This is a genomic window from Sphingobacteriales bacterium (assembly GCA_016719635.1).
Taxonomy (GTDB): Bacteria; Bacteroidota; Bacteroidia; order Chitinophagales; family JADIYW01; genus JADJSS01.
On record JADJYT010000016.1, the window covers coordinates 115,343 to 230,685 of the forward strand.

Consider the following 115,343-nt stretch of genomic DNA (forward strand, 5'->3'; position numbering starts at 1 on the left):
TTAAAAATCCTGCTGTATATGCCTATTCTCATTCTATTTTATGGTTATCTTACGCTAATCTCCATTACCTTACAACGGTTGTTCAAAATGAATATAAAAGCCATGTTGTAAATATCGGTTGCAGCTGTATTCCAACCGCAGCAATTTGTCATTGAAAGTTACCAAATTTATACCACCTCCAAAACCAAATTGCCATTTATTTCTGTATTGGTTATTTTGTACCGTATAATAATCCCAGGCATAGCCGGCATCAAAATAAGCGGTAAGATACATATTAAAGGGTAAATATGCCAATGAGGAATTAAGGATGGGCGAATTTTTGGCCTGCAGTTTTTTTAATTTCCTTAATTGCAAATCAAAGACACGGAAACGGTATTCATTCTTAAATAATAAAAAATGCTGACCGTCTATTACATTAATCTCGTACCCTCTGATGGCATTTGTTTCGTATCCGAATGATTTCACAGGCTGCAAACTGTAAGGTTGACGGAGTGGCCATGAAACCTGACCTTTTATCATAGCCGCTGCGGAAAAACGGGGATGTTTTTTCCATAACAGGTACTTGCTGAACTGGACACCGGCGGTGGTCATTCTCGTTTTCATGAATCCCAATCCGTAGTTGGTAAAATTAGCGGCAAAGTACCAGCCGTCAGTCGGATAAGTCCTGATATTCCGGTAATCCGACACAAACGTATAACCTAACTTAAAAGCATGCTGATGCCGTGCGCTATCCAGGAAATAATCCGGATTCGCATGATGTACCGAATCGCTGATGGCACTGAAGCCGTAACCAATCTGAAAATAATGTGTGTTATGAATTTTCTTCCGGTAAGAAATCTGCTGTGTGATCTGAATTTTTTGCAACTGCCAGGATGTTCCCAGATTCATGAAGGCCAGTTCATCATCCAGCGTATTGAAGGCAATGCGCTTACTGCGCGACATATTGAACAAGATCGACAATCCAACCTGCTCTTTCCTTCTGTTGAACTGCGGAATGGAATACCCAATATCCAGCCGCTGGGCGAAACCAAAGCTCATGGCAAAATACAGGCGGTCGTTTCTGCCCGAAAGGTTATCCCAGTTCAGTTGTAATCCATATTGCAGACGTCTGAAATCATGACGATACTGCCTCCACCATTCCGCTACGTTACGGTCGGCAAACGCTATGATTGGTGCGGGTAAGATCACCCATCGTTCTCTAACCTTAATGATCAGGTCCAGGCTGTCTTCCTCCCAGTTCTTTATATTGACGTTGACATCGTTAAATAACTTGAGATTGAAGATATTGAGCCTGTTCTGCAATATGACAGCATCCATATCTTTTGCAGGGAAAGAATCATTCTGATGAATGGTCATTTCACGAAGGATGACAAAAGGTTTCGTTTTCTTGTTTCCCTCAATATAAATATTCCTGACTTTCAGAAAACGCGTGCTGTCTTGTGCGTAAGACAAGCAGGAACAGAAAATTAACTGTAAAAAAAAGATTTTCTTCAAAACTCAGAATTCCACACAAAGGTACGAGAATAAATGCTGACATTTGGGTGCAACAGTATGTGGAAATGTGAAGAAATGGTTAGCCGACAATGGTTGTTCCCTGAATACTAATGATATAAAAAGAGTCCGAGCATCTGGCCAAATATTCCGATAATAAAACCAGCATATACTTCCTGGAGTGTGTGTGCTCCAAGATAAAGACGTGCGCTCGCTATGGCTCCTGTTAGTACAACCATGATTAGAAAGAAGTAACTGACATCCGTCTGAGAAAAAAACAACATCGTCATAACCGCCATCAGTGCTCCGCTGATGCCCACCATGTGCAGGCTCAGTTTGTAAAAAACATTAATGACAAATGAAATAAAAAGAGATACCAGTGCACCCATCATGAAAATCATCATCATATAGGGAAAATTTGTCTTGCGCATGGCAAGATAAGCCCACACATAAAATACAATGGTCGCAACCAGCGGTATGATACGTTGTTTGTTATCAGGCATGGATAAGCTGTCAATAAATCCGAGTTTCCTCATCAGGAGAATTGAGATGGCCGGAAACATAAACGTATTGATAAAAACTATCGCAATCACCACTCCCGCCGGCATGCCGGCAAAAGAAAACGGGTTTGAATACAATAAAAAAAGTGCCATCCAGGCGGGGATAGCCAGTGGATGAAAAAGATAGGAGAGTAAATGAGAGAATGTCCTGATCACCGTTTGTTGGATTGAATAAATTTAAAGTATGTTAATTAGATAGTCCTGTAGTTACAATTCCTTTCGCAATCTTGCGACAGGAATATTCATCTGTTCGCGATATTTAGCAACTGTCCTGCGAGCAATATTGTATCCTTTCGCTTTCAATTGTTCGGTCAGGTACTCATCGCTTAACGGTTTGGATTTATCCTCCACGGCGATTAAATCCTCCAGGATCTTTTTCACCTCGCGGGTAGACACCTCTTCCCCTCCTTCCATCTGAAGGCCTTCTGAGAAAAAATGCTTTAATGAAAAAACACCAAATTCTGTCTGGCAATATTTGCTGTTTGCCACACGCGAGACGGTCGAAATGTCCAACCCTGTGATTTCAGCAATATCTTTCAGAATCATCGGACGGAGCTTCATCTCATCGCCGGTCAAGAAATATTCTTTCTGAAAAGAAACAATAGCCTCCATAGTCACAAACAGCGTATGCTGGCGCTGTTTGATGGCATCTATAAACCATTTTGCCGCATCTATTTTTTGTTTGATGAATACGACCGCTTCTTTCTGTTTCTTGTCCTTCATACTGCCCTTCCCGTAGGAGGTCAGCATTTCCTTGAAGGAATCGCTGATACGCAGATCCGGTGCATTTTTCCCGTTCAGCAACACTTCCAGTTCCCCGTTATTATTTTCAACGGTAAAGTCCGGAATAATCGTCTGATGATTCACAGTTGCAGAAGATTCGCCGGCGCCGCCCGGTTTCGGATTCAGGTGGAGAATGATATCCAACGATTTTTTCAGTTGCGCTTCATCAATATCCAGCGACTTCATAAGTTTGTCGTAGTGCTTTTTGGTGAAGGCATCAAACTGATTCGTAATGATTTTCAGCGCGAGTTTTACATTCGGATTCTGTTCCTTTCGTTCCAGCTGTATTTGCAGGCACTCCTGCAGATTACGTGCACCCACACCGGGCGGATCAAACCGATGGATGGTTCGGAGCACTTCTTCGATTTCCGCTTCAGTCGTCGTCAGGTTCTTCTGGAAAGCCAGGTCATCCACTATGGCATCCAGTTCTCTGCGCAGATAGCCATCGTCATCGATACTGCCAATCAGCTGATCAGCTATCTGCCATTCGTGCTCATCCAGATCCAGCAGATGGAGCTGCTCATCCAGAAAATCGTGAAAGGTTTTGCCGACTGCAAATGGGGTAGATTTTTTTTCTTCCTTGCCTCTGTAATCGCTTTCATCGCTGTTGTAATCGAAATCGTCCTTGGTATATTCCTGCACATCTAAACTGTCCGCAAAGTCATCATCCGCTTTATCTTCAAAGGATTCATCTTCCTCATCCCGTATTTGCTCCGGCTCGGACAAATCTTCTTTTTCTCCATCATAATCCGACAAGCTTTCCTCGAGCGCAGGATTAATTTCCAGTTCTTCTTTGATACGTTGTTCCAGGTTGGCGGTAGGAACTTGCAGTAATTTCATCAACTGTATCTGTTGAGGTGATAGTTTTTGAAGTAATTTCTGTGACAGTCTTTGATGAAGCATGTATGTTTATATCTTAAAGGAAAGCAAATGCCATCCCGGCACGAAAATAAGCATTTGAGGGAAATTAAAGAACGCCGATTCGTACTGTTTACATAAAAATCGATCTTTTCTGCGGTTTATCTTCTTGAACAAGTTTTTAAAGGATTACTGCACAACCATTTCACTGGTATAAGAATCTTTTAATCCGTCACCTAAAGGAGTCGCGACTCCATTTTTCCAGTATTTAGCAACGTCATAAGTGCCGTTATATTCATTTCCGGAAACAAAAATATCCGAACCAGATATGGCCATAGATGAAACCTCGGCGTACTTTGTGCCATCAGTCATGGGTACTGCTATACCATTCTTCCAGTATTTAGCAACACTTTCACTTCCATTACCTTCATATCCAACTACATATATATCACCATTTTTCACAAAAATCTTTCTGGCAAAAGAGAAAAAAGTGGAGCCCAACTGAAATGCGATTCCGTTTTTCCAATATTTAGCTATTGGTGTTATGCCTGAATACTCATATCCGCATACATATACATCCGTTCCTCCCACAAATATGGAAAATGCTCTTGCGTGTTTCGTTCCATCCGTCAGACTCACAGGCACGCCATTTTTCCAATATTTGGCAACTTCTCTTGTTCCCGTGCTGCCACTTTGTTCAAAGCCCGCAATGTAAACATCTGATCCGGCAATGAACATCGAGCTTGCTATTGCTCTATATGTTCCATTCGTAATATTTTGAGGCACATCATTTTTCCATAATTTAATCACGTATTGTAGCGTCGTTGCGCTTTCCTCACCTCCAACTACCAATAAATCTGATCCCACAAGCGCAATATCATTAGCATACGCATTTTGTACTCCTCCTGACAAAGAAGTTGCTACGCCATTTTTCCAGTACTTTGCTACATTGACGCTACCATTGCTTTCATATCCTGCAACATACACATCACTACCGGAAACAAACAGACCGTCAGCACTTGCATACTTTGTACCATCCGTCAAATTTGTTTCTATACCATTCTTCCACAGTTTAGCCCTGTATGTCGATCCGGATGAACTGACTCTTTCGCTTCCTACAATAAAAACGTCCGGAGTTCGGGTATTCTCTTTCTTACAGGAGAACGACGAAAAAACCGCCAGAAAAATAAATAGATTTAATAATTGCTTTTTCATTTTATGATTTTATAAACTAAAAGTAGACAGAATCATAAACTTCCACAACTAAAGTTAGTATCCGTAAACTTCGGATTAGAATTCGTTAATTATTGAGTTGAAATCAGGCCAAAGTGTTTAAAATTCTGCACTCTTAGGTGTCCTAGGAAACGGAATGGAAATCTCTTAGCCGGATGTGTAAACAATTGGATTGACAGGTCTGTCGACCAGCTCTCTAATGCAATACACAATAACTGAGAAAAAATAATAGATGAATATTGCTGCATCTCATGGATTAAAATTAATGCACCTTGAATTGGCAAAAAAGATATTAAATCGTTGTTTGTTTGTTTAAATATTTTCTATTTCACACAAATGCCATTGATATAAGCGTACTCAGCACCGTCGGAAAGCGTAACCGGCACTCCGTTTTTCCAGTACCTGGCAACATCTACTGTCCCATTGTATTCATTACCTGCAACATAGATATCGGTTCCGGATATGAAGATTGAAGTGGTCTCTGCATAATTAGTGCCATCCGTCAAACTTACCGGCTCACCATTCTTCCAGTATTTTGCAACTGCCTCCATTCCGTTCGATTCTTCACCGGTAACGTAAATGTCACTATTTATAACCTGTATATCTTTTGCTCTGGCTGTCTTGGTGCCATCGGTCAAACTTACGGCTACTCCGTTTTTCCAGTATTTTGCAATTGGAGTAAAACCAGAATTGTTTTCCTGCCCTGCTGCGTAAACATCAGCACCCGAGACTACTATGGAATTTGCCTGTGCATCTTTAGTTCCATCTGATAAATTAACGGCTACGCCGTTTTTCCAATACTTTGCGACTCTTTTTGTTCCGTTTGATTCGTAACCTGCCACATAAACCTGGCCAGAAACAACAAAAATGGAAAGACCTGCAGCTTCGTTGTTACCGTTTGTAAGGGTAACCGGAATTCCGTTTTTCCAGTACATAGCAATACTCTTGGTGGTAACCAAACTATTCTCATATCCAGCAACATACACATCTCCGTCTGACACAACTATACAATATGCGCCAGCAGACTTGGTTCCATCAGTCAGGTTGGTCGATATACCGTTCTTCCAGTATTTTGCAACAAACCTAATTCCGGGTCTTTCGGAACCTGCTATATAGACATCATCGCCAGATATAAAAATGGAGCTTGCAACAGCGTCATTTATTCCATCTGACAAATTGGTAAGTACGCCATTCTTCCAGTATTTTGCAACGTATGGAGTACCATATTCCGTTCCAACAGCATGAACTTCGGGTGTATTGTTTTTACCGTCTTTTTTACAGGAAGCAGCTAGCATCGCTATCATCCATAAGAGTGTTACAACTGAAATGCTTTTCAACTTTAAATATTTATACTTAAAGATAAAACAACTTAAAGAACCCTGCTTGAAAAATTAGTATACGTACGCTTCTGATTAGAAGTCGTAACATCACACTTCGTAAATAGTACTAAAAAATAATCAGAACTCTGCACTTTTTGGTGTCCTAGGAAACGGAATGACATCGCGGATATTACTCATACCGGTAACAAATAATACCAGACGTTCAAATCCAAGTCCGAATCCGGCGTGCGGACAGGTACCGTATTGTCTGGTTTCGAGGTACCACCAGATGCTTTCTTCCGGAATACCGACTTCTGCCGCACGGCGTTTCAGTTTTTCATAATCCTCTTCCCGCTGTGAGCCGCCAATGATTTCACCGATACCCGGAAACAACACATCCATCGCCCGAACGGTTTTCCCGTCTTCGCTCTGCTTCATGTAGAACGCTTTTATATGTGCAGGATAGTCGGTCAGAATCACCGGTTTTTTAAAATGTTTCTCAACCAGATAACGTTCGTGTTCACTTTGCAAATCAGTACCCCAATCCACCGGAAACTGGAATTTTTTCTTCGCATTTTTCAAAATTTCCACGGCTGATGAATAGGTCAGTCGTTCAAATTTATTTTCCACCACAAACTTCAGTCGGTCAATTAATCCAAGTTCATTGCGTTCATTCTGTGGTTTCTGCTTTTCTTCTTCAGCGGCTCTTCCGTCCAGCAGCTTCAATTCATCCGCACAATTATCCAGTGCGTATTTCACAAGATACTGGACAAAATTTTCCGCCAGATCCATGTTATCTTCCAGTTCGTAAAATGCCATTTCCGGCTCTATCATCCAAAATTCAGCCAGATGGCGGGAAGTATTGGAGTTTTCGGCTCTGAAGGTGGGGCCAAATGTGTACACTTTAGATAATGCCATCGCCCCCAGCTCGCCTTCCAGTTGTCCGCTTACGGTAAGATTGGTTTCTTTCCCGAAAAAATCTTCCTTATAGTTGATGCTTCCGTCTTCATTCTTCGGCGGATTTTTTAAGTCCAATGTAGTAACATGAAACATCTCTCCCGCACCTTCCGCATCCGAACCGGTGATAATGGGTGTGTGGAGATAATAAAATCCATGGTCATTGAAATATTTGTGAATGGCGAATGCCAGCGCGTGTCTGATTCTCAGAATTGCGCCGAACGTTTGTGTACGAGGACGCAGGTGAGCAATCTCCCGTAAGAATTCCAGAGAATGTCTTTTAGGCTGAAGTTTATACGTGGCATCTGCAATTCCATAAATTGTAATATTCTCCGCTTTTAATTCAATCGCCTGCTGCCCCTGAGAAGCCACCAGTTCTCCGTCCACGCCGATACATGCCCCGGTCAGAATCTTATCGATGGTTGCCTGCGGAATGGAACCCCCTTCCACTACTACCTGTAAATTCTGCACAGTTGTCCCGTCATTTAAATTGATAAATGCCACATTTTTACTGTCCCGTATCGTGCGTACCCATCCGCGTGCCGTTATTTTGTCACCCGGTTTTGCATCTTTAAAAATATCCCTAATGGTTGGCTTGCTCATAACATTCAATTGAACGACAAAAATACAGAATTTATACGGTGTGTCAATTGAAATTAGTATTAAGTGAATAATACATACAATCTGATTTACAGCGTTATAAAAATCTGCCAATATCCCTTATATTTACAGCAAATTACATCCATTATGAGTTTTATTCCGGTGCTTGATTTGGCTGATTATTTATCTGGAGATGAAGCCAGAAGGCAAAAATTTATCCAGGGTTTTGGCAAAGCATATTCCGAAATCGGATTTGCCGCCATTGAAAACCACGGCATCCCACAGGACTTGATCAACAAGTATTACGGGCTGGTGGAACAATTTTATGCCCTGCCATTGGAAACCAAATTAAGCTATGAAAAAGTGGAATATGCAGGGCAGCGCGGTTACACCTCGTTTGGCAGAGAAAAGGCAAAACAGAGTGAGGTGGCGGATTTGAAAGAATTCTGGCAGGTAGGGCAATATATAGAAGACGGCGAGGTGATGCCGGCGGATGACTATCCTGACAACCTGGAAGTGGCTGAAATACCGGAATTCAATGAAACCGGCAGACAGTTGTATAAAAGCTTTGAAAACTCGGGCAGGCATCTGCTGCGTGCGATTGCAGAATACCTGGAGCTGGATGTCCATTATTTTGATCCGCGAATACACAACGGAAACAGTATTTTACGTGCCATCCATTACCCGCCGATTACCCAGGACCCGAAAACAGCCATACGGGCAGAGGCGCATGAAGACATCAATTTAATCACGCTGCTGGTAGGCGCTAGTGCGGATGGGCTGCAGGTACAGGATGTTGACGGCAACTGGCACGACGCCAAGGCGGAACCACAGCAAATCATGGTGAATGTGGGTGATATGCTGCAGCGTTTGTGCAACAACAGGCTGAAATCCACCACACACAGAGTGGTCAATCCCCCTCGAGAAAAATGGCATACCCACCGTTATTCCATTCCTTTCTTTCTACACCCGAGAAGTGAAGTACGTTTAGACTGCCTGGAAAATTGTATCGATGCAGAACATCCGTTAGCCTACGCGCCCATCACTGCCGGCGAATATTTAGATGAACGCCTGAGAGAAATCGGATTAAAAAAATAATATTAATTAGCAAATTAGCTAATTAGCTAATTAATAAAATATGCCTTCATCCTTCTCCATAAAAATCGGTGACTTCCTATATAAGAACGCTTTCCCCGTTTATAATATCATCTATCCTTTTTTCAAAAGACGGCAGGACAAACATGAGATTGCCTTAATGAAACAATACATTCATAAGGGAGATGTGGTATTGGATATTGGCGCAAATATCGGCTTTTACACCAATATCCTCTCTGAACTGGTGGGTGAAAATGGAAGAGTATATGCATTTGAACCGGACAAAACCAATTATTCCTATCTTATCCAAAACGCAGCACATTTAAAGAATGTGGAATTTCACAACAAGGCGGTGAGCGACAAAACCGGAAAAATCATCCTGTACCATTCTGACCTGCTGAATGTAGACCACAAAACATACGCCACCAGCGACTACACCTCCACTTCAGAAATAGAATGTGTAGCTATGGATGACATCATTCCGGGACAAAAAGCGGACTTTATAAAAATAGACATACAGGGTTATGAATACTTTGCCTTTAAGGGTATGTCGGAAATCCTCAGGAAAAATGACAATCTGAAGATTATCACGGAACTTTATCCGTATGGACTAAACAACTCCGGCATAAAAATAACGGACTTCATTTCTTTGATTCAGGAAAACAACCTCATCATCTACAAAATGCACGACAATCAGTTAACTTTGTTTACAGACGATGATATCAGCCAGATGGATAAAGAAAATTTCCGCATCCACATTCTCGATATACTGTTAAGCAAAAAAACTGTGAATTAAAACAATTGAAAAAACACAGCAGATGAAGCCTTCTAAAAAAAACATACCGGCTCCCAAGAAACCGATTGCTCCCGTAAAGAAAACAAGGGCAGCGAACACACGTCAATCGTCCGGACTGCCTTCTCTTTACACCTTACTGGAAAATCATTTCATCAAACATAAAAACAGTTATCTCTATGTTTGTTTGATTGCTGCCGTTGTCTTTGCACTCATATGCTTTGATGCCAAGATATCATTGGCTAATGACGATGCTTTGTATATTGAGGCAGGCTCTAATTATGCCAAAAACTTTTTCGGATATTTTTATGTCGCCAATGCGCCTTTGTATCCCATGACACTGGGGATACTCATAAAAATATTTGGAGTAAAACTCATTGTCCTGAAATTTTTCTCAATTGTCTTTTTTGCCTCCGGCATTTTAATGCTCTTTAAAGCATTCGAGAACAGGATGCCGTATCTCATTCTGATTCCCGCACTGCTGCTTACCGTTATCAACTTCCCATTCTTAATGTATGCCAGTCTCACCTATTCTGAATGTTTATTTTTACTGATACAGGGTATCTCCTTTTATATATTATTTAAATTATTCGACCGGCATATTAAAGAAAACAATGATCCTGTTTCAACAAAAGAAACGATTCTTGGCGCGGTCCTTATCGGCGGGATCTCGGTATTGATGCTGCTTACACGGAATGTAGCTTCGGGATTTATCGGTATTATTCTGGTGTTCTTATTATTCTACAGAAGATTCCTGCTGGCAGGGATCTCGTTAGTTTCTTTCGGCCTTATTTATGCAGCCTATCGATTCCTGCTGGCTGCGGTATGGAAGCTGGATAACAGCCAGTTCACCAGCCAAAAGGGTATCCTGTTCCAGAAAGATGCCTATAACCCACAAATGGGACAGGAAACCACCTGGGGTTTTATTGAGCGTTTCTGGGGAAACTGCCAGATTTATATTTCTTCCCGATTGTACTACGTTCTGGGTTTCCGGGAAGAGATGTCCTCCAATAATATACCCCTTACTTTAGCAAGTATTTTCCTCATCTTGGCAGCCGTATGGTATATGTATAAAAACAAGCACATCCATCTTCTCTTCTCAACACTATTTTTCTCCGGGCTGCTTGCCTTTTCTTTCTTCTCATTACAAACATCCTGGGGGCAGACCCGTTTTATTATGGTCTATCTGCCACTAATCCTCCTGGCTGTATTTTACCTGATTTATGAGCTGACAGTAGATAACAGCGTGGCACAGATAGTTTTTCCGTTTGTATTCCTGATGCTGTTCTTTACAGGAATGTCCGCTACCCTCAAAGAAGCAAAAGAACGCTTCCCTGTATTTATTGAAAATATTAATGGCGACCCGACTTTCGGATACACCCCCGACTGGCAGAATTATATTAAGATGACGAAGTGGTGCGCACAAAACCTAACGAATGAGACAAAACAGGTAGCCGTACGAAAGGCTCCCATGTCCTTTATCTTTTCAGAAGGAAAAGAATTTTATCCGATTTACAACACGCCAACAGAAAATCCGGATTCTTTACTCATCCCTCTCAGAAAGTCAAAAGTGAATTACATCATGACCGCAGAACTCCGGCTGGATCCAGGCAGATACCTGGAAGGGCAATTTATAGGCACCATGCACCGCTACATCTATTATATCGCTCAAAAATATCCTGAAGCCTTCCTGCCTGTCCATCAGGAAGGCGAAGCCGAGAAATCTGTTTTGTATAAAATAAGATGGGATTATATCGACTCCATAAAGAATAATAAACCTGCATCAGGCATTCCTTAATTCCGCATATGCTGAAATCCTTTTCACAAAATACATATCTGACATAATCTTATAACCCCTCCTGATCAGAGTGGTTTTTTTGTGGTATATTTGCGGCATAACTTTTCCTTAATGAATATTGTCTTCAGAAATATCCCTTTAACGCGAATAAAGATCTTCGGAGCAAAAATCCTTCTGTTTTTTACTTCCGTTTTTGTAGATACCAAAAAGAAGCATCTGATCAAAAGAAATAATATCAATTTTGAGGTAGACCTGACCGAAGGCATCGATTTATCGTTATATCTTTTCAATGATTTCCAGTCGCATGTGTATGAAAATAAATTTGTGACACTGAAAGCGGATGACGTTATCTTTGACGTTGGCGCCAATGTCGGTATCATGTCGCTGAATTTTGCAAACAAGGCTATCAACGGTAAGGTATATGCCTTTGAACCCACTCATTATGCGTTGAATAAATTCAAAAAGAATCTGGAATTAAATCCGGAACTGGCGAAGCGTATAACTGTGACCAATTGCTTTGTTTCTGCAAAATCGGATGCCAACCCCAATATAGTCGCATTCTCCAGCTGGAGCCTGACCAAACGCACGGAAAATGACCATGAATTTCATCTAGGCACACCCATGTCGGCGGATGGAGTTCCGTCTGTCACCATGGATGATTTCGTACAATCCAACAACATCACCAGATTAGATTTTATAAAGATAGATACGGACGGGCATGAATATGAAGTTTTCTCAGGCGCGGCAAATACAATCAAGACATTACGGCCAAAAATAATTTTTGAATTGGGCTTGTATGTTATGAAAGAAAAGAATTTTGACTTTGACTTTTACTGGAACTATTTTCATCCGCTTCATTACAAATTATTCGACTCGGGCAATATGGAAGAGATCACCCTGGACAATCATAAAAGCCACCTGCCGAAATATGGCAGTATTGATGTTTTAGCAATACCACAATAACATGTATTCTATTCGCAAACAAACCATCTTCAGTCACTTTGAATCCATAGCGGAAAATTATTTAAATTACCGGAAGCGGTTCTCCTATTACGGAAATGATATCATCAATTACCTTAATTTCTTCATCAGCGAAACGGACAGTGTGCTGGAAATAGGTTGCGGCTGCGGCGAAACGATTCACGGTTTAAAAGCAAAAGATAAAACGGGCATTGATTTCAGCCCGAAGATGATTTCGGTAGCACGGGAATCCTATCCGGACGTATCTTTCCATGTGATGGATGCCGAAAAGATTACCCTGGAGAAAAAATATGATGTCATCATCTTCAATAATATCATCGGTTATCTCGACAATATCCAGGATGTATTTTATGCCATCAAGAAGAATTGCCACGAACATACCCGCGTGATTATTTCCTATTACAACCACTGGTGGGAGCCTGTTTTAAGATTCGGTGAGACGACTGGTATCAAGAAAAGATCTCCACAGCAGAACTGGCTGGATGCCAAGGATATTTCCAACTTGCTCTATCTGTCAGGATTTGAGTCCTACAGGACCAACAAACGGTTGCTGGTTCCGGTCAACATTCCCATCTTCTCCTGGCTGATGAACAAGTACATCGCCAAGCTGCCTATTTTTAAATCGTTGTGTTTAAACCAATTCCTGTTTGCACGTCCGCTGCTCAATTACAGGGAGGAAGAAACGGCGGAGAAATATTCCGTTTCCATCTGTATTCCGGCACGCAATGAAAGCGGCAACATCGAAAACGCGATTTTACGTCTGCCGAAATTTGGCAAGCATCAGGAAATCATCTTTGTGGAAGGTAATTCTTCCGATGATACGTGGGCAAAAATACAGGAAATACAAAACAAGTACCGCGATTCACACGATATAAAGATTTCGCAGCAGGAGGGCAAGGGCAAAGGTGATGCCGTTCGCAAAGGCTACTCCATCGCCACGCAGGACATCCTCATCATACTCGATGCAGACCTGACCATGCCGCCGGAAGAACTGCCAAAGTTTTACAATGCCATTGCCACCGGTAAGGCGGAATTCATCAACGGCTCGCGTCTGGTGTATCCGATGGATAAAGAAGCGATGCGTTTCCTGAATACGCTGGGCAATAAATTTTTCAGCAAGGTGTTTTCCTGGCTGATGGAACAACCCATTAAGGATACGCTTTGCGGCACTAAGGTAATGTTCCGGGAAGACTATAATAAGCTGGCCGCCAACCGGAAGTTCTTCGGGGACTTCGACCCGTTCGGGGATTATGATCTGCTGTTTGGCGCCTACAAACTCAATTTGAAAATCATTGATTTACCCATCCGTTATAAAGAGCGCACGTACGGCACGACCAATATCTCCCGTTTTCAAAACGGATTTATGCTGTTACGGATGTGCTGGTTTGCCGCCGGGAAGATTAAGTTCTGGTAATTCACATCACTGTCATTTCGATCCGCCAACCGGCGGAGAGAAATCTCGTTAATGAAATGTACTTACTTATTTGGCCATTCTGAATCTTTTCGGGATTCTTCGCTATGCTCAGAATGACGGTACTCATTTGGGGTATTATTCTTTCGGCTTCTTCTCTTTCTTGTTCGCGATGAAATATTTCAGGAAGATGATTTCCTTTTCTGTGAGGAAACGCCATTTGCCGCGTATCAGGTTTTTCTTCGTCAGGCCCGCGTATAAAACACGGTCGAGCTTCAACACCTCATATCCCAGATGTTCGAAAATACGGCGCACGATTCTGTTCTTCCCGCTGTGTAATTCGATGCCCACATGCCGGTCATCGCCACGCGGAAGGGTGTATTCCACGTGGTCTACCGTAGCTTTCCCGTCTTCCAGCTCCAGTCCGGCTCGTATCTTTAATAAATCCTTTGAGTCCAGTGCCTTGTCGAGTTCCACCTGGTATACTTTCGTCACCTCTCCGCTTGGGTGAGATAATTTTTGTGCCAGCTCCCCGTCATTTGTCAGCAAGATAACTCCTGTCGAGTTCCTGTCTAACCTTCCAACCGGATACAGGCGCACGTCTTTCACCGTATTCACCAGTTCCATCACGGTTTTGCGCTCCCTGTCATCCGATGTGGTGGTTAGATACCCTTTCGGCTTGTTCAGCAGCACATACACCTTTTTCTCGCCCTGTACCCGTTTATTCTTAAACTTTACTACGTCCTTCGGCTTTACCTTGTACCCCATTTCCAATACCACTTCGTCATTCACCGACACATAACCGGCTTTGATGTATTCATCGGCCTGTCTGCGCGAACAGACACCGGCGTTGGAAATATATTTATTGAGACGGGTCTCGTCCTGAACAGACTGTTCTTTAGGGGCGTAAAATTCTTGACCGTATGCTCAATTTTCATGGCAAACGGATCATTCTTTGGAACAAACGACTTCTTGTTTTTCTGGAAGTTAGTTTTGTTGGTCGGCGGCAATGGTTGTATTGGCAGCCTCGATATTCTCTTTCTCACCTATCTGATTTTGAAGTTCTTCAAATTCTTTTAGTTTCGGCAGCTCATCCAGTGAATTGATGCCGAAGTAATCTAAAAATTGCTGTGTTGTCTTATATAATAAAGGCTTGCCGGGTTCTGTACTTCGGCCTGCAATCTCTATCAGTTCCTTTTCCATCAACTTTTGAATGGTGTAATCTGCATTTACCCCGCGAATGGTTTCAATGATATGTCTGGTCACCGGCTGTTTGTATGCAATAATGGCCAATGACTCCAATGCCGCCGTTGTAAGCCTTTTCACCGTATTTCTATTGAGGAAAGCGGAAACCACGGTATGGTAATCTGCTTTCGTCAGAAACTGGTAGCCGCCGCCGACTTCACCCAATTCAAAAGGGAACAGGTCGTTGTTGTATTTTTCTTTAATGACAAAGATAACGCCTTCAATTTCCTCGGGTGTAAAAGCCACCTCGGAGGTCTTGTTCAGGTAGGCCACCAATTCATCCGTTTTAATCGGACTTTCAGCGGCAAAGATGATGGCTTCTATATTTTTTTGTACTTCTTCCACGACATAAAGATACGAAAAAAATAGTAGTGAGTATTGTGATTTCAGTGGTGAGAGGTGAGATTCAGACCATTTTCCGGACTGATTCTTTTGAAAAGCCTGTCTGTAACTGACAGGGTACAGATTGTTGAACTTACACAACGTCCACTACATGAAACTGCGGAGAAAAAAGATAAAACGATGTGAAATTCAGGACTTAAAATTTTATTCCAAACAGAGTCTCCTGAAAAGCGTGCCTGTCGGCAGACAGGGACTCTGCGTTGTTAAATTTAGGCAGAGTAGACCATGTGAATCTCCGATGATAATGGAAATTCTATTTCCTATAACTATATCGTGCCACGAATATCGTGGCACAATAATAAAAAAACCGGACAATTGCGTATCCGGTTTCCTTTGTATTATACATAGTATTTTTTATCCATTGCTCAAGGCTGCCGCACCGGAAACGATTTCCGTTAACTCGGTGGTGATAGCCGCCTGACGGGCACGGTTGTACATGATGTTCAGCGATTTCAGCAACTCATTTGCATTTTCCGTTGCCTTATCCATAGCGGTCATACGCGCACCGTGTTCCGATGCGTTGGAATCCAGTAAATAGCGGAAGAATTGTGTCTTCAAAATCTTTGGAACCAAATCGTTCAGGATTTTATCCTGTGCCGGCTCAAAGATATAATCCGCCTTCCCTTTTCCGCTGCCTTTTGCCGGAACAGTAGTCTGAATCGGTAAAAACTGTTCGGTAGATGGAATTTGTGTGCCGGCATTCTTGAACTGTCCGTACACCACTTCCACTACATCATACTCTTTTTGTTCAAAAGCATACATGATATATTCCGCCGCTTTTGCCGCACTCTCAAAAGTAAGACTGCCAAATAAACCACCAAAATCATTATTAACCTTTAATCTAGAAGTTTTAAACGCGTCATAGCCTTTCTTACCAACCGTTAAGATATCTATCTTGCCTTTCGCCGCCAGTTCAGGGTACTTCTCATTCATCAAAACTTTCGCCGATTTCACGGAATTGGCATTGAAACCGCCGCACAATCCTTTGTCGGAAGTAATCACCACTATCAATACTTTGCTGACCGTGCGCTGCTGTGCAAAAGACAGATTCATCTCGCCACCCAGATTAGAAGCGATATTCTGAAGAACTTTATTTAACTGGTTCGCATAAGGACGAATCTGAATGATCCTGTCTGTAGCTCTTCTCAACTTGGCAGCCGACACCATCTTCATGGCTTTCGTAATCTGCGTGGTAGATTTTACAGAGGCTATTCTTAATCGTACTTCTTTTAAATTTGCTCCCATCTTTATTTAGAGTTTGAGATTCGGGATTCGGGATTCGAGAAAATTACTCACACATCCCGTTTCTCTTATCTATTCATCTTTATGCGTATGCTCCTTCCATGGATTTGGCCAATGCTTCCACCTTTCCGGTAGCTTCATCACCCAATCCGCCTTTTTTAAATTCCGCTAGCACTTCCGGATGTTTTGCCTCCAGTGCACTTAAGAAATCATCTTCAAACGTACGCACCTTTTCCACTGCTATATTTCTCAGTAACCCTTTTGAACCCAGGTAGATGATGGTTACCTGTTTCTCCACTGTCAGTGGTGAATACTGCGGTTGTTTCAAGATCTCCACGTTTCTCTTACCTTTATCCAATACCGCTTTGGTGGCAGCATCCAGGTCAGAACCGAATTTTGAAAAAGCTTCCAATTCTCTGTACTGTGCCTGGTCTAATTTCAACGTACCCGCCACTTTTTTCATGGATTTGATTTGTGCATTACCACCCACACGAGATACCGAGATACCTACGTTTATGGCAGGACGCACACCCGCGTTGAATAAGTTCGCTTCCAGGAATATCTGTCCATCGGTAATGGAAATTACGTTGGTAGGAATATAAGCAGAAACGTCACCGGCTTGTGTTTCAATGATTGGTAAAGCCGTCAATGAACCACCGCCTTTTACTTTTCCTTTCAGGGAATCCGGCAAGTCATTCATTTTTTGTGCAATCTCATCTTTATTGATGATTTTAGCCGCACGCTCCAGTAAACGGGAGTGCAGGTAGAATACGTCACCCGGATAGGCTTCACGTCCCGGAGGTCTTTTTAATAATAAAGAAACCTCCCGATAGGCAACTGCCTGTTTGGATAAATCATCATAAACGATCAATGCCGGACGGCCTGTATCACGGAAAAACTCCCCGATAGCAGCGCCTGCGAATGGTGCGTAGAACTGAATTGGGGCCGGGTCAGCAGCACTTGCTGAAACGATTACCGTATAAGGCATCGCACCATTCTCTTCCAGTGTTTTCGCGATATTGGCTACCGTAGATGCTTTTTGTCCGCATGCCACGTAGATACAATAAACCGGTTCACCCCTGTCGTAAAACTCTTTCTGATTGATAATGGTATCGATAGCGATAGCCGTTTTTCCTGTCTGACGGTCACCGATGATTAACTCCCGTTGTCCTCGTCCGATTGGAATCATCGCATCGATGGATTTGATACCCGTCTGTAACGGTTCCGTTACCGGCTGGCGGAAGATAACACCCGGCGCTTTTCTTTCCAATGGCATGGAATATAATTCTCCGCCGATGGGTCCTTTACCATCAATGGCTTGTCCCAGTGTGTTCACCACACGGCCTAACATTCCTTCACCAACATTTAACGAAGCGATCAATCCGGTACGTTTTACACTGTCCCCTTCTTTAATTTCATCAGAAGAACCCATCAATACCACACCCACGTTGTCTTCTTCCAGGTTTAATGCAATCGCTTTCATACCGTTGGAGAATTCTACCAATTCCCCTGCTTTTACCTGCGATAATCCGTAGATACGTGCAATACCGTCACCTACCTGAAGAACACTTCCCACTTCTTCGAGCTGTGCTTCTGTAGAAACATTTCCTAACTGCTGACGCAGTATTGCTGATATTTCATCCGGTCTAACTTCTACCATTTTATATAATTTTAGAACCCAAAATCCCTAAAGGGACATGGATTAGTTAAGAGAAATTTCTTTTTGTATTTTACTTAATTTATACCGCACGGAATTGTCATACAACTTACCGCCAAAATCAACGATGAATCCACCCATGATGGATGCATCTGTCTTCTTATTAATTTTCACATTCGGATAGCCGGACTGTGATTGAATGAACTGAACGATTTTCTGCTCATTAGCGCTGTCTAATTCAGTAGCTGTTGTTACCGTTACTTCGGAGATGCCTTTGTACTCATTATACAACCGGGAGAATGCATTCATGATATCCGTCATAAAAGGTTCCCTTCCCTGCTCCACCAGAAGCTGTAAAAATTTCTGCGTGACTGCATTGACCTTGTCTCCGAAAATCTGGTTGACAATCGCCAGTTTTTTATGTCCCTGTATGACAGGACTTTTAAAAACCGCCTTTAATTCCCTGCTGGATTTCAATGCGGAAGCAATAACAGATAAATCCGCATGAATTGCCTCGATAGTGCCTGTGTGTGAAGCCTCGTCAAATAATGCTTTTGCGTAACGTCGTGATAATTTTTCTGCTGACATCAGTTCACATTGATTTTATCTACCAACGAATTGATATAGGTTTGCTGGTCTTTAGCCGCATCCAGTTCACGTCCCAGCACTTTCTGAGCGATTTCGATAGAAATTTTGCTGACTTCGTTTTTCACCTCTGCCATGGCCGCTTTTTTCTGAGCCTCAATCTCCGCTTTAGCGTCCGCCACTATTTTGACCGCATCTTCCTTCGCCTTGTTGTGTGCATCTGTAATGATGGAGTCTTTAACCTCTTTCGCCTCTTTCAGGATTTTAGCGCCTTCTTCTCTCGCTTCTTTCAATAAAGCGGCATTGTCGGATTGCAGTTTCTGCATCTCCTCTTTTGCTTTATCTGCTGCGGAAAGGGCATCATTGATGGATTGCTCGCGGTCTTTAATAGACTTGACAATCGGTTTTAAGGCGAATTTGCCTATTAAGAACCAAAATGTCAGAAAAACAATAGTCGTCCAAAACACTAAACCGAAATCGGGAGTGAGTAACGATATTGATTCGAATGCCAATATCATATTCAATAATTTTTACGTTCGATCATGAACGGTGTTAATAAATAGATTATCCATTCATCAAGAATGATAAAATCATCCCAATGATCGCCGCACCTTCAATTAATGCTGCTGCTAAAATCATTGCGCCTCTGATATCATTTGTTGCTTCCGGCTGACGTGCAATACCCTGTACTGCGTTACCACCTACTAAACCGATTCCAAGTCCTGCTCCGATAGCTGCTAAACCTGCTCCGATTGCTGCAATTCCTGCCATAATGTTGAATTTTTAGTTGTTTAAAATTGTTTATTTAAAATTAATGATGTTCTGCATGATGATGCTCCTCAATGGCCGAACCGATAAATATAGTCGACAATAAGGTAAAAACATAAGCCTGTAAGAATGCCACAAATAATTCCATAGCATTTACAAACAATAAGATTGGGATGGCAATCACACCACCCGCGGCTGCTCCGCCAAGGCTGGTACCCATCTTACCCATAATAAAAATCAGGCTCACGATACTCAGTACTGCAATATGCCCACCGGTTATGTTTCCGAATAAACGAAGCATCAATACGCCCGGCTTCAGAAATACACCCAATACTTCAATGGGTGTTAAAATGACCAATACCCACTTAGGCACACCCGGCATGGCGAAAATATGCTGCCAGTAATGCTTATTGCCATTCAGGTTTATCAACAGGAATGAACAAAATGCCAGTACAAATGTAAAGGAGATATTCCCGGAAGAATTGATGCCCCCGATGAAAGGAACCAATCCGAGCAAGTTATTGATTAGAATGAAGAAGAAAACAGACAACAGGTAAGGCATATACCTGTCAGACTTGTCACCCAGGATAGGCCGTACCAGATCCTCGGAAAGATACTGAATCACCGGCTCCATGAAAGACTGTAGGCCTTTCGGCGCCTGACCTTTTCTTTTATCGTACGATTTCTTAATGCTGAAGAACACAACTGCCAGGATAATGAACCCCAGCATCATATTAAACACATTCTTGGTGATGGAGAGATCGATAAAGGTATCTCTCTTTCCGGTTGCCGCATCCACCACCCGATTATCTTCCATTTTATAGCCTTCGTGTGTGCCATCCGCTGAATGGTGAAATACCGATGACATAAAAACGGATACTTTTTTGGTTTCTTTATTCACCAGAATACAAGGCAACGGCATGGTGATATGATGACCACCGAAAGTGGTGATGTGGTTTTCATTGGCATCTGCCACGTGGTGCATGATATGCTCCACCACTTCTTTAGCCACCTCTTTACCGCCTTCCTGATTATCCGTTTCAGCTTCCGTTGTATTGGCGTTTACCCCCAGCGTAAAGAGGAGCGAAAAGAGTAAAATAATTATGCGAGAATTCTTGATCACCGTACTATAAAATGCGGTGCAAAGATAGTAATTTTCAAGGACAGAATAAGGGTGAAGATAAATTAAATGTGTGTTAAATAGAAAAAGGCCGCTTCCTGAAAGAAGCAGCCTTTTATGTATATGGTAAGAAGAAAAGTTATCTTACAAATGCTTTGGAAGGTACTGGCTTTTGGCTTTGGTGATTACGCGCAGGGTTTTTCCTTCTGGCGTTTACCAAAGACGAGCCATCCGGATTGTAGACCATAAAGTTATCCGTACCCACCACTAATTTAGCCAGATCCACTAAAGTGGCATCCCCATCATTTGCCAAGTCAAGTGAAGACAGGTTAAAGGCGTCTTCATCGGCTTGTGTCTTCGAGAATGAGCCCAATACACCATCCCTGTGGAAATCCATGGTAATAGGAACCAGATCATCCAGGAACACGCCATTGGCTGTAAATACATTCGCCCATAAATTTGCAGCAAAATAATAGGTGCCTTCATCGTCAGGAACAGTATAAGTAATATGTTCCGGGTTGGAAGGTGAAGCCGCACTGTAATCCTCTGTATCATTACCTTCGTCGTCTAAAACATAAATGTCAATATCAAAGTTAAGACCTACAGGGATAGTACCTAAGTCTGTTTCAACACTAAAATCACCCCAATTAAACGTGATATCCAAATCAGAGCCGATGTAATCTTCGGAGATAGTAACGTCTATGTTTTTAAATACTTTTACATTGGCATCAAACTCACTGCCCACCTGAATGGTAAATGACTCCGGACTGTCAATAACGTCATCCGTTTTAATTCCGATGGAAATAACTCCTGTCTTGGTAAATGCTTTCACGACCACTAAAGGAGTAAGAATATCAAAATCTTCTCCTTCCGTAGCCGTTCCGGCTATTTTCTGTACAGAAATCTTCATATCTACTATAGGCGCTTCGTTCAGTGTAAACGGGAAGTTATATACCGTGTCTTTTTCTGCAGTTGCGACCATATTCGGCAGGATATCTTCCAGTTCGGAGAATTTATTGACCATGGTGCTGTAATCTGTAAATTGATTAGGCTTACAGCCAAAACTCATCAGTGACACCAGGGCAATAAATAGTAAGTTAACTTTAACTATATTTTTCATATTTAATTCGTTTTATCGATTAAGGAATTTTTTCTAATTCAACATACCATTCTCTTGGACCAGTTGCACCACTGGTCGTGTTATAGCAGCAAGACATCACTAATATGTCTTTGCCTGTATCAAAATTTGCTGTAGCTTTATTGGTTGACGGTCCGCACGGAACATTTGTCATTAAAGCAGGATTAGCATTGCAAGTTATAATTGGGAAGCCATTCAATATCTGATCCGTAGGAAAATCAATATTTCCATCACCGTCAACAGTAAAGAGTACTTCGTTACCCGCAAATGGACCTGCATAATCTAAAATTTTATAAGTAGTTTGATTTACAGATTCAATAACATATTCCTCTGGCCATGTTACATCCGGTCTAAATACACCAATCCTATAATATTCGGCATACTTCACTTTGTAAGTGCCAGCAAACCGTGTTGAGATTCCTACAGTAGCTACATCTCTATTGGAAACAGTTCCATTATCACTTATAACCTTAAATGATAACACCCATTTTGAACCTATAGCTAACGTTTCATCAGTTTCTGGCATTGGATTTCCAGCTAAAATCAGTCCAGAAACTAAATCATCATATGTAAATGAAATATCCTGATAACTATTAGTAGAATCATTTAAAATATCAATTATTTTTAGTAAAACTAAATTTGTAGAAATCTCTGTTGTACCAGTCGGGTCATGAGTTAAGGCCGTATCTTTAGTAAAATATTGTTTATAAACTTCTACTTTTGAAGTTTTTACAGTGCCCTGAAAGACTTTTATTTTTGCAACCAATGGTACTGAAGTCCCGAAAAAATAGTTAAGTGATTTGGTTGTAACTTCTATTAAACCGCCTGTCTTTGTATTAACGTTTAATAAATCTTCATTCTTATTGCATTTCAATAAAAACGTAATTGAAAATAAAAAAAAGAATCCCGATAATAATTTTGATATAGTTTTCATAATAATAGCTTTTAAGGTTTTAACCACCAAATTTTTGTTGTTAATAAATCTGATCCTTGAGAAGCAATAGCAGCGTTATAATTAGTAGAGTTTATGGATTGCTCACTTAACGGATAAGTATAGCGGGAAGGAATTTCACTAACGGCACCTCCGCTAACTGGATTTAATACAGGAATTTTTGTTCTTCTCCATTCTGTCCAAGCCTCAACCCCTTGGCCATATAAAGATATCCACTCCTGAGTTGCTATCTGAGTTAATCCACTAACTGGATTATAATCTATTGAACCCAAATCTTTGTATGTATTGAAATCTAATTCTGATAAACCATTTGCCAAGAAAGATGCTTTAACTCCTTCGTAAAAATATGTATCGGCATTACCTGTAGAAATTAGTCCCTTCTGTCTTGCTTCTGCTAATAAAAATTGCAATTGAGAATATGTCATAAAGTACGCTGGTGATTCAGGCTGTAAGTAACTTAATCCAATTTGAGAAATATCGTCTTCTAGAAAAAGAGATCCATCTGTGGGCTTTCCAATATATTGTGATGAAGTGTTTGGTCTACTATATACCTGAAGACGTGGATCATTATTTAGACTTTTTAATTTTTCAACTAGTGAGTTACTTAGCCTGTGCTCTATTCGCCCTCCATATACGATTGACTCATAAAATGGATTTGCAGCTGGTTGTGCTGTACCAAAAGCAAATATTGCATCATCATCATTGGAAGTAAAAATAGGTCGTGAAGAAGCAATTTCCTGTAATTGTGCTGCAAGGTTGATTTTTGGAGTCGTTTTATTAGATGTTCTCATCAGACATCTGAATTTTAACGAATTGGCAAATTTTCTCCACTTAGTAACATCCCCACCATACATTCTGTCGCTATTGGCAGGAATAGCCCCTTCACCAGAAGACAGAAGTATATTCGCTTGGTCGAGAATAGATAATATTCCTACATATATATCCTCTTGGTTGTCGTATTTTGGTGCAAAATTGCCTTCCGAGGATTTCAATGCCTCTGAAAAAGGGATATCACCATAGCAATCCGTTAATACAGAAAAACCATATGCTTTGAGAGTTAACGCAATTCCTTGGTTTACTTTATTATTTTCTGAAACAGCTAGATTATACATTTTGTCTGCATCATTACAAACGTCTTCATATATAGTATTCCAGAAACTTTGAATAATTGTTGTTCTTACAAAATACCTATCTTCATCATCATATGCTGTTTTACTCATATGTTGAGCCCAAGAAGCCCCCATATCAAAACCAATAAAAGTACTATACATACCTAATTGGTTTGCAACATCTCCATCATCTCCAAATGTACTATACATGATGTTATTCAGCAACAACTCTGATTTAATAGATACTGGTTGATTGGGATTGGTATTTAAATCTTCAAATTTACTACAACCTAATATGAGTAGTAGCGAAGAAAAAATAAGCTTGCTAAAAATATATTTTTTCATGTTCATGCTTTTAAATTATTTAAAATTTTATATTAAAATTAAACCCTATACTTCTTGCTGCTGGCATTTGTCCAAATTCTAGCCCTTGTGTACCATTGGCATCACTAAAAGCTGTTTCAGGATCAATATGAGGAGCTTTTCTATATATAATCAGGATATTGCTGGCAACAACACCAAACCCTACTTCCTGTACTTTTGTATTTTTCAAAGCTTTAGCAGGCAAAGTATACCCCACAAATAATCTTCTCCATTTAATATAGGAAGCGTCTAAAACTCCATTTTCAACATTTTTATTAGAGTATACAGTTTGATTGTAAAAATCAGCTCTGACAACAACATCATTTGGCACAAAAACCGGATCGTCATCACTACCAATGTTTTTAACCCCTTCTCCGACTATCCCTGTCTCTCTCCCATATAATGTTTCTGCTAGTGTGCCAGCATATCTACCAAATGAATAGGTCATACTTCTAAGAACGCCTCCAATTTTCATATCAATTAAAGTTGAGATTGTTACCCCCTTAATATTGACAGATAAACTTACGCCTCCTGTCCATTTAGGTTGAATTGTACCAAATGTCTTTTTAGTTGGATCTATAACAGGAACTCCATCCTTAAATATGACTTGACCATCTGGTGCTCTCATAAATCCAAGACCTCTAATTGATCCATATGGTTGCCCAACTTCTGCTTCTAATGTAGTCCCCCATCCATCATTACCAAGAATCAGTGCCGTTTGACCTTCCCCAACTGATAAAACCTTATTATAATTTTTTGCCCAGTTAAAATCTATGTCAATTTTATAATCCTTCTTATCTAACAGAGTAGCTCCAAATTGTAATTCTACGCCTTTATTATTCATTTTTCCTGCATTTTTCCATGCAGTCGTGTATCCTGATGCCGCAGAAACAGGTGTTTGCATTAACAAATCTTTACTAGTTTTATCATAATATGTTGCATTTATCCTAAATCTATTTTTATACAACCTTAAATCTAATCCTACTTCCCATTCATTCGATCTTTCTGGTTTAAGATTAGGGTTGTTTAATGACGCTGGATCGTAAAATAATGTAGTGCCTAATGGAATCTGATCTCTTATAGCATAGGTCTGATTAGTTCTGTAAGGAACCAATGCACCAAAATTGCCCACACTGGCATAAGAACCTCTTATTTTCAAGAAAGATAGTATATCCTGTTGTTTCTTAATCAACTCAGATGCTACAAAACTTCCACCAACAGAGTAAGATAAGAAACTGTTATTTGCCTTTGGCAATCTGGATGACCAGTCATTTGTCAGGGTATAATTTAGATAAATGAATCTATCCCATGAAATTTCGCCAAAAGTTCTGATTGTATTTAAATCGCTTTGTACAGTTTCAACAGATGCAGTAACTGATTGACCAGACTTAATATTTGCTATTGTATACAATCCAGCTACCTCCAATGCATTTGCTGTCATATCTGCATCTCTTAATCGTTGTTGATTAAGAGTACCACCTGCATTTAAAGCCAGCGACAATCTATCTTTCAAAAAGGATTGGCTATAAGTCAATAATATATCTGTATTAATTTCATACGATCGTCTGTGAAGTTCTCTGTAATATCCATCTTTATTATCTTGTGTACCTTTGGCTTTTTGTTCTGTTATTATTTGTGAGAAAAAGTCAACACCTGAGCGAACCATCACGGAAACATATTTATGAACATTATAATTTAATTGAATGTTACCAATTAATCGATCCCTGTTATATTTATTCAGGTTATTATCGAGAACCCAAAAAGGGTTATTCTGATATCTTGCGTTCCAATTTAATGGCGTTCCAAAACCAGTTGAAGTTTCATCTGTAATTAAGGGCAAATTCCTCCAATCTTTCAATGCATTGAAATCAACATTACGTGCAGACCAGATAGTTTGTTGCAAAACATTATCTGCATCATAACCTGCTGTTGGCAAGTTACCGGACATATCCTTGGAATAGGTTAATGAAAAGCTTGAAATTAAATTATCTAGTAATTTATAAGAAGAATTTAACCCAATCGTATATCTATTATAATCTGTATTAGGAAGCATGCCCTTTTGATTTAAACTACCAAATGACAATCTGTAAGTAGCTTTGTCAGTTGCACCAGAGAGTGCAACGCTGTTATTAGCAGTTATACCAATCCTATATATATCTCTTATATTATTAGGCCTGGAAATCCAAGGCAAAGGTTTGCCACCAACTGTATAAGAATTCCACTGTACAAACTCCAATCCTTTATCTAATGGCGGCCCCCAGCTTTCATCATCTTTGCCTGATTCATTTACATCAAAGAAATTAGCACTATTAAGCTCATTATTTGTCACAATGCCGTCTCCTTGTCCGTATGAATTTTGAAAATCCGGCAGAATGAATGGAGTCTGGAATTCTAATGAAGTGTTAATTTCAACCCCAATTGGTTTTTTGTCCTTATTAAACTTTCCCTTTTTTGTGGTTATTAAAACAACCCCATTCGAAGCTCTTACACCATATAGTGCAGATGCTGCTGATCCTTTTAATATTTGAATATCTTCAATATCATCTGAATTAATTGAATTTATACCATTTGGAACATCATAACCTCCACCCGCAGTAGCTTCTGAAAAACTTCTATTGTCTAACGGAATACCGTCTACAATATATAAAGGTTGATTGCTTCCTGTAATAGTCGAAGCACCTCTTATTATTAATCTTGCAGAAGCTCCTGGGGCACCGGAACTGCTCGTTACCTGAACACCGGAGATTCTACCGCTTAGCTGATTAACGATATTAGCCTCTCTCGATTTGGTGATTTCCTCACCTCCTATTTTTTGTACCGAGTAAGAAAGGGACTTCTCTTCTTTCTTCACACCCAATGCAGTTACCACCAACTCTTCCAATACCTTACCTTCCAATGCCATGGCTGCATCTATCTTTAAGGCAGTAATCGGTTTTTCTAAATTGGTGTATCCAACATAAGAGAACACCAGATTGGTTACATCTTTAGGCAATTCCAATGTGTACTTTCCATCAATGTCCGTAACAGTGCCTATTGTTGTACCTTTTCCTGTAACGTTCACACCTATCAGTGCCTCACCGGTGGCTGCATCCTTTACAGTACCGCTAAGGGAGCGGTTCTGCGCAAATACCTGAGCTGTCAACAACAACCCAAATAACCATAATAATAGCGTTTTTTTCATAAAGACTAACTGGTTTTGTTAATAATTCTTAAAGAAGTTAAATGTATGTTAATCCGCAATATTACTACATTTTTTTAAGAAACAAGAAATTTTTTAAGAATTTTTAATGGAATAATGGTGTTTCTCCGGAAATATACAAACAATCCGGTATTGGTTTCTTTTACGCCTTCAGTGATTCCCTGTTTTCAACCGGTATCCGATACCCGTAAAACCCAACAAAATAAAGGTCTTTCGGGCTATTCCAGATTAATAATCTATTACCTGTTCTTCTATGTATTCCGGCATTTGCCTGAACTCATACTGCTGATTTCTGAGCCTTGGTTCAAATCCGGCAGCACGTATCGCGTCCTGAATGCTTTTAGAGGTAAAGCGATGCGGTGCACCGGCGGCGGAAACGACATTTTCCTCTATCATAATCGAACCAAAATCATTGGCACCGGCCTGCAGGCATAATTGTGCCACATTTTTTCCGACCGTCAGCCAGGATGCCTGAATATTCTTGATATTCGGCAACATCATCCTGCTTATCGCCAGCATCCGGATGTATTCATCCCCCGTCACCTGATTGCGGATATTGCGCATCTTTTTCAGCAAGGTGCCTTCATCCTGATAGGGCCATGGTATAAAAGCCAGAAAACCCTTGGCATCAGCGGGTTTTTCGCTCTGCACCTGCCGTATCCAGACCAGGTGCTCCATTCGCTCATAAATCGTCTCAATATGACCGAACATCATAGTGGCAGAAGTGGTGATATGCAGCTGGTGCGCCGCACGCATCACATTCAGCCATTCCTCACCGCTGCATTTGCCTTTAGCCAGCAACCTCCTTACCCGATCGTTTAGTATCTCCGCACCCGCACCCGGCAATGAATCCAGTCCGGCCTTTTTTAGTTCTTTCAATACTTCCGTATGCGACAAACCTTCCAGCTTGCTGATATGGGCAATCTCGGGAGGCCCGAGCGCGTGTAATTTTATTTCGGGATATAATTTCTTGATTGCTGAGAATGTATCTGCGTAAAATTTCAGGCCCAGGTCCGGATGATGCCCGCCCTGTAAAAGTAACTGATCTCCTCCGTATTGGATGGTCTCGTCGATTTTCTTCTTATAGGTTTCTATATCCGTTATGTAAGCCTCTTCATGTCCGGGTTTTCTGTAAAAGTTACAGAATTTACAATTGGCGACACAGACATTGGTCGTATTCACATTCCGGTCAATCTGCCAGGTAACGATATTGTCCGGTTTCTGGATCTTGCGCAGCTGATGCCCGATGGCCATCAATTCGGCGGTTGGTGCCTGTTCAAACAAGAAAACCCCTTCTTCTATCGTAAGGAATTCAAGACGGAGTGATTTTTGGTATAAATCAGATAAGTTCATTATTTCTCACTTAAAACAAAAGTACGGTTAAAAAGTTATACAGACAATTCTACAGCTTTTAGAGGGAAGTTCCCTTCAAAGATTTTAAATTTAAAAAAACGTACTTTTGCAGGATGATTGATTACAGTAAAGAAGTATTTAAAAACGGGCTGACGCTTATTCATCACCAGGATACGACAACCCCTTTTGTGGTGGTCAATATGCTCTACAAGGTAGGCTCCAAACATGAAGAAGAAACCAGAACGGGTTTTGCGCATCTGTTCGAGCACCTGATGTTCAGCGGCAGCAAAAATTTTTCTGATTTTGACAAACCATTGCAGGCTGCCGGCGGGGAGAACAATGCGTTTACCAACAATGACTATACCAATTATTACGATACCGTTCCGGCCGCAAATGTTGAGATTCCGTTATGCCTGGAGGCAGACCGGATGTTTAACTTAAACATCAATGCTAAAAGCCTGTCCGTTCAGCGCAAGGTGGTGTGTGAAGAGTTCAAGGAAAATTATATCAACCTGCCGTATGGAAATGCCTGGCATCTGCTGCGGGAGATGGTATACGAAACACATCCTTATAAATGGCCCACTATAGGCAAATCACTGAAACACGTAGAAGATGCCACCCTTAAAGATGTCCAATCTTTTTATGACAAGTATTACGCCCCCAATAATGCCATTCTGGTGATAGCAGGAAATATTGAAAAAGAAACCGCTGACCGCCTGGCAAGACAATATTTTGAAGAATTACCGTCTGTAACTCTGGAAGAAAAAGAAATTCAGCGAGCCGGAACAGACTGAAGCAAAAGAAAAAACGGTACAGGAAGATGTCCCGTTAAATATGATCTTCATCGCTTTCAAAATGTGTGACCGCCTACATCCGGATTATTATACCGCAGATGTCATTTCAGATATCCTGTCCAACGGCACTTCTTCCCGGCTGCATGAAGCACTGGTTAAAAAAGAAAAGGCATTTGTAGAAATTGACGCCCATATTTCCGCCAGCAATGATGTGGGTGTATTCACGCTGGAAGGCAAGGTATCTGACGGATATGATGTAGAAAAGGCAACGGAACTTATCTGGGAAGAGCTGGAAAAACTGAAAGCGGATTTTGTGCGAGAGCAGGAGCTGCAAAAATGCAAGAACAAGATGCTGACCTATATGAATTTTTCCGAAGCGAGCCTCCTGAACCGGGCGGTCAGCCTGGCATACTATGAGTTGCTGGGTGATGCCAACCTCATCAATGCAGAAGAAAAACAGTATGAGGCCGTCAGCGCACCGGACATCCAAAAATACGCACGCGCACTATTTGTAAAAGAAAAAAGCAACACCCTCTATTACCTGAAAAGACAATAAATCCATTTAAATGACCTTACCTGCCATACACGAGATTGATAAAATCGTTTTTCCGGAGCCGGAAAAAATCCCCCTGCAAAACAACATTCCCTTATTCGGTTTCAACGGCACCAAGAATGATATCTTACGCATTGATCTGATATTCAATGCCGGCAGGTGGACAGAAACCCTCCCGCTGCAGTCTGCCTTCGTTGCCAGCCTTTTTAAAAGCGGAACTTCGAAGTACACTTCCTTTGAAATCAATGAGATGATTGACTCGCTGGGCAGCACCCTAAAAAGCGCTTCCGGATTCAATTCTTTTACGGTATCCATTTATTGTATGAACCGATATCTGGAGCAGACCTTATCTCATGCCATCCTTTGCCTGAACGAATGTATCTTTCCCGAACAGGAACTGGAACACCAAAAAAGAAAATCGCTGGCGAATCTCTCCTTATCCCTTGAAAAAAACGATTATCTGGCGGACAATGCTTTCAAAAAACAGATTTTCGGAAACAGGCATCCGTATGGATATGAAACGACCAGAGAGAAAATAGAACAACTGACCCGGGAACATTTACTCCACTACTATCAACGGGAATTGTGCCCGGCAAAATGCACCGTGTTCATCGCCGGCAAATATGGCCAAGACGAGTTGAAAGTCCTGGACCGTGTGTTAGGCGGATGGAGTAAAGAATACAGACATGGACAAGCAGATGTAAAGGCTATTCCCGCCATTCCTGCTTTTGAACGTAATGTACTGCACATCAGGAAAGAGAAATCCGTTCAGGCTTCCATCGTGATAGGAAACGTTCTGTTTAATAAACAACATGATGACTATGCCGCCTTTGTCCTGCTCAATACCATCTTTGGCGGTTATTTCGGTTCCAGGCTGATGAGTAATATCCGCGAAGACAAGGGGCTTACCTACGGCATCCATTCAGGGTTGTTTACCCTGAAACATGCCGGTCTTTTTTCCATACAAACGGACACCAATCTTGAAAATGTGGAGGTCTGCCTTCGTGAAATATATTCGGAAATGGAACGTTTACAGAATGAACGTATTCCGGAAGCGGAAATCGCCTTAGCCAGAAATTACCTGTTGGGGAAATTTTTGGGCAGAACAGACGGACCCTTCAATCAGGCGGAAGTCTTTAAAAGCTATAGCATAGAAAATGTTAATATTCACAAATTCTCCGAAATCGTGGAAACATTAAGACAGACGGATGCCGTATCTTTACAGCGACTGGCGCAACAGTATCTCCTGAAGGAGAATATGCTGGAAGTGGCGGTCGGTTGATTTAAGAAATTATGTTATTACGAAATACTGATATCCTTAGCTTTTTAGTACAACACAAGAATGAGTTGCGCAAATACAATATTAAACGTATCGGATTATTTGGATCGTATGCTCGCAACAATGCATCGGAAAACAGTGATATTGATTTTCTAGTGGAGTATCAACAGGGGAAAAAGAGTCTGAGTAATTTTTTAGAGTTAATAGATTTCCTGGAACTGTCTTTCCATAAAGACGTAGAATTGGTAACAAAAGAATCGGTGAGTAAACACATATTCCCTTACATAGAAAAAGAAATACAATATGTACAAATCATCGATTGAAATAATCAGACATATTTATATCGAAGCAAAATATATCGCCGAATCTTCCGAGAATAAATCCTTTGATGATTTGTGCAATGATGAAACGTGGAAGAGAGCCATTATAAGAAGCCTGGAAATTATAGGTGAGGCTTCAAAGAAGATAGACGCTGAGACCAAAGATAAATTCTTTTTCATAAAATGGAGAGAGATGGCAAAAATGCGAGACAAACTGATTCATGATTACTTCGGTGTCGATTACGAAATTGTTTGGGATGTTATATCAAACAGGATTCCTGAACTTTATCATTAATTAAATGAAATATTATCAGAGGAAGATGGAAACAGATAACCCAGCCCGCAGAAGACTTGAATTTAAGCATCTATATTTAACCATCTTATGGGCAGTTTGTATTTTATATACTTCTATCAGCGTTGCTCAAACGGAATACGAAGCTCCGAAATTGGTTTGTGTCCGCAACAATGCCAGCCAGATGGAACTCAACTGGGCTTTGCCGGTGACACCCAATCCCTGTTTTGCAGGATATGAAATCTACACCTCTGTCGGCAGCAAGAACGGCCCTTACACATTAGACACCACACTGACCAATCCATTGCAGACGACGGTACTCTTATCCGTTGTCAGCGGCGGACAAACGGTTCATTTTTTCATGATTAACCGAGGCAGCTGCAACAACCCTGCGCCACCAGCAAGCATTACTTCCGACACCCTCAACAATGAGAAACCGCAGCCATACACCGTTATCATCAATGCCACCGTTATCAATGGCCGGGTACAGCTGAACTGGGTGCCTGCCCCTTCGCCGGAAGTAACGGCCTATCTGGTCTATAATGACAGAGATGGATTTACCACACCGGATACCGTATCTGGAAGATTGAATACCGCTTACACGGACATGGACAACAACCCGGATGCTTCCGCCATCCGATACAAGGTACGTTCCCTGGAGTTTTGCGAAGACCCTGCCGGACTTCAGGGCGCCATTACACCGGACAGTGCTGACCACCGCACCATCCTGATGCAGGTATCCGCTCCCGACCGATGTACCCAAACGGCCAATGTATCCTGGCAACCCTATAAAACAGGCGGCGCACAGGTGGTGAATTATGAAATTCAAAAAAGCATTAACCGCGGTGCATTTACCACAGACGGAACAGTTGCCTCTTCCACCACCAATTTTCTCTTGCAAAATATTCCGTTCCGGGATTCTGTATGTGTCCGCATCAAAGGAAATCTGCCCAATGGCAGCACCGCCTTCTCCAATGAACGATGCTTCAGTGCGGATGTTATACAGAAACCGGTCAATGATTACATCCGCAACATTACGGTAGAGAATGGAAATGTCATCATCGATTACAAACGAGATACCGCAGCCGCACCGCCGAAGACCATCATCTTACAGAGAAGCAATGACGGTATCGTTTTTTCGCCTATCATCAATATTCCGGATGAACCCGATCCTTTCACCTACCTATTCTCCGATGAAGGATTAGATGTCAACAGTCAAACCTTTACCTATAGAGTTAATCTGGTGGACAGCTGTTTCAGCACACACTCTTCTGATACCGCCACCACGTTGCGCATAGGGATAAAGAAGAAGAGCAACAATAAAGCAGATATACTGTGGAGTGGTTTCGAAATCCAGAACATCCACTTTCAGCATTTTGTGCTGGAAAAAATTACAGGCACCGATACGGTAGAGCTGGGCACCTTCAACAGAACGCAAACCTCCTATCTGGAGAACAGCCTGTTCGATTATTCCAGAGATTCCCTGGATGAGGTGTGTTACAGGATAACCGCCTTTTTACCAACAACAATGACAAGGCTCCCCGGGAAACGTTAGTCAGCCGCTCCAACATCATATGTGTGCAACCTGAGCCGAAAGCCTTCATTCCGCAGGCCTTTGTGCCGGATGGCGTGAACAGGACGTTTAAACCGTTCCTGTTGTATGCACAATCCACCGGTTATGATTTTAAGATATACGACCGCTGGTATCAGCTGGTATTTTCCACCAACGATGTCAATGCAAGCTGGGACGGGATTTTCAGGGGCACTCCGGCACAACTGGATTCCTATATCTTTATCCTGAAATACAAGGGAAAGAATGACCTGGATTATACCGAGACGGGTACGGTCATGCTGCTACGGTAACTACACAGGAATTTTCACCTCATAGGTTCGATTCCCTTTATTCAACATCGAGAAATCCCGAATCCACGGATTATAGATGCGCAGCATCTTATAGCTGATATTATTCTGTTTGGCAAAGTCTACCCAGTTTACCGTGCCGGACACTTGCTGTGTGGTCGTTTGCCATTCGGGATATAAATCTTCCTTGTTTAAATAAAATCCAAAATCTTTCTGATGCTGGTGGATGATTTTGAGCGCTACGATACGCTGCACGTATCTGCTGGTTTCGGAATTCAGCAACAGGTGATAATAGGCTGTTTCGCCCTGCAGAGTCTGCTGGCGGATTACTCCCGAAATTCCCATATTATAAGCAGCAGCAGCAGCCGTCCACGAGCCGGTTTTTTCTTTGGAATCTTTCAGATACCTGCACGCCGCCTTTGTAGCCTTTTCAATATGATATCGTTCATCTATTTCGTTATTGATCAGGAGGCCATACTGCGCAGCGGTCACTTTCATAATCTGCCAGAACCCGGCGGCACCGGAAGGGGACACCACATTATCAAATCCGCTTTCCGCCATACAAAGGTATTTAAAGTCATCCGGGATGGTGTCTTCCTTTAACATTTTCTCAATAGTCGGCAACCAGCGGTTGGCGCGTTTAAACATCAGGATGGTGGAAGACTGCCAGTAGGCATTCACCGTCAATTCCCTGTCGAGCCGTTCGCGCACTTCCGGATCGTCGAGCAGGACAGGTTCTCCGGCAAACTCCACGGCAGCCGGAATCTTTACGGCATACGTCGTCTGTACCGGCAGCGCCAGGTTTTCCTGTTTTTCTTTCGTCTTTATAAACGGGAAATACGCATTTAACCCGTCCGTCGTGGCATTGATAAATAATGCCAGGATGGCGAAGGCGAAGAACCCGAGTGCGAAAGAGAGGCTGTTTTTATTCATGGGCTTGCTGTGTGATACTAAAGATGAAGTTATAATTTATTGTTTGTTTGATTTTTACTTTTTTATGCAACCCTTCGTGCCGGCAGACAGGAAAGTAAATAAAAAGCATTTTCGAAAAATAAACTCTTCTGTGGTTGGATGCACAACATTATCATGATACATTTCTTCTTATTCTTTGTCTTTCTTTTTTCTTGATAAAAAAGAAACAAAAAATCAAGCCAAAACGATCGTCCTACGCTACCTGCCTACGCTTTGCTACGCGTTTTGACAGCCCACGCTTCTTTACATCCTACATTGTTCAACATTTTGCTCTTATATTCCACCTTCCCACTTTTATTTTATCTATACAACAAGCAACTTACATTTAACCTTTATCCATCCCGAAACCATTATCCGTCAAAAGATAAACTGTTATTGAAATAACTTTATTCCGTATAACTCACTTCTTCTTATACACCGGTACAGTAGAACAGGGTTCGCCGAACATCAGCGATTTTACAACAGGCTGCAATTTTTTGGTGATCTCCAGATACGCTTCGCCGCTCAGCGTTTTGGTGCCGCATCCTTTGATGACCACCCGTTCGCCGCTGTATTTCTTTTCGTCGATATTTCTCAGGTTCAGTAAGAACAATTTCTGTTCCACTTCTTCTTTGCTGCCGAAAAAAAAGCGGGAGGTGCTGTTGGTGAGATATGTTGCCAGCAGCATCCATGCCCATTGCGGGACGATGGCATCGGTGGAGCAATGCACCGCCACTATTTTGTTTTGGTAAACAGCCCAATCGGTTGCTTTCAGCGATGCCCGGAATTCCAGCTCTTTGAGGATCAGCCCGCGAAACAGAAAGTCCCTGATATCCAGCGCCACGATTTCCTCTTTCGGAAAAAAATCTTCCAGGTCGAGTGTAATCAGCCCGCTTTGCGCCACTTTATTGATGAGTGTTTCCGACATGTTCGTGCAATATACCAAATTCCTGTAAAACAAGAAACGGAACCGAATGGTTCCGTTTAACAACAAGTATATATCAATTATTCAAAATACTCAAACACATAAGATATTGAACCAATATCCATTTTAATAACCTGATTTAAAGAATTCACCTGATATGAAATACTATAGGAATCATTCGACAAAAAATAAACACTTTGAAATCTTTGAATAAGATTTTTATTTGGTGAGTTACTGTATATGTCATTAATGCCCAAAATAAATGAAGGATCCAATGCATCAAAACCATTAAGAAAATGGAATGGTGACATTTGATAAGGAATATATTTACTAAACGGGATAGTAGAATATGTATAATGAACAGTATCAACATGAGAGGTTCCACCACCGCCTACCGAATAGGTAGTGTAACTTGCCAATAAATGCGTACAATTCTGCTCTTCAAAACTATAATCAGAATAACTAATGTCTGCGACGACCGGGTAAATTCCTGATGTATATATGGAATCAATGTAAACTGAATCATAGTCAATATACATGATGTCGTTTTCTGTAGTGCTGATAGTGTCTAATTGTGTAAACCTTCTTATTTTATTACTTTCAATATATGCATATACTGTCTTGGTATAATTGGTCCCTGAAAACATCTCCTTAAGTGAATATTTAACTTCTATTTTATTGTTATTGATATCTTTTAAATCAATGTATAACTCATTAAAGTTTCTTACTCTTTTCAGTTTCAACGATAAAGAATCGTATTCAAATGTATAATTGCCATACAAAGTATCCCTGTATTCTAATACTGATTTCAACTTTCCGTGAAAACGTCCCTTTGTTACAGGATCATTTTTTTGACAAGCATTTAATATAAGATAACTCACCAAATAAATATATAATCTATATCTCATGATTTTTACTTATGACCGTTTAACCATACTAAAATATTGGAGCGAACAGAATCTTTAATAGTAAGTCATATCATTATAACGATTAAATTCACTAGAACCAGGCGGATATGAAATCTGTATTCTTGTAATATTATTCTGGCTAAATGTATAATCATATTTTATTGTATATCTTGAAGGATGTGTTCTGTTTATACTATCAAGCAGATTGTAATTTGGTTTCAATAAATAATAGCCATCTATTCCTAATAAATATCCTATAAAACCCATTACTGTTGCATTGTACTCTCCTATTGACTGAAACTGTACCATGTTTGTATTCTTTAAAGAATTATAAGTAAGAACACATTCCTCCTGATTAAAATTTATATTGCCGCTCATATAGTCTGACCATGTTGATTTAAATTTTGTGCAATTACTGTTGCTGTACAAAAAATCATATAAATTAATATCACTAGCCAGCGCATAAAACGAACCGGCATCTATAATTGAATCAATAGTATTGTTATTAAAGTGAACGGTAGTGACAATATTTTCATCTTCTGTTAATGTATCTACCGAATAAATGCCTATAATCTGTTTCCCATCTAATAAAATTCTATACTTTTCTTTATGACTTCCTTCTTCAAAATTATCATACAATATTGTATTATTATCAATATGACTAATGAAAACGATATTTGTAGTATAATATTCCCCTAAGTACCTATATTGTATTTCTACTTTCTTTAGAAGTCCTGAAATTGTATCATAATAATAATTATATCTACTGACTGTAGAACCAGACGTATCTGCATCATATTGTATTAATGTTTTAATTTTTCCATTCAGATTATATCCGGGATTATTCACACTCTCATTTTCACAAGAGTATATTGAACAAAAAAAAATACCAAATAACCATAATGATAGAATATTATTTTTCATGTATCATTTTGTTTAATGTCCATTTAACCATGTTAATACATCAGGCTGTACATTTGCATTGTACTCAACACCATGTCCAGCACCTGTATATGTCTTTATAATATGTTTATTTATTGTTGTTGCATAACTGGAACTCGGTGGTATTGAGATTGGTAAAAGTGGTGCTGTATTCTGCCCAAATAGATTTTTACCAGTGTTATTATATTTACCTATTAACCCTCCTAAATTCACATTTGATAAAGAATGTAAGTACCCCATTTATCGGACAGTCAAATTTAGAGTATTTGTTTGATTTAATAAATTAATTTTCCATTCATTGGGTGTTTGATTCTGTAAAGATTCGTGAGGTCGTCTGTTATTGTATTCTTCTATCCATTCTGCTGTGAGTATTCTTACTTCGTTCAGTTCAAAAAACAGGTAGGCATCCAATACTGCTTCCCTGTATAATCGGTTAAATCGTTCTATATAGCCATTCTGCATTGGTCTTCCTGGCTGTATGAACTGAAGTTTTATTTCATTGTCTGTACACCATAGTTCAAAGTCTTTGGAGGTAAATTCCGGACCGTTGTCTGTTCTTATCATGCGTGGCTTTCCTCTGTACCCAATAATCTGTTGCAATGTCCTGATGACTCTTTTAGCAGAAAGGGAGGTGTCTATCTCTATAGCCAGTACTTCTCTCGATCCATCATCCATCACATTAAATGTCCTGAACTTTCGGTTCCCCACCATACTGTCACTCATGAAATCCATGCTCCAGCTCTGATTGATATGACTCTGCTGTACCAATGGTTGTTTTACTCTCGCCGGCAACCTCCTTTTGCCTTTTCGTTTTCTGTTTAATTTTAATAGCTTATAAACCCGATATACCCGTTTGTGATTCCAGCTTTTGCCCGCTCTGCGCAGATACGCAAATAACTTCCTGAATCCATAGGATGGATGCTTAAAGGCTAAATCCTGCAGCTCTGTAATCACGTCTGTGTCATCCTTCTTACTCCGGTAATAATACTGAGAACGAGGTAATGAGGTCATTTTACAGGCCCTGCTCACCGGAACTTCATAATCCTTTACTATGGATGCTGTCAGTTCCCTTTGTTTGCAGAGCCCCAGCCTTTTTTTGAGATAACATCCTTTAGTATGGAGTGATCCAGGCTTAATTCTGCGTACATCTTCTTCAGACGGGAATTTTCCTCTTCCAAATCTTTGAGTCTCCTTACATCAGAGGTTTCCATACCTCCGTATTTGCTCTTCCAGTTGTAAAAGGTAGCATCCGAGATGCCATGCTCCCGACAGATCTCTTTGGTGGTTCTGCCACCTTCCTGTTGTTTTAAAATGGAAACTATCTGCGTTTCCGTAAAGCGTGTCTTTTTCATAGTAAACAATTTAAATTTAAGAATTTTACTCCATTTTTAAACTGTCTGAGTTTTAGGGACACTTACATGTTTTTCAAACATTATTTTTAAACAAGAAACGGAACCGAATGGTTCCGTTTTAACTTTCTGATTGTGAATTTTGCTAATAGTAAGTCAAATTATATTTTATAGAAGTTCCAACGCCATTTGGGTTGGACACATTCATCTCTGTTACCTGATTTAAAGCATTCATTACATAACTGAATTTAGTTATATAACCATAATTAGCAGATTGTACAGTTTGAATTAAGTTTTTATTTTTTTTAAAGATCGTGTAGCCATTTAATTCCAATAAATTTACAGCCGTAATATCTTCAAATATATTTCCGCTTAAAACATATGGTATCGATCGTAAAGGATTTTGGAGTGGTAAATATGTATTATATGTTTGTGTCGAAAAAGTATAATCAACTGTATCTTCATAATAATTATACCCTCCTGAAAAATCACTAATATACCATGAAACTGTATTTTTTAAATAGTTATAGCCATCCGTAGCAAATCCATAGTTTTGAACATTAGAAACAAATACATCACCATATTCTGTTGTAGTATCAACGTTGTTTGAATAATAATGTGCAGAAATGTAAGGTGTTCGTATTGCAGTAATTGTATCCAATAAAATTATTGATTCAATATTTTTAGTAACAGACACTTTTACTATAATTTGATGTGAGGTAATATTATTTCTAATAACAATTTCATTATCAATTATGGCCCCTATTTTAATCTCAAAATGTAAACTGTCATTTTTAGTCTTAATTAGATTTCCGTTAGTACTATCATATTCCAAATACAATATAGCTCCATTATTAGCTGAGTCTCTAAACTCTATAGATTTTATTTTTCCGGAAAATATGTTTACGGGAATATCATTTTTAGTACAACTTGTAATTATTAAAATAATTAAGGAAATACGACTAATTAAAACGGAAAGTGATTTCATATTTATTATTTATGACCGTTTAACCATGTAATAACATTGCCTCTTACCGTGACTAAATCTGAAGCTGTTAAGTTTGCCCAGCCATGATCTGCACCTGGAAATAATTTTATTAAATGTTTAGAAGGATTAGTACTATAGTTATAAGATACAGACGCATTTGTTGTTGTTAGTGTTGCTATTAGACCACCGACTGACGTAAATTTCGTATCCATACCAGTTGTTGATTGACTATATGGAACCAAATGGTCACTATTTGCATTTCCATGCATTATAAAAGTCGGAATTATTCTACTTGAATTTAATGCATTACTTGGGCTATATGTTGCTAATGTGCTATTGGTATTGGGTGTAGCAATTACCTGGGCTGTTGAACTTTGTACTGCATTGTAAGTATCAATTATCCTCCAGTTAGATAATGGTGTATTTCCAGAAGCACCATCATACCAATAACAAACAGAATAATTTGGTATGCATGTTAAAGTAAAGGAATTTATAACTTTATAAATATCACTAAAATCAACTGGAAAATAAAAAGGGGAAAATGGTAATGCATTTGAACATGATGCGTTCGCTGGTGGCACTTGAACATAATAATAAATTGCACCACAATTATAAATACCACTGGTTTTACTTTGTAAATAAGTACCATATTGTTGTAAATTGGTTGGCGCATACATGCTAATTGCTGATTTTACATAACTTACATTTGACTTTGTATATGCCCACATTAAAGCTAAATGACCACCTGCACTTTCTCCTAATATTTGAATACTATTTGCATTAATATCCAAGCAAGTAGGGAAATTATTTTTAATATGCAAGATTGCAGCATCAATATCATTAATTTGCTCCTGCCAAGTTGTTGTGTTTGGAGTTATTTCTGAATTATTGTTCCCATATTTTACCAACCGATATAATACTGAAACAACGACATACCCATTATCTAATAAGTTTTTTACTAAATTATCAGGTTTGTTCAATGTGAATCCAAATGTACAACCTTGAATATTATCTTGATTTGGTCCAAGCACCCACCCGCCACCATGAACAAGTACAACAATTGGTGAGTTTGCATTTTTATTTGTAGGATAGTAAGTATAATACATTTGCCGAGGGTCAGATCCATAGTGTCCGTAACAGGAAATAACATTATTGAAAGTATCTTTGGGTGGATATACATCACATGCCCAACCTGGTTGCAATGGAAATGTAATCCCATTACATGGTGTAGGGGTATAACAATCACCGGAACCGCCACCACCGCCAGCTTGTGGTGTAATTGACATTGTAGAGAAGTCTGGCAAGACACCGCCTATGTTTTTAAAATTAGATATATCCCTTGTCGGGGAAAGCAGATTGGCGTAATAATATAGCGAATCCAATTCATTACCACCACTGCCCTTCCTTGCGCTTATAGATTTACTACCGGAAGATTCTGACAGGACATTGTCTTCCAGTTTATTACAAGAACATACCGCCATGAAACCCAACAATATAATAGCAAATACTGTATGATTTTTGATTTTTGATTTTTTCATAAAAATATTATTAATTATATGTAAACATAATAATAATAATCGTATTTGTCAATACTAAAATTTAGGTAGTGTTTTTCAAACATTATTTTTAAACAAAAAACGGAACCTTTGGTTCCGTTTTAAGAAAACAATCATAAATTCAGTAATATGTTAAACCCGCTATACTGCTAATATTTGCAGAACCTGATAATCTAGTACTTATTTCAGATACTCTTCCGTCTGAACTTAAAGTATAATCGTAATCGAATCTTATAGAAGCTAAATAATTGTAGTAAATTTTAGACTTTATAAGATTATAATTTACTTTTCCAAAATTAGATCCTGCAAGTGAAGTAAAATAAAAATAATCGAAGTAAAAATTTGATCCAAAATCTAAAAATTGGTTCTGAAAAGGAACTTGTAAATTATTTTTAATATTTGTGTACGTAAACTCTATTGAACCTGTGTCATGGCTTGGATTACAAGGATCTATTAATTTATTATCATACGAAAATAAAACTTCTTTACAATTATTATTCTCGAATGTAAGATTATAACATTTAACATTAGTTATTGCATTATAAAACATAGGACTACAGGAGTTGCCTGAATAGAATTCTAAAAAATCTTCTAAAACAACTGTATCTAAAGATAAGTTGGTATAATTGGCATATATTGGAATTCTTTGTGCATTATTTTCCTCTTTAAATGTGTTATAAGTTAAAACAGAATTATTACTATTTGTGTGAACATATTTACTTACAGTATCATTCATTTTAATAAAAGTTAGTTTAAATAAATGATTATCTAACCTGTCGAACAAACAAAATAATGTATCATTGCGATAGATTGAATGTATTTCAGCCGTTAAAGAGTCGTAATAGAAATTGTATCTTGAATAAATGTTATTTAAGCTGTCTTTGAACACCAATTGTTTTATCTTCCCATCCAATATATTTTCAGTTACAGCATTTTCTTTTTTACAACTACCCATAAGGAGTATTATAGTTGCAAGCAGTATAATTAGTCTTGTTACGTATCTCATCGCTGTTATTTATGTCCGTAAAACCATTTTACGATATCTTTCCGTACTTGCAATAAATCTCCTCCATCCATAGTATGGTTGGCATTATCATACATTTTCATATAATGTTTGTATGCCGTTGGATAGGTTGTTGGCAATGTGCTGGAGGTGTTTGGTAAACTGTCAATACCACCTAGGTTGTTTAACTTATTTTTCATTCCATCTGCACATTTATTATAAGGTACTAACCAATCCACTTTGCCGTGCATAATGAATGTAGGTATATTTCTAGTAGCATTTGCAGCATCTTTAGGGCTAATAGCAGATAATAAACTGCTGGAATATGGAATAGGTACAGGCTGTTTTACGCCACTCTCTAACATTTTATATAAATCGAGTATTCTATAATTTGTTGTGGGTGTTATAGTAATAGCATAATAATATGGGTAGATAAAGGGCAGTGGGTTATATGTCGTTTGTGTTGATATTGTACAATCAAATGGAAGCACCGATGCCGATATTTTTGAATAATCATCTATATCAAAGAAAAAATGAAATGGCAAATCAGACGGTGGTGGTGGATTCCAATATGGATTACCTAGTCTGTAATTCCCACCGCAACTAAAAGATGGCGAGGTTGGCCTTTCATCTTTTAAAAACCTACCAAACTGCTGTAGGTTGGTAGGTGCGTACATAGAAATTACCGACTTGATATATGTTGTTGTCGAATGCGTACCGGTATATGCCCACATCAATGCCAAATGCCCACCCGCACTTTCACCTAAAACCTGAATACTATTCGCTCTTAACGCCAAACACGTTATGAAATTACTTTTTATATGCCATATTGCAGCATCAATATCATTAATCTGATCTTGAATAGATACATCATTTCCAACAGCCTGTGTATCATATTTTGCCAAACGGTAAAGTACCGAAACTACAACAAATCCACTATCGAGTAAATTCTTTACAAGGTTTTGAGTATCATTTACAGGGGCAAACTTTGTTGCCCAACCATTCACGACACCGGGATCAGGCCCCTGAAACCATGCACCTCCATGAATTAATACAGTAACGGGTGAATTTGGGTTTTTATTTGACGGGTAATATACATAATATATATTTCTTTCGTCTGCTCCATATTGAGCCATTGCATTTATTTTATTTCCATAAGGGTCAAGTATATATGGAATTGGTGTACACCCCGGGCCACAGTATGTTCCAAAAATTGATATTCCGTTACAGGTTCCTCCACCGCCACCAGGATACGTCATAGCTTGTATGCCTGTTTCGGTATGAGGTAATTCAATACCGGCGTCTCTCATTTTCACAATATCTCTTGTCGGGGAAAATAAATTTGCATAATAGTTCATTAAGTCAGTTTCATCTCCACCGTTGGCTTTTCTTGCACTAATTGCTTTATTGTTTGGAGATTCTAAAAGGACTCTGTCTTCCAGTTTATTACAAGAACTTACCGCCATGAAACCCAACAATATAATAGCTAATACTGTATGATTTTTGATTTTTGATTTTTTCATAAAAATCTTATTAATTATATGTAAACATAATAATAATAATCGTATTTGTCAATACTAAAATTTAGGTAGTGTTTTTCAAACATTATTCTTACAAAAAGAAACGGAACCTTGCGGTTCCGTTTTTATATTATTTATGGAGATTCCCGTTGGGAATGGCGTTTGATTAATAAAACTTGTATCTCGTATCCGTTACATCGGCTTTCTTCAGGATGGACTCAAAGATGGTCTGGAAATTCAGCCGGCTGATGAACATGCTTTGCATCTGCTTTTTATACATGCTGATGTCGCCGGACATTTCCGCCGGCTGCGCATCCACCTGTTTAGGCTGAACGATGAAGGCAAACCTGTCGCCGGCCACCGCTTTGGAGGTTTTGCCCACCGGCACACCCAACGCTGTACCCACCAGTTTCGGTTCATCACCCAGGCCCTGTATATATCCCGATGATAAACGAACCTGAATCGTATCTGAAACCACCGCATCTTTCACTTTAGCCGCAATAGTGTTTAAGTCCGTTGTTCCGGCTGCCGCACTGTTCAGCTGCGCCACCAGGTCCTTGCCTTTTTTCTCATTGCGCAGTATCAGTGAAATTTCTTCCCTTACCTCCTCCGCTTTCGGCAATCCTTTTGAAACGATCTTGTTCAGCTTCGCAATGACATATTTGTTATCGGCGTCAAAGAAATCGATCACATTCGGTTTTTCCTGCTGGAAAGCCCATTGTACCAGCTTGCGGGCGGAGCCTACCTGCGGCACTTCCACCATATTTTGGGTCAGCGTACTATTTTTGAAATAGGCTTGTGTCTTAGCGGCTTTGTCAAACTGCTCGGGTGTCTGGTTCTTTTGCTGGAACGAAACGGCATTGTCATATGCTATCTTTTCCGTTTCATTGCTGGGTACCAATTCTACCGCGAAATCAGCAAATTTGGTAAGCACTTTCGGGGCTTTGGCATCTATCAGCAGGATGATATGCAAACCGTACGGTGTTTCCACCTTTGCTATCTGTCCGGGTGCCATGCCGCCATAAAACACTTTATCGTTGAATTCTTTCACCATCTGTCCGCGGGTGAAATAGCCCAGGTCACCGCCTTTGCTTCTGGAACCTTCATCTTTGGAATTTTCTACCGCTACCTGCCCGAAATTTTTCGCACCGGACTGAATCACCCGGATTAAGCTGTCTGCAATCGAATTCGCAGATTTTTTCTCGTCATCGCTGCCATTGCCCATCGGCAATAAGATGTGTGCGGCGCGAACCGTATCCGGCGCCACTCTGCGGTCGAGGATTTTCGTGAACATATAGAATGACCCTTCCGGCTGAATTTCTGTAAGCGTGCCTACCGGCAAGGAGAACAAGGTTTCTGCATCGCGTTTGGTTTGCAGCACTTCCTCTTTGGAATAATAATTCACATTTGGTCCCTGCTGAGAATTTCTTGCTATGAAAGCAGAATCTTTCGGCATAGCTGCCAGGTAGCCATCCCGCAATTCCTTGATCTTGGCGAATGTCTGCGCCGTATCATCTGCTGACGGTAAGATATCGAACGTCACCACATCTACCACACGGGCAGCCTCCTGTTCGTATTTCGCCTTATTTTCTTTCAGGTATGCGGTAATTTCATCGTCGGTGACCTTGTACTTATCATCCGGAAGGGAGGCATACGGTACGCTCACAATAGATACCTTTGCGGTACGCCCGGAACCAATCACTTCTTTTGCCATAAACGAAGGCATGTAGTAAGACTGTGCGATGAGCGATGCATATTTTTGTTTGACCTGGTCGTCCTGAATCAGCTGTTCGATATGCCCGAGCAGCTCTCTGTAGTTGGATTTATTTTGTTTGTCAGTCTGATCGATATTGGTAATGAACTCCCTCACCTTACCCTGATCGAGCTGACCGGTTTCCTGATTGATGATATCCGGTTTCACCTCTCTCACTTTCATCAGGAAGCGCTGAGCCAAAGGATGCGGCTGAGGCCCCCACATCAAATCTGCTATTTCTCCCTGCGATAAACTCAGCCCAAGAGATGAGTAGGATTTTCCCAATAACTGATTAGCGGCCATTGTATTCCAGACTTCGTCCTGTATCTGGGAACGGAGCTGATCGTTTAGCTGTACACCCGGGTTAATTAACTTTAACCCTTCCTCGTAATTGGTAATCGCCTTTCCATAATCATTCACCTGTATACTCTCTCCGTTAACTTTACCTACGGATGTTTTTTTACCGCCACCTCCGAACAGAGAGTTTCTTTCCAATGCCGCTTCGATAATAAAAATGAATAACGCTACTGCTATAAATCCAACTAAAATCCACGAGCGCTGTCTTATTTTTCCAATAATTGCCATAAACTATCTTGATTTTTAAAGAGTGCAAAGATAAGATTTAATTTGAAAATGTACTAATCCGGCGGGTTGAAAATGAGACGGGATGCCGATTTTGTTTATTTCTAAACTATTGATTACCATTGTTTTCAATGATAATCAGCTTTACGGTTTCTATTTTAGTATCCGAAACGTCCATGATTTTGAACTGGTATTTGCCAATTTCTATCACCTCGTTATTCTCCGGTATGGTTTCATGGTGATTTAAGATGAATCCGGAAAGCGTGTCATAATCCCCTTCCGGTATGTCCAGATCATACTCTTCGTTGATGCGGTCAATTTCCAGTCTGCCGGAGAGGATAAACTCATTCTTAGACAACTGATTCCCGACCAACTCATCCTTGTCGTATTCATCTTCTATCTCTCCGAAAATCTCTTCCAGGATATCTTCCAGTGTGATCACTCCTGCCGTTCCGCCGTATTCATTGACCACCCAGGCAATGCTTTTATTTTCCTTGATAAATTCATTCAATAACTTCTGGATATGCATCGTTTCCGGTACCACTTTTATCGGCATCAGCATATCAGCAATCGTCTTGGGTTTCTTATGCAGGTCAAAATGATGGATATATCCTTCAATCTTGTCTACAGAATCCCTGAAGACCAAAATACGGGAATGATAGGTTTTAATTATCAATTGTTTAAGTTCATCTACCGAATCCGTAATATCAATGGCTGTTATCTCCCTGCGGGGCACCATGCAGTCACGCACTCTCAGTTTCTTTAAATAGAGTGCATTTTCAAAGAGTTCCGTGTCAACCTCCTCGTCTTCTTCTCCTTCTGTCTGACTGTGGTCTTTGATAAATTTCTCTAAATCCACCGATGAGAATTCAATATCGTGCCCGGAAACCTTTACCCCTGCAAGTTTAAACAGCAAAGACGAGATTCCGGTAATCAGCAATACACCCGGTGTCAGTACCCAATGTATAATTCTGAACGGAACGGCCATAACAGGCAGAATGATATCTGCAAACACCTTGAACAGTACTTTCGGAATAAATTCTCCCAAAATCAGCACGACAGAAGTAGTAATAACCGTTTGTATAACCAATATAAGAAAGGAAGATGTGATATAATCTTCCAGGAACGGTTCCAGTATGGAAGCCGTAAGGATACCAAAGGAAATCAGCGCAATGTTGTTCCCCAGAAGTGTGGTGATAATAAATTTAGAAGGATTCTTTGTGTAGTCATTCAGAATTTTGCCGGAAAGCGTACCCCGCTGATAACTCAGCTCTATCTTTAATTTATTGGCAGAAAGGAAGGCGATTTCAATTCCTGAAAAAATGGCGGAAAAAACGAGCGTAAGCAGAATCAAGAAAATGGTGATGCCCATAATAAAACAAAGGTAATAAGAAATGCCAAAGCTTTTAATTATTTTCTTGTGTAATCAGCATGATATACCCCCCGGCTTAATAAAAGACTTCACTGGTTTTTCTTCTTCCCATAGTAAGAAATATAGAAGGCAGAGACCATTAAAATGGCATACAGCATCCAGTCTTTACCCTGAAAGAGTCCGTAACGGATCGTTCTGACAACAATGATTATCAGCGTAACAAGGGCCAGCAACAGCCAACGCTTCACATCCTTATTCCTGAAATCCTTTAGCATCGTCTACTGCAACTATTCCGGTTACCCGGCGGATGGTGTAATTAGAGAAATCTTCATTGGCATCAAAGCCGACGCCGTATATGACATTATCGGGTGTTCGTATCTTAATGTACTTGTCGGTAAATATCTTTTTATCCCGCATATTCCAGGTAAGCGCCTGTGTCTCCAGAATTTCATTCCGGGCATTCTCCATGTACACATTGCCGGATATTATCACCACCTGCTCGGCGTCATTATTTTCCGCATAGTCTGCTTTCAGCACAGAAATCAATTTCAGCTGTTCATAAAATTTCACCAGCAACCCGTCTGTAAATTCCAGCTTACTCTGTGTTTTTATAAACCGCTTTACCGTTTTCCCCGTTACCACCGCGCGCGTATATGCTCCTTCCTTATAGGAAAACCGGACACTGTCGGCCACCTCTACATCAGCATCCTGTACATTAAACAGGGCTTTTACCTTCGACAAATCATTCTCCTGACACGAAGTGAAACTCCAGCCTGCGACGAGGAAGCAGCAGAGATAAAATCGATGTGAACTTTTTTTTCATTACCTGCGATGGATGAGCATCTGTACAATTATTTATTTTCTGTAAATCCAGTCTGCGGGGTTGAGTTTGGCTGCCCCTTTCCATACTTCCAGGTGCACTTCTGTGATGTTATCTTCATCGGTGTATGCCTTACCAATGACCTGCTTGGTGGCAATCTTTTGCCCTTTCGCTACATTGACCGATTCCAGCCTGGAATACACGGTGAAATACTCGCCGTGGCTGATGATAACGGCGTTCTTAAACGTTGGGTTATTCAATGTACCCACCACTTTACCTTCAAAAAGACAGCGGACACTTATATTGGCATCTGTCCGGATATCAATACCATTGTTTTCAAAGGATACATTATTCAGTTCAGGATGGTTATATCTGCCGAACCCTTTGCTGATAAACCCTTTCTCCACCGGCCAGGGCAGCTTTCCCTTATTGCCGTAAAAATTAGAAGTGAGCTGCGTATATTCCGGAGTCGATGTAACCACTACCGGCGTTTCTTTCTTGGTGGCAGCTTCCTCCATTTCTTTGGTAACCGGCTTGCCTTCCGATTTTGCTTTCTTAATAGCCTCTTCCGCCGCTTTCTTTTTGGCAGCTTCCGCCGCTGCCAGTTTAGACGATGCTTCTTTCTGCCGTTTTTCTTCGGCTAATCTCGCCGCTTCAATTTCTTTTTTGATGATGGCTTCAATCTGTGCATCCAGTTTTGCCGTTTCTGATTGTTTTTTGGCAATATTCTTCTGCAATTCCTTTTCTTTCTTTTTCAGTGTCTGTACGACCGTATTTTTCTGTGTGACGGATTTATTCAGTTGTTGTTTTTCCTGAACCTGGTCTGTCAGCAATTCTTCCTTCACCTTCTTTTTCTGGTCAATGACGGCAATCTGACCGCTTATTTCTGATTTCTTATCTATGATCTGCGTAGCCTGCTGATTCCTGAAAGTGGCATACCGGCGCAGATAATTCACGCGCCGTAAAGCTTCCGAAAAGGAATTGGCATTTACGACAAACAGCAATTTATCGGCAAAGCGCTGGTTCTTATAAATCCGTACAATGGCTTCACCATATTCTTTCTTCAGTTTTTGCAGCTGCTGTTCCTTATGTTTCAGGGAGTCCACATTCTGGTTGATTTTTACGGTATATCCGTCGATCTCACGCTGCACTTCCCTGATAAGTTTTTGTCTTAATTCAATCTGTTTGGACAGTGCTGTCAGATCCGCCAGCGTAGCATCTTTGGATGCTTTCGTTTTGGTCAGCAACTGCTGGGTGAACTGTATCTCTTCGAGCAGCTTCTTCTTTTTCGCCTCCAATGTCGCCTTGCTCGTCTGCGCCAGCGCCCCTGAAGTGATCGCAACAAGCACCAATAACAGAACGATTCTATTCTTAAACTCCAATAAAGAAGCAGGTATGTCCGGTTTATTTTTCAATGGTGTAATTGGGGTAGATGGTAAAAGGGAATTCTAAATTTTGGCGGACTTCGATACTCTGGAATTTTGCCACCATTTCAAAGGTTTCCATTCCGCTTCTCATGACCAGCGTCCTGTCCATGGAAAAAGGCTTGCCCGCTTGTTCCTGATAGTTGTCATAGGCAGATTCTATGGTTCGGGAAAACAATTTATCCGATACAAAGAAAGACAACAGCTGATTGGTTTTCTTATCAAAAACAACAGAAGTCAGGAAGCGTTGCCCATCCGCGGAGATGGTCGTATTGGTGGCATTATTGGCGTATTTCGCTTTTGTAGTATCTGTAAAGACCAGCTGACCGAGCAATATATTTTCAATATCGGCAAATGACAAATCAACATACGCCTTCTCCTTCAAGTAAGAGAGTGGTTTCAGAATATACCTGCTGTTTATCTTATCCATGATCTTTATACTGTCCTTCGTAATCAAAACGCGTGCTCCTTCAATCCCAATAATAGACATCGAGAGCCATATTTTCTCGCCTTTTTTCCAACGAATGTTAGTTGTGAAACTTTGGTTCAGTGTGGGTGAAGACACTTTCGTCTTCATTCTGGCCGATAGTTCCTGAAATGGAAGCTCGTTTGATTTTAATTCCTTGAGCAGGGCCATCACATTCGCATCGATGGGCGTAACGGCCGGTTTCTGGGTGGCAGGAGGAAGCGGCTTTAAGGGCGTGGTCGCGGTTCTTTTCGTTTGACTGCATCCCGTAATGACCAGTATCATCACAACAACCTTGATGAGGGGACGGGGCGAGTAGGAGGGAATAGTATTTTTGTTCATTTCGTCTATAAATAAATCCGGGAATGGGTTAAACCGTGCAGCGAAACCGGTTGCGGCTATATTCCTGCCTTTATCTTGCTTTCCAGGGCCTCTTTATCGCCACCCTTTTCAATGGCTCTTTTCCATTGTTCGATCGCTTTCTCTGTTTGGCCGGATTTAAAAAGAATATCGCCGTAATGCGTCAGGAGTTCTGCCCGTTCTTTAGAATCCGGCAGTACCATGGCCTGTTCTATCCAGTCAAGAGCTTCACTGTAGTTTTTCATTTTGTACATAATCCACGCGTATGTATCTATGAATGCGGAATTATTATCTACCAGAAGATTGGACTTCTTGCTCATGCGTTCCGCTTTCTCCAGCTTTATATTTCTTTCGGAAAGGTAATAGGCATAGTTATTCAATACGGTGGCATTATTGGGGTCAATTTCCAGCGCTGCTTCATACGAGCTGTCCGTGCGGTCGTAATCCCTGAGTTCAAAAGATATGTCGCCGAGCAAAATCAGCATCTGCAAAGAAAGCTGTGGCGTCACAGCAGCATTTGGACTTTTCTGCTGCATAGCAAAGGCAGTCAACAAAACCGATGCCGCTTCTTTATGGTATTTCTTTTGCTGGTTAGCAATCGCATTATAAAAATAGCCGAATGGATCGTCCGGATTCTTTTCGATTCCTATTTTGGAATACACAATCAGATTATCATAATCCTCCAGTTCTGCATTCAGGATATACAATTGAATCCATACGGTTGACGGTACATCGCTCATGTTGACGGCTTTGATGTATTCGCCCTGTGCTTCTTTTTTACTGCCCACATTATACAACACGTCTGCACGGGCAGTAATCGCTTTTACATCGTTCGGATGCAACGCAACCAGCATGTCTGCCATTTTCATGACTTCCGTTTTCAAAGAGGAGTCTCTTGCCAGCTTTTCGATATACGGGATAATGGTCAGAATCTTAGCGTCGATATTGATATTCTTGTTATTGAATATCTTCTGCACCCACTCATCATGCAATGCAATATTTCCATTTTTCCGGTACATCTCCGCCAGTGCCATCATCGCATATGCATTATTCGTGTCTGTTACAAGCATTCCTTTATATACCCCTATCGCCTTATCATACATCTTATACGACTCGTAGATTTCTCCAATCAGGCCGACATATCGGGTATCATCCGGATACAGTTTTATCAGTTTCTCCACATCTTTAATACACTCATCCACTTTCCCCATTTTTAAAAGAAGCGGTTGTTTCTGGAAAACGAGTTCTTCCGAAACGCCTGTCTTTTGTTCCAGCTGATTATATACATCTACCGCTTCTTTCAGCTTGCCGGCCTTGGATAGCATATACGCCCAGTCATAGTAATAGTCGTAATCTTTGGGATTCAATTTTACGATTAGGTCATAGACCTTAGACGCCCCCTCAAAGTCATTTTTTTCTGCTTTTGCTTCCGCGAGGTATTGGTAATAATATTCGTTGTTTGGGTCATACCTGATGGCATTTTGCGCATACTCAATGACCTTATCCATATTGCCAGTTTCAAATGCAATCTTAGCGAGCAGATAATAGGCTGCATGGTTTTTGCTGTCGCGTCTTAACACCTCGTTGAATTTGGCAGCAGCATCCTGTGTGTTGCCCAAAAGATATGCCTGCATCCCTTCGATGAAGACAGATTGTTCCTCCACATCCTTTTTAGTTATCGGGGCCGAAGATACCTGAACGGAATTGCCTTCTTTCTTTTTCTTTCCTGCCAATGCCACCGCTCCATATCCTATCAGGAGATAACTTAAAAATAAAACTGAAATGAAATATTGTCTTCTGTTCACGTTAGAATATTGGTTTTACCTGCTTATTAAATCAATCTGTCTGCCGACTTCTTCTAATCTAACATTTCCGGCAAAAAAACAGGCTGAAACAAAGGTGAAATTAACATTATTTAAGCTGGAAAACTGTTTACTTGACACCGGTATGACCGAAGCCGCCTTCACCGCGTTCGGTTTCATTCAATTCATCCACTTCCTTCAGCTGCACTTTCTCATATTTGGAGATGATCATCTGTGCTATTCGTTCACCGGTATTGATGACGGTGGTTTCATTAGACAGATTAATCATGATGACCTTTATCTCGCCCCTGTAATCCGAATCTATGGTTCCCGGTGAATTCAATACCGTAACGCCTTTCTTCAGCGCGAGCCCGCTTCGCGGGCGCACCTGCGCCTCATAGCCATCCGGCAGTTCGATATACAGTCCTGTTGGAATCAATGCACGCTGCAAAGGTTTCAGCATAACCGGTTCCTGCAACTGTGCACGCAGGTCCAGTCCGGCAGATCCTGTCGTTTCATATACCGGTAGCGGATTATCGGATGTGTTTACAATTTTTAACTTCATTTCTTACTCATTGAATGGTTTCCTGTTGTACAATCAGTCATTACACGTTCCCCTGCACAACCTACAAATATAAGGAGATTTTCAGTAAGATATCATCTTTTCTTTTCCAAATGCCAGGCCGAAAAAACATAAAAACTCAGCATTACGGCGGCTGCCGTCGTGTTCAGCCACAGCGGGAATTGCAACGGCAATATGAGATATTGCAGAAACAGGAAAAGAACGACGGCAAACAGCAGATAAAATAAAATCCTTTTGTAATCATACGGAATGGGATAATATTTTTGCTCGGTAATGTAACCGATAAGCACCATAGAAACATAGCAGACCAGCGTGGCCCAGGCAGCACCCCAGTAGCCGATCTTCGGCACTAAAATAACATTCATAACAATCGTGATGAGTGCGCCGACAAAAGCGATAACCGCACCTACGTATGTCTTATCCGTGATCTTATACCACGTGGAAATATTGAAATAAATGCCCAGACAAATATTCGCCATCACTAAAATCGGAACGATGCCCACTCCGACAAAATAGGCTTCCGACTTAGGCGAATACAGGATAAACAAAGACTGTATCAGCGGCATGAACAAGGTGATGAGCAGGAAAAGGACACAGACACAGATGGTATAATATTTCATGGTAGCCGCAAGCACGCTCTTGCTGTCCGATTTTTCCGCATGCCTGAAAAATATAGGTTCCGCCGCAAATCTGTATGCCTGCAGAAACATGGTGACCAGCATGGCAAATTTATAGTTGAAGCCGTAAATGCCGAGTTGTTCTTTGTTCGTCAGGTCATCATACGGCAACAGGCGGGTCATAATGATTCTGTCGAGCACTTCGTTAATCATACCGGCAAACCCCACCAGCATAATCGGCATGGCATAGTGCAGCATTTTTTTATACAATTCCTTATCGAGTCTTCCTCTCAGCTGGCGGAACTGTCCGAGCAATAATAAGAATGTACAAACGCTCGCTATGATATTCGCGATAAAAATGTATGATACCCTGGTAACAGAAAGTTCATATCCCATCTCAGGAAGCACCATAAAGAACAGGACATTGAAGAGAATAAACAGTAGAATATTCAACACCTTTAATCCGGCAAACAGGATGGGCCTGCCTTGCCCGCGAAGACCTGCAAAAGGAACGGCCGCCAGCGCATCAAATGCCATCATCCATATAAAAAACTGCACATACAGAACAGGCTCTTTCACATAGTCGGCTATCGGCTGGCGGAAGAGGTATCCGATGATGACAAATGCCACGACTACCGTAAAAATGGAAAAGAAGGCAGTAGTAAACGCATCTTCTTTATTCTGTTCTTTATTGACAAAGCGGAAAAAGGCGGTTTCCATGCCATGTGTCAGCACCACCAATACAAACCCGGCATACGCATAAAAGTTGGTGTAGGTACCAAACTCCGCCTGCGAGATATATTTGATGATCAGGAAACCAAACAGAAAGTTGATCAGCCGCGCCAGAATGCTGCTGACGCCATAGGCCGCGGTATCACCTGCTAGTTTTTTTACGATGCTCAAATTACAATGTTTCTGTCCAGCGAAGTTACAATTTTTAATTTTAACGGTATTCTGTGATTGGTTTCTACCTTCTCAGCAGAGTCTCCAGAAAGGGACTCTGCGTAAATTAAACAAAGTATATAACAATAACGCAGAGTCCTCTGCGAGAGACTCTCCTGGGAAATTGAAACAGTTTTCAAATTTATAATTCAGCATTAATTTTTTCAGCATCTAGTAATAGGTCATCCTATATGTCATATATGTTCCGGTTCCATTTGAATTAGACGCCGCCATTTCAACAACCTGACCAGATGGGTTTAGCGTATAATTATAGTTTATTATATATCCGTAATTTGCGGAACATACTGATTTTATCAGGTTGGCATTTCGTTTATATACACTATATCCATTGATATCGAGCAGATACAAGAGTAGATTATTGTTGGTATTTCCTGTTAACGCATAAGCTGTACCTAAAAACGGCTGTTGTAATGGGATAAAATTATTATTTGGTATATCTGAATAGGAATATGTTATACTATCCAAATAATAGGTCTCTCCACCTAAAAAGGAGTATTTATACCCTGAAACTTTTTGTTTAACATAGTTATTACCATCAAACAAATAATTAAAGTTAGAAACATCATGTACAAACACCGGTTGTCCACTTTCCGTTACCGTATCTGCAATCAGTATTGAATTATAAGCAATCTTAATTTGATTGGTTTCTTCTGAAGTAAGGGTATCCAACAGGTTAACGGATTCTATCTGATTGGACGTATTTGTATGTACTATATATAGTTGCCTGCTATTGAAATTTGGGTCATCTGCTAATACAGTAAGTTGTACCTTTGTGATTTGGGCATCTATGCGATCTATAATAAACTTTAGGCTATCTCCTTCTGATGATTTCAAGTTTTTATCGCTATCGTAATAATAATTAAGCATTCTTCGAGCGCCGGTGTTAACATCTATAATCTCTAAGGATTTTATTTTACCTTTTAGTGGATATGAAGTTTCTGATTTTTTACACCCAATAGTAAAAATAGCTGTCAACACATATAAACGTATAAATATTCTCTTCATTTATTTCTATTTATGACCGTTTAACCATACTAAAATATTGGATCGAATAGAATCCTTTACAGCTGTTAAAAATATACATTCGGTAAATCATATCACTTATTCATAATAAGTCATTCTATAGGTTAAATAAGTGCCTGTACCATCCGGATTGGAGACGTTCATTTCTATTACCTGATTTAATGTATTCAACACATAACTAAGGTTCGTTATATAACCATAATTTGCAGATTTTACAGATTGAATTAGATTTTTATTTTTTTTAAAAATATTGATGCCGTTTAGTTCCAATAAATTTAACGCTGAAGGATCTTCGAATACATTGCCGCTTAAGGCATATCCTATGGATTGTATGGGTTTTTGAAGCGGTAGATAAGCATCATAAATCTGTGGATTAAACGTATAAATTACGGTATCTTCATAAGAAATAGTTCCTCCCGAGAAATCACTCACCTGCCATGAAAGATTATTTTTTAAGTAGTTAAAACTATCTGATATAAAAGTATAGTTTTGAATATTGGAAACGAATACATCGCCATATTCAGTTGTAGTATCTATATTATTGTTTGAGTAATGAGCTGAAAAATAAAGTTTTTGTATAGCAGTAAGCGTATCCAATAGAATTACAGACTCAATATTTTTTGTCGCGGAAATACGGACTATAATTTGTTGAGATGTAGTATTATTTCTTATAACTATTTCATTATTGATTAATGAACCAAACTTAATCTCCAGGTGTAAACTGTCATTTTTAACCCTGATCAGATTTCCATTCGTGCTATCATACTCCAAATACAGTGCAGCATCATTATTTATTTTTATAGTCTTTAATTTCCCATAAAATAAATTAGGAGGACTGTCATATTTTGTACAGGACGAAACAAAGAATAATAGAATATAAGCGATGAGTATCTTTATAGATGATTTCATTTATCCAGTCATTTATGGCCATTTAGCCAGGTTATTACATTACTTCTTACAATTGTTAAATCAGATGCTGTTAAATTAGCCCATCCATGATCAGCCCCTGGAAAAAGTTTTATTAAATGTTTAGATGGATTCGTGCTATAATTATAAGATACGGAAGCATTAGTTGTAGTGAGCGTTGCTATTAAACCGCCTGTAGTACTTAATTTTGTTGACATCCCATTGGTTGCCTGATTATACGGTACCAATTTATCACTGTTACCATCTCCGTGCATTATAAAAGTTGGAATAATCCTATTTGTATTTAACGCATTAGATGGGCTAAACGTCGCTAGAGTGCTATTGGTATTGGGTGTTTTGAATATAATAATAAATTGCACCACAATTATAAATGCCACTAGTTTTACTTTGTAAATAAGTACCGTATTGTTGTAAATTAGTTGGGGCATACATGCTAATTGCTGATTTTACATAACTTACATTTGACTTTGTGTAAGCCCACATTAAAGCTAAATGACCCCCTGCACTCTCTCCCAGTATTTGTATACTGTTAGCACTTATATCTAAACAAGCAGGAAAATTATTTTTAATATGCAAGATTGCTGCATCAAGGTCATCAATCTGTTCCTGCCACGTTATTGTGTTTGAAGTTATTTCTGAATTATTGTTTCCGTATTTTACTAACCGATATAGTACTGAAACAACGACATACCCATTATCTAATAAGTTTTTTACTAAATTATCAGGTTTGTTCAATGTAAATCCAAATGTATTGCCTTGAATTTTATCTTGATTTGGCCCAATTACCCACCCGCCGCCATGCACTAGAACAACTATTGGCGAATTTGCATTTTTATTAGCCGGATAGTAAACGTAATACATTTGCCGAGGGTCAGAACCATAGTGTCCGTAACAGGAAATAACATTATTGAAAGTATCTTTGGGTGGGTATACATCACATGCCCAGCCCGGTTGCAATGGAAATGTAATTCCATTACATGGTGTAGGGGTATAACAATCCCCGGAACCGCCACCTCCACCAACTTGTGGTGTAATTGACATTGTAGAGAAGTCTGGCAAGACACCGCCTATGTTTTTAAAATTAGATATATCTCTTGTCGGAGATAGGAGATTGGCATAATAATAAAGAGAATCAAATTCATTACCCACGCTACCCTTTCTTGCGCTCATGGATTTATTGCCGGAAGACTCCGTCAGGACACTGTCTTCCAGTTTATTACAAGAACTTACCGCCATAAAAACCAACAATATAATAGCTAATACTGTTTGATTTTTGATTTTTGATTTTTGATTTTTTCATAAAAATCTTATTAATTATATGTAAACGTAATAATAATAATCGTATTTGTCAATACTAAAATTTAGGTAATCTGAATTCAAGTAATCAATGTAATTAAAAGTTTCAAACATAGTGGCTTGACTCCTACCGGCGGGGGGCATGAACAACAGTAAGTTGGTGTTGGTGGCGTTTGTTCCGCTTTGCCTTTCAAACTAAGCACCAACGGCAACGCTTTCCGGTCGGAGACCGGCTGATTTAGTACACACGAGTGTACCTGTGGAACACTCGCGAGAGACAGAGTTTGTAAGCCGGAATGTGTTATTATACTACCGGGTAGTTTTTGCGGGCAGCCAGCAGTTCACCAAAGAGCCCGTTTTTTCTTCCGGGGTTTTCGTCAGCTGCATCGTACTCGTTGCACTAAAGAGCGTATTTCCATCCGTGCCCAGGTTCCATAAATCGCCGCGGAGAAACACCTGCATGCCCGCTTTCAACCCCGGCAGGGCAGCAAGTCTCTGTGCACTGTATTTCATCCATGCCTCCTGTTCCGTTATCTGCTTCACATCAGCCTTATCTACATCCGAAGGGGTGGTTGCACCGCTGTACCCATTCCATTGTTCCTGCATGGTATTCTCGCCTGTTACAAAAGATGGAACCGCCAGCATGTCGATTGGTTTATCCGCTATTTCGCTGAAGTTTTCAGGGTACCAGGCATCCGCACAAATCAGCACCGCCAAATTTCCGGCAGGGGTACGATACACCGGGATTTTTTCTTTGACCACGCCTGTGGAAAAAGACAGTTCCTCTTCAATCGGGAAGCGCTTTTTTGTCAAAGGAGAAAGCACCTTTCCGTTTTTATCAAACACCGCAGCGATGTTATGGAGGCTGCCGCCTTTATGAATTTCTATTTTTCCGTTTTGCACGTAAGGTTCCGGCAAAACAACAGAACCGGCTACTATGGTTACGCCAAATTCTTTAGAAAGTTTTGAAAACGTATGCTGATAGATGTCCCGCATCTTTGCCGCTTTCATTTTAAAGACGGCTTCTTTACCCTTTTCTTTTGCATTTGTAAACAGGTATGCCCACCCGAATTTCCCGAGGTTGGAGTATACAATGTTCTTCAGGGCATCCGTCACAGATGTGTCTTTATAGATTCCGGTTTTTTCATTCGCCGCCACCAGCCATGTTCCGATGTACTCGGGCAGCACAACCACTGTAGAATCATTGAGTAATTTCTTTTGCTGTGCGAGGTTCAGGTAGTAATGCAGCATGTTGTAATACGCCTGCTCCGATGAAAAATCATAGGTATGCAGGTATGGTGATAACGCCAGAACATTTCCGTTGCCTGTATTCGTTCCGTAACTTTCATAATTGCCGATAACGTATCTCGGGAAGAGTGATTGTACGGATTTCATTCTGCCTGAGGCCGCCCAGAAATTGTAGGCTGCTATCAACAGTAACAAAAAACAGAGGGGGTATTTAAATTTTTTCACTCTATAAAAATACGAAAAGCATCGATAAAGCAGGCAATGCTCTGAAAGTTGTCAACTGTTGTGCTCTGCAAGCGCATCATTCTGTTTAATCAGCTGACAGACGCTTGTCGTCCAGATTCATGGAGGGTGCTTTGTGAACCGCCCAGCTTTTCAGTACACCACTCAGTTCGAGCCGGCAATCATAATGCAGATGAGAGACGTGACGGATTTGTTCGAAAAAGGCAAGAGCTGAATCAACCTGTTTTGACATACAAAATAGGATACATTCTTTAAAGATTTAATTAATTGGTTGGCATGTGTTTTCAGAATATCCGGCATCCAAAAGCATGTTTTTACAAAAAAGTGTACCCCAGAGTGTACTCCTAGACATAATTTAAAGTAAAAACGCCTCATAAACTATTCATTTACAAGGCGTCCTAAAAAATGTTGGTGGTGTGGGGCGGGATCGAACCGCCGACACAAGGATTTTCAGTCCTTTGCTCTACCGACTGAGCTACCGCACCATGTCAACTCCAATTATTTCCTGTGTATTTACTTCCCGAAAATAAATTGGTGTGCAAAAATACTATATTATTTCAAAGAAACAATAGAAAACAGTATAATTGTAGATGGAAAAAATGATCAGCGACACAAGATACCATATCAACAAGTATCTTTTAGCATTTATTCTTTCCTTTACCATCCTCTGTTTTTTCCTGGTATTGAACCATGAAATCTATTTACCCATTGGCAGCAACATTTCAGATTTTACCGGAGATGGAATTAAAATTTTTTCACTTTTGCTTATTACCTCAGATACGACAATGACCTGCATTTTTCGGGGTTATTTTATCCCTACCGAGAGCATATCATTTACATGGATGCCCAGCCGTTATGGGTATGGATAATAAAAACGATAGAAACCATTTACCTTTCATGAAGAAATTCCAATGGGTTATATTCAGTTCATTATTATGCTTAGTATATTTTTCTGTGGTTACTTTAACCTTCTGCTTATTATTAATTTCTGTGCAGACTTGCGAAGTTATTCCTCGGGATAGCTCACCTGACAACTCCTGTATTGATCTAATAAGCACAGACTATCCATGCCTCTTTTTTATCCGAAACAACGCCCTGAACATTTGCCAGCTATCACTAATAAGATGAACTTTAGACCCCTTTATGTCAATGCATCTAACAGGCAGGAAGTTAATGCTAATATTCAGTTTCTTCAGCAAAAAATGTACTTCAACGTCAAAGGCAAATCGCTCTTCCGATATATTATTAAAAACCTGTTTTGCCAATGAGGATGGATATAGCTTATACCCACACTGTGTATCCCTGACGGAAATGCCTGTTATCTGCTGTATAAAGAAAGCATAGATCCTGCCAATAATTCTCCTATGCAAGAACAGCTTCATTTCCTGATTGTCTTTGCCTAGTTCTCTCGATCCGAAGTATACCTCATTTATTTTTGTAAAGTCAATCCACTCCATATTCACCCACTCGTCAATCTGATCCATGGAATAGGAAAGGTCGGCATCATTGCAAAGTACCCAGGGTTGTGTTACTGTCATGATACCTTCTTTAACCGCATTACCCTTGCCTCTGTTGGTTTGAACCGGGATAATCTTGATATTAAATTGAGGATATTTGGATTGCATCTGTCGCAGATACCTGACGGTAGAATCCGTACTGCCATCATCCACAAATATGATTTCTTTAATCAGCTGATGCTGGTTATTATATTCTTTCAATCCCTGTTCCAGCAGATAAATCCTCTTTTCCTCGTTATATAATGCAAAAACCAATGTAATCATCTTGCCTGTCTTTCAGCTAACCTTTTTTCTTAATCTCTTTAAAACTCCAGTCCGTTTATCCTTTTGTACGGAGTTGAGTCCAATGTAAAATACCTCTTTCTTAAGCTTATCTCATGAATCGGCTCCTCCCACGGCACCCCCAGGAATAACTGATTATTATTTATTTCCTCTAATTTCTTCTTGTCTGTATTGAGGTATATTGTCTGTGTTTTCCCGCTCACGGTACTCAATAATAATGTTTCGTATGGCAACGCCCAACCAACGAGTATCTTGTCATGTTTAATCTCGTTGTCTTCCACAAAGAACTTGGCTATATTATTTTCCCTTCCATAAGCAAATATTGATTCGAGGTATTTTACCCTCGCCTTGTAAATCGTTTCTGATTTCATCCGTGCCAGCCCTAAGAGGGACAGAATAAACGCCATAAAGATGAATGTGTTCTTATACTCCATCAAATTCTTTTCTGCATACACCAGGAAAACGATTAACGGGAATACAGAAATTGCCGCCATGTAGCATTCCATATACCCTAACGACTCTCCGTTTGGTATAGACAAATAGACCAATAAATACAAGGCAAGATATCCCAACGGCAACGCTGCCGCCAGCAGCCATTTCCGCCGCCAGCATAAATAAATGATAAACCCATAAAACAAAAACTTTGTCACCGGCAGCCGATGGTTGAACGTTTGCCGCCAGAAAAAAGTAAGGTAGGACTTATCTATCGCTTTCCACGAAAAGACGTTTATGTCTATACCGGATAATTTTCCCGCCTCATATCCGCTTTTAAAGAACGTGATTTTGACAATCAGAATGAGGATTGCCAGGACGATAAAATGGATATACCGGATATTAGGTTCTATCAGGTGCAGACAGAACAATATTATCATTGCCACTACATAATAAAAAGGATGAATAAGGGAGATACTCAGCAGCAGAGCAACACCCACCCCGTACCATATTGTTAGCGGAATGGGTTTCTCCTTATTCCTGTCGTTAAACGTCAGGAAGGCCATTATAAATACCATTACCGCAGAAGAAAAAATCATCTCTGTCGGATAAAAGTAGCCGTAATGCAAAAAGAGGTGTGTACACAACAATGCACCCCACGCTAAGAATTCAGACTTGAGCAGATACCGTATCAGCAGAAAACCAGCAACATATACCAAAGCAAAATTGACAGAATAACCAATCATTACGATTCGCAAAGGGGCGGATAATTTAATCAGGAGCAGGGGAAGCCATTGTGAAATGACACTAATCGCACGGCCGGATTCAATGTTAAATCCTTCACTCTGTATCATCTTGTATAAATAATACCCGGTATCTCCGTAAGTTATCCTGGCTTTATAGTAATACACCGCCATTCCCAAGTACCACCCCAAAATGATGTAGGGGAACAGACTTAAGGCTTTCTGCCTGAAAGAGAAGAGTTTCTGAAATAGCTTATTCCCTCTGTTATATTCCTTTAAAGAAACATTTCTGTTTAACAAGACAAATACTGCAACGCTGTAAAAAACCGGGACAAGGAATAAATAGGTATAAGGAACCTGAATGAAACCATAAAATATTGAAAAATATATTTTTACTGCCCCTGCTAAATATATCCCGGAGTCTAACGCTTTTCGTTTCAGCCAATAAATTACGGATAGTATCAAAGTGGTCGACAACACTAAGTAGAAATGTGTCTTTTGAAGGAAAGTAAACCGTTCTTCTATACTACCACTCTTATATTTGAAAACCCATGATGCAAATCCGGTGCCGTTAAAAATATGCAAAGGCAACCCGTTGGTGTCCAGATGCCTCCATTCTCCGATGCCGGCCCTTGAATAGGCAGATGCCCATTCTTCAGGCAAACTCCAATTATTGTAAAATATAGGCACCATAATCACCGATACCAATACGGTAATTAGCATAACCAGAAAAAAGGATCTTTTAACTCCTGTTTCTTTTAACTCAACCAGTAAGAAGAGTGGTAATAAAACGACTACTGAATACCTTGTTAACAAACAAAGGAGAATAGCAATAAATTTCAGATACGTGTTTTTGTTGAGAATGCCTATTAACAGTAGTGTGTAAAAAGAAGCGTTCATTAGTTCTACCGTCCAGCCCAATGATGCAGCCTCTTTATCAATTGTTGCTTTTATGAAAAGGAACAATAAAAAAAGTGAAAGCATGCTTGCAAATTCACTATTTTGTCCATATCCATTTTTTATAAGAATTGTGACCGTAACAATAAAGATCAGCAATACTATCATCCTGTAATCAAAGTGAAAATATTCTGCGGGTAAGAAAGGAAGCCATGAAAACGGGAGGTATCCGGGAAAAAACTCATACCCAAACTCTGATATTTTGGCATATACATTAGCTCCATTTATGAACCTTTCGCACATTAATCGTATCGTAGGAATTATGTCAGAATATTTAGGATCTATGGGATAATAGGTATATACCGCTTTAATACTACCCTTTGGGATAATCAATAGTATCACAATAAATAGATAAAAGACAAACAACATTAAATATAACGTCTGCCCTTTACTCAATTTCCAATTCAAAGATGGCAAAACATATACCTCGTCAAAAGCCGGGTATATTAACAATACTCCGATCATTACGGAGACAATCAGCAATACAACGGGACTCAATAAGCTTCCAAAAATATTTCGGCAATAGGTAATTAATAGTATTTCACATACAATCAGAACAAACAGCAAGAGATTTTTTTTTGTCATGATTGTGTATCTCTATTTGCTCTTTTCCAGCGCCTGCTGTATGTCTGCCTTAATATCGTCAATATGTTCCAATCCAACAGACACACGGATAGTGCCGCCATATATGCCGGCTGCTTCGCGCACGCTTTCCTCTATCTTGGAGTGGGTGGTAGAGGCGGGATGCGTGGCAATGGTTCGGCAATCACCCAGATTGGCAGTATGTGAAAACATCTCTAAACTGTCGAGGAATTTTCTGCCTCTGTCTATGCCGCCCTTCACAATGAAGGTCACGACACCTCCGCCCTGCGACATCTGTTTCTTCGCCAGTTCATACTGCGGATGCGACGGCAAAAAAGGATACTTCACATCTTCGATTTCTTCGTGTGCTTCCAGCCACTTCGCCAATTCCAGTGCATTCTCGCAATGCCTGTCCATGCGTACATGCAGTGTTTCCAGGCTTTTAGACAATACCCATGCATTGAACGGCGACATGGCCGGGCCGGTTTGGCGGCAGAACGCCCGCACTTCTTTCATCAGCGCGGCGCTGCCCAGCACCACCCCTCCGCAAACCCTTCCCTGCCCGTCAATGAACTTAGTGGCAGAGTGCGTAATGATGTCCGCACCATATTGTGCAGGAGTTTGCAGATACGGTGTTGCAAAACAATTATCGATATTCACCAGCAAATGGTGTTTTTTTCCCAGTCCGCACAGGTACTCCATATCAATCAGCACCAGGCCCGGATTGGAAGGCGTTTCTGCAAAAATCATTTTAGTGTTCGACTGAATCAATCCTTCCCAGGTATCGGGTTTATTGATATCAAAAAAGGAATACTCTATGCCCCACTTTGGAAGAAACTCTTTGATGATTCTGGTGGAGGATGCAAACAAAGCAGACGATGCCAGGATATGATCGCCCTGTTTCAGGAATGTCAGGATGGAAGCGAACACGGCGGCCATACCCGTTGCCGTTCCGAAGCCGTCTTCCGTTCCTTCGAGCACAGACATTTTTTCCACAAATTCATTAACGTTCGGATTGGAGAAACGGGAGTAGATATTATCAACATATTCATCCGCAAATAAGGCGCGCGCCTGTTCCGCATCGTCAAATGTAAAGGAAGACGTCAGGTACAACGGCACACTGTGCTCGCGGAACGCTTTCTCATGCTGCGTACGAATCGCATTGGTGGCGAAGTGAGTGTATTTTTTCATATATCCTTGTTTAGTCATTCCGGGTGTAACGAGAAACCTTACAAGGTCTCTCCCTTCATCCGAGATGACAATTAGCAAATCTCATAATCATGTGTAATGGCTGCCGTCTTATTCAGCATGTGCGTCACACTGCAATATTTATCCATTGACAGCTGGATGGCTTTTCCTACATTTTCTTTTTTCAGATTGCCTTCCAGTATAAAATGGATGTGAATCTTTGTAAACACCATCGGATGTTCCGTTGCACGGTCTGCATTGACAATCACTTTATACCCTTTCACCTCTTCACGCATTTTATTCAGCATCGACAGCACATCCATGCTGGTGCAGCCTCCCAATGCCATTAAAACCATCTGCATCGGCCGTGCACCCAGACTTTCTCCGCCTATATCCGGAGAGCCGTCCATGTGTACGACTATACCATCTTCGTTGCGGGCTTCGAGATGCACCTTGTTATTAACCCTTTGTATTTCAACTTGCATGGTATAAAGTTATCAGTTATTCGTAATTAGTTATTAGTGTCGGGTATTTTTTTAGTGTTAAAACAAAAAAGCTGCCTTTTCAGGCAGCCGCTTCTGTTATTTACGACATGCCGTCATATTTTGAAAAGGGCATAAAACATGACATTCGTATGCGTTATCCATTTATTATCCGTAATGGGAGATTCAAATTTTGGATTGGTAAAATCCAACAGCCCTTTATTCACTCGCGCACCGGCACCAAACCCGCTTTTTGACACAAATTCGAACCCGGCACTCACACCGGCATCAAATGCACGAAAATATCGTTTATCGTTTACATCTTTTGGATTCTTATCATTACTTAAAGCATTGTTTTTTACATCGTCCACTAATACCATACCAGACACGCTATTGGTAATCTTTGTTTTTATCTGGACATTAACGGCGTAGGCGCCATATCCGCCTGCATAAAGATTAAACATCTTTCTCTTTCCAATATAAAATTTGAATAATACCGGAAATTCGATAGAATGAAAGTTGGAACGGATATATCCTTTGGTAACATCATTATTCCATTTTTGCTGAACCCCCTTATTGATGTAAATCAGGTTTATCTCAATCGCAGCCACTTTTTTAAAACGGTGTTCATAACCAAAACCCGCCATTCCTCCTATCTTTACTCCATTTCTGGCTCCTTCATTGTCATTTTCCGCACTCATTGTCGCAAAGCCTACACCACCGAGGATAGTAGCCAAGTCTCGTTTTTGGGAAATATCTCTTGCAGATAACGATTGGCTGGAAAATACGGAAAGCAGTGTCACTAAAATGATTCGTTGCATAAGTCTAATTTTGAATAGAACGCAAATATACCGGCAAATATATTTTCAGTTTACTTTTTTATCAAAAATACTTAATAACAGGTAGTGTATAGTTTGTACTATTTTCTGACGATAGTAACCCTTTCTCCTTTGGAATGGGATTTGAATTCCGGCGCGTACATGCTTTCTATCAATGTAATACCGTTGGAGAAATTACCCGCGATGGTCACCCGCATGGAATATTCAAACACATACACCCCTTTCTGCATCCAGTCCATAAAGAAATGAGTAGCCACATCTTTTGTGCTTTCATAGTAACCCAATCCATCCTGGTATTTGTACTGCGACAACACATTGACCGGTTCAAATCCGGCAGCACGCATATCTTTCAAGTGTACGTATTCCAGGTTTCTGTCCGTTCGTAATTCGATGCGGACTTTTACAACATCGCCCACCCGCAAAGGTGTTTTATCGGAGATGGTAATCAGTTTTTTTCCTTCACCGGTATTCTCTTCTTTAAACAGTTTCTTAGTTAATTGCAGGGATGTGGCTGCGCCTGAAATTTTATCCAGGTCTTCGAAATACTGCCAGTAAACAGCACCCCAGGCAGGCCCTTTATCTTTCTTCTTCAGTTCAATCTTCGCCATAGATGGAGTGATTTGTTCCGGTTTCCAGCTGATTTTGTAATAGCCTGTGCCAGGTTCTACAGTAGCACCTAGAGCCATCGGGTCGATTGTCTTTCCATTCATGGATACCTGTACCAGCTGGTCGGATTTTGTCCAGTCCTTTCCTTGTAAGAGCAACGCATAACAAGCCTCTGCCGTTGCTTTGGTAGACTTCCAGGAAGTCGTTTGTTTTTGTTTCAGCAGCCACACTTTCATTTCATCCACCGATTTGTTGTCGTTAGCCACCTCATGAAACGCTTCGATGAGCAATGCCTGTGTTTCCACCGGCGCCTGATACCAGTACCAACCGCCTGTTTCATTGGCTTTCCAGTACATGCCCAGTTCTTCGCTGTTGATGGCATTCTGTTTCAGCGAAACAATGATTTTATCCGCTGCAGGTTTTTCTTTCGTGCGTTGTAATACCAACGCCAGCATGGCTTTGGAGTATAAATCCTGATTCAACCAGTTGTCCTTAGCCTGTTGGAGGAAATAATCATAGGCCTCCTTGTTTTTATCTTCCATTTTAAAATCAAAGAAGGAACGTGCATACAAGGCGTGAATGTTGGAATGGTAAAGGTGATTTTTTTTCAGATAATCCTTATCGTATTTTTTGATATTCTCCAAATCTTCTGTAAGGCGGTCATCCAGATATGCGACTGCTTTTTGCAGCATGCCGTTAATCTCTGCGTTTTTCTTCAGGTTCAATACTTCCAGTTTAGACAGATGCCCTAATCCCGCTACGATATGCTGGGTGATATAACGGTTTTCAGGCATGCCCGGAAACCAGGTAAAGCCCCCGTTGGGTGTCTGCATCTGCATCAGTTTCTGCAGAGCCTTCTGCTGTTCATCCGCCATCTTTGTCAGGTCAAAAAGCAAGGCTATTCGTTTCTTCTGTTCGGTTTCATTTTGCGCATCACGCACCCAGGGTGTCTCTTCCAGCAATACGGCCTTCAGCTCCTGATTCTTTTCCAGATTCGACAGCAAAGCGTCGGTATTTTTCCACTTCTCAAAAATGGTTTTGATTTTTGGATTCTGGCTGGCAATATAGGATGCCAGCGTGTTGGCATAATATCGGGAGAATATCTGTTCCGCGCACTCAAACGGATATTCCATCATGTAAGGTAGTGCCTGAACGGCATACCACACCGGCTGAGATGACATTTCAAGTGTGAGGTTGTAATTCTTAAGTGTCGTGGACTTATTGTTTAATAATTTACCAAACGTGTAGGATTTTCTATCCTGTCCGCGCACCCATAACGGCATCGTTTCCGTCACCATCATTCTGTTCGGCAATACTACCAGCGTTGCCTGCTCTCCGTCGCTGAAATTTTCCGCCGATGCCACTACCTTATATGTAACGGCATCAATTCCTGAAGGTATTTGTAGTGTCCAGCTCACTGCCGTATTTCTTCCTTTCTCAACAGAGAATTCTCTTTCCCCGATAGTATTAAACCGCCCGTGAACCGCCTCCATGATTTTGGGCGTGATTTCTTTCATCGTCATAGCATCATACAATACCAAATCAGCTTTTCCGGATAAATTCTTATCAGACAGGTTGGTGATTTTTGTAGTAAATTACAGTATATACCCCTCACGTAAAAACCGTTGAGCATTGGGCGTTACCATCAATTCCTTTTGTGTCACTATGGATTTTGTAAAATATTGGTAGTTCAGGTCTTTGGTATGTGCCAATCCTAAAAAATTCCATTTTGTCAATGCTTCCGGCATCTGAAAATTCAGAATAATATTTCCATCCGCGTCTGTCTGCAGCTGGGGCAGAAAGAAAGCGGTTTCATTCAGATTCGTCCGAGGTACGACTGAGGCCGTTGATTTTACCTCCTTTTTATCCGACGCCTTTTGTTCCTGCCCGGCCGGAGCAGCAGGCGGTGTAGGCGCAGACGATTTAGGCATGTCCGCTTCCTCTTTGGCTACCGCCGCATCAGACATCAACGCTTCTGCTTTAGATGCCTTGATGGACATACCGGCCATTCCGGAGCCTGACATCTTGAAATACCTGTTGTATCCATGATATCCGCCAAGACTTAATCCAAACAAATTCAACCCGTCGTAATTATGAAACGCCTGAGCTGTGTATGGATTCCAGTCTTTAGAGGTATACAGACTACTGATTCTTTGCCCGAAAGCATTGGAGGTATAAGTACCGAGATAACCGCTGTAATAGGATTGTGATAAATAAAAACTCCAGCTATGCGGCAGAAAAGCATCCAAAGAAGCATCATACATGCCGGCCAGCAGCTCCGATGTCATTTTTTCTTTGTTGGTCCCTGATATTTTTAATCTCCATTGTTCCTTTTGTCCCGGCAATAATTTATCCCGGAACGTCAGCCATTCCACACGCAAACTTTTATCCTCGTAGGGTACGGATATGAACTGACTGCCCGTATAGTTTCTGTTCTTATTCACCAGTACATAGCTGATTTCAACTCCCCCTTTGTATTCTTCTTTCACCGCAAACGAGAATGATTTTATTTCATTATTCAATGGGATTACTTTTTTCTCCAGCAGTTTACCTTTAAATGCGATTTCAACAATCGCAAAAGCATTTTGCATGGAAGTGCCGACTTTATAAAGAATATTATCTCCTGGCTTAACCGTCGTTTTCTCTGTCTTGAAGAAGGCAACCGATTTAGGTACCGGTGACAAATCATTATTAGAAGATGAAACAGTAAACGTTTTCTTAAATTCTATCAGATTGCCGTTCTTATCCATGCAGGAAAACTCGATTCTGTATGCCCCGCTCTGCAAAGAAGCAGGCGCCAGAATGATCTCTTTTTGTTTTTCCGTATTAAAGGTATAGCTGTTCACCAGATTCCCCTTACTCCAATTGCTCATCAGGTCTTCCTTATCATACACTTCATAAGGAAATATCTTATCATGTTCCTGGCGTGTCATAAGAAACATATCCGGTTCATCCCACAGGCGTGCCTTCCTGGGCTGTAACGGCTCCAGTAAATTATATAGTTTGACAACTACATCCGTCGCTTCAGGCTCCCCGTTTAAATTATTGGTGGAAACGGCTATCTTATTCTCAACAGCTGCATCCATATTATCTGATACGGATAAGTCAGCTTCTATGGCCAGGTATCCTACACGCACAGTCGTCACTGAGGAGTGTGTTTCACCGTTGATATCCACAACATCAGCCGTGACTTCATAATTAAAATATGGTTTAAACTCTTTGGAGATTGACAGATCGGGAACGGCATTGAAATCAATGGTAAAGTTGCCATTGGCGTCCGTGGTTGTAACTCCGGTTTTTACAATCTTCTCATTGGAAGGCGGAAACCAAGGCCTGCGCCAGCCCCACCAACACCAGACTGGAAACTCTGCCACACGCCGGACGGAATATTTCACTTCTGCATTATCAATATCGGCTCCGGAGTAAGATGTCGCCTTGCCGGTGACGGAAACCGTATCGTTTAAATTGAATGCTTTTTTCACCGGCTCAAAAGCTACTTCAAACTTAGGGCGTTTATATTCTTCTACCTGTACGGACTGCGTGCCATAGTCTGTATGAATGGACATACTGCCCATGAGACCGGAAACGGGCGCCGTAAACATTCCGGTAAAGGAGCCAAACTCATTGGTGGTAAACTCCTGCGATTTTATCTCCTGATAATTCACATCCCTGAAGGTTACCTTAATTTTTTGATTCGCAAGTATCTTGTGTGTCTCCCCATTGCGTTCGGTGAAGATGCCTTTTACAAAAATCGTTTGCCCCGGACGGTAAATGCTTCTGTCTGTAAACAAATGTATCTGGCGTTGAGCTGCAGGGGTTTCATTCCAAGGGTAATAGTACTGATAGTATGACTGCTCACTGGGCAGAAAGGCATTATTATAAGTGATATCAAACTGAAAGTTTTCACTGTAATAGTTTACAGAAGGTTTATCTAATTTCTTCGCAACATATCCTGAAGCATCGGTTGCCTGTGTACCCAGCTCTGCACGGACATACTTTCTTGTCTTGTAATCATAATTGCTTCGGTAGAATTTCACCTGGGCATTTTTCAACGGTTCTCCCGTATTTCTGTCCAGTACATGCATTTCAAAATACTTTTCATTGTTGTTGTTTTTGGTCACATAACTGATTTGCGAAGAAAACAATGTCTGATAGGCTATCGCCTCCTTACCCGTTCTTATTGAAAAGGAAGGGTTCGTGGAAACTAAGATGGCATAAAACCCTTTTTTCAGCGCATCTATCTTAATTTCAGCGGAATGGTCAATATGGTCGGTTGTATTCGGCAATAAAATATTCCATTTTCTCACCGGCTTGATGGCATTCAGTCTTTTTACGACATCTTCCTTTGTTTCCTTTTCGTTGATGGTGAAAATTTTGTCTTTTTCTTTATAATCAACGGGAATGATTTTGAAATAAACCCTGGTAATGTTTTTATACGATAACAGCGCCTTAAATGGCTGGTCAGGCACAACGGTTTGTTCCGTTGTGAAAGAAAGGTTCTTGTAGAAAAAAGTTTCCTTCAGCACGGCGCAATTTTTTGCACCTTCCGAACCGGGATAATTATTGATGGTTTCGTTACAAATCGCTAACACGCTTTTTATCGTTTCGGCAATTTCTTCTCTGTTTTTACCTTCCGTATGTTCATACAGGTAGTAGGCAAATTTATAACTGATCACTGATGCCGTGTTGCACTTTACATATTCTGAGCGGATACGTTTCAGCGCTTCGAAAAAGAGGGGGTCATTTTCTTCTTTATTGTAATAGTGTTCTCTTACATATTGTATTCGTTTTAAGTCGGCATCCGCCAGCTCATCCAATGTATTTCTCGACTTGAGCTTAATGGCCAAAAGCTGTTGGTATATCCGTAATGCATTATAACCCCCTGAGTTCTTATCCTGATCTGGCAGTTTAATGTTCACAAACTCGCTCGCAGTGGCGAAGTATCTCTTATCATCGATGGAAAATGCATTGGACGATTCTGCCAGATTACTTTTATCCTCATTGAAATAATCAATGGCGCGGTGTGCCAGCAAATCATATAAGGTAGGCCTGAAACCCTTGGAACCTTTCTCCTCGGATAGAATATCTTTATAATTCTCCAGTTTAGTTTGCTGCAGCAAAGGAACATCTTCCAAAGAACCCAAATAACAGCCATTAATTTCTTTAAACAACGTCTTTAAATCCCAGGTCCTGAAATCGTCGCTTTGTTTTTCATCCGTTTCTGTTCTGTTTGAGAATTTCCAGGTATTTTCATTAAAATACTGCCAGTACAACTCCCCCAGTATACTTTGTAAAACAGCCTTATCCGTACCCTGGGATTGCTCTATTTCCTTCTTCAAACCATTGACAACTTTCAGTTCAGATGCTTCTTCCAGTGTCATCATGTAATTGTATTTATGCAACAATCCCTTTACCGTCTGTGTAGTGTTTTTATCCTTGCGTGCCTTGAGGATAATGCTTTCCACGGATTTCAAGGCATCTTTGGTTTTGCCTTCCTCTTCTAATCTATCAACGGATTTCCAAAGCGCCTGATAATTGGTTTGTGCCATAATTGGTTGGTTTATCAGGATTATCATCAAGATAAAGAATCCTGTTTTTGTCAGTCGGTTAATCATATAGTTTTTGTTTTATGCTTGTTTTTTTATTTTTCGGGTGCCGTATCATTTGTCTCCAAGAATTTTCTCAGCCGCAACGCGACATTTTCCCGGATATTGAGATAAAATAGATTGTAATCGAACAGGTGATAATTCTTAAACCCTAAGGAAACAAAACCGCCGGATTCCGGTTTCTGGATCTCCAAAATGCCATTGCCGCATCTTGCGCCGCATACGTTCGCAAGCATCTCCTCTGATTTTTTAGAAACGCTTCCAAGATTATAGCTGGCGGAAACAAATGTTTTATCTCTTGTCCAGCTTAATGGATTTACCACCACGGCATTGGTATATTCCGTCATCCAGTCTATCTTAGCATCCATCCCAAACGTGCAGTAAGAAATATAGCCGCCAAATGTATCCGGCTTTTCAGACACCTTCAGATACTGAAACTGATTTTCTTTGGTAGGATAGCCGATAATATAAGCCTCCACCAGTTGCTTCTGTAAAGGTGTACCATCAAAGAATTCTCTCAGCAGCCGCTGCGCATGCATACTGCCCTGCGAGTGTCCTGCGATGATGACGGGCCTGCCCTGATTATAATTTTTCAGGTAATATTGAAACGCTTCCCGGATATCCTGATAGGCGAAGTCGAATGCTTCTTTGGAACGTTCTGAATTCCTGGAAAAGAAATTATTCAATGCCGCCTGACGATAACGCGGAGCGTACACCTTACAGCTGCCGTTAAACACACTTGCCTGATATTTTATCGGAAAGTTGTCTGTCTGGTTGTTAATCGCATTGTTATCTGTATTCGCATTTCCTTTAAACCCGGTCAGATCGGTAGTCGGGTGAATATAAAAGACATCCGCGAGGGCACTGACCTGATTGTCGCGCAACCCCTTTGGTATCCAGTCCGCATTGTCCTTGACAGCAGGCAATGCCGCCCAGTTTACCTGATTGGAATAATCAACGGCGAAACTACCGGAGAAGGAAAAAAGCAAAACGATTATCTGAACACCATACCGCATAACAACTGTTTATTTTCTACAACGCAAATTACATGCCTTTTGTACAGATCGAAGAAGAATTTACAAAAAATATGATGTTTCTAAAGGGTTATGCATCCCCTCCAAGCCTGAATCCCAATTGCTTTTTCACTGTATTTCCCTGATAGATGAATTCAGCCACATCTTCCGGTAACATGGTATAAATATCCTTCTCGTTGCGGAGCGGAGCCGGTATTTTCGCCATACGCAGATGCTGGTTCTTAACGGCCTCATCAATTGTCTGACGAACAGTGCGGGCATTGCCAAAGAATTTATCCCTGTTTTTATAGAGACTGTCAAAATACGCAAGGAGATGGCTTTTTGTCTCTTCGGTTGCTGACAACGACTCTCTTTTTAAATACCAGTCCGCTATCTGCATCATCTGTTCCGGTGTATAATCCTGAAAAAGCAGTTTTTTATCAAACCGGGAATTCAAGCCCGGATTAGAAGAGAGAAATACATTCATGTTGTCAGTATATCCTGCTGCAAAAACCACCAACTGTCCGCGCAAATCTTCCATCCGTTTGAGAAGTGTCTCTATCGCTTCTTTCCCAAAATTACTGGAGGAATCAGATTCTGCGAGTGCATAAGCTTCATCGATAAACAAGACACCACCAAGGGCCTCCTCCACCTTCTCATTTGTTTTGATGGCTGTCTGCCCGACATATCCTGCCACCAGACTCTCCCTGTCGACTTCGACCATATGTCCGCGCTCCAGCACACCGAGGGCCTTCAATACCCTTCCCATAATACGTGCAACAGTCGTCTTGCCCGTTCCGGGATTGCCGGTAAATACGGTATGCAGCGAAAATTTGTTCAAGACATCTTTGTCTATGTCATTGTAATATTTTATCAGCCTGACCAGCTCATCAATTTCCAATTTTACATTGTCCAGGCCAATCAGCTGATTCAATTCTGCTAATGCAAGGTCCAGCTCTTCCGTGTTAATGGCCAGTTTGAGCTGTTTGCGTTTTCCGGCTTCAAATACTTTTGCGATATCTTCCAGCCTGATGGTGGTAAGCTGTTCCTTGGTCAATGATTTTTGGTCAGGTGTGTTCATCAGCCTCAGGGCCATGTTCATTTTCGATTTATTAATCACTCCTTCCACAAAACGCGCATTGCCGAAATTCTTATCTCTGTTCCGGTATGCCTCTGTAAGTTCCTCCTTCAGCATGTTTTGCGCCGGTACATCCAGATTAAGCCTCAGTTTCGCTGCGATATACAAACCGATGGAAGACAACTCTTCCGGCAGGTAGTCATCAAACGTGAAATACTGGGAAAAACGGGATTTCAGTCCTGGATTGGATTCAACGAACGTCTTCATTTCTTTAGGATAGCCGGCTACAAATATGGCTATATCGCCGGGGCCGTCGCTCATCTCCTTAATCAGTATTTCAATCACCTCTTTACCATAATCACGGCTGTCTTCGCCGCTGCGTGCCAGCGAATAGGCTTCGTCAATAAATAATATGCCCCCCCTTGCTTCGTCTATCTTCTTTTGTGTCCTGGGTGCCGTCTGACCGATAAACTCACCGACCAAATCCACCCGATCCACCTCCAGCACATGTCCCTTACTGAGCAGTCCTAGTTTGTGATAAATTTTGCCCAGCAAGCGCATGACCGTTGTTTTTCCGGTGCCGGGATTGCCGACCGCCACACTATGCAGCGAAAATCCGGTATCATTTTCAACTCCCTGTTCTTTCATCAGTTTGTTGAAATTAATCAGCGTAATCTGGTCGTGAATGTATTTTTTGACCGGCTGCAATCCAACCAGTTTATCAAGCTCCTGCAACAGTTCTTCCAATGACTTGTCATTATATTTTGCTGAAACGTCGTTTTCATTCTTTGCAGCGGAAACCGCTACAGGAAGAGCTGTGCCGTCAATCATTTTCAAATCCCCTTGCTGAAACACCTCTCCGCACTCGAATTCGGCGGCGGCGACCAAAATGTCCATGAATACCAGTTCCAGTGTGTATCTGTCATCTTTCCAGGAACCACCGTCATCGGTACCCCAACCAATATCAAACGTATAAGTCCAGTCTTTTTTGCCGCTTTCAATCCTTCCCATTCTGGGAATAACTGCCTTATGCTGGCCTGCGTCGTCAAAATAGTTCAGGAACAGTTCGTAATTCCAATCCAGATTGGTCAGATTGACAATTTTTATTTCCGCCCAAAGGTATCTGGTATTCTGACGGGCAATTTTATTGTAATAGATTCTGTTTGCTGCTTCCTGTTTCCATCCATCTGCTTCTCCGTTATATAACTTAATATATTCCACGGCAAAGTAGGGATTGGACTGAATTGAAACCTTTCCAACCTCATTAATAAAGAAAACCTGCGTACCGACCAACGCATCATCCATATATGCCTCCCATACGTAATTACCTTTAACCCAATAGACTGCTGTCTCTTTATTCCCCCATCCATCCCGAACGTACACAATGTTTTCATCTTTCAGCACGTCAATATCCTTATCCAGGCTGCACAGAACTACTCTTCTATTTCCTGTAATATCAATGGCTTTCAGTGTTACCTTGCATTTCCAGTCTTCTTCGTCAAACAATTTATTGTAAAAAGCCAGTTCGCAACGTATATAGGTCGTCTCGGACCTGTCAAAAACCGTACGGTACTTTTTGGAGGAATTCGCCATCCATTCGTCCGAAGCATACGTTTGTAAACTCTTAAACTTATACTTCACAAAGTCTTTATCGGATGATTTATTATTATCGTTATTGCCGAAAAACATGGCGTTGCTTTTATGTAAAGCTATAAAATTATCGGCTATTCATCTCTATTCGTATCTTTGCACTATGGAAAAAGCAAAAAGAACCGAAATCTCCTCTTTAGGTGAATTCGGACTGATAGACCGTCTGACAAAAAATATTCAATTATACCATGCATCCTCGAAGAAGGGTGCCGGGGATGATGCAGCCGTCATTCAGCCGGAAGGTACACAGGTGGTCACCACCGATATTCTGGTGGAAGGCATCCACTTTGATTTAGTCTATACCCCGTTAAAGCATCTGGGATATAAAAGTGTCATTGTTAACCTGTCGGATGTATATGCCATGAATGCGATTCCCAAACAGATATTGGTTTCTATCGCCATTTCCAACCGGTTTTCCGTAGAAGCGATAGAAGAGATTTATGAAGGGATGCAGCTGGCTTGTTCAAAATATCAGGTAGACCTGATAGGCGGAGACACCACCGCCTCCCCGAAAGGATTGATTATAAATGTGGTGGCCATCGGTGAGCAGCAGGCAGAAAAAATAGTATATCGAAATACCGCGAAGGAGGGTGATTTGTTGTGTGTTTCTGGTGATTTAGGCGGTGCCTACATGGGTCTGACCGTATTGCAGCGCGAAAAACATGTGTTTATGAACGCACCGGATGCCAGTGTAGAACTGGAAGGCAATGATTACATCGTAGGGCGTCAACTAAAGCCGGAAGCCAGAAAAGACATTATAGAATTCTTTGCTTCCGAAAACGTTTGTCCAACATCTATGATTGATATTTCTGACGGTCTGAGTTCTGAAATACTGCATATCTGCAAACAAAGCAATGTCGGTTGTCAGCTCAATGAGGCGGCTGTTCCGATAGCCAATGAGACGTATAACAAGGCATTGGAATTTAATATCGATCCCATTAACTGCGCACTGAGCGGCGGCGAAGATTATGAATTGCTGTTTACCATTCTACCGGGCGATAAAAATAAGATTGACAGGCATCCTGATATCAGTATCATCGGAGAGATTCTGGATGCCAACCTCGGCGTGAAACTATACACGAAAGGCGGCAACTACCACGATATCATTTCGCTGGGGTGGGATGGCTTGAAAGACAGCTGATAATTAACTAATTTTACGATATTAGATCACAGGCTAAGTAAGGGGTACAAGTAATTCACATAAAGAAAAATGGTATTACCAACGGAATTCATGTACTTCATAAATTACAATAAAATTAAACAGATGAAATCGTATTCCTTATTGCTCATGCTGCTGGTCAGTATTTTATCCATTACAGCAACGGCTGCAAATTCAGCAAAAAAACCTGCCAATACAGAAGTATGGAAAGTAGACGGACAGCGTGCTATCTGTGAAGGTGCAACAACCATGCAGTGTTTGCTGGTGAAAAAACAAGGTGATAAAGATTATAATTTTTTTTACGACACCATCATAGGTTTTGATTATCAGGAAGGATTTGTGTATACGATATGGGTAACACCGGTACCAAAGGCACCGCCTGTTCCGGCAGATGCGTCCATTTTTAATTATAAACTGGTAAAAGTGGTCTCTAAAAAAGCCATTCCGGGTTATGCAGTGCCGGCATCCGGTCCTGCTGCGCCGTTGGTTTCCAATGCCGTAAATACCAAAATAATGACACTGGTGGTCAATGAAGATAAGGCACCCTGTTCCGGAATTCCGGAAAATAAATGTCTGCTTATCCTGGAAAAAGGGGGGAAAGAATTTGAACTGTTTTATCAGGACATCAAGGGATTTGAATATGAAGATGGTGTGCGACAAACCATACAGGTGAGTAAACGCCATATAGAAAACCCTCTGGTGATTCAAACGGAACCTGTTTATACTTTTATAAAAGTAATCAGCAAGGAACGCATACACGCAGGCACCAAACCAGAAAAAACAGTTGCCGATGCTCCCTTATCCATATTGGACAAAAAATGGTATTTGCGCAAAATGCGGGACAGCGATACTTCCAGTCTTGAGATAGATGATGATACTGTCTGGATAGAATTTAATACCATGGAAAACAGGCTGAAAGGAAAGGCTCCGTGCAATACCTATTTCGGCGGATTTAAAACAGACCTGATTTCCGCTTTTCAGGCATCAGCCATTGCCAGCACCAAAATGTATTGCAGCAACATGTCGTTTGAAGATTTGTATTTTTCGAATTTACAAAATGCCGACCGTTATGAAATCAAAGACGGAAGACTGCTGCTGTACTTTAAAGATAAAATATTCCTCGGGTTCGAATAAATCTACATCACAACAAACTGTTCATTCAGATGTTAGCCATATATGAATAACTACCTCAAAGCAATACTGAGTATAGTCACCTGTCTTGCAGTTGGCGGCATATCCGGTTACATAACGGCTGATGCCATTCCGGGCTGGTATGTAACGATCAACAAACCGACTTTTAATCCGCCGAACTGGATATTCGGTCCGGTTTGGACCACACTTTATATCATGATGGGAATTGCCTTTTTCCTGATATGGAAATCTCAAAGTCCGTTAAAGCATAAAGCCAAGTTGATATTCGCTGTACAACTGATACTTAATTTTTTCTGGTCTATTCTGTTTTTCAACTTTCATTTACTGGGTTTTGCACTGATAGAAATTCTATGTATGTGGTTGTTTATTTTACTATCCATTATCTCGTTTTATCCTGTTTCTAAACTTGCCGCATATCTTTTAATTCCTTATTTGCTTTGGGTAAGTTTTGCTTCCATACTGAATTTTGCCATCTGGCAACTCAATTAGTATTTTTTGAAAACAGAGTCACTATCTTTGTCATATGTCGCTGATTTATTCCATTGACTTAGCCGGTACCTTTATCTTCACCATATCAGGAGCATTGGCTGCGAGCGACAAAAAGCACCACCATGATATTTTCAGTGTCTTCTTTACCGGTTTCATTACCGCTATCGGAGGAGGTACTGTTCGGGATGTGACGTTAGGTGCCTATCCTGTAGCGTGGATCAATGATATCAACTACCTGCTGGCCATTTTTGGCGGTGTGTTATTCACGTTCATCTTCCGGAGATTTATCATCCGCATTTCCCGTACCCTCAGCATCTTCGATACGATGGGCATGGCGATTTATGTTGTGCTGGGTGTACAGAAGAGTCTGGCGTTCGAAGTCAACCTGATGGCAGCCGTAATATTAGGCATGATATCCGGTATTTTCGGTGGTGTAATCCGCGACACGTTGCTCAATGAGATTCCTTTAATCTTCCGTAAAGAGATGTATGCCACCCCATGTTTGCTGGGCGCAGCCTTGTTTGTGCTGTTACATTTCTGGGACGTGGAGGAACAATTAAATTTTGTCCTTTCCGTGCTGTTTATCGTCGGATTCCGTCTGCTCGCTACCCGTTATCACTGGAGCCTTCCAACGCTGAATTTTCGGGAATAACGAACTCGAACATGTATTTTTATAGAACCTGACTAATTTTTTCAATACTCGGTCTTATCCGTTTTATTCCTCCAGGCTTCAAATGTTTTCTTCGCCAGCTCTCTGCCAAATGGCAGCATGGGAATTTTCCGATGGGTTAAGTCCAGCGATATTTCATCGTAAATAAAGGAATCATCAAATCCGATACCGGCAGCGTCTTCCCGGGTGTTTGCATAATATATTTTAGCCGGTCTTGCCCAATAGATAGCACCCAGGCACATCGGACAGGGCTCGCAGGATGTAAAGACCTCGCATCCATCCAGCTGGAAGGTATTCAGGTTTTTACAGGCATTCCGTATTGCCACCACTTCAGCATGTGCCGTCGGGTCATTGGTAGATGTTACCTGATTATACCCCTCTCCGACAATCTTTCCATCTTTGACAATTACACACCCAAACGGGCCGCCTTTACCGCCCTGCATGCCCATTTCCGACAACTCGATAGCGCGCTGCATAAAATACTCTTTATCTGATCTCATGCGCCAAAAGTAATAAAAATGCACTTCTTCCTGTTTATTGTAAATTTATATTCCAATCTGATACTGCTAAAAATCATATTCTGTTTTCATCTAATTTGCTTATTTTTATAAGATAAAATTCTCATGACTCCTGAAGCCTGGCTGATTGCATTAATCGTTATTTCACTTTCTTTTGATTTCCTGAATGGATTTCATGACAGTGCCAATGTCGTTGCCACGATAATCTCTTCGCGTGCCATGTCCGGCAAGGCGGCGCTGATGCTGGCTGCCGTTGCAAATCTGATAGGTCCTTTCCTGTTCGGGGTGGCTGTAGCACATACGGTCGGAGATGAAGTGGCGGTTTCCAAACATATAACGATAACCGTCGTCGTAGCAGCACTGCTCAGTGCAAGCGTCTGGAATCTGGCCACCTGGTATTTTGGTATTCCGGCAAGTTCTTCGCACGGACTGATAGGCGGTATTATCGGGGCGGTGATAGCAGGTTCGGGTCCAGCCGCCATAAAGATGGCTGGTGTTTGGAAAATAATTATCGCATTACTCATTTCTCCCGTTATCGGCTTTACAGCAGGATGGCTGATTATGCTCATCACCCGGAAAATATTAAAAGATGCCTCTCCGAAAGCGGATACGGCATTGAAGTATGCACAGATTCCCACCGCAATCGCCTTGGCGCTGAGCCACGGCACCAACGATGCACAAAAGACAATGGGTGTCATCACGATGGGATTGGTTGTATTGGGATTCCAGGAAGAGTTCGTGGTACACTGGTGGGTAATATTGATTAGCGCCGTGGCCATTGGTCTGGGTACTGCCTTAGGCGGCTGGCGTATTATTCACACGTTAGGCGGAAAATTTTACCGCATTCGTCCGATTCACAGTTTTACGTCGCAGCTTTCCTCCGCACTGGTTATCCTGACTTCCTCTTTTTTAGGCGGACCGGTCAGCACCACACAGGTAGTGAGTATGTCCATCATGGGCGCCGGTGCCGGTGACAGGGTTTCCAAAGTCCGATGGACGGTATTAAAAGATATTCTTTTAGCCTGGGTGCTGACCGTGCCGATTACAGCTCTGCTTTCCGCAGTCTTATATTTTATTGTTCACTTTATTTCTAAAGTTTAACCGATGGGACTTTTTGGTACAAAAGATGAAAAAGATGACAAGTTTATCCTGCAGCTGATTGAACAGTCACAGAAAACACATTCCACCATTGTTTTTTTAGAACACTCCTTAGATGATGACAATGCCTCCAAGATAGAACACATTAAAAATATTATCGGAGAGATTGAAGAGATACGCAGAGTGCTGATTGATGACCTGCACAATACGTTTATCACACCGATTGACCGGGAAGATATTTATAACATCTCCAATGCGCTGGCAGGAATGGTAGACTACTCGCTGACTACGGTCGAAGAGATGCACATCTTAAAAGTGGTGCCGGATGAGTACATCCGCAAGATGATAACGCTGGTGCGCAGACAAACGGAAGAACTATTGGCCGCCATGGAACGATTAAGCAAGAATCCCAGAGTAGCGGGTGAACACACCTTTGTGGTAAAGACGCTGGAAAAGGAAGTGGAGCATTTATACAGGAAAGCGGTAAGAGATCTGTTTAACACCCCGATAGACCTTAATACGTTGGGACATCTTTTTTTTAAACGTGAAGTTTACCGCCATATTTCCAATATGTCTGACAGGGCGGAGGCCGCTGCCAATGTATTTGGTATGGTAGTCATGAAGTTGTCTTAGATATTCCGGTCCTTTTTGTTATATTAGAATCGCTCAACCTAATTTATACCTGCAGAATCTTGACAGAATCAGGTAACATAAGAAATAAACTCAGCCCTCATGGAATCCTGATTACCATGGGTATCATCTTTGGTGATATCGGTACTTCCCCGCTTTATGTTATGAAAGCCATTATCGGCAACAATACCATCAGTAAGGAGCTGATTATGGGTGGCGCTTCCTGTATATTCTGGACATTGCTGATTATTACAACGTTCAAATATGTGTACCTCGCCCTAAAGGCGGATAATCAGGGTGAAGGCGGAATATTCGCGTTATACGGAATGGTTAAACACCATCCCGCCAAGTGGCCGTTGATTGCAGCACTGATTGGCTGTTCCACACTGATCGCAGATGGTTTCATCACGCCCCCCATTTCCATCTCTTCAGCGGTAGAAGGTTTGGACATTTTGTATCCACATCTACCAACGATTCCTATTGTATTGACGATCTTATTGTTGTTGTTTGTTTTTCAGCAATTCGGCACAAGCGCCATCGGCAAAACATTCGGCCCCATTATGCTTCTGTGGTTTTCTGCTATTGGCACATTGGGTATGCTGCAAATACTGAAAAATCCGGAAATATTAAATGTCTGGAATCCATACTATGCTGTACACTTGTTGACAAACTATCCCGGCGGATTTTGGATTCTGGGCGCTGTCTTCTTATGTACTACGGGAGCAGAAGCCTTATATGCTGATCTGGGACATTGCGGTAAAAGAAACATACAGGCAAGCTGGATATTTGTATTATCCTGCCTAATCTTAAATTATCTCGGACAATCCGCCTGGTGTTTGCAACACGAAGGAGAGATACTTACTATCGGAAGCCCCTTCTATGCCATCGTGCCGAAACATTTATTGACCTACTTTATCATCCTTGCCACCATAGCGACCATCATAGCCAGTCAGGCTCTGATCAGCGGGTGCTTTACACTGGTCAGCGAGGCCATTAAACAACGTCTGTGGGTCAATTTACGGGTAGATTATCCCGCAGAATCCAAAGGACAGATTTATATTCCGGCTATCAACTGGCTGCTCTTTACAGGGTGCATTATTATCATAATTTTATTCAGAGAATCCAGCAATATGGAAGCCGCCTATGGCCTTACCATCACCATCGATATGATTATGACCACCGGATTGCTGATGTTGTTTTTCCGAATAGAAAAGAAACCGCTTATCCTAATTGCTGTCTTAGGGTTAACTTTTTTTTCGATAGAATTTATTTTCCTGCTGTCCAATATGCGTAAGTTTTTTTATGGTGGCTGGTTCACCTTCTTTATCGCTTCCATCTCTTTCATGTTGCTGTTTTTCCTGCATCGTGCCCGTTCTATCCGGGATGGGTACAATCAGTTGGTGAATCTCGATGATTTTATTCCCATGTTTAATGCCATCATAGAAGACAAAAGCATTCCTAAGGAAGCGACGAATCTGGTATTCATGTCACGAAAGTCAAAAAGAACGGCACAGGTGGATTCCAATATCATTTATTCCATATTTCAGCGAAACCCGAAAAGAGCCGATGTGTACTGGTTCATACACGTTGATATTTTAGACTATCCGAATGAGCATGACAAGAATTATTATGTAAAGACCATCATACCCGGAAAGGTTTTCTTTGTCCGGCTGGAATTTGGGTTCAAAGTAAAACATAAGGTGAACAGGCTCTTCCATAAGGTCGTGGAAGAGATGATTCTAAGCGGAGAAGTGGATGAATTAAGCCGTTATCCTTCGATGAGGGAAAATAATATTCCGGCTGATTTCAAATTTGTATTCGTGAAACCCATACTTTCCGAAGATAATGACCTGAAACCCAGAACCAGGCTGGTGATGAATGTGTATGAATTCCTGACCAATATGAGTTATCCTCCATATAAGGATTTCGGTCTGGACACCTCTTATATTGAAATCGAAGCAACGCCGTTAAATTTTCATTTAACCAATAAACTTACGTTACAACGAAAGGAAAGGCTGGAATAGCCTTTCTAAAACAGGGAAATCTGGCCATTTACTTTCGGGTCAAATAAATCACATCTTAACTCCGGAATCGTTCTTCCTTTAAAAAATTTATTTCTAGCCATTTCAACTTGTTGTTTAATGGAATGCGCAATAACGCCTTCTCCGCGCATACGTCTTCCGGATTGAGCATCCTGGATCTGTCCGCCGTGCACGGCTTTTGTCTGATTCAGTACCTTCTCTTTCCTTAACGGAAATGCTTTCTCCAGCCAGTCCGTAAATACCTGTTCCACCTCTCCCGGCAAACGCAGAACATTATATCCAATACCGAGAGCAGCGGCAGCTGCCGCTGCTTTTGCTTTTGCAATTTTCATAATTTCAATATCCGTCAAACCCGGAACGACCGGAGCAATATTGACCATGACTGGAATTCCGGCTTTGGCAAAAACCTCCACGGTATCCAATCTCTTTCCGGCAGATGCCGTCCGCGGCTCCATCATGCGGCGAATCTCTTCATTCAACGTGGTAATGCTGATGATGACATGCACCAATTGCAGCGTCGCCATCTCCTGTATTATATCTATATCCCGCTGTATAAGGCTGTTCTTGGTGATGATACCGACGGGATGTTTGTGATCCAGCAATATTTGCAACAATTGTCTCGTTATTTCCAGTTTGCGTTCTACAGGCTGATAGCAATCGGTATTACCGGAAAGCATAATAGGACTCGATCTCCAGGATCTTCTGGAAAGCGTCTTGCGCAATAAATCCGGTGCGTTTTTCTTTACCAGAATAACGCGCTCAAAATCGAGTCCGGCGTTGTAGCCCCAATACGGATGTGTATTCCGGGCATAACAGTAAGTGCAGCCATGCTCACAACCCTCATAGGGATTCATCGAATAATCCAACGGAACATCCTTGCTCTTTACCGGATTGACAATCGTTTTTGGAAAAACCTCCAAATATTTGGTTAAAACGTTGGTTGCACCTTCCTCTTCCACATACTCCATTTCATCGTAATTCAGGGACGAATAACGATTCGTCAGGTTGCTTTGCGCGCCCCGGCCATTTTGAAAATGAATATTCACAGTGAATTTAAGGTAAGGATAGAATTTGAGTTTTGAGATGTGGGGCCTGAGAATTAACACAAGAAATTCTCAACATCTCCTAACTAATTTCTCAAATCTAACTAAACCAACTCCTTACATATTGCAGAAATAGTCTTCACATCTCCCATCGTATAATAATGCAGGCATGGCACCCCAAATTTGACCAGTTCTTTGCTCTGCTCAATGCACCATTCAATTCCAATCTGTTTTACCTCCGCATCCTCTTTACACTTTTTAGCCTCCTTGACCAATGCTTCCGGCATATTGATAAAGAAAGCCGCCGGGATGCTGTTCAACTGACCCATCTTGGTAATCGGTTTGATACCCGGAATGATGGGAACATGAATGCCCATTTCCTGGCAATCCTCTACAAATTTGAAATAAGCCTTATTGTCAAAAAACATTTGCGTAACGATATAATCAGCACCGGCGTCTATTTTCTGTTTGAGGTACAGCAAATCCTGTTCGTAGTTCGCCGCTTCAAAATGTTTTTCAGGATAACCCGCCACGCCTATGCAAAAATCCGTCTTTACCGGATTGATTAAGTCATTGTCCAGATACCTGCCGGCATTCATATTGGCAATCTGTTCCACCAAATCCAGCGCAAAGGCGTGCCCGTCGGGCTCCGGTACGAATTTTTTCTCCAGCTTACGGGCATCTCCCCGAAGTGCCAGGATATTCTGAATGCCTAAGAAACCTAAATCTATCAGCGCGTTTTCCGTTTCTTCCTTGCTGAACCCACCGCACAGAAAATGAGGTACCGCTTCCACATTGTACCGGTATTTGATAGCCGCACAGATGCCTACCGTTCCCGGACGTTTTCGTACAGCTATTTTTTCAAAATAACCGCTTGGCGTCTGTTTATACTCAAATTCCTCTCTGTGATAAGTCACATCAATAAAGGGAGGCTGGAATTCCATCAGAGGGTCCAGTATCTTGGTGATGGAATCGATGCTTTTTCCTTTCAACGGAGGCAGTATCTCAAATGAAACGAGTGTTTTATCCTTATTTTGCGCTAAAATGTCGGTTACCTTCATGAATGCTTTTTGTGAAAATGAACTGCAAACTTACGAATTCGAAAAATTAATTTTTAGTATAATACAAAAATTCGTACTTTTGGACTCTAATATTTGTTCTTTACATACCAACTTATTTTGAAAGGTGGAGGGAGTAGGCCCTGAGAAACCTTAGCAACCCTAGACATCTGATGTTTGGAAGGTGCTAAATCCTATCCGGACTACCTTGTCTGGAAAAGATAAGATGAGTTCAGCCCTCTCAAAATATAGTTGTCCGTTCAGAATGTATCTTTCACACAGAAAAAGTGACTCGGATTATGAATGAATTACTATCTAAAATCGCGCAGGAACGCATCCTTATCCTGGATGGCGCCATGGGCACCATGATACAGCGCTACAACCTGGAAGAAGAAGACTATAGGGGCGAGCACTTTAAAAATCACCCCTACCCGCTGAAAGGCAATAACGATTTACTATCCATCACACGGCCGGACATCATCAAGGCCATTCATCGCCAGTATTTTGAAGCCGGCGCCGATATCGTGGAAACCAATACCTTCAGCGGCACCACCATTGCACAGGCTGACTATCACCTGGAAGATGCGGTATATGGTATCAATTTCCAGAGCGCTAAAATTGCCCGGGAAGTGGCTGATGAGATGACCGCCAAAGAGCCGGACAAACCACGTTTCGTGGCAGGTGCCATGGGGCCAACCAACCGGACCTGTTCCATCTCGCCGGATGTGAACGACCCGGGATATCGCGCCGTGACATTTGATGAACTGGTAAAGGCCTATTACGAACAGGCAAAAGCGTTAATCGAAGGTGGAGTAGATATTTTATTGATTGAAACCATCTTTGACACGTTAAATGCAAAAGCGGCGCTATTTGCCGTTCAGACACTCTTCGAAGACCTGGACAAAGAATATCCCGTCATGATTTCGGGTACCATCACCGACGCCAGCGGAAGAACCCTGAGCGGACAAACGACGGAAGCCTTTTTAATTTCCCTGTCACATGTACCCTTGTTTTCCATTGGATTAAATTGTGCATTAGGTGCCAGGGAACTGCGGCCATATCTGCAGATATTATCCAAAGAAGCCCCATTCCTGGTGAGCGCCTATCCGAATGCCGGGCTGCCGAATGAATTCGGTGCGTATGATGAAACACCGGATATCATGGGACAGCAAATCCGCGAATTCCTGGAACTGGGACTCATCAATATCTTAGGCGGATGCTGCGGCACCACACCGGATCATATCAAACGTATTGCAGAGATAGCAAGTGAATATAAACCGAGATTAGTAAATAGTTTACAAGAGATAGAAAATTAAATCATGAAAAACACCTCCCTTAATCTCCTGGTAGGAGGGAAATTCGGACAGTAATAAACCAATCCGTAATTACATTGTATCACAGCAATTACGAAAAGACAGCACTGTCGGAATTCCCCTCTTGAGGGGGGATTAAGGGTGTGTGATAACAATAAATGTAAAATGTCAGAAAATAACCTACTTAAATTATCCGGACTCGAACCTTTAATCGTTTCCAAAGCATCCAATTTTGTCAATATCGGCGAACGTACCAACGTAACCGGCTCCAAGGTGTTTTTAAAAATGATCAAGGAAGAGCGTTTTGAAGACGCCCTTTCAGTAGCGATGGATCAGGTACGCGGCGGCGCACAGGTATTGGATGTGAATATGGATGAGGGCATGATTGATGGCGAAAAAGCCATGGTGAAATTCCTCAACCTGATTGCCTCCGAACCGGAAATTTCCCGTATTCCGATTATGATAGACTCTTCCAAATGGGAAATCATAGAAGCCGGATTGAAATGCATACAGGGAAAAGGCATCGTCAATTCCATCAGCTTAAAAGGCGGAGAAGAAGAATTTATCCGCCAGGCGAAATTGATCAGGAAATATGGCGCCGCTACGGTGGTCATGGCTTTTGACGAGCAGGGACAGGCCGACAGCTACGAACGCAGGATAGAAATCTGCCAGCGCAGTTATGACATCTTGGTCAACAACGTACAATTCAATCCGAACGATATCATCTTCGACCCGAATATTTTTCCGGTGGCGACAGGAATGGAAGAACACCGCAACAATGCGCTGGACTTCTTCCGGGCGACGAAGTGGATACGCACCCATCTGAAAGGGGCACACGTCAGCGGCGGAGTCAGCAACGTCTCTTTCTCTTTCCGGGGAAACAATATTGTACGCGAGGCCATGCACTCTGCTTTCCTGTATCACGCCATTCAGGAAGGCATGGATATGGGCATCGTCAATCCGACAATGATAGAAGTCTACGACAATGTGGAGAAAGGATTATTAGAGCGTGTGGAAGATGTCTTATTAAACCGGAGAGACGACTCTACTGAACGACTACTGGAATACGCAGAAACCGTAAAAGGCAGCGCAAAGAAAAGAGAAGAAGACCTGGCATGGAGAAACCAATCCGTTCAGGAGCGCCTGAAACACGCCTTGGTCAAGGGTATCGTTGACTTCATTGATGAAGATACGGAAGAATGCCGGCAGCAGTATGACAAACCACTGAGCGTCATTGAAGGCCCGCTGATGGACGGTATGAATGTAGTAGGTGATTTATTCGGAGCCGGCAAAATGTTCCTGCCACAGGTGGTGAAAAGTGCACGGGTGATGAAGAAATCCGTGGCTTATCTCCTGCCATTTATCGAGGCTTCCAAACAAGCAGGGGAAAGCAACAAACAGGGCAAAATCTTATTAGCCACCGTTAAGGGCGACGTTCACGACATCGGAAAAAATATTGTGGGCGTGGTGTTGGCCTGTAATAATTTTGAAATCGTAGACCTGGGCGTGATGGTGCCTTGTGACAAGATACTGGATGCTGCCGAGAAAGAACAGGCAGACATCATCGGATTAAGCGGACTGATTACTCCTTCGCTCGATGAGATGGTATTTGTGGCGAAAGAAATGAAACGCCGCGGCATGAAACAGCCTTTGCTGATTGGCGGAGCCACCACTTCCAAAATCCATACAGCCGTTAAGATCGAACCCAATTACGACCAGCCTACCATACACGTACTGGATGCTTCCCGCAGTGTACCGGTAGCAAGTTCCTTGTTAAACAAAGACAACAGAGATAAATTTATCACCGATATTAAATCGGAATACGAGATGATGCGCGAAAGGCATCAGGGCAAGCAAATCATCAAAGATTATATTTCACTGGAAGAGGCCCGCAAAAACAAATTGCAGTTAGACTGGGAACACTACAACCCGCCGAAACCCAGTTTCCTGGGCACCCGGGTTTTTGAAGAGTACGATTTGTCGGAAATACGGCCGTATATTGACTGGACACCCTTTTTCTCCACCTGGGAATTGCACGGAAAGTATCCGAATATCTTAGAAGATAAGATTGTGGGCGTGGAAGCGAAAAAATTGTTCCATGACGCCAATGCCTTACTCGATAAAATCATTGCGGAAAAATGGCTGACGGCAAAAGCGGTCATCGGGTTTTTTGAAGCCAACAGCGATACAGATGATATTATCATTACTGCTTCCGAAAATAACGAGCAGGAACCGGTTTCCCCTCTTGAGAGGGGATTAAGGGGTGTGTCTCTGCACCACCTGCGCCAGCAAAACAAGAAAGGGGAAGGACTTCCGAACTACTGCCTGAGCGATTTTGTGGCTCCGAAAGAAAGCGGCAAACAGGATTACATCGGCGGCTTTGCCGTGACCACCGGGATTGGCATTGAAAAATGGCTGAAACATTTTGAAGAACAGCACGATGACTACAACAAGATCATGCTGGCGGCATTGGCGGACCGATTGGCAGAAGCTTTTGCCGAACGCATGCACGAGCGGGTGCGCAGGGAATGGTGGGGATATGCCCTGCATGAACAGTTGGGCAACGACGAGCTGATCAAGGAAAAATACGAAGGTATCCGGCCGGCGCCGGGCTATCCGGCCTGCCCTGACCATACCGAAAAACCAATACTGTTCAAATTACTGGATGCTGAAAAGAATGCAGGCATTATCTTAACGGAAAGCAATGCGATGTATCCGGCATCGAGCGTAAGCGGCTGGTATTTCTCCCATCCCGACAGTAAGTATTTCGGCATAGGTAAGATAGCCAAAGACCAGGTGGAAGATTATGCGAAACGAAAAAACATGAAAACAGAAGAAATCGAACGATGGCTGCAGAGTGTGCTGAATTATGATGTGTAGGAGTGGCTTGATAGCTTTTTAGACGATAATGCATAGTATATTCTTTTCCTTGCAGAGTCTCCTGAAAGGGACACTTACATCTGACTAATTGTATTTAGTGTAGATTGCTTAATTCCTGAAATAATCTGATCTACTCTTACAGAATCATTTCCTCTGCTGATACTGATTGGAATCCCTGTTGTATTGTTGGCAGCCAAAGGCACCGCAGTTAATTTAAAAAAGCTGCCCGGCCTGTTATTTTAACAGGCAACGTAATATCAACTACAATTCCAAAACCAGATAACTCCGTTGTGTTAAATCGCGTTAACCCTACGCTTATTTTCCCGGAAGCAGCACCGCTTAAATCTTCAATTTTAGTGTAATTGGCACCCAATATATTGGCTGAATTCAAGTAAAAAACAACCGTTTAATCATTTATTTTGCCATTCACAAATATAAGGCTGAGTAAATGAATGTTTATTCCAATTTTTAAATTACCTTTAGAATATAAGCAGTATAAAAAATATTGAAATCTTTAATATTTATACTAAATTAAATTTTACTCTACACTTTTAGAGATGCCGAATTGAGCATATTAATGCGTTTATTACCTGAACTCAGCCTTATTAAATATAGCATAAAAAATTAGAATTCAATAATATATTGATGAATATTTCATATTTATCAACAAAAACGCAGTCTTATTGACCGACCATATATACCCGTAGTTAGTTGGTTGGAAACCAACGACGGCGAAGATAGTCCATGGTATCATTCTTTTCCCAGCAGAGATTCTGTAAGGAACTCTGCAAAAACAAACCGAATACTGTATATCTGATATTTACGGATTGTAACTAACATCTTCGGGCTTGGCGAAATGGCGTTTCGCCAAGTCGCAAGAATAAGTTTAGCGAAAAGATTCCAATATATTATTGTTTAAGCTAAGGAAAATACAGCTATTACGGCAAGGCGATGCTAGGCGGCGTTACTTTCATATTGTTTTATCGCATTCAACTCGGATTTCTTTTCATTACTTTCTTCTTCAATATCAAAATCATCCTGAAGACCTAGCCAGAATTTTGCAGAATTTCCAAAATATCTTGAAAGCCTTAGCGCTGTATCTGCAGTAATACGTCTGTTTCCTTTTACAATTTCTGAAACGCGTGTTTGAGGTATTCCGATATCTTTAGAAAGCCTATAGGCAGTAATCCCCAACGGACCAAGAAATTCTTCTTGAAGAACTTCGCCCGGATGTATGTTTTTTAATTTTCTCACAAGTTGTTTATTTTAATGATAATCTATTATTTGAACTTGATCAGCGTTATTTTCAGCCCACATAAAAATAATCCTCCATTGATTGTTTATTCTGATAGAATAGAAATTTTTCAGATTTCCTTTTAACTTTTCTAGTCTATTGGATGGAGGAATTAGCAAATCATTAAGGTGTTGAGAGTTATTTAGCATTCTTAATTTTCTACGTGCTATTTCCTGAATTTCGGCAGATAAACTTTTAATCCTTTCTCCTTCCCAAATTTTTCTAGTGTCTTTGTCTCCGAAAGACCGAATCATACTATAATTTTACGTTACTAACGTCAAAGATAAGTATCTTCAATGAAATTCACAAATTATCTTGTAATTTCAATTGTCTGCCAAAGAATGTCGCCTAACTCGTATGTAGGGGAAGTTTTTCATATTTATCCTTTCCTGTTGTTTCATATCTTTCGCCTCTTTGTGCTTTTCCCTTCAGCGTCTCGCGCAGAGGACTATGCCTAAACGGAAGCACATACCAAAAACAACGCAGATTCCTTCCCAAAAGACTCTGCGCATAACAGAAACAACAATCCGGTGAATTCATCTTCCAAAATCCATCCCGATTTCTTAGTTTTACAACCCGCATGTATGAACAAATCTCCTACCAGTCTGCCGAAGAAGCCCTTTCCGTCCTAAAAAGCGGTGACCGTGTTTATATTCACGGCAGTGCCATGACGCCCACCTTTCTGCTGCAGGCACTGGCGAAAGAAGCACCCCGGTTGCGCAACGTGGAACTTACCTTCATATCCGTTCACGGGGATATCGTGGTGGACCGCCCGGAATATGAAGATAACTTTCACATCAACTGTCTGTTCGTAAGCGACAGTGTGCGCAAAGCGATTCAGGAGGGCCGCGCGGATTTTATTCCGGTCTTCCTGAGCGATATTCCGGACCTGTTTAAAAACGGGCAACTGCCGCTGGATGTCGCCATCATACAGGTATCACCCCCCGACAAGCACGGCTATTGCTCCCTGGGTATCAGCGTGGACATCGCCCGCGCCGCTGTGAGTACCGCCAGGCATATCATTGCGCAGGTCAACCCGGGGGTACCGCGCACACACGGCGACAGCATGATACACACCGACCGGATTCACGCATTCGTATATGCCGAGGACGCGCTGCACGAAGTGGACTACAGCACCAAGATGGGCGATGAAGAACTGCAGATCGGAAAATATATTGCGGAATTGATTGATGACGGCAGCACCCTGCAAACGGGTATCGGCACCATACCGGATGCGGTGCTGAAATCCCTGTACAACCATAAAAACCTGGGTATCCACACGGAAATGTGCAGCGACGGCATCATTGATTTATTTGAAAAGGACATCATCAACAACTCCCGGAAAGTGATACATCCGTATAAGACGGTTACGGGATTTGCCGTTGGCACCAGACGGCTGTACGACTATGTCGATGACAATCCCGCCTTTGCCTTTCTTGATATCGACTTTGTCAACGATCCGCATATCATCCGCAAAAACCCGAAAGTGGTGGCCATCAACAGCGCCATCGAAGTGGACATCACAGGCCAGGTATGTGCCGACAGTATCGGTACCCGCCTGTTCAGCGGCATCGGCGGACAGATGGATTTCATTCGCGGCGCGGCGCTGAGCCAGGGAGGCAAACCCATCATTGCATTAACAGCCAGAACTAAAAAAGGTGCGCCTCGTATCGTTCCGTATTTAAAACAGGGTGCCGGTGTGGTGACCACGAGAGGTCATGTACATTATATCGTCACCGAATACGGTGTTGCTTATCTTTACGGAAAAAATATGCGTCAGCGTGCGAAAGCACTCATTGACATTGCTCATCCTGATGATCGCGAGATGCTGGAAAAAGCCTGTATGGAACGATTTATTACGTTCTGACTGACCATAGTTGTTACGGTTACGGATTTTTTCCGTCGCTGGCCAATTATCCTGAATTGAAACTAAAAACGTTCTTTATTTTATGACCGTTTGGTGTTGACTGCCTAAAGACGAATTTCAGTTCACAGCGTTTCGAGTGTTATTTTTGCAGCAGTTTTACAATCCACTTTGCCCCATCCAAATATTGGATGTTTTTGCGCATTATTGGTGTAAAAGTACGTGGAGGAGCAAATGAAAATATCTTTTATTTGCTTTGCAGACAAGTTAGGATTGATACTCCAAATTAGGCCAAACATGGCTGCCGTTGCTGATACCGTTTCAGAGCTGGAGGAGGAATGATCAACAACAAAATCCGTTTCTCTTCCGCTCGTTGATGTTTCTCCTAATTCAAAAACACCATTTGTGGTTCTTGTATCTTGTATTCCTGTTGTCGCAATGGTTTCGGGCATACTGGCAGGAAATACGACGCCTATTAAATCTTTAAGGATTGGCACCGGCAGAAACGTGCCGGAAGCGCTTACAAATATTTTATCTTTTGCCGTATAATACTGAATCGCTCTTTTCATCTCGTTGTTAACAAATATAGTTCCCATTGACATGCTGATAACTTTAACATCCGGGTCATCAGCCATGGCTGTAATTGCATTTATGGTACCCGAAAAATCTTGTGGAAATATAAAAAACACCCACTGCGCAGAACGCACTGTTCGGAATTTTCCTTTCGGAATAATACTGTATACGATACTGGTCTGTCTTGTACCGTGGTCAAAAAGTCCGTTGATTAACTTACTGATTCCAAACACATCATAATCTCTGGGATGAGGACCGTCCGGATTTCCATTTACAACAGGACTAAAATAGCCTTCTGTTTTGTAAGCAGGATTTCCAACTTTAACAAATGGAACAAAATCCGGAAATACACCATTGTCCAGTACTGCAACTTCAAGTCCGTCAAATTTATTTAAACTGTCATAGACAAAGTTCAGGTTGTGGTTTCTTATAACGTCTGCATCTCTGCTGCTAATGGATTCTATGTATTTATCGTAAGAAATACTGCTGGTGTCCGGATCATAATCTCCGGGATTTACATCAGTAATTCTTTGATTGGCGTAATTCTCGGATTGATAACCGGTTTTGATTTCCTGGTCACTGATAAAAAATTCTCTGTCGTATTTAAAGTTGGTAATTTCGACAAATTCAACTCTGTCAAAATTTCTGAGCACATCTATCGTTTTTTTATTCTTTATGCTGAATTTCAGTGTAGAAAGTTTGTCATTTTCTTCCAGTAGAATTTTATCCCTGTCCAATCCTTCCTGTTTTTCTGCTTCTTTAATGATTGCTTCTTTCAGCTGATTATCAGAAGATATAAAATCCGTGTTATATCCAACGGTAATACATCTGTCTTCGCAGGTTTGAAGTGCTTCAAAAATAAAATCTGTTGATTGTGCGTTCCAGTCAAAAAGCGTTTTGCTTTCAGTAATAATTTTTTTTATTTCCTGATTTATAAAATCAGCTTGCTTATGGTTGTTATTCTCTTTTTTACAGGATAAAGAGGTTAAAAGTAAAAGTACTGGATAAAAAAATTTTTTCATGTGTATGTATTTATACAATTTAATTATGCTTGATTGGTTGTTGAGAATATAGATTAGAAAACGTATAATACTATAGTACCTTTAAAAAAATATAATCCATACTAAGCCTTTTCTATAATTAGGTTTCTTGATGAAAACAAATTGCTAACAGAGCCAATGTAAACCTAAAACGTCAGGTACTGCATTTTTTTATAAATATAGAGAACCAGACTTGTTTAAAATTTGACGTACGTCAAATTTTAAGTTGTTTTATTTTTAAATTTATTCAGCAGACTAACGCTGTTGTGTATATCTGTGATTTATACCATAAGCACAAACGAAATAAACAGCAAGAAACGCAGATGCGCTGATCATACAAAAATACCTATCTTCACTTTATGTTAGACAAAGCTCGGCGAATGTTTAAAGTGGATGTGGAAAAACTGCGTACTGCTGATTCTTCACACCTGTTCTGGATGGATCTAACCATGCTGCTCGTTGTGCTGCTAAACCTGCTGTATCTGTTTTTCGGTTTTCTGTTCAAGTTTTCTTTTTTTTCCTCGTTTATACATTACATATCGCCGGGTTTTCACGACTGGTATGCCGCTTATGTGTCTGACCTGGTCTTTTATTACGATTTGATATTCGTCGGTATTTATGTTGCCGAACTTGCCTTTCGCTGGATACGCAGTATTTACCGCAAAAAATATGACCACTGGTGGTTTTATCCGTTTGTACACTGGTATGATGTCATCATGTGCATTCCCATATTACATGGTTATAATTTCTTTGCTGCCGTTCGCCTGGCCGGTCTGGTATATCGGTTACAGCGGCTCGGTGTATTTGATCTAACCAAAACCTACTTCTTTAAAAAATCCACTCAGGCATCTGAAATCATGGTGGAAGAGGTGAGTGACCGCGTTATCGCCAAGATGATTTCCATGATGCAGAATGAGGTCAACCAGGGCTCGCCCGTTTTGGAAAAAATTGTCACCAATGTGGTCAAACCCAAGGAAGATGTAATTGTCAACTACCTGAGCGGACGCATCGGTGAAGCCATGAACCTGTCATACACCCAATACCGGGGCGAACTAAAACAGTATATCGAAACCATCATCAGCCGGGCAGTGAATGAAAACAACACGGTTGATGCACTTCGGTATATTCCGGGATTGGGGAAGATTTTTCAGGAAATGCTGGACAAAGCGGTGGCGGATATCACATTCAACACCATTGATAAAATCATGAAGGATGTCATCAACCCGAACAACACCCGAGGTATCAAGGAGGTGACGCATGGCCTGATTGAAACATTCCTGGATAAGGAGCACCCTGAATCACAGGAACTCAATGCGATGATTATTGGCATCATCAACGACTCGCTGGAAGAAGTAAAACGAAGCGTTCTGGTTAAAGAATGGAAAATCAGGCAATTAGAAGAAGAAAAGAAAAAACTGGAAACTGAAATTGCAAAAAAGTAAAAAATATTTCGCCCTTAAAAGTTCACTTTGGCACGAGAATTGTTACTAATTATAAAGAAAAAGCGTTTTATTTTTTAAAGGTTAATAAAAACATTTTCATTTGGTTGGTTTAAAATAGTCCCGGACAGTGTTGCCCGGGATTTTTTATTTTGGACGGCAGTAATTCTGCGGTTCCGTATTTTCCGGCAAGCCTTCCGTGTTCAACTTCCTGACGATTTCCGAGCCTCCTTCTTCCTCTCCTATGCTTACCGCATTCTCACCGTATAGGATGTCCCAGACCTGCTGAAGTTTGTATACACTTTGATTATAATGACTGCTGAGGATGATAACGGTCGTTTTATCACTGATTTTCCGGTTAAAGACAGAATTAAAGCTGTGCCACCATCCGTTGTGGTAAATCAGGCGGGTACCGTCCGGCTGATCCTGCATACGCCAGCCAAGTCCGTAGTTTTTGTTGCCGGATTTCTCAAAGCTTTGGGGTGTAAGGGCCAACCCTAAGATTTCGGGCCGGATAAATTTTCCGGCATAGAGCGCCTGGTCCCATTTGTATAAATCACGGACCGTACTGTAGATTCCCTTATCACCGGTGACTCCGTCTGTGTAAACAATCTGGTCTTCTATCCAACGGGAGCCTTTGTACCCTTTTACGGCAGATGGCCGCGGACTCAAGGGGTCGTATAGCCAGGTATCCAGCATTCCAAGCGGCACAAAAACAGCCTGATGCATAAAATCACAGAACGGAATTCCGGAAACTTTTTCAATAATGAGCGCCAGCAAAACATAATTCGTATTGTTGTATCGGAAATGTGTATCCGGAGCGTTCAGTACTTTAGGTTTGAATTTTATCAGCTGCTTCAGCACATCCTCATTCGTCATGAATGACTTCTTGTCCTTCCAGTACACTTCCGAGAAATTAAGGTAATTGGGAAGTCCGGAGCGATGGCTCATCAGCATGCGAATGGTTATTCCCTTGTATGGAAATGCCGGAAAAAACTTCTGCAGCGTGTCATCCAGCGATATCATGTTTTGCTGTAACAACAATAATATCCCCGCAGAGGTGAACGTCTTGGACGTGGAGGCTATCTGAAAGGAAGAACGTTCCGTGAGTGGCTCTTTGGTCTGATAGTCCTTATACCCGTAATAGCGTTCAAAGATGGGTGTACCTTTATAGGATATTAGAACGGAGCCGTTGAATCCGCCATAGGTCTTTCCTTCAAAGTAGCAATCCAGCTGGTGTATCTTCTCCACCACATCTGAATCCTGTATATCCACTACTTCCTTATCATAGCTCGCATATTCGGAGGGCCTGACTTCCGGCGGCAAAAAACCCGTCGGTGTTCGCTTACTGCTGCCATGCTGACAAAACGTACAACACAGTCCTGCTATCAATAAATATATAGTAAGAATAAACTGCTTCATTTTTCTTTTTCGTCTGCACGATTCCTTTAACAACATAGTATCCAATCAGTCGCCATAAAAATACCTTTTTATATAAAGAATGTTAATCAATAGATGTTACCAAACGTTGAAAAGTATTTTGTACGGAATATGAGGGATAATCAGCTATTTTTACAAAAAAGAAAAATTATGAAAAGAAGTGAATCCCTGTTGATGGAATACGAGAAAGAATGCGCCAATACGCGTAAACTGCTGGAGGCTGTTCCCATAGACAAATTAAGCTGGAAGCCTCATGCAAAATCAATGTCTTTGGAACAACTCGCCGTACACATTGCCGATATTCCAAACTGGATGGCTGTAACGATTGAAAAAGATGTATTAGATTTTGCAAAGGAAGAATACAAACCGAAAAAAGTTTCGGCATCGGAAGATTTGCTGAAAATCCATGATGATGCGGTAGCTGCGGCATTAAAATGCTTAGGCGATGCGAGTGATGAAACACTGCTGCAGGACTGGACTATGCGCAATGGCGAGCAGGTCTATTTCACGATGCCGAAAGTGGCTGTTCTGCGTATGTTTGTGTACAACCACCTGTATCATCACCGCGGTCAATTGACCGTATATCTGCGTTTACTGGATGTGCCGGTGCCGGGCATGTATGGGCCCACGGCGGACAATCAAAGTATGTAACAGATTTTATTCAACTATCTGGATGATGTGCACCGGGCAGGCTTTTGCGGCCTGCAGGTTGCTCTCCAGTTCTTCCTCACGCACCCTGACACTCCAGAAGCCTTTCTTGTCTTTGGCTTCCAGCAATACGCTTTTGCCGTCTTTGCGGCTCATGCGCCAGCGCTGCGGAGCCAACTCCACACAGTAGTTGCACCCGATGCATTTTGCCCGTTGCTGTATAATGGTAATCAAGCGGTTGTTTCAATAGCATTCACAATCTTATACAATTTGTCGCTGGTGCGAATCGGTGCGTCTAGTTTGAACGCGCAGCTCTCGCCTTTCTTTGCCGTTTGCACCGCACCTTCTGAAGTATGCAATTCCGTGATGGTTGTTTCAATGGCCCCGGTAGTCGGACCGGTAATCAATACCGTATCTCCAATGCTTAAATCATAAGACTCCAGTGTGAATTCCGCCACCCGAATTTTATCAAAATAATTGGTGCCCTTACCGAGATAGATTTTGCGGGTGGTCGCTTTTGAACCCGGACTGTCATTCCATTCACCCAATTCCTTACCCAGATAATAGCCGCTCCAGAATCCGCGATTATAGACCCGTTGCAATCGCTCCATCCAATCAGCTATTTTTTCTTTCGTGTACATATTGTTGTAATATGCATCGATAGCCTCCCGGTAACATTCCGCGGTCGTTTTCACATAATCCGCTCCTTTTCCCCTGCCTTCGATCTTCATCACCTTCACGCCGCTTTCAATCACCTTATCCAAAAAATCGATGGTGCATAAATCCTGTGCAGACATGATATATTCATTGTCGATAGCCAGTTCATGTCCGTCTTCGTTGTCAATAACCGTATAGCTCCTTCTGCAATTCTGCACGCAGGCTCCTCGGTTGGCAGAAGCGTTGGCGGTATGCAGACTCAGGTAACATTTTCCCGATACGGCCATACACAAGGCACCGTGCACAAATATTTCTATCTCTACCGGTTTTCCGGATGGTCCGCAAATATTTTCCTTTTCTATCTGGTCGCAGATCTTTTTCACCTGGATCAGACTCAGTTCTCTCGACAAGACCATCGTATCTGCAAACAACGCATAAAATTTCACTGTTTCAATATTGGTAATGTTGACTTGTGTAGAAATATGTACCTCCATCTGAATGGAACGCGCATAAGCGATGACGGCCTGGTCGCTGGCGATGACGGCGGTAATACCGCCGGCTTTTGCCTTTTCCAGTACGGTTTTGATGGCCGTCAGGTCGTGGTCGTACACGATGGTGTTGAGTGTCAGATAACTTCGGACAGTATTTTCCCGGCAGATGGCGCCGACTCTTTCCAAATCCTCCAATGTAAAGTTCATGGTAGCACGGGCGCGCATGTTGAACTGCTCCACACCAAAATAGACGGAATCGCAGCCGGCATGTATCGCCGCCATCAGGGCTTCGTAGCTGCCGGCCGGTGCCATTAATTCAATTTTATGCTGTTTGTTCATTGCGGTGCAAAGATAACGGCAATAACATTTCTGTATTATTACTAATACATCTAATCCCGAATCTTAATAGTAGTTTAAGAAGAGGAGATGTATTTATTCAGTCACATGCATTCGTTCGCCTTTTATCAATTTATCCACCCATTCATACAAATACATTCCGGAAGAATTTCTTTCATAAAACAAATCATTGTCTGCCAGCATCGTATGCGATGTGCCATTGATAAAATAGGTGGACCAGGTGCTTTTGGGTTTCAAAATATCATCCCGAAGATGAACAATACCTGATTTAAATACATTGGCCGGCAATTGATTGCCCGGTGCACCCATACAGTTATTATAGCCAAAACTTAAAAAGAAACGGGAAACGCCATCTTCATACGAAGAAACAAAACCAAAGTTTGCATTCGGATACTTTTTACTGGAGTATTCATATACATTAGCCAGCCCTAATTCCGGTTTTCCGCAGCAATCCAACAAGCCGTAGGGGATAGGCAACCCGAAGATAAATGTAAAACCCAATTGAAGACAAATTGGAAACGCCTGCGCATCGCTAAATAGCGGTCCGGAATCGTTGATTACGGTAATTTTTGCATTGGGAAACCGTTTTATCACTTCCAGGAAATTGACATATACGCCATATCCTCCTGCACTTAATCCAAACAGCACAATTTGCTCTACTTTATTATAATCAAAATAAGGTTGAATGAAATCAACGGATTTTATAAAATTATAAGACCCAACATAACGTTGTGTATCGGGCAGGTCAAGTGCCTGTCCGGCCCTCCTGGTGCCGCTGTGTACATCGCCGGTACAATAAGGAACAAAAACAAACGAAAAATCTTTCAACGGATTTTTGGGATTGTCTGCATCAAATATTCCGCGATGCGCATACTCCGCTGACAAAGAACTCCAGTCATTTTGGTTAAACGATTTTGGATTAGGGCCACAGGTTTCCGGATTAAAACATGCGCCGCCGCCATTAATATAAATTGCCAATTTTTTTGGGTTGCCAACGCGATAACCAATGCCTGTTGGAGATCCGTCCCTGCAAATCATGCCATTGATGTCGAACCAATGAAACGATTTCGGATTATCCTCCAACTCCATGAAAGGGTGCTTAAAGCTTGTCTGTACTTCTCTGGTACAGGCAAATAACAGGAATACGGAGCAAAACGAAAAGAAATATTTTTCCATAGAATAATAATTTTATCTCTAAATCTATGATATTTATTTTTAACAAACTACATATTCCTTCTGTACTGACCGCCTACTTCAAATAATGCATTGGTGATTTGTCCGAGGCTGCAGTATTTTACAGTTTCAATTAATACATCAAATAAGTTCTTATTGTTCAATGCTGCTTGCTGTAATTGCTGCAGATACTGCTGTGCCTCTTTGCTGTTGCGTTCGTGCAGGCGTTTTAAATTATCTATCTGCAGTTGCTTTTCTTCTTCCGTGCTCCGTATCACTTCCAGCGGCAAGATAGTGGGCGAACCTTTGGAAGACAAAAATGTATTCACACCAATCAGCGGCAATTCGCCGGTATGTTTTTTCATTTCATAATACATGCTTTCTTCCTGTATCTTGCTGCGCTGATACATGGTTTCCATCGCACCCAACACACCGCCGCGCTCTGTCAATCGGTCAAACTCCGCATATACCGCCTCTTCCACCAGATCCGTCAGCTCTTCGATAATGAAAGAACCCTGCAGTGGATTTTCATTCTTTGCCAGTCCCAGTTCCTTGTTAATAATCAGTTGGATCGCCATCGCGCGTCGCACACTTTCTTCCGTAGGTGTAGTAATCGCTTCGTCATACGCATTCGTATGTAATGAATTGCAGTTGTCATAAATCGCGTACAAAGCCTGCAAGGTCGTACGAATATCGTTGAAGTCAATTTCCTGCGCGTGCAAACTTCTGCCGGATGTCTGTATATGGTATTTCAGTTTCTGGCTTCTGTCATTCCCTTTATACAGATACTTCATCGCTTTCGCCCATATTTTTCGGGCCACACGGCCGATGACCGCATATTCCGGATCAATACCGTTGCTGAAGAAGAAAGATAAGTTGGGTGCAAAATCATCAATATGCATTCCCCGCGACAAATAATATTCCACAAACGAGAACCCGTTTGCCAAGGTAAAAGCAAGCTGTGAAATAGGATTGGCCCCGGCTTCCGCGATGTGATAACCGCTGATAGAAACCGAATAGAAGTTACGCACCTTGTGCTGCACAAAATACTCCTGTACGTCGCCCATTAATTTCAGGGAAAACTCCGTCGAGAAAATACAGGTATTCTGGGCCTGGTCTTCTTTAAGAATATCCGCCTGTACCGTCCCGCGAACCTGTGATAGTGCATGCGCCTTTATTTTTTCATAGACATCTTCTGGCAGCACCTGGTCTCCTGTAACACCCAACAACAATAATCCTAAGCCATCGTTCCCTTCCGGTAAATCACCCTGATAGGATGGTCGTTTAGCCTTTTTATCTTTATAGATATTATCAATTTTGTGATTGACTTCTTCCACCAAATGATGTTCGCGAATATATTTTTCGCACTGCTGGTCAATGGCTGCATTCATAAAGAAGGCGCAGATGGTAGGTGCAGGCCCGTTAATCGTCATGGAAACCGATGTATTCGGCGAACACAGATCAAAACCGGAATACAATTTTTTGGCATCATCCAATGTACAGATGGAGACACCACTGTTTCCGATTTTTCCGTATATATCCGGCCGAAAATCGGGATTGTTTCCATACAACGTCACGCTGTCAAATGCGGTAGATAAACGCTTGGCAGGCAAGCCTAACGATACATAATGAAAGCGTTTGTTGGTGCGCTCCGGCCCGCCTTCACCGGCAAACATGCGTGTTGGGTCTTCATTCTCTCTCTTAAAAGGGAACACACCTGCGGCATAAGGAAACTCACCGGGCACATTTTCCTGTAAATTCCATTTCAGAATATCGCCCCAAGCCTCGTATTTTGGCAAAGACACCTTAGGTATCTGCTGATGCGATAACGATTCGGTATGTGTCTTTATTTTCAGTTCCTTCTCCCGCACTTTGAACACGTAATATTCCCCGGCATAACTTTGTTTCTTTTCTTTCCAGTCTTCCAGTATTTGTTGGCATTCGGGATGAAGTTTTAGTTTTAATTCTTTGTCGATAGTCGATAGTCCATTATCCATAACATATTTAACCTGTGACCATTGACCATTGACCATTGACTTTAATTTATCAAGTGCATATAACTGATTGGCAATCTCACCCTGTTCTTTTGCCCAGGTATCGTAATCGCGGTTGGTTTTGGTGATATCGGATAAATAACGGGTTCGGTTGGGGGGAATGATATAAATCTTTTCGGAACCTCCGGTACGGAGGGATAATGAACTCTTCCAATCCATGTTACATTTCGCTGTAATGATTTTAACCAGCTGTAAATATAATTCATTAGTTCCCGGATCGTTGAACTGGGCGGCGATACTGCCAAATACAGGCATGTCTTCCGGGTTTTTATCCCATAGATTTCTATTGCGCTGATATTGCTTCTTCACGTCTCGCAGGGCATCCTGTGCACCTCGTTTGTCAAATTTATTGATGGCTACGATGTCCGCAAAGTCCAGCATGTCGATTTTCTCCAACTGTGAAGCGGCGCCAAATTCAGGCGTCATCACATACATGTAGACATCGGCAATATCTACGACTTCCGTTCCGCTCTGACCGATGCCCGATGTTTCAACAATGATCAAATCATATCCTGCTGCCTTGAAAATCTGGATGGCATCTGTCACATCTTTGGAAATGGAAGCGTTGGTTTGACGGGTAGCCATGGAGCGCATAAACACCCGCTCATTGTTGATGCTGTTCATCCGGATTCTATCCCCCAGCAAGGCTCCGCCGGTCTTTCTCCTAGAAGGGTCCACTGAAATGATGGCGATGGTTTTATCCGGAAAATCCAGCATAAAACGACGCACCAGTTCATCTGTCAGCGAAGACTTGCCTGCTCCGCCGGTACCGGTAATCCCCAGAATCGGGAGAGGAGATTGGAGAGGCAGGATTTGAGATTTTAATTTTTCAAATTCTTCCGGAAAGTTTTCCGCACAGGAAATCAACTGGCCGAGTTGTTTGGGGTTCTTATTTCTTATCCCATCAATGTCAAACCCAATATCCTTTCCGGTCGGGTAATCACATTTCGCCAGCAAATCATTGATCATACCCTGCAGGCCCATCGCTCTTCCGTCGTCCGGGGAGTAGATTCTGTCAATGCCGTAGGCATGCAGCTCCTCTGTCTCCGCAGGCAGGATCGTACCTCCACCGCCGCCGAATATCTTAATATGGCCGCAATCTCTTTCGTGCAGCAAATCATACATGTATTTAAAAAATTCCAGGTGGCCGCCCTGATAGGATGTCAACGCAATGGCATTCGCATCTTCTTCTATGGCGCAATTCACAATTTCGGCCACGGAACGGTTATGCCCAAGATGGATAACCTCTGCACCGGAAGCCTGAATAATACGCCGCATGATATTGATGGCTGCATCGTGCCCGTCAAACAGGGAAGCCGCCGTAACTATGCGTATTTTGTGTTTAGGTTGATAAGGTGCTGTTGCCTGCATACAAGTGACTTGTCTGACAAATTTACGCATTTAAGAATTAACAGATTATTTTCTTTCATTTTTCTATTAGAAATTAAATGTCTATTTTTAAACTAATATGAAGAAAAGAATTGCTCGTGAGATTTTGTATCTATTAGGTTTTTCTCTTATTGTAGGATTATTTTGTATTTCTATTGTTACCTACAACAAAAAAAATAGTAATAAATTAAATAAAACGCAAGCTGAATTACAAAAAAACTACTCTTTCTTACAAGAAAAGAATATTGAATTTGTATGTTTTAATAATGGCAAATTTGATTACACCATACCAATTTATATTCTTGGTGATTTTACAACAAATAGGAGTGATTTAAAATTAATTGGGAAAATAACTGATAATATCCCTATAGTATCTTCGAGGAACGAAATAGAAGACAATGCCTCAAAAGAAGTTGACGCACTTGAATTGTTAAATCAACTTAATAAGAAATTAACTGAAAAGTTATCTGCCGAAGAAAGTGAGCAAATTAACGCATACATAGCAAATACAAAATTGTATGGAAGATACAGCAACCGGATTCTTACAGAAAATGATGTTTACTACAATATTAAAATTGTAGCATTAACTCTATTAATTGTATTATTTATTATAAGATATTTATACTATACTGTTAGCTGGTCTCTAAAAACACTAAAAGAATAAACTTTTGGGAAATAACAATTTTGGAGAATTTAAAATATTTTGTACATTTGTTTACACTTTACTGTAAACTGTAAACTAAATGAAATCTAAACAAAAGATAATCAACCTATTAAAAAATAGAAAAGAATTGCAATCTGGTGAAATTGCTGACGAGACTGGCTTTTCACGGCAATATATTCATCGTGTTTTAAATGAATTGTTAGAAGAAAATATAGTGATTAAAGTTGGCAGACCGCCTTTAACGTACTATAAATGTAGCGAACCGGAAATAATAAAGGCAAGTGTACACATACCAAAAGAGCAACAACTTTTCTTGCAACAACATTTTTTGTGGATTTCTGAAAAAGGTGAAAAACTAGAAGGCAAAGAAGCAATGGAAGTTTGGTGCAAACGCCAAAAATTACCTTTTGAAAAAACGGTTGACGAATATATCAACACTCGAAAAAAATATCTCAAATTTTATAACAATGAAATTTACATTGATGGAACACAGAAATTAATAAATACAGTTGGATTTGAGAAAATTGGAATTGACAAAATGATGTATTTAGATTTTTATGCAATTGAGCGTTTTGGAAAAACAAGATTAGGAACATTGATGCACTATGCCAAGCAAGGTCAGAATAAAACATTAATGGCGCAAATTGTTGAAGAAACAAAAGACACCATTCATCAGATTGTTAAAGAAATAAAACCAGATGCGATTTTATTTGTGCCACCAACAATAAAACGGGAAATACAAATAATGCATTATCTGAAAAAACATCTTGCTGTAAATAAAATAGAAATCGATGTTCAAAAGGTTAAATCTGAGATAGTAATCCCACAAAAAGCATTATCGAAAATTAATGAAAGAATTGCCAATACACAAATGAGCTTTTTGGTTCGTGAAAAAATTCATTATAAAAAAATTCTGTTGATAGATGATGCCATCGGCTCGGGTGCAACCATGAATGAGATTGCCAATAAAATAAAGGACAAAGGTATTACCAAACAAGTATTGGGTTTAGCCATTACAGGTAGCTACAAAGGGTTTGAAGTGATTAGTGAGTTGTAGCTTTTATTGTAAATAATGTTAATCCTAACAATTACAAAAAAAGAAAAGTGTATCTTGAAGCATTAAATATATAATTCGTATGAAGAAGTTTTATTATGTGTTTGTTGGTTTGATATTTTTATTGATTACAGCAGCCGTTGCTCTTCCATTTCTATTCAAAGATAAAATTATTGCTAAAGCAAAAGAACAGATCGGAAACTATATTGACGCCAAAACCGATTTTGAAAGCATTGACTTATCCCTGCTGAAAAACATCCGGAATTTTCCAAATATCGCATTAGGCATAGACAATCTGGTCATCATCGGCAACGCTCCGTTTGAGGGCGATACGCTGCTGAACCTCGGGAATGCAAAAGTTTCACTGGACCTGATGAGCATACTCAAAGGAAACGAATACAAGGTAGAACAAATAGAATTAAGCGACGTTGCCTTAAATGCCATTGTGAACAAAGACGGATTGGAAAACTGGAATATAGTGAAGCAATCCAAAGATACCAGTGCAGATAAGCCCTTTAAACTGGCTCTGAATAAACTAATATTGTCCAATGTCAATCTGACTTACGACGACCTGAAAAACGACAACCATCTAAAACTCGATAACTTACAACACACGGGCAAAGGAGATTTTACGGCGGATGTGTTCGACTATACATCCCAAACCGATATACAAAAGATAAACTTTTCGCAAGGGATTATCTCCTATCTCAAAAATGCCACTCTTGCTTTCGACAGCAAACTGACTATCGACCAGCAAAAAAAGAAGTATTCCTTTAAAGATAATAAACTTTCCCTGAATGATCTGGGCTTGCTGTTCAATGGTTTTATAGAAATGCCGGACAGTACACAAACAAAAATGGATATCACCTTCAAAGCAGACAAAACCACTTTTAAATCCCTGTTATCATTAATTCCTGCGATTTATGCGAAAGATTTTGATGCCGTAAAGACGTCCGGTAATTTAGCACTGGACGGCATGCTGAAAGGTGTCTATCAGCGTAACTCTTATCCTGCATTTGCATTAAACATAAAAGTGGACAACGGAAAATTCCAGTATCCGAACCTGCCCACCGCCGTAAGCGATATCTTTATAGATGCGCATGTTAAAAATGCCGGCGGCAGTCTCGATAACACCGTTGTAAACATTCCTGACTTACGGCTCAGAATGGCGAACGAGCCTGTTGTGGCCCGCTTAAATGTAACCACACCGGTTTCCGACCCTGCTGTCGATTTATCTGCAAAAGGAAAAATCAATTTACCGGATATACAAAAATTCTACCCGTTGGATGGTGTACAGAAGTTAGCCGGAAATGCGAATGTGGATATCACATTAAAAGCAAAAAAATCGGATGTAGATGCAAAACGTTATCAAAACATCCAGGCTGCCGGAAATATCTCCGCCACCGGTATAGAATACGCGTCCAAAGACGTGCCGAAGCCTGTTTCCGTGAGGAATCTGTTACTAAATTTTTCACCTCAGTTTGTTGAAGTCACCGAATGTAAGGCAGCCATAGGAAAGAGTGATTTTGACATCAAGGGAAAACTGGAAAATGTAATTGGGTATCTGTTATCAAAAGATGCCGTCATTGCCGGAAATGTATCCATTGCATCCAACAGGTTAGATACCAATGAGTTTTTACCGGACTCTACCGCTGCCAACAAACCCAAATCACAGAAGGCCAAAGAAGTGGTCCGCCTTCCCAAAAACATTGACTTTACAGGCGTTGCCACTATCGGCGAATTACTGTATGATAAACTGGTTTTGAAAAACGTAGCAGGCAAAATCAACCTGAAGGACGAACAGCTCAACTTAAACAATCTGACGGCTAATCTTTTAGGCGGTTCGGCTACCGTCAGCGGGTACTATAATACAAAGAATGACATCCCGACCGGTAACCTGACCTATAACATCCAGAATTTTGATGTACAGCAGGTTTATACCTATGTGGGCAGCATGAAACAGGCGGCGCCGATTATGAAATATGTGAACGGCAGTTTTGGATCCAATATGAACATGCAAATGGCAATCAATCCGGATTTATCACCCGACATGAATTCCCTGAACGGAACGGCAAGCCTCAAAATGCCATTGGCGAATGTAACCGGCGTTCCCGCTCTGCAGAAAATCGTAGAACAGACCAAACTCAAACAACTGGAAAATCTGCGCATCGAAAATCTGGATATCAAAACAACGGTGGCAAACGGCCGGATTTTAGTTGCACCGTTTGAAACAAAAGTGAACAACCTGAAGATGACCATCGGCGGCTCACAGGGTCTGGACCAGACCATGGATTATGCCGTTGCAATTGATGTTCCGTGGAAAGAATTAGGGCAAGCCTCCAATTTTGCGCAGGGGCTGTTAGCTAAAAATCCGATTCCGCAACTGAACGGCATGGTGCCCGAAATCATCCGGTTGAATATGAAAATCGGTGGCACCTTCAAAGACCCTAAAATCACGATGGGAAAACCGGACGGTACTACCGGCGCCGGAACGATGAAAGATGTAGTGAAAGAGCAGGTGCAGCAGCAGGTACAACAACTCAAGGAGGAAGCCCAAACGCAGGCCAAACAGACACTGGATACCCTTAAAACACAAGTGCAGCAGGAGGTGAAAAATAAAGTACAGGAAATCCTGACCGGACAGAAAGACACCACCAGATCCGGCAATCCTGTAAACAATATCAAAGATGCGGTAAAAGACAAGATTAAGATTAAGCTTCCGTGGTAAGTTTTGGAAAGAACTATTCTGAAATTCCGGAATAGTTATTCCTGAGTGTATAAAACTTTTCCGTTCATCCATCTTTTATTTTAATATTTTTGTGTGTCTTTCTGATTCCAGAATTTTTTTGGAGCAGAAACCGATTCAATTGATTACAGACCACTTACCCCTAAAGCATGCAAATAGCCGAACTTCAACAAACAGCCTCACAGGTACGCAGAGATATTATCCGCATGGTACACCAATGCAAGAGCGGACATCCGGGCGGCTCGCTGGGCTGCGCCGATTTTATGACGGCCCTTTATTTTGAAATCATGGACGTAAACACCGATTTCAAGATGGACGGCATTGGTGAAGATTTATTCTTCCTGTCAAACGGTCATGTTTCACCATTATTTTATAGTGTACTCGCACGCAGAGGTTTTTTTGATGTAAAAGAACTGGGCACCTTCCGTCATATCAACACCCGCTTACAGGGCCACCCGACGACACACGAAGGACTGCCCGGCATTCGCATTGCCAGCGGTTCTTTAGGACAAGGCATTTCAGTAGCGATTGGTGCGGCATTGGCAAAAAAATTAAACGGTGATGACAGACTGGTGTATGTGCTGACCGGCGACGGCGAATTGCAGGAAGGACAAATCTGGGAAGCGGCCATTTTTGCTGCGGCTAAAAAAGTAGATAATTTAATCGTTACCGTTGACTGGAACGATGCACAGATAGATGGCTCCACACAGCAGGTGTGCGACCTCGGTGATTTGCCTGCTAAGTTTAAAGCCTTTGGCTGGGAAGTGCTGGAAATGAAAGGCAATGTGATGGAAGATGTGGTGTTTACGCTCACGCAGGCACAACTGAAAGCGAAACAAGGCAAACCGATTGTGATCTTAATGCGTACTGAAATGGGCTTTGGGGTTGACTTTATGATGGGCACGCACAAATGGCACGGCAGCGCACCGAACGACGAACAGAAAGACAAAGCACTTGCACAACTGGAAGAAACGGTGGGAGATTATTAGAGCGAGATGATTCGCTAATTTGAAAAAAGCACAAAAAAATAAAAATGAGTTTACAAAACATCACCTTCACCGATAAAAAAGATACACGCTCCGGTTTTGGTGTGGGTATTCACGAAGCAGGAGAAGCCAACCCGAATGTTGTGGCCATGTGCGCCGACCTCGTAGGTTCACTGAAACTGGAAAAATTCATCGAAGACTTTCCGGAACGCTTTGTGCAAACCGGCATCGCGGAAGCCAATATGATTGGCATCGCGGCTGGCTTAACCATCGGTGGAAAAATTCCGGTGGCCACCACCTTCGCCAATTTCGGCACCGGCCGTGTGTACGACCAGATTCGCCAGAGCGTAGCCTATTCCGGCAAAAATGTAAAAATCTGCTGTTCTCATGCAGGTCTGACTTTAGGGGAAGACGGCGCCACGCATCAGATTCTGGAAGATATAGGACTGATGAAAATGCTGCCGCACATGACCGTCGTTGTTCCCTGCGATTACAACCAAACAAGGTTGGCCACCAAGGCGATCATTGAACGGGTTGGACCAACGTATCTGCGTTTCGGCCGTCCGGTATGGCCCATCTTTACGGCTGCTGAAGACCCGACGTTTGAAATCGGAAAAGCTCAATTTTTATCAGAAGGAACGGACGTAACGGTTATAGCTTGTGGTCATTTAGTTTGGCATGCTGTGGTGGCAGGGCAGGAACTGGAAAAGCGCGGTATTTCCGTTGAGGTGATTAATATGCACACGATAAAACCACTGGATGTGGATGCGATTCTGAAATCCGTTGGAAAAACAAAATGTGTGGTAACGGCCGAAGAGCATCAGCGCAATGGCGGCTTGGGCGATGCAGTGGCGCAGGTGCTGATTCAAAACAAACCATATCCTCAGGAATATGTGGCGGTAAATGATTCGTTCGGCGAAAGCGGAACACCGGATCAGTTGCTGGAAAAATACGGTCTGATGCCGAAAGATATCATTGCTGCTGCAGAAAAGGTGATGGCAAGAAAATAACCATAGATGGAGAATATTCTGTCAGGAATAAATACCTACAATGCTTATCTGGTGATAGGCATCATTATATTCTTCAGTATGCTGGAAATCATCTCCGGACGATTACAAAACTCCTCGAAGAATTTCAACGACTGGATACAGGAAGCTGGCGGTTTTATGGTGCTGTCACTGGTCATCAAACCTTTAACCGTTGTGGCGGTTTTTGCCCTTGGAAATTCCTTATTCAGCTCATACAACAACTCCCTCAGCCAGGTAAGTATCTGGATTCTGTTGCCGGTTTATTTGCTGGTGGATGACTTTCTGCAATACTGGTATCACCGGAGCGGACACGAATATGATTTTTTATGGAAACTGCATCGCTCTCATCATCAGGCAGAAGAAATGGGCTTTTTTATTTCCTACCGCAATGCCGGATTATACTATGTGCTGATGCCGAATCTCTGGTGGATGGGCATCCTGACTTTTCTGGGTGGCGGTGTCGCTGTCGCCGTTGGCCTGGTGCTGAAACAACTGGTCATCATCAGTTCGCACAGCACCGTACTATGGGACAAACCCCTGTATAAAATTAAATTCCTGAATCTGTTACTGAGTGTTGTTGAACGAATCATTGTCACACCGGCCTTTCATCATGCCCATCACGGAAAATCAAAACTGGATGGCATCAGCGATCCGAACGGGAATTACGGGAATATGTTCTCGATTTGGGATCAGTTGTTTAATACCGCTGTTTTTACAAGAAAATATCCGGCGAGTTATGGTTTACAGAATGACCCGAAAGAACACTGGACAGAAAGCTATTTCTATCCTATGGTAAAATCAAAGAACGACAACAGCGAACTTTCAAAGATTTACGATAAAGGATTTACCAAAACGGCTGAGCCGGTGCTTGTTGAATTAAAAAAAGGCGAACCCTATTTATGGTGCAAATGCGGCAGAAGCAAAACCCAGCCTTTCTGTGATGGCTCCCATCACGGCACAAAACATAAACCTGTTTTGTTTGAGGCTAAAAAGGATGGAGTGGTAAGATTGTGTAACTGCAAACTCACAAAGAGCAGCCCGTTTTGCGATAACTCGCATTTACCTCTAACGAATAAGAATTAAAACAAGAACTTATACAAAAAACTTCTTGTAAAAATCCATCGCATTTTTATAAAATACCTTTTCAATGATTTGTACCGGCGTATAGCCATACCACAACTCTTTCTGATATTTGTTTTTTTCGAGATAATCCAGTAAATCATGCAGCAGCAAAGGCATTTTCGATGCCGATTCATATGGGTCAATATGGGTAATGGTACCGTCAAAGTCTGTTCGGATGGCAATCATATCCCATCCGGATTTTTTGCCCACCGCTTTCACCAGCTGGAAGGCGTTGTCCAGAAACAACTGCGCAAACTCACGGCGTTTTTTTTCCGCATCCGGTATCTCACCGATGGCTTTGATCAAATCCAGGCCGCCCAGGTTTCCTTTATCCATCATCAAACCAATCAGCCCTTCCGAGTCATGGATGATGCGCGCCTCTTCATCAGAAATATTGATACTCCACTTATACAATCGGGCCTTACGGGCCTTAACCATAATATCATTCTGGCGTATCGATGAATCGAGCGTTTTAAAACCGCTGGCACAGGCATGACTGCTGATGACCGGAATCTTGTGCTTTGGATTTAAATAATTGTGGTTGCCGATAAACGCGTAATATTCTTTTCGGGCAGCCACACTCATGTGTTTGGTATCTATTAAAATACGCTTGCCGTTATTAGCGCTGAGCAGCTCTCTTATCACATGCCATCCAGCCTCGGTAATGCCTTTGTTTTTTCCTTTATTCTGATTCACCAGTCCATTGATAGGCCTTTTAAAACTGGTGGCATGTCCGCATAAATGATTCCAGAAATGATGTGCCAGGTTTATTACAAAAGGCGGATATTCCCAGTTCTTTATTGTCCGTATATTCTCCGTCATTTGCTTTATCAGCGCATCTTTCGGAATCTGGTCTGTCGTTGGTGCTCCGGTACCCAGTACATGAGCGCCCTCTATGGTTACAATACCGATAAGTGTATTTTCCATTTTCAGGGCCTGTTCCAGTTCCTTATAATTATTCACCAGCACAAATTCGCTTTTGCCATCCGGGCTTTTTCCCTGCTGATTTTTTACATATTCATATTCTGCGAGCAAGTCTTCAAAATAGTTATACTGTTTCTTTTGAAAAGCAATAGAGCTGGCGGCATAACCGGTAATCACTTCCTGTGCGATATTGATTCTTCTTTTACCGACTAATATCTTAGGAATATTGCGAAGATGCAAAAAACCTCTTTCTGTCGGATATAAAGACAACTGAAACACGCGAACATTTCCGGCAGCCATGGCGTCCAGATTGCATTGCGATTCCATGTGAATATGCGTCACCAGTTCACTGATGGATTGCGCAACTTTTCCGTCAATCTTATGCTGTATGGAATCCCACATATTTGCCGCAGGTTCAGGGTGTCCGGAATTGAAAGACTTTAAATTGGGATGACAGTGAATATCTATGGTAAACATTTTCATTAAAAAAATTTCAGAGAGAATAATTCTAAAAGTAAGCATCCATAAATGAAAAACAACATTCTGTTTCTTAAAATTATGATAAAAATTCAATGCACACCTTAAGCAGTATTTTCTGAAACCTTACAAAAAAATGATGGAATTATTTGCTGTACGGAACATTTGCCAAACAGGTAAACCGTTTCGCCTCTTCCATTTCGTATGCCAGTTCCAGTAAGATACGTTCCTGTCCCGACATAGCTGCAAACTGCACACCAACAGGCAAACCGTCTCTGCTCAGTCCCATAGGCAATGAAATGGCGGGCGCTCCGGTTATATTTTGGGTGGTGGTGAAATTGATATAACTGTTCAGTTTCATAATCACATCAATCGTATCCACCTCTGTGCCGAAATGCCCGATGGGAGGTGCCGGATGGGATAAGGTCGGACTCAGCAACACATCATATTTTTCAAACAACTGATTATAATCGTTGGTGTGATTTTTCAGATTACGGATACTTGTGGCGGCACGAACAGAAAGCAATGGGAAAAATCCGCCTAATTGTTTCGTGAATTTCGCCGTTTTGAAATGATTGAAAGAAAAACCAACCGTTACATATTCGTTCAACATGGCGGCAAAAGAAAGGAACGACCAGTATATCATAAAATCTCGTGTAATCTTATGTTCAAATGGATTGCCGATATAACTTACTTCATGCCCCAGTTGCTCGCATAATTTTCCGGTTTGTAAAACGGTGTCTGTCACATCACTGTGGCTTTCCACTCCCGTAGAGGATTTTGTAAATAATGCTATGCGCAATCGTTTTTTACCGGCATGCCGGACCTGTCCAATCGGCAACAAATCCGGGTTTTTATGGTATTGCTCCAACCCGGCCATATAAGCAGCCGTATCCCTCACCGTTCTGCTCACAATTCCATCCTGCGTGATATCCAACGGCACCAGCTGTGTCATGGAAATAATGTTTCTGCCTCTCGATGGTTTTAATCCTACCAGTCCGCAACAGGATGCGGGAACCCGGATGGAACCACCACCATCAGAAGCATGGGCAAATGGCACCACCCCTGCCGCTACCAGTGCACAGGCACCTGCCGAAGAACCGCCGGTGGAATGATCGGTATTCCAGGGATTTCTCGTCTCGCCATGCTGTAAGGTTTCCCCGCA

General features: G+C 41.4%; 93 protein-coding genes, 1 tRNA gene, 2 pseudogenes and 1 riboswitch (2 of these 97 running past the window's edge). Of the genes and pseudogenes, 30 read left to right on the forward strand and 66 right to left on the reverse strand.

From position 1 onward, the window contains the following. The 7 genes from IPM95_15270 to asnS all read right to left on the reverse strand — a co-directional run. Positions 1-32, reverse strand: partial view of an NAD kinase gene (locus IPM95_15270; GenBank protein ID MBK9330618.1) — the beginning only. Its footprint begins 847 nt before the window's first position; 32 of the gene's 879 nt are visible here — the first part of the coding sequence; the start codon lies at positions 30-32; the stop codon falls past the left edge of the window. A gap of 37 nt (positions 33-69) precedes the next feature. Continuing rightward, complete coding sequence (locus IPM95_15275; protein MBK9330619.1) at positions 70-1,452, reverse strand: BamA/TamA family outer membrane protein; 1,383 nt, start codon at positions 1,450-1,452, stop codon at positions 70-72. Positions 1,453-1,601: 149 nt separating this feature from the next. Next, positions 1,602-2,207 carry a hypothetical protein gene (locus tag IPM95_15280; GenBank protein MBK9330620.1) on the reverse strand — a complete coding sequence of 202 codons (606 nt, stop codon included), beginning with the start codon at positions 2,205-2,207 and terminating at the stop codon, positions 1,602-1,604. Between the two features lie 51 nt (positions 2,208-2,258). Further along, positions 2,259-3,737: an RNA polymerase factor sigma-54 gene (gene rpoN / locus IPM95_15285; protein ID MBK9330621.1), complete on the reverse strand. Its 1,479-nt coding sequence runs from the start codon at positions 3,735-3,737 to the stop codon at positions 2,259-2,261. Positions 3,738-3,881: 144 nt separating this feature from the next. Next, positions 3,882-4,907, reverse strand: a complete 1,026-nt coding sequence (locus tag IPM95_15290; GenBank protein ID MBK9330622.1) for a hypothetical protein — start codon at positions 4,905-4,907, stop codon at positions 3,882-3,884. A gap of 341 nt (positions 4,908-5,248) precedes the next feature. Next, on the reverse strand, positions 5,249-6,262 hold the full coding sequence (locus IPM95_15295; GenBank protein MBK9330623.1) for a hypothetical protein: 1,014 nt from the start codon (positions 6,260-6,262) through the stop codon (positions 5,249-5,251). A gap of 120 nt (positions 6,263-6,382) precedes the next feature. Further along, positions 6,383-7,804 (reverse strand): asparagine--tRNA ligase, encoded by a 1,422-nt coding sequence (asnS, locus tag IPM95_15300; protein ID MBK9330624.1) that lies wholly within the window; start codon positions 7,802-7,804, stop codon positions 6,383-6,385. Positions 7,805-7,948: 144 nt separating this feature from the next. On the opposite strand from asnS, the gene IPM95_15305 reads away from it, so the two are divergent. The 5 genes from IPM95_15305 to IPM95_15325 all read left to right on the forward strand — a co-directional run bounded on the left by IPM95_15305 (position 7,949) and on the right by IPM95_15325 (position 13,882). Next, positions 7,949-8,899 (forward strand): isopenicillin N synthase family oxygenase, encoded by a 951-nt coding sequence (locus IPM95_15305; protein ID MBK9330625.1) that lies wholly within the window; start codon positions 7,949-7,951, stop codon positions 8,897-8,899. A gap of 40 nt (positions 8,900-8,939) precedes the next feature. Further along, positions 8,940-9,692, forward strand: coding sequence for an FkbM family methyltransferase (locus tag IPM95_15310; GenBank protein MBK9330626.1), 753 nt, complete (start codon positions 8,940-8,942; stop codon positions 9,690-9,692). 22 nt (positions 9,693-9,714) lie between these two features. Further along, on the forward strand, positions 9,715-11,487 hold the full coding sequence (locus tag IPM95_15315) for a hypothetical protein (GenBank protein ID MBK9330627.1): 1,773 nt from the start codon (positions 9,715-9,717) through the stop codon (positions 11,485-11,487). A gap of 111 nt (positions 11,488-11,598) precedes the next feature. After that, positions 11,599-12,450, forward strand: coding sequence for an FkbM family methyltransferase (locus tag IPM95_15320; GenBank protein ID MBK9330628.1), 852 nt, complete (start codon positions 11,599-11,601; stop codon positions 12,448-12,450). Position 12,451: 1 nt separating this feature from the next. Further along, positions 12,452-13,882, forward strand: a complete 1,431-nt coding sequence (locus IPM95_15325; protein ID MBK9330629.1) for a glycosyltransferase — start codon at positions 12,452-12,454, stop codon at positions 13,880-13,882. 135 nt (positions 13,883-14,017) lie between these two features. Here the strand turns inward: IPM95_15325 and IPM95_15330 are convergent, their stop codons facing one another. The 13 genes from IPM95_15330 to mqnC all read right to left on the reverse strand — a co-directional run bounded on the left by IPM95_15330 (position 14,018) and on the right by mqnC (position 29,012). Beyond that, positions 14,018-14,737: an rRNA pseudouridine synthase gene (locus IPM95_15330; protein MBK9330630.1), complete on the reverse strand. Its 720-nt coding sequence runs from the start codon at positions 14,735-14,737 to the stop codon at positions 14,018-14,020. 129 nt (positions 14,738-14,866) lie between these two features. Further along, positions 14,867-15,469, reverse strand: a complete 603-nt coding sequence (scpB, locus tag IPM95_15335; protein ID MBK9330631.1) for an SMC-Scp complex subunit ScpB — start codon at positions 15,467-15,469, stop codon at positions 14,867-14,869. 411 nt (positions 15,470-15,880) lie between these two features. Continuing rightward, a complete protein-coding gene (atpG, locus tag IPM95_15340; GenBank protein ID MBK9330632.1) occupies positions 15,881-16,771 on the reverse strand; it encodes an ATP synthase F1 subunit gamma in 891 nt (296 codons plus the stop codon). Between the two features lie 79 nt (positions 16,772-16,850). Beyond that, complete coding sequence (locus IPM95_15345; GenBank protein MBK9330633.1) at positions 16,851-18,428, reverse strand: F0F1 ATP synthase subunit alpha; 1,578 nt, start codon at positions 18,426-18,428, stop codon at positions 16,851-16,853. Positions 18,429-18,470: 42 nt separating this feature from the next. Then, positions 18,471-19,013, reverse strand: a complete 543-nt coding sequence (atpH, locus tag IPM95_15350) for an ATP synthase F1 subunit delta (GenBank protein ID MBK9330634.1) — start codon at positions 19,011-19,013, stop codon at positions 18,471-18,473. Beyond that, positions 19,013-19,507: a F0F1 ATP synthase subunit B gene (gene atpF, locus IPM95_15355; protein MBK9330635.1), complete on the reverse strand. Its 495-nt coding sequence runs from the start codon at positions 19,505-19,507 to the stop codon at positions 19,013-19,015. The genes atpH and atpF overlap by 1 nt, the downstream gene beginning before the upstream one ends. 67 nt (positions 19,508-19,574) lie before the next feature. After that, the gene (atpE, locus tag IPM95_15360; protein ID MBK9330636.1) at positions 19,575-19,784 is read right to left on the reverse strand and encodes an ATP synthase F0 subunit C; all 210 of its coding nucleotides are present in this window, start codon (positions 19,782-19,784) and stop codon (positions 19,575-19,577) included. Positions 19,785-19,821: 37 nt separating this feature from the next. After that, a complete protein-coding gene (gene atpB, locus IPM95_15365) occupies positions 19,822-20,901 on the reverse strand; it encodes a F0F1 ATP synthase subunit A (protein ID MBK9330637.1) in 1,080 nt (359 codons plus the stop codon). A gap of 136 nt (positions 20,902-21,037) precedes the next feature. Beyond that, entirely contained in the window at positions 21,038-22,018 is a 981-nt protein-coding gene (locus IPM95_15370) for a PPC domain-containing protein (protein MBK9330638.1), read from the reverse strand. Positions 22,019-22,037: 19 nt separating this feature from the next. Further along, on the reverse strand, positions 22,038-22,970 hold the full coding sequence (locus tag IPM95_15375; GenBank protein ID MBK9330639.1) for a hypothetical protein: 933 nt from the start codon (positions 22,968-22,970) through the stop codon (positions 22,038-22,040). Between the two features lie 11 nt (positions 22,971-22,981). Next, positions 22,982-24,442, reverse strand: a complete 1,461-nt coding sequence (locus IPM95_15380) for a SusD/RagB family nutrient-binding outer membrane lipoprotein (protein MBK9330640.1) — start codon at positions 24,440-24,442, stop codon at positions 22,982-22,984. Positions 24,443-24,461: 19 nt separating this feature from the next. Continuing rightward, positions 24,462-27,641, reverse strand: coding sequence for a SusC/RagA family TonB-linked outer membrane protein (locus tag IPM95_15385; protein ID MBK9330641.1), 3,180 nt, complete (start codon positions 27,639-27,641; stop codon positions 24,462-24,464). A gap of 246 nt (positions 27,642-27,887) precedes the next feature. Continuing rightward, the gene (gene mqnC, locus IPM95_15390) at positions 27,888-29,012 is read right to left on the reverse strand and encodes a dehypoxanthine futalosine cyclase (protein MBK9330642.1); all 1,125 of its coding nucleotides are present in this window, start codon (positions 29,010-29,012) and stop codon (positions 27,888-27,890) included. Between the two features lie 113 nt (positions 29,013-29,125). On the opposite strand from mqnC, the pseudogene IPM95_15395 reads away from it, so the two are divergent. From IPM95_15395 to IPM95_15420, 6 genes and pseudogenes are all read left to right on the forward strand, one after another. Beyond that, positions 29,126-30,362, forward strand: a pseudogene (locus tag IPM95_15395) (insulinase family protein). Between the two features lie 10 nt (positions 30,363-30,372). Next, positions 30,373-31,641, forward strand: a complete 1,269-nt coding sequence (locus IPM95_15400) for an insulinase family protein (protein ID MBK9330643.1) — start codon at positions 30,373-30,375, stop codon at positions 31,639-31,641. A gap of 11 nt (positions 31,642-31,652) precedes the next feature. Beyond that, the gene (locus tag IPM95_15405) at positions 31,653-31,961 is read left to right on the forward strand and encodes a nucleotidyltransferase domain-containing protein (GenBank protein ID MBK9330644.1); all 309 of its coding nucleotides are present in this window, start codon (positions 31,653-31,655) and stop codon (positions 31,959-31,961) included. Then, a complete protein-coding gene (locus tag IPM95_15410) occupies positions 31,942-32,253 on the forward strand; it encodes a DUF86 domain-containing protein (protein MBK9330645.1) in 312 nt (103 codons plus the stop codon). Before IPM95_15405 ends, IPM95_15410 begins: the two co-directional genes overlap by 20 nt. A 25-nt stretch (positions 32,254-32,278) precedes the next feature. Further along, a complete protein-coding gene (locus IPM95_15415) occupies positions 32,279-33,805 on the forward strand; it encodes a hypothetical protein (protein MBK9330646.1) in 1,527 nt (508 codons plus the stop codon). A 23-nt stretch (positions 33,806-33,828) separates the two neighbouring features. Further along, positions 33,829-34,113, forward strand: a complete 285-nt coding sequence (locus tag IPM95_15420; GenBank protein ID MBK9330647.1) for a gliding motility-associated C-terminal domain-containing protein — start codon at positions 33,829-33,831, stop codon at positions 34,111-34,113. On the opposite strand, the gene IPM95_15425 is transcribed toward IPM95_15420, so the two are convergent. The 24 genes and pseudogenes from IPM95_15425 to IPM95_15540 form a co-directional block, all read right to left on the reverse strand. Beyond that, entirely contained in the window at positions 34,114-35,043 is a 930-nt protein-coding gene (locus IPM95_15425; GenBank protein MBK9330648.1) for a lytic transglycosylase domain-containing protein, read from the reverse strand. A 439-nt stretch (positions 35,044-35,482) separates the two neighbouring features. Next, a complete protein-coding gene (locus IPM95_15430; GenBank protein MBK9330649.1) occupies positions 35,483-35,989 on the reverse strand; it encodes a DUF2480 family protein in 507 nt (168 codons plus the stop codon). 77 nt (positions 35,990-36,066) lie between these two features. Further along, positions 36,067-36,894 (reverse strand): hypothetical protein, encoded by an 828-nt coding sequence (locus IPM95_15435; GenBank protein ID MBK9330650.1) that lies wholly within the window; start codon positions 36,892-36,894, stop codon positions 36,067-36,069. A gap of 54 nt (positions 36,895-36,948) precedes the next feature. Continuing rightward, positions 36,949-37,818, reverse strand: coding sequence for a hypothetical protein (locus IPM95_15440; protein ID MBK9330651.1), 870 nt, complete (start codon positions 37,816-37,818; stop codon positions 36,949-36,951). A gap of 258 nt (positions 37,819-38,076) precedes the next feature. Next, a protein-coding gene (locus tag IPM95_15445; protein MBK9330652.1) for an IS3 family transposase occupies positions 38,077-39,188 on the reverse strand; the annotation gives its coding sequence in 2 pieces (ribosomal slippage) (positions 38,077-38,942 and positions 38,942-39,188; 1,113 coding nt in all). A 142-nt stretch (positions 39,189-39,330) separates the two neighbouring features. Continuing rightward, positions 39,331-40,173, reverse strand: a complete 843-nt coding sequence (locus tag IPM95_15450) for a hypothetical protein (protein MBK9330653.1) — start codon at positions 40,171-40,173, stop codon at positions 39,331-39,333. Between the two features lie 5 nt (positions 40,174-40,178). Beyond that, entirely contained in the window at positions 40,179-41,711 is a 1,533-nt protein-coding gene (locus tag IPM95_15455; GenBank protein MBK9330654.1) for an alpha/beta hydrolase, read from the reverse strand. 139 nt (positions 41,712-41,850) lie between these two features. Continuing rightward, on the reverse strand, positions 41,851-42,735 hold the full coding sequence (locus IPM95_15460) for a hypothetical protein (protein ID MBK9330655.1): 885 nt from the start codon (positions 42,733-42,735) through the stop codon (positions 41,851-41,853). Positions 42,736-42,740: 5 nt separating this feature from the next. Then, complete coding sequence (locus IPM95_15465) at positions 42,741-44,255, reverse strand: alpha/beta hydrolase (GenBank protein ID MBK9330656.1); 1,515 nt, start codon at positions 44,253-44,255, stop codon at positions 42,741-42,743. A 163-nt stretch (positions 44,256-44,418) separates the two neighbouring features. Continuing rightward, positions 44,419-46,590 carry a peptidylprolyl isomerase gene (locus tag IPM95_15470; protein MBK9330657.1) on the reverse strand — a complete coding sequence of 724 codons (2,172 nt, stop codon included), beginning with the start codon at positions 46,588-46,590 and terminating at the stop codon, positions 44,419-44,421. Positions 46,591-46,696: 106 nt separating this feature from the next. Beyond that, positions 46,697-47,959, reverse strand: a complete 1,263-nt coding sequence (locus tag IPM95_15475; GenBank protein MBK9330658.1) for an HlyC/CorC family transporter — start codon at positions 47,957-47,959, stop codon at positions 46,697-46,699. Between the two features lie 89 nt (positions 47,960-48,048). Beyond that, positions 48,049-48,234, reverse strand: coding sequence for a hypothetical protein (locus IPM95_15480; protein MBK9330659.1), 186 nt, complete (start codon positions 48,232-48,234; stop codon positions 48,049-48,051). Beyond that, a pseudogene (gene lptC, locus IPM95_15485) lies at positions 48,212-48,754 on the reverse strand (LPS export ABC transporter periplasmic protein LptC). Before lptC ends, IPM95_15480 begins: the two are co-directional and overlap by 23 nt. 60 nt (positions 48,755-48,814) lie before the next feature. After that, entirely contained in the window at positions 48,815-50,194 is a 1,380-nt protein-coding gene (locus IPM95_15490; protein MBK9330660.1) for a peptidoglycan DD-metalloendopeptidase family protein, read from the reverse strand. Further along, a complete protein-coding gene (locus IPM95_15495) occupies positions 50,184-51,011 on the reverse strand; it encodes a DUF4292 domain-containing protein (protein MBK9330661.1) in 828 nt (275 codons plus the stop codon). The genes IPM95_15490 and IPM95_15495 overlap by 11 nt, the downstream gene beginning before the upstream one ends. Before the next feature lie 56 nt (positions 51,012-51,067). Further along, positions 51,068-52,834: a tetratricopeptide repeat protein gene (locus tag IPM95_15500; GenBank protein ID MBK9330662.1), complete on the reverse strand. Its 1,767-nt coding sequence runs from the start codon at positions 52,832-52,834 to the stop codon at positions 51,068-51,070. Positions 52,835-52,961: 127 nt separating this feature from the next. Next, positions 52,962-53,396 (reverse strand): dUTP diphosphatase, encoded by a 435-nt coding sequence (gene dut, locus IPM95_15505; GenBank protein ID MBK9330663.1) that lies wholly within the window; start codon positions 53,394-53,396, stop codon positions 52,962-52,964. A gap of 92 nt (positions 53,397-53,488) precedes the next feature. Beyond that, positions 53,489-54,934, reverse strand: coding sequence for an oligosaccharide flippase family protein (locus tag IPM95_15510; GenBank protein MBK9330664.1), 1,446 nt, complete (start codon positions 54,932-54,934; stop codon positions 53,489-53,491). Positions 54,935-55,144: 210 nt separating this feature from the next. Continuing rightward, positions 55,145-55,999: a hypothetical protein gene (locus tag IPM95_15515; GenBank protein MBK9330665.1), complete on the reverse strand. Its 855-nt coding sequence runs from the start codon at positions 55,997-55,999 to the stop codon at positions 55,145-55,147. A 96-nt stretch (positions 56,000-56,095) separates the two neighbouring features. Beyond that, on the reverse strand, positions 56,096-56,926 hold the full coding sequence (locus IPM95_15520) for a hypothetical protein (protein ID MBK9330666.1): 831 nt from the start codon (positions 56,924-56,926) through the stop codon (positions 56,096-56,098). Positions 56,927-57,262: 336 nt separating this feature from the next. Further along, positions 57,263-58,180, reverse strand: coding sequence for an alpha/beta hydrolase (locus IPM95_15525; GenBank protein MBK9330667.1), 918 nt, complete (start codon positions 58,178-58,180; stop codon positions 57,263-57,265). Between the two features lie 369 nt (positions 58,181-58,549). After that, positions 58,550-59,683 (reverse strand): carbon-nitrogen hydrolase, encoded by a 1,134-nt coding sequence (locus tag IPM95_15530; protein MBK9330668.1) that lies wholly within the window; start codon positions 59,681-59,683, stop codon positions 58,550-58,552. 115 nt (positions 59,684-59,798) lie between these two features. Beyond that, the gene (locus IPM95_15535) at positions 59,799-59,963 is read right to left on the reverse strand and encodes a hypothetical protein (GenBank protein MBK9330669.1); all 165 of its coding nucleotides are present in this window, start codon (positions 59,961-59,963) and stop codon (positions 59,799-59,801) included. Positions 59,964-60,140: 177 nt separating this feature from the next. Continuing rightward, positions 60,141-60,216, reverse strand: a tRNA-Phe gene (locus IPM95_15540). Between the two features lie 105 nt (positions 60,217-60,321). Between IPM95_15540 and IPM95_15545 the strand changes: the two genes are divergently transcribed. Then, positions 60,322-60,600: a hypothetical protein gene (locus tag IPM95_15545; protein ID MBK9330670.1), complete on the forward strand. Its 279-nt coding sequence runs from the start codon at positions 60,322-60,324 to the stop codon at positions 60,598-60,600. Positions 60,601-60,792: 192 nt separating this feature from the next. On the opposite strand, the gene IPM95_15550 is transcribed toward IPM95_15545, so the two are convergent. From IPM95_15550 to IPM95_15590, 9 genes are all read right to left on the reverse strand, one after another. Continuing rightward, positions 60,793-61,512 carry a glycosyltransferase gene (locus tag IPM95_15550; protein ID MBK9330671.1) on the reverse strand — a complete coding sequence of 240 codons (720 nt, stop codon included), beginning with the start codon at positions 61,510-61,512 and terminating at the stop codon, positions 60,793-60,795. 38 nt (positions 61,513-61,550) lie between these two features. Next, complete coding sequence (locus IPM95_15555) at positions 61,551-63,689, reverse strand: hypothetical protein (GenBank protein ID MBK9330672.1); 2,139 nt, start codon at positions 63,687-63,689, stop codon at positions 61,551-61,553. 570 nt (positions 63,690-64,259) lie between these two features. Then, positions 64,260-65,435 carry a PLP-dependent transferase gene (locus tag IPM95_15560; protein ID MBK9330673.1) on the reverse strand — a complete coding sequence of 392 codons (1,176 nt, stop codon included), beginning with the start codon at positions 65,433-65,435 and terminating at the stop codon, positions 64,260-64,262. Positions 65,436-65,506: 71 nt separating this feature from the next. Next, on the reverse strand, positions 65,507-65,917 hold the full coding sequence (locus tag IPM95_15565) for an OsmC family protein (protein ID MBK9330674.1): 411 nt from the start codon (positions 65,915-65,917) through the stop codon (positions 65,507-65,509). A 113-nt stretch (positions 65,918-66,030) separates the two neighbouring features. Then, positions 66,031-66,735 carry a PorT family protein gene (locus IPM95_15570; GenBank protein ID MBK9330675.1) on the reverse strand — a complete coding sequence of 235 codons (705 nt, stop codon included), beginning with the start codon at positions 66,733-66,735 and terminating at the stop codon, positions 66,031-66,033. Positions 66,736-66,833: 98 nt separating this feature from the next. Then, positions 66,834-68,876 carry a hypothetical protein gene (locus tag IPM95_15575; protein MBK9330676.1) on the reverse strand — a complete coding sequence of 681 codons (2,043 nt, stop codon included), beginning with the start codon at positions 68,874-68,876 and terminating at the stop codon, positions 66,834-66,836. A gap of 78 nt (positions 68,877-68,954) precedes the next feature. After that, complete coding sequence (locus IPM95_15580; GenBank protein MBK9330677.1) at positions 68,955-72,974, reverse strand: hypothetical protein; 4,020 nt, start codon at positions 72,972-72,974, stop codon at positions 68,955-68,957. A 26-nt stretch (positions 72,975-73,000) separates the two neighbouring features. Further along, on the reverse strand, positions 73,001-73,981 hold the full coding sequence (locus IPM95_15585) for a DUF3089 domain-containing protein (protein MBK9330678.1): 981 nt from the start codon (positions 73,979-73,981) through the stop codon (positions 73,001-73,003). A gap of 88 nt (positions 73,982-74,069) precedes the next feature. Beyond that, a complete protein-coding gene (locus IPM95_15590; protein MBK9330679.1) occupies positions 74,070-76,745 on the reverse strand; it encodes an AAA family ATPase in 2,676 nt (891 codons plus the stop codon). A gap of 64 nt (positions 76,746-76,809) precedes the next feature. Between IPM95_15590 and thiL the strand changes: the two genes are divergently transcribed. The 4 genes from thiL to IPM95_15610 all read left to right on the forward strand — a co-directional run bounded on the left by thiL (position 76,810) and on the right by IPM95_15610 (position 80,158). Beyond that, positions 76,810-77,847, forward strand: a complete 1,038-nt coding sequence (gene thiL, locus IPM95_15595) for a thiamine-phosphate kinase (protein MBK9330680.1) — start codon at positions 76,810-76,812, stop codon at positions 77,845-77,847. Between the two features lie 123 nt (positions 77,848-77,970). Then, positions 77,971-78,999, forward strand: coding sequence for a DUF4377 domain-containing protein (locus IPM95_15600; protein MBK9330681.1), 1,029 nt, complete (start codon positions 77,971-77,973; stop codon positions 78,997-78,999). Between the two features lie 42 nt (positions 79,000-79,041). Beyond that, entirely contained in the window at positions 79,042-79,506 is a 465-nt protein-coding gene (locus tag IPM95_15605) for a tryptophan-rich sensory protein (protein MBK9330682.1), read from the forward strand. A 34-nt stretch (positions 79,507-79,540) separates the two neighbouring features. Next, on the forward strand, positions 79,541-80,158 hold the full coding sequence (locus tag IPM95_15610; protein ID MBK9330683.1) for a trimeric intracellular cation channel family protein: 618 nt from the start codon (positions 79,541-79,543) through the stop codon (positions 80,156-80,158). Between the two features lie 41 nt (positions 80,159-80,199). On the opposite strand, the gene IPM95_15615 is transcribed toward IPM95_15610, so the two are convergent. Further along, positions 80,200-80,676 (reverse strand): nucleoside deaminase, encoded by a 477-nt coding sequence (locus IPM95_15615; GenBank protein MBK9330684.1) that lies wholly within the window; start codon positions 80,674-80,676, stop codon positions 80,200-80,202. 123 nt (positions 80,677-80,799) lie between these two features. On the opposite strand from IPM95_15615, the gene IPM95_15620 reads away from it, so the two are divergent. The 3 genes from IPM95_15620 (at position 80,800) to IPM95_15630 (ending at position 84,446) form a co-directional block, all read left to right on the forward strand. Beyond that, positions 80,800-81,795, forward strand: coding sequence for an inorganic phosphate transporter (locus IPM95_15620; protein MBK9330685.1), 996 nt, complete (start codon positions 80,800-80,802; stop codon positions 81,793-81,795). 3 nt (positions 81,796-81,798) lie between these two features. Continuing rightward, positions 81,799-82,425, forward strand: coding sequence for a DUF47 family protein (locus IPM95_15625; protein MBK9330686.1), 627 nt, complete (start codon positions 81,799-81,801; stop codon positions 82,423-82,425). 116 nt (positions 82,426-82,541) lie between these two features. Beyond that, positions 82,542-84,446: a KUP/HAK/KT family potassium transporter gene (locus tag IPM95_15630; GenBank protein ID MBK9330687.1), complete on the forward strand. Its 1,905-nt coding sequence runs from the start codon at positions 82,542-82,544 to the stop codon at positions 84,444-84,446. Between the two features lie 5 nt (positions 84,447-84,451). Here IPM95_15630 and IPM95_15635 read toward each other — a convergent pair whose 3' ends face one another. Next, positions 84,452-85,504, reverse strand: coding sequence for a PA0069 family radical SAM protein (locus IPM95_15635; protein ID MBK9330688.1), 1,053 nt, complete (start codon positions 85,502-85,504; stop codon positions 84,452-84,454). A 107-nt stretch (positions 85,505-85,611) separates the two neighbouring features. After that, positions 85,612-86,568 carry a methylenetetrahydrofolate reductase [NAD(P)H] gene (gene metF / locus IPM95_15640; GenBank protein MBK9330689.1) on the reverse strand — a complete coding sequence of 319 codons (957 nt, stop codon included), beginning with the start codon at positions 86,566-86,568 and terminating at the stop codon, positions 85,612-85,614. A gap of 109 nt (positions 86,569-86,677) precedes the next feature. After that, positions 86,678-86,793, forward strand: a riboswitch (SAM riboswitch). Positions 86,794-86,864: 71 nt separating this feature from the next. Between metF and IPM95_15645 the strand changes: the two genes are divergently transcribed. Both IPM95_15645 and metH read left to right on the forward strand, forming a co-directional pair. After that, entirely contained in the window at positions 86,865-87,881 is a 1,017-nt protein-coding gene (locus IPM95_15645) for a homocysteine S-methyltransferase family protein (GenBank protein MBK9330690.1), read from the forward strand. 162 nt (positions 87,882-88,043) lie between these two features. Then, the gene (gene metH / locus IPM95_15650; GenBank protein ID MBK9330691.1) at positions 88,044-90,758 is read left to right on the forward strand and encodes a methionine synthase; all 2,715 of its coding nucleotides are present in this window, start codon (positions 88,044-88,046) and stop codon (positions 90,756-90,758) included. Positions 90,759-91,712: 954 nt separating this feature from the next. On the opposite strand, the gene IPM95_15655 is transcribed toward metH, so the two are convergent. Both IPM95_15655 and IPM95_15660 read right to left on the reverse strand, forming a co-directional pair. Then, on the reverse strand, positions 91,713-92,012 hold the full coding sequence (locus tag IPM95_15655) for a HigA family addiction module antidote protein (protein ID MBK9330692.1): 300 nt from the start codon (positions 92,010-92,012) through the stop codon (positions 91,713-91,715). Positions 92,013-92,024: 12 nt separating this feature from the next. Then, the gene (locus tag IPM95_15660) at positions 92,025-92,306 is read right to left on the reverse strand and encodes a type II toxin-antitoxin system RelE/ParE family toxin (GenBank protein MBK9330693.1); all 282 of its coding nucleotides are present in this window, start codon (positions 92,304-92,306) and stop codon (positions 92,025-92,027) included. A gap of 326 nt (positions 92,307-92,632) precedes the next feature. Here IPM95_15660 and IPM95_15665 point away from each other — a divergent pair, with 326 nt between their 5' ends. After that, the gene (locus IPM95_15665) at positions 92,633-93,919 is read left to right on the forward strand and encodes an acetyl-CoA hydrolase/transferase family protein (GenBank protein ID MBK9330694.1); all 1,287 of its coding nucleotides are present in this window, start codon (positions 92,633-92,635) and stop codon (positions 93,917-93,919) included. 122 nt (positions 93,920-94,041) lie between these two features. Here the strand turns inward: IPM95_15665 and IPM95_15670 are convergent, their stop codons facing one another. Next, positions 94,042-95,511: a S8/S53 family peptidase gene (locus tag IPM95_15670; GenBank protein MBK9330695.1), complete on the reverse strand. Its 1,470-nt coding sequence runs from the start codon at positions 95,509-95,511 to the stop codon at positions 94,042-94,044. Between the two features lie 377 nt (positions 95,512-95,888). Between IPM95_15670 and IPM95_15675 the strand changes: the two genes are divergently transcribed. Beyond that, positions 95,889-96,971: a hypothetical protein gene (locus tag IPM95_15675; GenBank protein MBK9330696.1), complete on the forward strand. Its 1,083-nt coding sequence runs from the start codon at positions 95,889-95,891 to the stop codon at positions 96,969-96,971. Positions 96,972-97,115: 144 nt separating this feature from the next. On the opposite strand, the gene IPM95_15680 is transcribed toward IPM95_15675, so the two are convergent. Next, a complete protein-coding gene (locus tag IPM95_15680) occupies positions 97,116-98,390 on the reverse strand; it encodes a beta-lactamase family protein (GenBank protein ID MBK9330697.1) in 1,275 nt (424 codons plus the stop codon). 168 nt (positions 98,391-98,558) lie between these two features. On the opposite strand from IPM95_15680, the gene IPM95_15685 reads away from it, so the two are divergent. Further along, positions 98,559-99,059: a DinB family protein gene (locus tag IPM95_15685; protein ID MBK9330698.1), complete on the forward strand. Its 501-nt coding sequence runs from the start codon at positions 98,559-98,561 to the stop codon at positions 99,057-99,059. A 6-nt stretch (positions 99,060-99,065) separates the two neighbouring features. Here the strand turns inward: IPM95_15685 and IPM95_15690 are convergent, their stop codons facing one another. The 4 genes from IPM95_15690 to IPM95_15705 form a co-directional block, all read right to left on the reverse strand. Beyond that, positions 99,066-99,290: a ferredoxin gene (locus IPM95_15690; GenBank protein ID MBK9330699.1), complete on the reverse strand. Its 225-nt coding sequence runs from the start codon at positions 99,288-99,290 to the stop codon at positions 99,066-99,068. Further along, complete coding sequence (locus tag IPM95_15695; protein MBK9330700.1) at positions 99,287-100,543, reverse strand: U32 family peptidase; 1,257 nt, start codon at positions 100,541-100,543, stop codon at positions 99,287-99,289. The genes IPM95_15690 and IPM95_15695 overlap by 4 nt, the downstream gene beginning before the upstream one ends. 93 nt (positions 100,544-100,636) lie before the next feature. Next, complete coding sequence (locus tag IPM95_15700; GenBank protein MBK9330701.1) at positions 100,637-101,737, reverse strand: hypothetical protein; 1,101 nt, start codon at positions 101,735-101,737, stop codon at positions 100,637-100,639. Between the two features lie 47 nt (positions 101,738-101,784). Further along, positions 101,785-105,159, reverse strand: coding sequence for a methylmalonyl-CoA mutase family protein (locus IPM95_15705; GenBank protein ID MBK9330702.1), 3,375 nt, complete (start codon positions 105,157-105,159; stop codon positions 101,785-101,787). A gap of 97 nt (positions 105,160-105,256) precedes the next feature. Here IPM95_15705 and IPM95_15710 point away from each other — a divergent pair, with 97 nt between their 5' ends. The 6 genes from IPM95_15710 to IPM95_15735 all read left to right on the forward strand — a co-directional run bounded on the left by IPM95_15710 (position 105,257) and on the right by IPM95_15735 (position 112,738). After that, positions 105,257-105,841: a hypothetical protein gene (locus IPM95_15710; protein MBK9330703.1), complete on the forward strand. Its 585-nt coding sequence runs from the start codon at positions 105,257-105,259 to the stop codon at positions 105,839-105,841. Positions 105,842-105,920: 79 nt separating this feature from the next. Next, the gene (locus tag IPM95_15715; GenBank protein ID MBK9330704.1) at positions 105,921-106,898 is read left to right on the forward strand and encodes an HTH domain-containing protein; all 978 of its coding nucleotides are present in this window, start codon (positions 105,921-105,923) and stop codon (positions 106,896-106,898) included. A 79-nt stretch (positions 106,899-106,977) separates the two neighbouring features. After that, entirely contained in the window at positions 106,978-109,623 is a 2,646-nt protein-coding gene (locus IPM95_15720) for an AsmA family protein (GenBank protein ID MBK9330705.1), read from the forward strand. Between the two features lie 167 nt (positions 109,624-109,790). Beyond that, positions 109,791-110,630 carry a transketolase gene (locus IPM95_15725; GenBank protein MBK9330706.1) on the forward strand — a complete coding sequence of 280 codons (840 nt, stop codon included), beginning with the start codon at positions 109,791-109,793 and terminating at the stop codon, positions 110,628-110,630. A gap of 44 nt (positions 110,631-110,674) precedes the next feature. Then, positions 110,675-111,637, forward strand: a complete 963-nt coding sequence (locus tag IPM95_15730) for a transketolase family protein (protein ID MBK9330707.1) — start codon at positions 110,675-110,677, stop codon at positions 111,635-111,637. Between the two features lie 6 nt (positions 111,638-111,643). Then, positions 111,644-112,738, forward strand: a complete 1,095-nt coding sequence (locus IPM95_15735) for a sterol desaturase family protein (protein ID MBK9330708.1) — start codon at positions 111,644-111,646, stop codon at positions 112,736-112,738. A gap of 9 nt (positions 112,739-112,747) precedes the next feature. Here the strand turns inward: IPM95_15735 and IPM95_15740 are convergent, their stop codons facing one another. Both IPM95_15740 and IPM95_15745 read right to left on the reverse strand, forming a co-directional pair. After that, the gene (locus IPM95_15740; GenBank protein MBK9330709.1) at positions 112,748-114,184 is read right to left on the reverse strand and encodes a membrane dipeptidase; all 1,437 of its coding nucleotides are present in this window, start codon (positions 114,182-114,184) and stop codon (positions 112,748-112,750) included. A 139-nt stretch (positions 114,185-114,323) separates the two neighbouring features. Then, positions 114,324-115,343, reverse strand: the 3' portion of a protein-coding gene (locus IPM95_15745) for an amidase (GenBank protein MBK9330710.1). Its footprint extends 399 nt past the window's final position; only the last 1,020 of its 1,419 coding nucleotides appear in the window; its start codon lies beyond the right edge, outside the window; its stop codon occupies positions 114,324-114,326.

Coding starts and splice junctions, on each gene's coding strand:
- rpoN (MBK9330621.1), bottom strand. CDS start 3,737: ATGCTTCATCAAAGACTGTCACAGAAATTACTTCAAAAACTATCACCT.
- IPM95_15290 (MBK9330622.1), bottom strand. CDS start 4,907: ATGAAAAAGCAATTATTAAATCTATTTATTTTTCTGGCGGTTTTTTCG.
- asnS (MBK9330624.1), bottom strand. CDS start 7,804: ATGAGCAAGCCAACCATTAGGGATATTTTTAAAGATGCAAAACCGGGT.
- IPM95_15305 (MBK9330625.1), top strand. CDS start 7,949: ATGAGTTTTATTCCGGTGCTTGATTTGGCTGATTATTTATCTGGAGAT.
- IPM95_15310 (MBK9330626.1), top strand. CDS start 8,940: ATGCCTTCATCCTTCTCCATAAAAATCGGTGACTTCCTATATAAGAAC.
- IPM95_15315 (MBK9330627.1), top strand. CDS start 9,715: ATGAAGCCTTCTAAAAAAAACATACCGGCTCCCAAGAAACCGATTGCT.
- IPM95_15320 (MBK9330628.1), top strand. CDS start 11,599: ATGAATATTGTCTTCAGAAATATCCCTTTAACGCGAATAAAGATCTTC.
- IPM95_15325 (MBK9330629.1), top strand. CDS start 12,452: ATGTATTCTATTCGCAAACAAACCATCTTCAGTCACTTTGAATCCATA.
- atpG (MBK9330632.1), bottom strand. CDS start 16,771: ATGGGAGCAAATTTAAAAGAAGTACGATTAAGAATAGCCTCTGTAAAA.
- IPM95_15345 (MBK9330633.1), bottom strand. CDS start 18,428: ATGGTAGAAGTTAGACCGGATGAAATATCAGCAATACTGCGTCAGCAG.
- atpH (MBK9330634.1), bottom strand. CDS start 19,013: ATGTCAGCAGAAAAATTATCACGACGTTACGCAAAAGCATTATTTGAC.
- IPM95_15370 (MBK9330638.1), bottom strand. CDS start 22,018: ATGAAAAATATAGTTAAAGTTAACTTACTATTTATTGCCCTGGTGTCA.
- IPM95_15375 (MBK9330639.1), bottom strand. CDS start 22,970: ATGAAAACTATATCAAAATTATTATCGGGATTCTTTTTTTTATTTTCA.
- IPM95_15380 (MBK9330640.1), bottom strand. CDS start 24,442: ATGAAAAAATATATTTTTAGCAAGCTTATTTTTTCTTCGCTACTACTC.
- IPM95_15385 (MBK9330641.1), bottom strand. CDS start 27,641: ATGAAAAAAACGCTATTATTATGGTTATTTGGGTTGTTGTTGACAGCT.
- mqnC (MBK9330642.1), bottom strand. CDS start 29,012: ATGAACTTATCTGATTTATACCAAAAATCACTCCGTCTTGAATTCCTT.
- IPM95_15400 (MBK9330643.1), top strand. CDS start 30,373: ATGACCTTACCTGCCATACACGAGATTGATAAAATCGTTTTTCCGGAG.
- IPM95_15405 (MBK9330644.1), top strand. CDS start 31,653: ATGTTATTACGAAATACTGATATCCTTAGCTTTTTAGTACAACACAAG.
- IPM95_15410 (MBK9330645.1), top strand. CDS start 31,942: ATGTACAAATCATCGATTGAAATAATCAGACATATTTATATCGAAGCA.
- IPM95_15415 (MBK9330646.1), top strand. CDS start 32,279: ATGGAAACAGATAACCCAGCCCGCAGAAGACTTGAATTTAAGCATCTA.
- IPM95_15425 (MBK9330648.1), bottom strand. CDS start 35,043: ATGAATAAAAACAGCCTCTCTTTCGCACTCGGGTTCTTCGCCTTCGCC.
- IPM95_15430 (MBK9330649.1), bottom strand. CDS start 35,989: ATGTCGGAAACACTCATCAATAAAGTGGCGCAAAGCGGGCTGATTACA.
- IPM95_15435 (MBK9330650.1), bottom strand. CDS start 36,894: ATGAGATATAGATTATATATTTATTTGGTGAGTTATCTTATATTAAAT.
- IPM95_15440 (MBK9330651.1), bottom strand. CDS start 37,818: ATGAAAAATAATATTCTATCATTATGGTTATTTGGTATTTTTTTTTGT.
- IPM95_15450 (MBK9330653.1), bottom strand. CDS start 40,173: ATGAAATCACTTTCCGTTTTAATTAGTCGTATTTCCTTAATTATTTTA.
- IPM95_15455 (MBK9330654.1), bottom strand. CDS start 41,711: ATGAAAAAATCAAAAATCAAAAATCATACAGTATTTGCTATTATATTG.
- IPM95_15460 (MBK9330655.1), bottom strand. CDS start 42,735: ATGAGATACGTAACAAGACTAATTATACTGCTTGCAACTATAATACTC.
- IPM95_15465 (MBK9330656.1), bottom strand. CDS start 44,255: ATGAAAAAATCAAAAATCAAAAATCATACAGTATTAGCTATTATATTG.
- IPM95_15470 (MBK9330657.1), bottom strand. CDS start 46,590: ATGGCAATTATTGGAAAAATAAGACAGCGCTCGTGGATTTTAGTTGGA.
- IPM95_15475 (MBK9330658.1), bottom strand. CDS start 47,959: ATGGGCATCACCATTTTCTTGATTCTGCTTACGCTCGTTTTTTCCGCC.
- IPM95_15480 (MBK9330659.1), bottom strand. CDS start 48,234: ATGCTAAAGGATTTCAGGAATAAGGATGTGAAGCGTTGGCTGTTGCTG.
- IPM95_15495 (MBK9330661.1), bottom strand. CDS start 51,011: ATGAACAAAAATACTATTCCCTCCTACTCGCCCCGTCCCCTCATCAAG.
- dut (MBK9330663.1), bottom strand. CDS start 53,396: ATGAAGTTAAAAATTGTAAACACATCCGATAATCCGCTACCGGTATAT.
- IPM95_15515 (MBK9330665.1), bottom strand. CDS start 55,999: ATGAAGAGAATATTTATACGTTTATATGTGTTGACAGCTATTTTTACT.
- IPM95_15520 (MBK9330666.1), bottom strand. CDS start 56,926: ATGAAATCATCTATAAAGATACTCATCGCTTATATTCTATTATTCTTT.
- IPM95_15525 (MBK9330667.1), bottom strand. CDS start 58,180: ATGGCGGTAAGTTCTTGTAATAAACTGGAAGACAGTGTCCTGACGGAG.
- IPM95_15535 (MBK9330669.1), bottom strand. CDS start 59,963: ATGTCAAAACAGGTTGATTCAGCTCTTGCCTTTTTCGAACAAATCCGT.
- IPM95_15545 (MBK9330670.1), top strand. CDS start 60,322: ATGGAAAAAATGATCAGCGACACAAGATACCATATCAACAAGTATCTT.
- IPM95_15550 (MBK9330671.1), bottom strand. CDS start 61,512: ATGATTACATTGGTTTTTGCATTATATAACGAGGAAAAGAGGATTTAT.
- IPM95_15555 (MBK9330672.1), bottom strand. CDS start 63,689: ATGCTTTCACTTTTTTTATTGTTCCTTTTCATAAAAGCAACAATTGAT.
- IPM95_15560 (MBK9330673.1), bottom strand. CDS start 65,435: ATGAAAAAATACACTCACTTCGCCACCAATGCGATTCGTACGCAGCAT.
- IPM95_15565 (MBK9330674.1), bottom strand. CDS start 65,917: ATGCAAGTTGAAATACAAAGGGTTAATAACAAGGTGCATCTCGAAGCC.
- IPM95_15570 (MBK9330675.1), bottom strand. CDS start 66,735: ATGCAACGAATCATTTTAGTGACACTGCTTTCCGTATTTTCCAGCCAA.
- IPM95_15575 (MBK9330676.1), bottom strand. CDS start 68,876: ATGAAAGAAATCACGCCCAAAATCATGGAGGCGGTTCACGGGCGGTTT.
- IPM95_15580 (MBK9330677.1), bottom strand. CDS start 72,974: ATGATTAACCGACTGACAAAAACAGGATTCTTTATCTTGATGATAATC.
- IPM95_15585 (MBK9330678.1), bottom strand. CDS start 73,981: ATGCGGTATGGTGTTCAGATAATCGTTTTGCTTTTTTCCTTCTCCGGT.
- IPM95_15590 (MBK9330679.1), bottom strand. CDS start 76,745: ATGTTTTTCGGCAATAACGATAATAATAAATCATCCGATAAAGACTTT.
- thiL (MBK9330680.1), top strand. CDS start 76,810: ATGGAAAAAGCAAAAAGAACCGAAATCTCCTCTTTAGGTGAATTCGGA.
- IPM95_15600 (MBK9330681.1), top strand. CDS start 77,971: ATGAAATCGTATTCCTTATTGCTCATGCTGCTGGTCAGTATTTTATCC.
- IPM95_15605 (MBK9330682.1), top strand. CDS start 79,042: ATGAATAACTACCTCAAAGCAATACTGAGTATAGTCACCTGTCTTGCA.
- IPM95_15610 (MBK9330683.1), top strand. CDS start 79,541: ATGTCGCTGATTTATTCCATTGACTTAGCCGGTACCTTTATCTTCACC.
- IPM95_15615 (MBK9330684.1), bottom strand. CDS start 80,676: ATGAGATCAGATAAAGAGTATTTTATGCAGCGCGCTATCGAGTTGTCG.
- IPM95_15620 (MBK9330685.1), top strand. CDS start 80,800: ATGACTCCTGAAGCCTGGCTGATTGCATTAATCGTTATTTCACTTTCT.
- IPM95_15625 (MBK9330686.1), top strand. CDS start 81,799: ATGGGACTTTTTGGTACAAAAGATGAAAAAGATGACAAGTTTATCCTG.
- IPM95_15630 (MBK9330687.1), top strand. CDS start 82,542: ATGGGTATCATCTTTGGTGATATCGGTACTTCCCCGCTTTATGTTATG.
- metF (MBK9330689.1), bottom strand. CDS start 86,568: ATGAAGGTAACCGACATTTTAGCGCAAAATAAGGATAAAACACTCGTT.
- IPM95_15645 (MBK9330690.1), top strand. CDS start 86,865: ATGAATGAATTACTATCTAAAATCGCGCAGGAACGCATCCTTATCCTG.
- metH (MBK9330691.1), top strand. CDS start 88,044: ATGTCAGAAAATAACCTACTTAAATTATCCGGACTCGAACCTTTAATC.
- IPM95_15660 (MBK9330693.1), bottom strand. CDS start 92,306: ATGATTCGGTCTTTCGGAGACAAAGACACTAGAAAAATTTGGGAAGGA.
- IPM95_15665 (MBK9330694.1), top strand. CDS start 92,633: ATGTATGAACAAATCTCCTACCAGTCTGCCGAAGAAGCCCTTTCCGTC.
- IPM95_15670 (MBK9330695.1), bottom strand. CDS start 95,511: ATGAAAAAATTTTTTTATCCAGTACTTTTACTTTTAACCTCTTTATCC.
- IPM95_15675 (MBK9330696.1), top strand. CDS start 95,889: ATGTTAGACAAAGCTCGGCGAATGTTTAAAGTGGATGTGGAAAAACTG.
- IPM95_15680 (MBK9330697.1), bottom strand. CDS start 98,390: ATGAAGCAGTTTATTCTTACTATATATTTATTGATAGCAGGACTGTGT.
- IPM95_15685 (MBK9330698.1), top strand. CDS start 98,559: ATGAAAAGAAGTGAATCCCTGTTGATGGAATACGAGAAAGAATGCGCC.
- IPM95_15695 (MBK9330700.1), bottom strand. CDS start 100,543: ATGAACAAACAGCATAAAATTGAATTAATGGCACCGGCCGGCAGCTAC.
- IPM95_15700 (MBK9330701.1), bottom strand. CDS start 101,737: ATGGAAAAATATTTCTTTTCGTTTTGCTCCGTATTCCTGTTATTTGCC.
- IPM95_15705 (MBK9330702.1), bottom strand. CDS start 105,159: ATGCAGGCAACAGCACCTTATCAACCTAAACACAAAATACGCATAGTT.
- IPM95_15710 (MBK9330703.1), top strand. CDS start 105,257: ATGAAGAAAAGAATTGCTCGTGAGATTTTGTATCTATTAGGTTTTTCT.
- IPM95_15715 (MBK9330704.1), top strand. CDS start 105,921: ATGAAATCTAAACAAAAGATAATCAACCTATTAAAAAATAGAAAAGAA.
- IPM95_15720 (MBK9330705.1), top strand. CDS start 106,978: ATGAAGAAGTTTTATTATGTGTTTGTTGGTTTGATATTTTTATTGATT.
- IPM95_15725 (MBK9330706.1), top strand. CDS start 109,791: ATGCAAATAGCCGAACTTCAACAAACAGCCTCACAGGTACGCAGAGAT.
- IPM95_15730 (MBK9330707.1), top strand. CDS start 110,675: ATGAGTTTACAAAACATCACCTTCACCGATAAAAAAGATACACGCTCC.
- IPM95_15735 (MBK9330708.1), top strand. CDS start 111,644: ATGGAGAATATTCTGTCAGGAATAAATACCTACAATGCTTATCTGGTG.
- IPM95_15740 (MBK9330709.1), bottom strand. CDS start 114,184: ATGAAAATGTTTACCATAGATATTCACTGTCATCCCAATTTAAAGTCT.